This is a genomic window from Flavobacterium cellulosilyticum (genome assembly GCF_004349355.1).
In the GTDB taxonomy this organism is placed as follows: domain Bacteria; phylum Bacteroidota; class Bacteroidia; order Flavobacteriales; family Flavobacteriaceae; genus Flavobacterium; species Flavobacterium cellulosilyticum.
On the sequence record NZ_SMFK01000001.1, the window covers coordinates 865,072 to 980,414 of the forward strand.

General features: G+C 33.3%; 103 protein-coding genes (2 of these 103 only partly in view). 62 read left to right on the forward strand and 41 right to left on the reverse strand.

Annotated features, from left to right (window positions below; all coding sequences use genetic code 11):
• From E0F76_RS03330 to E0F76_RS03345, 4 genes are all read right to left on the reverse strand, one after another.
• On the reverse strand, window positions 1-116 hold the 5' portion of the coding sequence (locus E0F76_RS03330) for a hypothetical protein (RefSeq protein ID WP_220398890.1). It extends 112 nt beyond the left edge of the window; only the first 116 of its 228 coding nucleotides appear in the window; it begins with the start codon at window positions 114-116; the stop codon falls past the left edge of the window.
• Window positions 117-120: 4 nt separating this feature from the next.
• Window positions 121-384 carry a hypothetical protein gene (locus E0F76_RS03335; protein WP_132001306.1) on the reverse strand — a complete coding sequence of 88 codons (264 nt, stop codon included), beginning with the start codon at window positions 382-384 and terminating at the stop codon, window positions 121-123.
• A 12-nt stretch (window positions 385-396) separates the two neighbouring features.
• Window positions 397-849, reverse strand: a complete 453-nt coding sequence (locus E0F76_RS03340; RefSeq protein ID WP_132001309.1) for a DUF5675 family protein — start codon at window positions 847-849, stop codon at window positions 397-399.
• Between the two features lie 68 nt (window positions 850-917).
• Complete coding sequence (locus E0F76_RS03345; RefSeq protein ID WP_220398891.1) at window positions 918-1,499, reverse strand: hypothetical protein; 582 nt, start codon at window positions 1,497-1,499, stop codon at window positions 918-920.
• 319 nt (window positions 1,500-1,818) lie between these two features.
• Between E0F76_RS03345 and E0F76_RS03350 the strand changes: the two genes are divergently transcribed.
• Both E0F76_RS03350 and E0F76_RS03355 read left to right on the forward strand, forming a co-directional pair.
• The gene (locus E0F76_RS03350) at window positions 1,819-2,310 is read left to right on the forward strand and encodes a thermonuclease family protein (protein WP_132001315.1); all 492 of its coding nucleotides are present in this window, start codon (window positions 1,819-1,821) and stop codon (window positions 2,308-2,310) included.
• A 155-nt stretch (window positions 2,311-2,465) separates the two neighbouring features.
• Entirely contained in the window at window positions 2,466-3,440 is a 975-nt protein-coding gene (locus tag E0F76_RS03355) for a hypothetical protein (protein ID WP_132001318.1), read from the forward strand.
• Here the strand turns inward: E0F76_RS03355 and E0F76_RS03360 are convergent.
• Window positions 3,382-3,927 carry an IS110 family transposase gene (locus tag E0F76_RS03360; RefSeq protein ID WP_246021972.1) on the reverse strand — a complete coding sequence of 182 codons (546 nt, stop codon included), beginning with the start codon at window positions 3,925-3,927 and terminating at the stop codon, window positions 3,382-3,384. The genes E0F76_RS03355 and E0F76_RS03360 overlap by 59 nt on opposite strands.
• A 173-nt stretch (window positions 3,928-4,100) precedes the next feature.
• On the opposite strand from E0F76_RS03360, the gene E0F76_RS03365 reads away from it, so the two are divergent.
• The 4 genes from E0F76_RS03365 to amaB all read left to right on the forward strand — a co-directional run bounded on the left by E0F76_RS03365 (window position 4,101) and on the right by amaB (window position 7,503).
• Window positions 4,101-4,814 carry a hypothetical protein gene (locus E0F76_RS03365; RefSeq protein WP_132001321.1) on the forward strand — a complete coding sequence of 238 codons (714 nt, stop codon included), beginning with the start codon at window positions 4,101-4,103 and terminating at the stop codon, window positions 4,812-4,814.
• 354 nt (window positions 4,815-5,168) lie between these two features.
• A complete protein-coding gene (locus tag E0F76_RS03370) occupies window positions 5,169-5,417 on the forward strand; it encodes a type II toxin-antitoxin system ParD family antitoxin (RefSeq protein WP_132001324.1) in 249 nt (82 codons plus the stop codon).
• Window positions 5,410-5,709, forward strand: a complete 300-nt coding sequence (locus tag E0F76_RS03375; RefSeq protein WP_132001327.1) for a type II toxin-antitoxin system RelE/ParE family toxin — start codon at window positions 5,410-5,412, stop codon at window positions 5,707-5,709. The genes E0F76_RS03370 and E0F76_RS03375 overlap by 8 nt, the downstream gene beginning before the upstream one ends.
• Before the next feature lie 240 nt (window positions 5,710-5,949).
• The gene (gene amaB / locus E0F76_RS03380) at window positions 5,950-7,503 is read left to right on the forward strand and encodes an L-piperidine-6-carboxylate dehydrogenase (RefSeq protein WP_132001330.1); all 1,554 of its coding nucleotides are present in this window, start codon (window positions 5,950-5,952) and stop codon (window positions 7,501-7,503) included.
• A 73-nt stretch (window positions 7,504-7,576) separates the two neighbouring features.
• Here amaB and E0F76_RS03385 read toward each other — a convergent pair whose 3' ends face one another.
• The 5 genes from E0F76_RS03385 to E0F76_RS03405 all read right to left on the reverse strand — a co-directional run bounded on the left by E0F76_RS03385 (window position 7,577) and on the right by E0F76_RS03405 (window position 11,768).
• Window positions 7,577-8,059 (reverse strand): DUF6646 family protein, encoded by a 483-nt coding sequence (locus E0F76_RS03385; RefSeq protein WP_132001333.1) that lies wholly within the window; start codon window positions 8,057-8,059, stop codon window positions 7,577-7,579.
• A gap of 32 nt (window positions 8,060-8,091) precedes the next feature.
• Window positions 8,092-8,817 (reverse strand): metallophosphoesterase family protein, encoded by a 726-nt coding sequence (locus E0F76_RS03390; protein WP_132001336.1) that lies wholly within the window; start codon window positions 8,815-8,817, stop codon window positions 8,092-8,094.
• A 103-nt stretch (window positions 8,818-8,920) separates the two neighbouring features.
• Entirely contained in the window at window positions 8,921-10,060 is a 1,140-nt protein-coding gene (locus tag E0F76_RS03395; protein WP_132001339.1) for an ATP-binding protein, read from the reverse strand.
• Between the two features lie 50 nt (window positions 10,061-10,110).
• Window positions 10,111-10,872, reverse strand: coding sequence for an SDR family NAD(P)-dependent oxidoreductase (locus tag E0F76_RS03400; RefSeq protein WP_132001342.1), 762 nt, complete (start codon window positions 10,870-10,872; stop codon window positions 10,111-10,113).
• Between the two features lie 23 nt (window positions 10,873-10,895).
• On the reverse strand, window positions 10,896-11,768 hold the full coding sequence (locus E0F76_RS03405; protein WP_132001345.1) for an aldo/keto reductase: 873 nt from the start codon (window positions 11,766-11,768) through the stop codon (window positions 10,896-10,898).
• Between the two features lie 214 nt (window positions 11,769-11,982).
• On the opposite strand from E0F76_RS03405, the gene E0F76_RS03410 reads away from it, so the two are divergent.
• From E0F76_RS03410 to E0F76_RS03445, 8 genes are all read left to right on the forward strand, one after another.
• Window positions 11,983-12,987, forward strand: coding sequence for an AAA family ATPase (locus E0F76_RS03410; RefSeq protein WP_132001348.1), 1,005 nt, complete (start codon window positions 11,983-11,985; stop codon window positions 12,985-12,987).
• A gap of 80 nt (window positions 12,988-13,067) precedes the next feature.
• The gene (locus E0F76_RS03415) at window positions 13,068-13,931 is read left to right on the forward strand and encodes a DUF58 domain-containing protein (RefSeq protein WP_132001351.1); all 864 of its coding nucleotides are present in this window, start codon (window positions 13,068-13,070) and stop codon (window positions 13,929-13,931) included.
• 57 nt (window positions 13,932-13,988) lie between these two features.
• Window positions 13,989-15,641, forward strand: a complete 1,653-nt coding sequence (locus E0F76_RS03420) for a hypothetical protein (RefSeq protein WP_132001354.1) — start codon at window positions 13,989-13,991, stop codon at window positions 15,639-15,641.
• Window positions 15,641-16,642 (forward strand): vWA domain-containing protein, encoded by a 1,002-nt coding sequence (locus E0F76_RS03425; protein ID WP_132001357.1) that lies wholly within the window; start codon window positions 15,641-15,643, stop codon window positions 16,640-16,642. Before E0F76_RS03420 ends, E0F76_RS03425 begins: the two co-directional genes overlap by 1 nt.
• A 46-nt stretch (window positions 16,643-16,688) precedes the next feature.
• Complete coding sequence (locus E0F76_RS03430) at window positions 16,689-17,723, forward strand: VWA domain-containing protein (protein ID WP_132001360.1); 1,035 nt, start codon at window positions 16,689-16,691, stop codon at window positions 17,721-17,723.
• On the forward strand, window positions 17,723-18,496 hold the full coding sequence (locus tag E0F76_RS03435) for a tetratricopeptide repeat protein (protein WP_132001363.1): 774 nt from the start codon (window positions 17,723-17,725) through the stop codon (window positions 18,494-18,496). Before E0F76_RS03430 ends, E0F76_RS03435 begins: the two co-directional genes overlap by 1 nt.
• 20 nt (window positions 18,497-18,516) lie before the next feature.
• On the forward strand, window positions 18,517-20,274 hold the full coding sequence (locus tag E0F76_RS03440; RefSeq protein WP_132001366.1) for a BatD family protein: 1,758 nt from the start codon (window positions 18,517-18,519) through the stop codon (window positions 20,272-20,274).
• A gap of 57 nt (window positions 20,275-20,331) precedes the next feature.
• The gene (locus E0F76_RS03445) at window positions 20,332-21,078 is read left to right on the forward strand and encodes a tetratricopeptide repeat protein (protein ID WP_132001369.1); all 747 of its coding nucleotides are present in this window, start codon (window positions 20,332-20,334) and stop codon (window positions 21,076-21,078) included.
• Window positions 21,079-21,113: 35 nt separating this feature from the next.
• On the opposite strand, the gene E0F76_RS03450 is transcribed toward E0F76_RS03445, so the two are convergent.
• Window positions 21,114-21,617, reverse strand: coding sequence for a CvpA family protein (locus E0F76_RS03450; protein ID WP_132001372.1), 504 nt, complete (start codon window positions 21,615-21,617; stop codon window positions 21,114-21,116).
• Between the two features lie 120 nt (window positions 21,618-21,737).
• On the opposite strand from E0F76_RS03450, the gene E0F76_RS03455 reads away from it, so the two are divergent.
• From E0F76_RS03455 to E0F76_RS03465, 3 genes are all read left to right on the forward strand, one after another.
• A complete protein-coding gene (locus tag E0F76_RS03455) occupies window positions 21,738-22,094 on the forward strand; it encodes a hypothetical protein (RefSeq protein ID WP_132001375.1) in 357 nt (118 codons plus the stop codon).
• A gap of 111 nt (window positions 22,095-22,205) precedes the next feature.
• Window positions 22,206-23,225, forward strand: coding sequence for a phenylalanine--tRNA ligase subunit alpha (gene pheS, locus E0F76_RS03460; protein ID WP_132001378.1), 1,020 nt, complete (start codon window positions 22,206-22,208; stop codon window positions 23,223-23,225).
• Between the two features lie 90 nt (window positions 23,226-23,315).
• On the forward strand, window positions 23,316-23,723 hold the full coding sequence (locus E0F76_RS03465; RefSeq protein ID WP_132001381.1) for a hypothetical protein: 408 nt from the start codon (window positions 23,316-23,318) through the stop codon (window positions 23,721-23,723).
• A 106-nt stretch (window positions 23,724-23,829) separates the two neighbouring features.
• Here the strand turns inward: E0F76_RS03465 and E0F76_RS03470 are convergent, their stop codons facing one another.
• The 3 genes from E0F76_RS03470 to E0F76_RS03480 all read right to left on the reverse strand — a co-directional run bounded on the left by E0F76_RS03470 (window position 23,830) and on the right by E0F76_RS03480 (window position 27,075).
• Entirely contained in the window at window positions 23,830-24,825 is a 996-nt protein-coding gene (locus E0F76_RS03470) for an NAD(P)H-dependent glycerol-3-phosphate dehydrogenase (protein ID WP_132001384.1), read from the reverse strand.
• A 311-nt stretch (window positions 24,826-25,136) separates the two neighbouring features.
• The gene (locus tag E0F76_RS03475) at window positions 25,137-26,300 is read right to left on the reverse strand and encodes an iron-containing alcohol dehydrogenase (RefSeq protein WP_132001387.1); all 1,164 of its coding nucleotides are present in this window, start codon (window positions 26,298-26,300) and stop codon (window positions 25,137-25,139) included.
• 4 nt (window positions 26,301-26,304) lie between these two features.
• Window positions 26,305-27,075: a type 1 glutamine amidotransferase domain-containing protein gene (locus E0F76_RS03480; protein ID WP_165932624.1), complete on the reverse strand. Its 771-nt coding sequence runs from the start codon at window positions 27,073-27,075 to the stop codon at window positions 26,305-26,307.
• 87 nt (window positions 27,076-27,162) lie between these two features.
• Here E0F76_RS03480 and E0F76_RS03485 point away from each other — a divergent pair, with 87 nt between their 5' ends.
• Entirely contained in the window at window positions 27,163-28,059 is an 897-nt protein-coding gene (locus tag E0F76_RS03485; RefSeq protein ID WP_132001393.1) for a LysR family transcriptional regulator, read from the forward strand.
• Here E0F76_RS03485 and nadD read toward each other — a convergent pair whose 3' ends face one another.
• The 5 genes from nadD to E0F76_RS03510 all read right to left on the reverse strand — a co-directional run bounded on the left by nadD (window position 28,060) and on the right by E0F76_RS03510 (window position 31,707).
• The gene (gene nadD, locus E0F76_RS03490; RefSeq protein ID WP_132001396.1) at window positions 28,060-28,641 is read right to left on the reverse strand and encodes a nicotinate (nicotinamide) nucleotide adenylyltransferase; all 582 of its coding nucleotides are present in this window, start codon (window positions 28,639-28,641) and stop codon (window positions 28,060-28,062) included.
• A 112-nt stretch (window positions 28,642-28,753) separates the two neighbouring features.
• Entirely contained in the window at window positions 28,754-29,326 is a 573-nt protein-coding gene (gmk, locus tag E0F76_RS03495) for a guanylate kinase (RefSeq protein ID WP_132001399.1), read from the reverse strand.
• Between the two features lie 82 nt (window positions 29,327-29,408).
• Window positions 29,409-30,269 carry a YicC/YloC family endoribonuclease gene (locus E0F76_RS03500; protein ID WP_132001402.1) on the reverse strand — a complete coding sequence of 287 codons (861 nt, stop codon included), beginning with the start codon at window positions 30,267-30,269 and terminating at the stop codon, window positions 29,409-29,411.
• Window positions 30,270-30,460: 191 nt separating this feature from the next.
• On the reverse strand, window positions 30,461-31,357 hold the full coding sequence (locus E0F76_RS03505; RefSeq protein WP_132001405.1) for a DMT family transporter: 897 nt from the start codon (window positions 31,355-31,357) through the stop codon (window positions 30,461-30,463).
• Window positions 31,357-31,707: an arsenate reductase family protein gene (locus E0F76_RS03510; RefSeq protein WP_132001407.1), complete on the reverse strand. Its 351-nt coding sequence runs from the start codon at window positions 31,705-31,707 to the stop codon at window positions 31,357-31,359. Before E0F76_RS03510 ends, E0F76_RS03505 begins: the two co-directional genes overlap by 1 nt.
• Before the next feature lie 73 nt (window positions 31,708-31,780).
• Here E0F76_RS03510 and E0F76_RS03515 point away from each other — a divergent pair, with 73 nt between their 5' ends.
• A complete protein-coding gene (locus E0F76_RS03515) occupies window positions 31,781-32,236 on the forward strand; it encodes a DinB family protein (protein ID WP_132001410.1) in 456 nt (151 codons plus the stop codon).
• A gap of 82 nt (window positions 32,237-32,318) precedes the next feature.
• Here E0F76_RS03515 and E0F76_RS03520 read toward each other — a convergent pair whose 3' ends face one another.
• The gene (locus E0F76_RS03520; RefSeq protein WP_165932625.1) at window positions 32,319-33,122 is read right to left on the reverse strand and encodes a THC0290_0291 family protein; all 804 of its coding nucleotides are present in this window, start codon (window positions 33,120-33,122) and stop codon (window positions 32,319-32,321) included.
• 249 nt (window positions 33,123-33,371) lie between these two features.
• On the opposite strand from E0F76_RS03520, the gene gdhA reads away from it, so the two are divergent.
• From gdhA to E0F76_RS03550, 6 genes are all read left to right on the forward strand, one after another.
• The gene (gdhA, locus tag E0F76_RS03525; RefSeq protein WP_132001413.1) at window positions 33,372-34,715 is read left to right on the forward strand and encodes an NADP-specific glutamate dehydrogenase; all 1,344 of its coding nucleotides are present in this window, start codon (window positions 33,372-33,374) and stop codon (window positions 34,713-34,715) included.
• 139 nt (window positions 34,716-34,854) lie between these two features.
• The gene (porZ, locus tag E0F76_RS03530; RefSeq protein WP_132001416.1) at window positions 34,855-37,143 is read left to right on the forward strand and encodes a type IX secretion system anionic LPS delivery protein PorZ; all 2,289 of its coding nucleotides are present in this window, start codon (window positions 34,855-34,857) and stop codon (window positions 37,141-37,143) included.
• A gap of 28 nt (window positions 37,144-37,171) precedes the next feature.
• A complete protein-coding gene (gene recO / locus E0F76_RS03535) occupies window positions 37,172-37,885 on the forward strand; it encodes a DNA repair protein RecO (protein ID WP_132001419.1) in 714 nt (237 codons plus the stop codon).
• 167 nt (window positions 37,886-38,052) lie between these two features.
• A complete protein-coding gene (ileS, locus tag E0F76_RS03540) occupies window positions 38,053-41,454 on the forward strand; it encodes an isoleucine--tRNA ligase (RefSeq protein WP_132001422.1) in 3,402 nt (1,133 codons plus the stop codon).
• Between the two features lie 7 nt (window positions 41,455-41,461).
• Complete coding sequence (locus tag E0F76_RS03545; RefSeq protein WP_132001425.1) at window positions 41,462-41,845, forward strand: TraR/DksA family transcriptional regulator; 384 nt, start codon at window positions 41,462-41,464, stop codon at window positions 41,843-41,845.
• Window positions 41,846-41,932: 87 nt separating this feature from the next.
• Window positions 41,933-42,541 carry a lipoprotein signal peptidase gene (locus tag E0F76_RS03550; protein WP_132001428.1) on the forward strand — a complete coding sequence of 203 codons (609 nt, stop codon included), beginning with the start codon at window positions 41,933-41,935 and terminating at the stop codon, window positions 42,539-42,541.
• Between the two features lie 50 nt (window positions 42,542-42,591).
• On the opposite strand, the gene E0F76_RS03555 is transcribed toward E0F76_RS03550, so the two are convergent.
• The 3 genes from E0F76_RS03555 to E0F76_RS03565 all read right to left on the reverse strand — a co-directional run bounded on the left by E0F76_RS03555 (window position 42,592) and on the right by E0F76_RS03565 (window position 45,516).
• Window positions 42,592-43,716 carry a glycerate kinase gene (locus tag E0F76_RS03555; RefSeq protein WP_132001431.1) on the reverse strand — a complete coding sequence of 375 codons (1,125 nt, stop codon included), beginning with the start codon at window positions 43,714-43,716 and terminating at the stop codon, window positions 42,592-42,594.
• Window positions 43,717-43,976: 260 nt separating this feature from the next.
• Complete coding sequence (locus E0F76_RS03560) at window positions 43,977-44,546, reverse strand: 5-formyltetrahydrofolate cyclo-ligase (RefSeq protein WP_132001434.1); 570 nt, start codon at window positions 44,544-44,546, stop codon at window positions 43,977-43,979.
• Window positions 44,536-45,516 (reverse strand): succinylglutamate desuccinylase/aspartoacylase family protein, encoded by a 981-nt coding sequence (locus tag E0F76_RS03565; protein ID WP_132001436.1) that lies wholly within the window; start codon window positions 45,514-45,516, stop codon window positions 44,536-44,538. Before E0F76_RS03565 ends, E0F76_RS03560 begins: the two co-directional genes overlap by 11 nt.
• Before the next feature lie 159 nt (window positions 45,517-45,675).
• On the opposite strand from E0F76_RS03565, the gene uvrC reads away from it, so the two are divergent.
• The 8 genes from uvrC (at window position 45,676) to E0F76_RS03605 (ending at window position 58,403) form a co-directional block, all read left to right on the forward strand.
• Window positions 45,676-47,472 carry an excinuclease ABC subunit UvrC gene (uvrC, locus tag E0F76_RS03570; RefSeq protein ID WP_132001439.1) on the forward strand — a complete coding sequence of 599 codons (1,797 nt, stop codon included), beginning with the start codon at window positions 45,676-45,678 and terminating at the stop codon, window positions 47,470-47,472.
• 1 nt (window position 47,473) lies between these two features.
• The gene (locus tag E0F76_RS03575) at window positions 47,474-49,774 is read left to right on the forward strand and encodes a patatin-like phospholipase family protein (protein ID WP_132001442.1); all 2,301 of its coding nucleotides are present in this window, start codon (window positions 47,474-47,476) and stop codon (window positions 49,772-49,774) included.
• Between the two features lie 520 nt (window positions 49,775-50,294).
• Window positions 50,295-51,065 carry a DUF3108 domain-containing protein gene (locus E0F76_RS03580; RefSeq protein WP_132001657.1) on the forward strand — a complete coding sequence of 257 codons (771 nt, stop codon included), beginning with the start codon at window positions 50,295-50,297 and terminating at the stop codon, window positions 51,063-51,065.
• 80 nt (window positions 51,066-51,145) lie between these two features.
• Window positions 51,146-52,363, forward strand: coding sequence for a M23 family metallopeptidase (locus E0F76_RS03585; protein ID WP_132001445.1), 1,218 nt, complete (start codon window positions 51,146-51,148; stop codon window positions 52,361-52,363).
• A gap of 146 nt (window positions 52,364-52,509) precedes the next feature.
• Window positions 52,510-54,153, forward strand: a complete 1,644-nt coding sequence (pgi, locus tag E0F76_RS03590) for a glucose-6-phosphate isomerase (protein WP_132001448.1) — start codon at window positions 52,510-52,512, stop codon at window positions 54,151-54,153.
• A gap of 326 nt (window positions 54,154-54,479) precedes the next feature.
• Complete coding sequence (locus E0F76_RS03595; RefSeq protein ID WP_132001451.1) at window positions 54,480-57,254, forward strand: TonB-dependent receptor; 2,775 nt, start codon at window positions 54,480-54,482, stop codon at window positions 57,252-57,254.
• A 99-nt stretch (window positions 57,255-57,353) separates the two neighbouring features.
• Window positions 57,354-57,776 carry a hypothetical protein gene (locus E0F76_RS03600; protein WP_132001454.1) on the forward strand — a complete coding sequence of 141 codons (423 nt, stop codon included), beginning with the start codon at window positions 57,354-57,356 and terminating at the stop codon, window positions 57,774-57,776.
• Window positions 57,777-57,857: 81 nt separating this feature from the next.
• A complete protein-coding gene (locus E0F76_RS03605; RefSeq protein WP_132001457.1) occupies window positions 57,858-58,403 on the forward strand; it encodes a septal ring lytic transglycosylase RlpA family protein in 546 nt (181 codons plus the stop codon).
• A 3-nt stretch (window positions 58,404-58,406) separates the two neighbouring features.
• Here the strand turns inward: E0F76_RS03605 and E0F76_RS03610 are convergent, their stop codons facing one another.
• Window positions 58,407-58,877 (reverse strand): CYTH domain-containing protein, encoded by a 471-nt coding sequence (locus E0F76_RS03610; protein WP_132001460.1) that lies wholly within the window; start codon window positions 58,875-58,877, stop codon window positions 58,407-58,409.
• A gap of 221 nt (window positions 58,878-59,098) precedes the next feature.
• On the opposite strand from E0F76_RS03610, the gene dinB reads away from it, so the two are divergent.
• The gene (gene dinB, locus E0F76_RS03615; RefSeq protein WP_132001463.1) at window positions 59,099-60,181 is read left to right on the forward strand and encodes a DNA polymerase IV; all 1,083 of its coding nucleotides are present in this window, start codon (window positions 59,099-59,101) and stop codon (window positions 60,179-60,181) included.
• A 55-nt stretch (window positions 60,182-60,236) separates the two neighbouring features.
• Here dinB and E0F76_RS03620 read toward each other — a convergent pair whose 3' ends face one another.
• From E0F76_RS03620 to E0F76_RS03645, 6 genes are all read right to left on the reverse strand, one after another.
• Entirely contained in the window at window positions 60,237-61,010 is a 774-nt protein-coding gene (locus E0F76_RS03620; protein ID WP_132001466.1) for a Bax inhibitor-1/YccA family protein, read from the reverse strand.
• Between the two features lie 146 nt (window positions 61,011-61,156).
• Complete coding sequence (gene pyk, locus E0F76_RS03625) at window positions 61,157-62,587, reverse strand: pyruvate kinase (RefSeq protein WP_132001469.1); 1,431 nt, start codon at window positions 62,585-62,587, stop codon at window positions 61,157-61,159.
• A 5-nt stretch (window positions 62,588-62,592) separates the two neighbouring features.
• On the reverse strand, window positions 62,593-63,081 hold the full coding sequence (locus tag E0F76_RS03630) for an IPExxxVDY family protein (protein ID WP_132001472.1): 489 nt from the start codon (window positions 63,079-63,081) through the stop codon (window positions 62,593-62,595).
• A 105-nt stretch (window positions 63,082-63,186) separates the two neighbouring features.
• Window positions 63,187-63,927 carry a ribonuclease III gene (gene rnc, locus E0F76_RS03635; protein ID WP_132001475.1) on the reverse strand — a complete coding sequence of 247 codons (741 nt, stop codon included), beginning with the start codon at window positions 63,925-63,927 and terminating at the stop codon, window positions 63,187-63,189.
• Window positions 63,928-65,187 (reverse strand): beta-ketoacyl-ACP synthase II, encoded by a 1,260-nt coding sequence (gene fabF, locus E0F76_RS03640; RefSeq protein WP_132001478.1) that lies wholly within the window; start codon window positions 65,185-65,187, stop codon window positions 63,928-63,930.
• Window positions 65,188-65,363: 176 nt separating this feature from the next.
• The gene (locus E0F76_RS03645; protein ID WP_007137004.1) at window positions 65,364-65,600 is read right to left on the reverse strand and encodes an acyl carrier protein; all 237 of its coding nucleotides are present in this window, start codon (window positions 65,598-65,600) and stop codon (window positions 65,364-65,366) included.
• Window positions 65,601-65,776: 176 nt separating this feature from the next.
• Here E0F76_RS03645 and purN point away from each other — a divergent pair, with 176 nt between their 5' ends.
• Both purN and rnhA read left to right on the forward strand, forming a co-directional pair.
• A complete protein-coding gene (gene purN, locus E0F76_RS03650) occupies window positions 65,777-66,346 on the forward strand; it encodes a phosphoribosylglycinamide formyltransferase (RefSeq protein ID WP_132001481.1) in 570 nt (189 codons plus the stop codon).
• Between the two features lie 2 nt (window positions 66,347-66,348).
• The gene (gene rnhA, locus E0F76_RS03655) at window positions 66,349-66,825 is read left to right on the forward strand and encodes a ribonuclease HI (protein ID WP_132001484.1); all 477 of its coding nucleotides are present in this window, start codon (window positions 66,349-66,351) and stop codon (window positions 66,823-66,825) included.
• Window positions 66,826-66,828: 3 nt separating this feature from the next.
• Here the strand turns inward: rnhA and E0F76_RS03660 are convergent, their stop codons facing one another.
• Complete coding sequence (locus E0F76_RS03660) at window positions 66,829-67,767, reverse strand: hydrogen peroxide-inducible genes activator (RefSeq protein ID WP_132001487.1); 939 nt, start codon at window positions 67,765-67,767, stop codon at window positions 66,829-66,831.
• A 100-nt stretch (window positions 67,768-67,867) separates the two neighbouring features.
• Between E0F76_RS03660 and E0F76_RS03665 the strand changes: the two genes are divergently transcribed.
• The 4 genes from E0F76_RS03665 (at window position 67,868) to E0F76_RS03680 (ending at window position 73,023) form a co-directional block, all read left to right on the forward strand.
• Complete coding sequence (locus E0F76_RS03665; RefSeq protein ID WP_132001490.1) at window positions 67,868-69,391, forward strand: catalase; 1,524 nt, start codon at window positions 67,868-67,870, stop codon at window positions 69,389-69,391.
• Between the two features lie 61 nt (window positions 69,392-69,452).
• Window positions 69,453-69,968 carry an ankyrin repeat domain-containing protein gene (locus E0F76_RS03670; protein WP_132001493.1) on the forward strand — a complete coding sequence of 172 codons (516 nt, stop codon included), beginning with the start codon at window positions 69,453-69,455 and terminating at the stop codon, window positions 69,966-69,968.
• Window positions 69,969-70,132: 164 nt separating this feature from the next.
• Window positions 70,133-71,056 (forward strand): PfkB family carbohydrate kinase, encoded by a 924-nt coding sequence (locus E0F76_RS03675; protein ID WP_132001496.1) that lies wholly within the window; start codon window positions 70,133-70,135, stop codon window positions 71,054-71,056.
• A 68-nt stretch (window positions 71,057-71,124) separates the two neighbouring features.
• Window positions 71,125-73,023, forward strand: coding sequence for an amidophosphoribosyltransferase (locus tag E0F76_RS03680; RefSeq protein ID WP_132001499.1), 1,899 nt, complete (start codon window positions 71,125-71,127; stop codon window positions 73,021-73,023).
• Window positions 73,024-73,355: 332 nt separating this feature from the next.
• On the opposite strand, the gene E0F76_RS03685 is transcribed toward E0F76_RS03680, so the two are convergent.
• A complete protein-coding gene (locus E0F76_RS03685; RefSeq protein WP_132001502.1) occupies window positions 73,356-73,961 on the reverse strand; it encodes a superoxide dismutase in 606 nt (201 codons plus the stop codon).
• Window positions 73,962-74,211: 250 nt separating this feature from the next.
• Between E0F76_RS03685 and E0F76_RS03690 the strand changes: the two genes are divergently transcribed.
• The 6 genes from E0F76_RS03690 to E0F76_RS03715 all read left to right on the forward strand — a co-directional run bounded on the left by E0F76_RS03690 (window position 74,212) and on the right by E0F76_RS03715 (window position 86,489).
• Window positions 74,212-77,370, forward strand: coding sequence for a UvrD-helicase domain-containing protein (locus E0F76_RS03690; RefSeq protein WP_132001505.1), 3,159 nt, complete (start codon window positions 74,212-74,214; stop codon window positions 77,368-77,370).
• Window positions 77,371-77,419: 49 nt separating this feature from the next.
• The gene (kbl, locus tag E0F76_RS03695; protein ID WP_132001507.1) at window positions 77,420-78,610 is read left to right on the forward strand and encodes a glycine C-acetyltransferase; all 1,191 of its coding nucleotides are present in this window, start codon (window positions 77,420-77,422) and stop codon (window positions 78,608-78,610) included.
• A 103-nt stretch (window positions 78,611-78,713) separates the two neighbouring features.
• Window positions 78,714-80,153, forward strand: a complete 1,440-nt coding sequence (locus E0F76_RS03700) for an OmpA family protein (RefSeq protein WP_132001510.1) — start codon at window positions 78,714-78,716, stop codon at window positions 80,151-80,153.
• A 476-nt stretch (window positions 80,154-80,629) separates the two neighbouring features.
• Window positions 80,630-82,021 (forward strand): OmpA family protein, encoded by a 1,392-nt coding sequence (locus tag E0F76_RS03705; RefSeq protein ID WP_132001512.1) that lies wholly within the window; start codon window positions 80,630-80,632, stop codon window positions 82,019-82,021.
• Between the two features lie 221 nt (window positions 82,022-82,242).
• On the forward strand, window positions 82,243-83,667 hold the full coding sequence (locus E0F76_RS03710) for an OmpA family protein (protein WP_342773049.1): 1,425 nt from the start codon (window positions 82,243-82,245) through the stop codon (window positions 83,665-83,667).
• A gap of 59 nt (window positions 83,668-83,726) precedes the next feature.
• Complete coding sequence (locus E0F76_RS03715; protein ID WP_132001515.1) at window positions 83,727-86,489, forward strand: PD-(D/E)XK nuclease family protein; 2,763 nt, start codon at window positions 83,727-83,729, stop codon at window positions 86,487-86,489.
• 194 nt (window positions 86,490-86,683) lie between these two features.
• Here the strand turns inward: E0F76_RS03715 and E0F76_RS19965 are convergent, their stop codons facing one another.
• Window positions 86,684-86,977, reverse strand: a complete 294-nt coding sequence (locus E0F76_RS19965; protein ID WP_342773050.1) for a hypothetical protein — start codon at window positions 86,975-86,977, stop codon at window positions 86,684-86,686.
• 400 nt (window positions 86,978-87,377) lie between these two features.
• Between E0F76_RS19965 and E0F76_RS03725 the strand changes: the two genes are divergently transcribed.
• From E0F76_RS03725 to E0F76_RS03755, 7 genes are read left to right on the forward strand one after another with little or no spacing between them, the layout of a single operon-like run.
• Window positions 87,378-88,421 carry a glycosyltransferase family 2 protein gene (locus E0F76_RS03725; protein WP_132001517.1) on the forward strand — a complete coding sequence of 348 codons (1,044 nt, stop codon included), beginning with the start codon at window positions 87,378-87,380 and terminating at the stop codon, window positions 88,419-88,421.
• Window positions 88,422-88,423: 2 nt separating this feature from the next.
• Window positions 88,424-89,290 (forward strand): ABC transporter permease, encoded by an 867-nt coding sequence (locus E0F76_RS03730; RefSeq protein ID WP_132001519.1) that lies wholly within the window; start codon window positions 88,424-88,426, stop codon window positions 89,288-89,290.
• A 7-nt stretch (window positions 89,291-89,297) separates the two neighbouring features.
• On the forward strand, window positions 89,298-90,581 hold the full coding sequence (locus E0F76_RS03735; protein WP_132001521.1) for an ABC transporter ATP-binding protein: 1,284 nt from the start codon (window positions 89,298-89,300) through the stop codon (window positions 90,579-90,581).
• A 2-nt stretch (window positions 90,582-90,583) separates the two neighbouring features.
• Complete coding sequence (locus E0F76_RS03740) at window positions 90,584-91,588, forward strand: glycosyltransferase family 2 protein (RefSeq protein WP_132001523.1); 1,005 nt, start codon at window positions 90,584-90,586, stop codon at window positions 91,586-91,588.
• Between the two features lie 12 nt (window positions 91,589-91,600).
• A complete protein-coding gene (locus tag E0F76_RS03745; protein WP_132001526.1) occupies window positions 91,601-92,854 on the forward strand; it encodes a glycosyltransferase family 2 protein in 1,254 nt (417 codons plus the stop codon).
• A gap of 5 nt (window positions 92,855-92,859) precedes the next feature.
• Window positions 92,860-94,515, forward strand: coding sequence for a glycosyltransferase (locus E0F76_RS03750; RefSeq protein ID WP_132001529.1), 1,656 nt, complete (start codon window positions 92,860-92,862; stop codon window positions 94,513-94,515).
• Between the two features lie 7 nt (window positions 94,516-94,522).
• Entirely contained in the window at window positions 94,523-95,527 is a 1,005-nt protein-coding gene (locus E0F76_RS03755; RefSeq protein WP_132001532.1) for a polysaccharide deacetylase family protein, read from the forward strand.
• Window positions 95,528-95,649: 122 nt separating this feature from the next.
• On the opposite strand, the gene E0F76_RS03760 is transcribed toward E0F76_RS03755, so the two are convergent.
• Entirely contained in the window at window positions 95,650-96,432 is a 783-nt protein-coding gene (locus tag E0F76_RS03760; RefSeq protein WP_132001535.1) for an alpha/beta fold hydrolase, read from the reverse strand.
• A gap of 106 nt (window positions 96,433-96,538) precedes the next feature.
• On the opposite strand from E0F76_RS03760, the gene E0F76_RS03765 reads away from it, so the two are divergent.
• Entirely contained in the window at window positions 96,539-97,735 is a 1,197-nt protein-coding gene (locus tag E0F76_RS03765; RefSeq protein WP_132001538.1) for an AbiH family protein, read from the forward strand.
• 27 nt (window positions 97,736-97,762) lie between these two features.
• Here E0F76_RS03765 and E0F76_RS03770 read toward each other — a convergent pair whose 3' ends face one another.
• Both E0F76_RS03770 and E0F76_RS03775 read right to left on the reverse strand, forming a co-directional pair.
• Entirely contained in the window at window positions 97,763-98,563 is an 801-nt protein-coding gene (locus E0F76_RS03770; protein ID WP_132001541.1) for a TIGR00266 family protein, read from the reverse strand.
• Window positions 98,564-98,806: 243 nt separating this feature from the next.
• Entirely contained in the window at window positions 98,807-100,099 is a 1,293-nt protein-coding gene (locus E0F76_RS03775; protein WP_132001544.1) for an aminopeptidase P family protein, read from the reverse strand.
• 357 nt (window positions 100,100-100,456) lie between these two features.
• On the opposite strand from E0F76_RS03775, the gene E0F76_RS03780 reads away from it, so the two are divergent.
• From E0F76_RS03780 to E0F76_RS03800, 5 genes are all read left to right on the forward strand, one after another.
• The gene (locus tag E0F76_RS03780) at window positions 100,457-101,125 is read left to right on the forward strand and encodes a succinate dehydrogenase cytochrome b subunit (RefSeq protein WP_132001547.1); all 669 of its coding nucleotides are present in this window, start codon (window positions 100,457-100,459) and stop codon (window positions 101,123-101,125) included.
• A 12-nt stretch (window positions 101,126-101,137) separates the two neighbouring features.
• A complete protein-coding gene (locus tag E0F76_RS03785; RefSeq protein WP_132001550.1) occupies window positions 101,138-103,147 on the forward strand; it encodes a fumarate reductase/succinate dehydrogenase flavoprotein subunit in 2,010 nt (669 codons plus the stop codon).
• A gap of 79 nt (window positions 103,148-103,226) precedes the next feature.
• On the forward strand, window positions 103,227-103,598 hold the full coding sequence (locus E0F76_RS03790) for a four helix bundle protein (protein ID WP_132001553.1): 372 nt from the start codon (window positions 103,227-103,229) through the stop codon (window positions 103,596-103,598).
• A 124-nt stretch (window positions 103,599-103,722) separates the two neighbouring features.
• On the forward strand, window positions 103,723-104,484 hold the full coding sequence (locus E0F76_RS03795) for a succinate dehydrogenase/fumarate reductase iron-sulfur subunit (protein WP_132001556.1): 762 nt from the start codon (window positions 103,723-103,725) through the stop codon (window positions 104,482-104,484).
• 144 nt (window positions 104,485-104,628) lie between these two features.
• Window positions 104,629-105,399 carry an amidohydrolase gene (locus E0F76_RS03800; protein WP_132001558.1) on the forward strand — a complete coding sequence of 257 codons (771 nt, stop codon included), beginning with the start codon at window positions 104,629-104,631 and terminating at the stop codon, window positions 105,397-105,399.
• Here the strand turns inward: E0F76_RS03800 and E0F76_RS03805 are convergent.
• Complete coding sequence (locus E0F76_RS03805; RefSeq protein WP_132001560.1) at window positions 105,385-107,046, reverse strand: Ig-like domain-containing protein; 1,662 nt, start codon at window positions 107,044-107,046, stop codon at window positions 105,385-105,387. The genes E0F76_RS03800 and E0F76_RS03805 overlap by 15 nt on opposite strands.
• Before the next feature lie 240 nt (window positions 107,047-107,286).
• Between E0F76_RS03805 and E0F76_RS03810 the strand changes: the two genes are divergently transcribed.
• Window positions 107,287-108,291 (forward strand): hypothetical protein, encoded by a 1,005-nt coding sequence (locus E0F76_RS03810; RefSeq protein ID WP_132001562.1) that lies wholly within the window; start codon window positions 107,287-107,289, stop codon window positions 108,289-108,291.
• Window positions 108,251-110,521 carry a hypothetical protein gene (locus tag E0F76_RS03815; protein ID WP_132001564.1) on the forward strand — a complete coding sequence of 757 codons (2,271 nt, stop codon included), beginning with the start codon at window positions 108,251-108,253 and terminating at the stop codon, window positions 110,519-110,521. The genes E0F76_RS03810 and E0F76_RS03815 overlap by 41 nt, the downstream gene beginning before the upstream one ends.
• Window positions 110,522-110,525: 4 nt before the next feature.
• Here E0F76_RS03815 and E0F76_RS03820 read toward each other — a convergent pair whose 3' ends face one another.
• Window positions 110,526-111,209 (reverse strand): ComF family protein, encoded by a 684-nt coding sequence (locus E0F76_RS03820; protein WP_132001566.1) that lies wholly within the window; start codon window positions 111,207-111,209, stop codon window positions 110,526-110,528.
• A 230-nt stretch (window positions 111,210-111,439) separates the two neighbouring features.
• On the opposite strand from E0F76_RS03820, the gene E0F76_RS03825 reads away from it, so the two are divergent.
• A complete protein-coding gene (locus E0F76_RS03825) occupies window positions 111,440-112,981 on the forward strand; it encodes a glycine--tRNA ligase (RefSeq protein WP_132001568.1) in 1,542 nt (513 codons plus the stop codon).
• Between the two features lie 63 nt (window positions 112,982-113,044).
• Here the strand turns inward: E0F76_RS03825 and E0F76_RS03830 are convergent, their stop codons facing one another.
• The 3 genes in view from E0F76_RS03830 to E0F76_RS03840 are tightly spaced (at most 56 nt apart) and all read right to left on the reverse strand, a layout consistent with a single transcriptional unit that may run on beyond the window.
• On the reverse strand, window positions 113,045-113,587 hold the full coding sequence (locus E0F76_RS03830; protein WP_132001570.1) for a hypothetical protein: 543 nt from the start codon (window positions 113,585-113,587) through the stop codon (window positions 113,045-113,047).
• 56 nt (window positions 113,588-113,643) lie between these two features.
• On the reverse strand, window positions 113,644-114,714 hold the full coding sequence (gene arsB, locus E0F76_RS03835; RefSeq protein ID WP_132001572.1) for an ACR3 family arsenite efflux transporter: 1,071 nt from the start codon (window positions 114,712-114,714) through the stop codon (window positions 113,644-113,646).
• Between the two features lies 1 nt (window position 114,715).
• On the reverse strand, window positions 114,716-115,343 hold the 3' portion of the coding sequence (locus tag E0F76_RS03840; protein WP_181954028.1) for an arsenate-mycothiol transferase ArsC. Its footprint extends 5 nt past the window's final position; the window shows 628 of its 633 coding nt (coding positions 6-633); the start codon falls outside the window, past its right edge — the gene reads right to left on this strand; it ends in the stop codon at window positions 114,716-114,718.

The window sequence follows — 115,343 nt, forward strand, 5'->3', positions numbered from 1 at the left end:
AAGGCAACCGGGGAAGCTATGATTATGCCGCCAACGGATGCCAATGCTATCCCAACAGTTCGAAGAATTTTAAACCATTTTGGAGTTGGCGCGAAAACTCTTTCCGCGAAATTCATTTCCTTATTTTTCATAATTATATTTTTTATGGATGAATAATTCTAAATCGTGTACTCTTTTTTCGATGTATTCCACTTTCTGGTTGAGTAAATCATTGCCACTTTTGAACTCGGTTTTGATGATTAAAACCATTGTTTTTACTTCGATCAAATCTTTCTCCACACTCTTGAAATCAGTGTGTAATTGCTTGATAAAATAAGCCACAACCGAGAGTAACAAGGTGATCAATGTTCCAAAAAGTGCTGCGATGGTGTTGATATTTTCCATTGGATCGGCTTTTTAAAATTGAAAATTATTCTCAATGGCAAATTGGTTGGAAGAATCCTTTGCCAATGCTGCCAACTTGGGATAAATCATTTTGTAAGCTGCGATACTCTGGGAAACTTGAAAATCGCCATCCACAAACTGGAAACCAAAACCGCAAAGCGGACAGCCGGCAGTTTCTTTGATCGTGTTTCCGGTATGGATATAAACAAAACTGAAATTCGGCAAACCCGAAATTTCAATCATTCCCTGGTGCAGCTTTCCAAAAGCTTTTTTGTAATCCACGTTTTTGGCTCCCCAAGTGTTGAGTTTTAATTCAAAAATACCCGTCGGAATGGCCGTTTGAGAAGCAATCTTCACTTCCCTGATTTTATCCTCCAACAAATAACATTGGAAAATTCCGTTGATGTACAACTGGCTTAATGTGCTTTGTTTGCCTTGGGCAACCCTGATTATCTTGTTTTCCATTGTTTTTGTTTTAAGGAGTTGATAAAAAAAATCCCTCGTTTTTGGCGAGGGATTCTTCAGGTTTTTTTCTAAAAAGCGTCCTCGACTTTCAAGCAGTTACCACTGGAGAACAAGTAGTAATTTGGTCCCACTTGTTGGTAGAACTCAATTCCGATACACTGCAAAACTGTGGTATTTACCGTTGGAACAGCTCCATTTGGTAAAGTTGCAGAAATTGTAGTGACAGGAACCGGAGCGTACAAGTCCAAAAAGCCACTGTATTGAATGTCGCTTACCTCGTTCAAGGCGGCATCCATTGGGTCGTAACTGTTGGTAGTGGCATTGTACTCAAAATCACTAACCACAGAAAGAGAACTAATCAAACGAAAGTGCGTGGCTCCAGATGGAGCATTCACCAAATTCGCTGGATTAAAGGCATCAACTACCAACTCGCCACTGGCTCTGTCAACCGCGTGGGTCAAAGAGTATGGAGCGTTGAAAATTCCATTGAAAGAAGAGTTTTTGTCAAACTCGAAACCTTTCAAGTAATTGCGCTGTGTGCTAATTTCAATTTTTCGGTAACCCCTGGCTTCGGTTTGATCTTCCAAGTTGATTTTCTTCATAATAGAAGTCAATCTTCCAGTAACTTGGCTGTCCGCCATTTGCTTCATCACCTGGGATAAACCAGTTCGAACCGATTTCCCGGCTTTGGCGCTCGCGCCAAATTCATTCATATTCTCACGAGTTCTCTCGAACTCCGGTGCAGTGTTTACCTGATCACCTGTTGGACCGCCAACCATTCCGGCGAAATAGCCTTCTTGTCCTTTAATTTTGAAGTGTCGGATATCTCCAAGAGTTCCAACATACTTAATAACACCCTTTTGTCTTGCCATTTTTTCTAATTTTTAAAAGTTAATTTTTGCTTGCAATTGCTTATTCAAATGTCGATTATTATCTTTGATTAAACAACTGTTAAAATACTGAAAATCAATGCAATACAACGCAAAAACACCGTACACAGTGGAAACCCACTGGCAAATTGAAGAAGTCCTTGACGGCGATAGCATCATTATTTGCCATCGCTTCACCCGATTACGAAAAGAAATCCGTCTTTATGGTTTAGATGCACCAGAAGTGAAGATTAATAGAAAGATGATTGAGGACGAAGAGAAAAGCAGTTTGCCTGCCCAATTATTGCTCCAATTTGGTTTGCAATCCTTGTACTTCGTTTTGTCGGTTGCACCGCCTAAAACGGCTGTAACTATCATCACGGAACAGGAGAACTATTACGACTACTGGAACAGGCAATTGGGGTATGTAATTTTACCCAGTGGATTATGTTTAAATGAGTTACTTTTACAGAATGGGTATGCTAAAGCAACCCAACAGTACTACTGTGGCCAGCTTGCAGCGTATCAAACGATGAACCGCCAAGCGCAGCTCAATGGTATTGGGATCTATAGCCAAGTAAAAGTATTCTGATTTGTTGTACTTATGTTGTACTAAGGGAGTTTTTAAAATTATGACTACCAATAAATACAACTCCTTACAGGCGTTTAGAGTATATATACAAGTTGGCAGAAAGCATACCAAAAATTGTGAAATTAGAAATTCAAATCAAATAATAAACCATAATAATGAATGAAAAAAAAGTAGAAATACAAAATATTGAAACTGCTGGACAAGTAGCTTTGCCTTTTAATGACGAACAGTTCAAAGATTTTATAGTTAGTTTATTAGGTAAACCTCAAACAATCTCCAAATATTTAAGAGGTACTTTTGAAATTAATAAAGACAATATTATAACATTATTTGAAGTTATAAATCAAAGAATTTACCAACAAAATGATTCTAAATTAATACAATTTAGAGCTTCAATTTATTATAATGACAACACTACTGTAACTTTGAATGGATTTGAACATTTAGTTCATTTTAATGAAAAATTACCATTAGTATCTAGAGCAGTGCATTTAACTTGGCAGTATCTTGTTAAGTTTAGAGATAAAGACACGTTTGAAAAACAAGAAATTTCAGTGTCTTTTATAACAGACAATAATGGACCAATGCCAAGTTTTGATGATGATGTTAATCATCGATTTTATGATAGTGGAATAAGTTTTCGTATATCGCATACTGCAAGAACCTGGGGTTCAGACATCGAAGCAATGTTGACAAAAAATTTACAAACATTAATTCAAAAAGAAAATAAATTTCTTGATTTCTTCAAATTCAATAATGAAAGAGTTGGCCATTTGATTTCTGCCTTTTTAATTTCTACAACTTTAATAATATCATTATTAAATACAAATCAAATCATTAAAAACGGTAACTATTCAGACAATCCAATATTTTGGATTCATCATTACGGAAACTACATTTTTCTATTTTTGGGTATATATTTTTTACAGAAAATAACATTAATTATTTTAGAAGAATTTGAATTCTATGGAGCGCCAAGTTTTATAATCTTGACACCCGAATCAGAAAAAAATAAAATAAAAAAGCAAAATAGTTATAAAAGAAAATTAGGTAAATATTTACTTGCAGTAATCAGCAGTTTAATTTTGGGTGTAGCAGGGAATTTTCTATATACATATTTAACAGCTTAAAATGCCATCTGCCAACCGCCATTCTTTTGATATGTGATTTGGTTTGTCGCAGTTTCTTGGTCACTTGCGTTCTATGACGAGCCAAGGTCGTAAATTGTTCGTGCTCTTCTGTGGGAATAAAAACGCCTTTAAGAAGACCTGATTTTAATTGATTGGACAAGTTTTTAGAATCTAAGGCATCTGTTTTTTGATAGCGCTCTTTATCTCCTCTCTTTACATCTGAGGGATTAACAACTAGAACATTCCAACCAAGGTTTAAAAAATATCGAGCTACGCTGAATCCACAGCAACCCGCTTCATAAACTAAATCTACAGCATGATCTGGAAATGTTCGCTCCACATATTGATACAAATCCTCAGCATTAGAAGGCATCGAATAGGTCTTGTGAAAAAATAAATCTGTTTGGATAGAAACTGTCCAGCTTTTTTTGTGAATATCTAAACCAATGAATATCTTTGGAATAGAAAAGGCGTCTTGTAATTGCATAATCTTCGTTTTTAGTACTCTCAAAGTTATGCTTTTACATTGATGCTTTGAGCTAGCTGGAATTTAGTGGAATTATCGTTACGCATCAAGTTTTCGTTAAGCCGAAAACTGAAAGGTTACGAACTTCCAGCCATCTCAAAGTGGCATAACGTTAGATGACATTTCCAGAAACTATGACAAAAAAGAAACTTTATTTGGATTTGAACAATCTTCCTGATTGGTCAGAATTTAATTGGATTGACTTTGAAGTTGATAATTCAATTGAAGCCGTAAAAAAATTACATCAGATAAATAAAGAAGCTTTTAATACAATTTGTAATGATTTGGAAAGTAAAATTTCCATTCTAAGAAATGAAAATAAAGCCTTAAATGCAGATGAATTGGGTCAATACATCCAACATTTATATGGAATAGAAGAGCAAATTATTTTGGAATTGAATAATGTTCAAAGTTCATCAATTATAATTTACTCGTTTGCAATATTTGAGAACAAATTGAAAATGATTTCAGAGAAAGTTAAAAGAGATTTTAAATTTGTTTTGCCAACAAAAAAATCAGATTCTTATACCTCAGAATATTGGAAAGTGCTAAAGAGTTTCGCAGATTTAAAAATTAATAGTGTAGAAAAATATTTCACTCCAATAAAATCTCAAATGGTACTTAGAAATATTATTATTCATCAAAATAATGTCGCAACAAAAGAACAATATAAAACAATTCATAAAGTACCTGGATTGACTTTCAATGAATTTGAAGAACAGTATTATTTAGTCAATATTGAAAATATATTTATAGACCAATTAGTTGGAAGAATCGAAATATTTTTTAGAGAATTATTGAATATAATAAAATTAGAAACTAACGAAAGGTTAAGAAACGTCATCTAACAGCTAAGAGTTTCGTTGGGTGAGTAGCACCAACAATGAAACTCCGGTTGAACGGAACCGATTACATGCCGTTAACACTATGGACTTATCGTAAAGATTTTAGAGAGGATATCAAGAGGATTTAGGATCCACTTTTTTTTGGACTAGTTTCTGCTTCGTTTTTCAGTGTTTTCGGTCACTTTTGGGCATAAAATCCCTTACCCTTAATTTAGTCCCCTCTGGTTCTCGTTTGCAATCGCGGATTGTTAAGAAAGTTTTACTTTAAAAATAGCCTCATTCCAGCTATTTACAAATTCTTTATAGTTTTTATCAAAAGTTACCAAAATTTGGTAACTTTGTTAAAACTTAAAAATTATGGGACGAAACACATCAGTTTCTTTAGGAGACTATTTTGAAAAATTTGTCGATAACAAGGTTTCTGAAGGTAGATTTAAAAATGCGAGTGAAGTTATTCGCGCCGGATTAAGATTATTAGAAGAAGAGGAAAGCAAAATAATTGCGCTAAAAAAAGCGATCAATGAAGGAATTGAAAGCGGAATAGCGAATGACTTTGATGCAAAAAATCATCTAGAATTTTTAAAAGCCAAAAAAAGGAATGGGTAAATTCACATTAACAAACAAAGCCGTTGAAGATTTATCTACCATTTGGGATTATACGTATGAAGTTTGGTCAGAAAATCAAGCTGACAAGTATTATTATGGGCTTATTGAAGATTGTAAACAATTGGCCGAAAATCAAAGTTTAGGTAAAGTTTATGATCAGATAAACGAAGGAATTTTTGGCTATAAATCGGGTCAACACATACTGTTTTACAGAAAATTGAGTGAAACCGAAATTGAAATTATAAGGTTTTTACATTGTAGAATGGATTTAAAAAACAGAATTCAAGAATAACAGCTCCCTTGTTTTCCTACTTACTTTTGAAAACGAATTAAAGCGCTTGCAAAGCGGGTTATTTAAAAAGTATTTTTTTTAAAATCGTTTTGCTCTAACCATTTGCAATTTCAGTTAAAATAACCTTCTCAATTCACACTTCCCTCCAAAAAAGTTAAATTCTCATCAATTCCTTTTGAAGCTATTTTTAAAGCAATATATTTGTGTGGCAATCTAACAATTTCAACTAAATAAGTTACAATGATAACAATAGCAGAACAATTCGGAAAGAATGAAGCATTATATCAGTTGGGAATAAAACCCATAAACGCAGGAACTTCAACGGGAAATACTCATTTTTCATCAGGAGAAACTTTGGATAGTTATTCACCCGTTGACGGAAAATTAATTGCATCCGTTACAACAACTACGCCAGAAGAATACGAAAAAGTGATGCAATCCGCCACTGAGGCATTCAAAATAGTCAGACTTATACCAGCACCTCAAAGAGGCGAAATCGTACGTCAATTTGGTGATAAATTACGCAAAAATAAAGAAGCCTTAGGGAAATTAGTTTCCTACGAAATGGGAAAATCATTGCAAGAAGGCTACGGTGAAGTACAGGAAATGATAGATATCTGTGATTTTGCGGTAGGGCTTTCGCGTCAATTACATGGGCTTACCATGCATTCCGAGCGTCCAGGACACCGGATGTACGAGCAATACCACCCATTGGGAATTGTCGGAATCATATCGGCATTCAATTTTCCGGTGGCAGTTTGGGCTTGGAATACCGCTTTGGCTTGGATTTGTGGCGATGTATGCGTCTGGAAACCTTCCGAAAAAACACCACTTTGCGGGATTGCCTGTCAAAATATCATTGGTCAAGTAATCAAAGAAAATAACCTACCAGAAGGAATTTCGTGTTTGATTAATGGCGACTATAAAATAGGAGAATTAATGACCGCCGACAAACGCATTCCTCTTATTTCAGCAACAGGTTCTACCCGAATGGGGAAAATCGTAGCGCAAACAGTGGCAGCTCGTTTGGGAAAATCATTATTAGAATTGGGCGGAAACAATGCCATAATTGTAACACCGGATGCCGATATAAAAATGACGGTAATCGGAGCCGTTTTTGGCGCCGTGGGAACCGCGGGACAGCGTTGTACATCGACCCGTCGTTTGATTATTCACGAAAGCATCTATGATAAAGTGAAAGAAGCTTTGGTTTCGGCTTATGGTCAATTGAAAATTGGGAATCCATTGGACGAAAGCAATCATGTTGGTCCACTAATCGATGCTCATGCCGTGAAAATGTATGCTTTGGCTTTAGATAGAGTAGAAGAACAAGGAGGGAAAATTATTGTAGAAGGTGGTGTAATTACTGGTGCTGGTTACGAAAGCGGTTGTTATGTAAAACCAGCCATTGCCGAAGCACAAAATTCTTTCGATATTGTGCAGCACGAAACTTTTGCACCCGTTTTATATTTGCTGAAATATTCAGGTTCGGTAGAACATGCTATCGCTATTCAAAACGGAGTAGGGCAAGGATTATCTTCTGCAATTATGACCAATAATTTGCGTGAAGCCGAACTTTTCTTGTCGGTTGTTGGTTCTGATTGTGGTATTTCGAATGTGAATATTGGAACTTCAGGTGCTGAAATTGGAGGTGCTTTTGGAGGAGAAAAAGATACTGGTGGTGGACGCGAATCGGGTTCCGATGCTTGGAAAGTCTACATGCGTCGTCAAACCAATACAATCAATTATACTACAAGTTTACCCTTGGCACAAGGAATAAAGTTTGATTTGTAACAGAGATAAAACCTCAAAAAAAAACGGCTCTGAAATATTTCGGAGCCGTTTTTTGTATATTAAATTCAAATTGTTACAAATTGAAAGACACTCCAATATCAAAAGTAGCACCATTGTTATATCTTGATATTGCTTCTGTATCATATTTTGCAATTGGAACCGAAAATTCAGAAAAAATTCCAAAACCTTCTGAGAAAAAATACCTTGCACCAAGATGTCCACCAAAGTTTTTTATACCTAAATTTAATCCAGGATACAAATCAAAATGGGGATCTACATTTAAGACATTTCCTAAATTAGCATTAAATCTAAGTTTAGCATCAAAACGATAATCACTATTAACAACACTTATATGACTTCCGCCTAATAGATAAGAAGCAAGCACGCCAACAGAAATGTTTTCTCCCAAACCAAAATCAGTTGAAGCTACAATTCCAGTTCCACCATCTTGAATGTTCATTCCAAGGTTGAATTTTGTGTCTCCTTTTCCTTTAAAGGCTTGAGCGTTTAGCATACAAAATGCTCCTAATAATACGAGAGTAAAAATTTTTTTCATAGTTTGAGTTTTTTGTAAATATAATAATATTTTTAATTTCTTCCTTTTTCAGTTGGATATAAATTAGGTAAATTCTCGCTTTGCCAATATTGCTTTGTGTCAATATCCATAATAGTCAAAGGTCCTTTGAAAGCTGCTCCTGTGTCTATATTCAATACATTGGCCATTTGAACAGGAACTGTTTCGTTTATTCTGGTAACGGGGGTATGACCAATGTAGATTTCTTTATATAAAGTCAATCGTTTTGGATAGAGCAAATCATCTGTTGTCATTTTTTTATCTAAGGCCAACGCCATTTCCCAAAGGGATCTGTCCCAAGAAAATAGTTTTGGAAAATATTCAAAAGTAACTCCATTCATATTGGTAAAACCGGCATGAATAAACAGTCGATTTTCATCGTCGAGATAATAATTTTCTAAAGTTTTTATAAACTCAATATGTTGGTCAATAGTTTCCTGTTCAACTTTTGCATAAGCCAAAACGGTAGATTCTCCACCATGTTGATACCACATTGGATTGTCTTTGCTATTTGTGAGCCAATCTAACAATAATTCATCGTGATTCCCCAGAATGCAGATACAATTATGTGTGGTTTTAAGTGCTATTAAATAATCAATAACTTGTGGCGATTGACTCCATCCATCTACATAGTCACCCAGAAAAATTAGGGTGTCTTTAGGGGTAACCTTGGCTCTTTCCATGATTTGGTGTAAAGCACGCAATCCACCATGAATGTCACCTATAACTAATGTTCTCATTTAATATTTTTTGGTTTTTATTAATCTAAATAATTTACGAAATTCCTAAATTATACGTTGATTTAAAAAAGTTCAATTTGAGAATTTGCGGTTAAATTTTGTTTCACTGCACGTCGTATTTCATCTTCCTCAAAATTCGCAACGATTCTTTGAATGACAAATATACAGAAGTGAAAGGTTTTAAAAGAGATTTAGCATCTATCAATTTTTGTTTGGCTTCTTCAAATCCGTTGAGGTAACACACCATAAAAGTCGAAGGTAAATTATCTAAGTCTTTAAGTTCTCGTTGTGTTAAGCTAAGCCCTTTTTGGAGTTTATTTAAAAGAGCAATGTTCGAATTGTAAATGTGATACAACATTTTTTTATTGAATTCTGGTGGTTGAAAGAGTATTTTACGTTCTATATTATAATACCCATTATCATAAAAACGGATGGTTTGTTGCTCTAATGGATAATAACTTGTTTTGTCGTTCAGTCCTAAAGAAACGTATTCTATAATTGTAAAAGAATCCTCGTCAAAAGTAATTGTTACGACATCCTGAGCTGAATAAAAAAGTTTGATTTGCTCATTGATAAGTTCAATATCCACACGAGAAAGGTAGGTTTTGTCACGAGATCTTTTCGGAATTCCAGCCCAACAAATAACAAATAATTCTTTGAAAACCTTGTATTTTGGCGCCATATCTTTGTGACGGTAATTCAAAAAATCAATCACCCCATCAAGAGTGTATTCTATACTGTTTCGGGAATTGTTTTCAATACCAATGACAGTTTCTGTATTTTGATAATTTTTCTCGATTTCCCCTTCTACGGGGCTGGTATTGCTGCCACGACGAATAAAAACGCTATTCGCTGGAATCGTATGAATTCCTTTTTTGAAAAAGGAGGTTTTGCTATTCGCTTTTATAGTAACTAAACCTATGACTCTGTCTTTGGGTAAATTAGGAAAAGGGATATTTTCATATTGAATTTTTGGTGGATTTTCGAGATAAGCATTTACTAAGTTTTGAATGCGGCTATCGTCGAAAAAATCATCACCCACAATTTCATTATCTTGATCTTCAACTCCCACAACAATATAGGAATTATTGGCGGGATTTGAGTTGGATAAGGCACAGATATGTTTCAAAAACTTTGCTTTTCCCTCCCGTGCATGCAAATTTAACTGTCGTTTTTTGTCATAAAAACTGCTCTCATCATTGTGAGCTAAGAGGTTTTTTATGAGCAAACGTTTGTTAATCACTTTAAATAGAGGTTTTCGAATTCAGGTTTTAAAACTGAAGTTGTAGGTTTTTAGGCATTCAAGGATCGATTTACAATTGTAGCAGATCCTTGTGCGGTTGCCATTACAATCAAATCAAAGATGTTTACATGAGGAGGTCTCGAAACGACAAAATGAATAATATCTGCAATATCTTCAGCTTGCAAGGGTGTTAAACCTTTATAAACAGTAGCGGCTTTATCTTTATTTCCTTTAAAACGAACTTCGCTAAACTCCGTTTCAACCATTCCGGGATGAATGGCACTTACTCTAATTCCGTAGGGATTTAAGTCCATTTTCATGCTTTTGTTCAACGCATCAACAGCATGTTTTGTGGCGCAATATACATTCCCATTGGGATACACTTCTTTTCCTGCAGTAGAACCAATATTGATGATATGTCCTGATTTTCGTTCGATCATTTGCGGAATAATTGCTTTGGAAACATACAAAAGACCTTTTACGTTGATGTCAATCATCGCATCCCAGTCGTCTAAATTCCCATTTTGAATAGGGTCTAAACCATGTGCATTTCCAGCATTATTTATTAAAACATCAATTTTTGAAAACGGCTCAGGCAAAGAATGTATGCTTTCGAAAACTGCTTTTTTATCACGAACATCAAAACATAAAGTATGGATTTCAGTAAATTCAGAAAGTTCTTTTTTGAGCGAAGTCAATCGTTCTTCTCTTCGCCCACAGATGATAATTTTGTAATTATTTTTTGCTAATATTCGAGCCGTTGCTCTGCCAATTCCACTTGTTGCTCCAGTTACTAGGGCTATTTTAGTCATAATTTATAGTTGTTTTTTTTATTTTAAGGAACTTTTTTTCCGGCACTTTCCGTCCAGAAAGCAAACCAATCTTCTAGTTCCATTTCGATGGATGTAGTCTTCATCAAATTAGTAATTCTGGTTTTGTCGGCGGTGCCAATGACAGGTAAAATTCCTGACGGATGTTTCATAATCCAAGCCAACAGCAATATGTCAATTGAAACGTTATATTTCAACGAAAGTTGTGTCGCTAGTTTTATAATTCGAATTGATTTTTCATCCTCTTTTTTAAAGACAGAACCAAGTGGGGACCAACACATTGGCTGAATGCCATTTACTTGCATATGGTCTAAACTCCCGTTGAGCATCGCATCAAAATGAGTAACCGAAAACTCGATTTGGTTGTAATTTACTTTTATTTTTGTCTGAATTAAATCCGTTTGACTTGGAGTAAAATTGGAAACTCCAACATCCAGAATTTTTCCTTCCGTTTTAAGTTTTTCAATCGCTTCGGCAATTTCATCAACTTGCATTAACGGACTTGGTCGGTGTATTAAAAGCAGGTCCAAATAATCAGTTTTCAAATTCTTTAAAGATTGTTCTACGGACCAAATTATATGAGATTTAGCATAGTCGTAATGGTGGACAATTGTTCCTCTTTTTTCTGATGGTAATTGGATGCCACATTTTGAAATCATTTGAATTTTATCTCTTTCGATTCGGCTTTCGCCAAAAGCATCGCCAAAAGCGGCTTCAGTTGTGTAACCACCATAAATATCGGCATGGTCAAATGTGGTAATTCCGGATTCGATGCATGTATTCATCAAATCAATCATTTGGAGACGATCTAAATTTCGGCCCCAAATTCCCCATGTCATCGTCCCGGCAATGATTTTGGAAAAAGGTGTTTTATTCATAAGTTTATATTGATTATTATTTACTAGTGAATCCTCTATTTTATGGAGGATTTATTTAAAACTATAAAATTATGAAAAGACTATCACAAATCATCCTTAAAATTGAGATTTTATAAGAAGTTTTAACCATTTTTTAACATTGAACTTATAAAAAAAAATTCAATTTGCACCATCAAAATGGATGAACACAATTTACAGAAATTAAAATAGAAAAATGGAAGAAAATACAGCTACTATGGACATTAGAGCAATCAATGAGAAAATAGAAAGAGAAAGTGCTTTTATCGATTTGCTTACTATGGAAATGAATAAAGTTATCGTAGGTCAAAAACATATGATCGAACGATTGTTAATTGGACTCTTAGGTCAAGGACACATCTTATTAGAAGGAGTTCCAGGTTTAGCAAAAACTTTAGCTATTAACACCTTGTCGCAAGCCGTTCACGGATCTTTTAGCCGTATCCAGTTTACACCAGATTTATTACCAGCTGATGTTGTGGGAACCATGATTTACAACATAAAATCCAATGAATTTTCTATAAAAAAAGGACCTATTTTTGCCAATTTCGTTCTTGCGGATGAGATAAATCGTGCGCCAGCAAAAGTGCAATCGGCTTTGTTAGAAGCGATGCAAGAAAAGCAAGTGACTATTGGCGACACCACTTTCAAACTAGACAGACCCTTTTTAGTTTTGGCAACGCAAAACCCAATCGAACAAGAAGGAACCTATCCTTTGCCAGAAGCGCAAGTCGATCGTTTTATGTTGAAAACGGTGATTGATTACCCTAAAATGGAAGACGAAAGAATGGTAGTTCGTCAAAACCTAAAAGGAAATTACGAAAAAGTAAATCAAGTGGTTTCTATAGAGCAAATATTGCGTGCGCAAGAAGCGGTTCGTGAGGTTTATATGGACGAAAAAATAGAGAAATACATTCTTGATATTGTTTTTGCCACTCGTTACCCAGAAAAATATAAATTGGCTGATTTGAAACCTTTAATTAGTTTTGGAGCTTCTCCACGTGGAAGTATCAATCTCGCCAATGCAGCGAAATGTTACGCTTTCATCAAACGCCGTGGGTATGTAATTCCAGAAGACGTTCGCGCCGTAGTTCACGATGTCTTGCGTCATAGAATTGGAATCACCTATGAGGCCGAGGCCGAAAATATTACTTCAGTTGATATTATCAACAAAATTGTAAACGAAATCGAAGTACCGTAAAAAAGATTTTAGATTTTAGATTGCAGATTTTAGATTTTAGATCTGAAATCATCATTCGTTAATCAACAATCAACAATCAGATGGATACAAAAGACCTCTTAAAAAAAGTACGAAAAATAGAAATTAAAACCCGAAGATTGAGTGATCATATCTTTTCGGGAGAATATCATACGTCTTTCAAAGGACGTGGAATGACTTTTAGCGAAGTACGTCCTTATCAATATGGAGATGATATTCGTGCTATTGATTGGAATGTAACCGCTCGATATAACGAAGCACATGTTAAAGTTTTTGAAGAAGAACGAGAACTGACCATGATGCTAATGGTTGATATTTCGGGCTCAGAAAGTTTTGGGTCTAAAAACCAATTCAAAAAAGATATTGTTACTGAAATTGCAGCAACAATGGCCTTTTCAGCAACACAGAATAATGATAAAATTGGGTTGATTTTGTTTTCGGACCAAATTGAATTATACATTCCGCCAAAGAAAGGACGTTCACATGTATTGAGAATTATTCGAGAATTGATAGAGTTTCATCCTCAAAGCCAGAAAACGGATATTGCACAGGCATTGAAATTCTTGTCAAGTACACAAAAAAAGAAAGCTATCGTGTTTATGATTTCTGACTTTATTTCAGAAGATTACGAGCACACATTAAAAATAGCTTCCAAGAAACACGATATTACAGGTATTCGAGTGTATGATATTCGTGAAGAGAAAATGCCAAACCTAGGAATGGTTTCGATGCTTGATGCCGAAACAGGCGAAACACAATTGATTAACACGGGTTCGAAAACGGTTCGTATTAATTATGAAAAGTACTATCATGAGAAAGTGAAATATTTCAAGGAAACTTTCAGCAAATCGGGAGCTGGTGTAGTAAATACAAGAGTTGACGAAAGTTATGTGACCAAATTATTAGGCTATTTTAAATCGAGGTAAGACAAATTATAACCCTTTCAGGGTTTTGAACCCTGAAAGGGTTAAAGTTGAAAATAAATGAAAAAAATATTATTTTTATTACTACTTACAACCACCGTTTTTGCGCAGCAAAAACAAGTGTTAACAAGTATTGATACCACAAAAAATAAAATAGGTGCCGAGTTTAAACTGACGTTTACAACTTCAGTAGATAAGGCAACAAAAGTGGTTTTTCCTAAAGCAAAAAACTTTGGGGCGCTGGAAGTGATTCAGTCGTATCCTATTGATACGGTCAAGAAAAACGACCGATATGAATTAATTAAAAAATACGGTCTAACGCAATTTGATTCTGGAAGATACACGATTCCGAGTGTGAAAATCTTGATTAACAACAAAGCCTTTTTAACAGATTCGCTATTAGTTGAAGTTGCCAATGTTCAGGTCGATACATTGAGACAGAAGATGTATGATATTAAAGATATCGTAAAAGTAGAAGACTCGATTGGTGATTGGTGGAAATACCTATTAGGGTTGCTATTGTTACTAGGTGTTGGAGCTTTGATATATTGGTTTGTCAAAAAAAGACAAAAAGCTAAAATAGAGGAGGAAATTTATAAATCACCCATCGAAAAAGCAACCAGCTTGCTTAACAATTTAGAAAAGAAAGAGCTTTGGCAACACGGGGAAGTAAAAGCATATTACAGTGAATTGACCGATATTGTTCGAAATTATATTGAAGAAGCCATAGAAATTCCAGCAATGGAAAGCACCACTTCAGAATTGATAGCGGGACTTAAAGTAGCTTCTAAGAAAAAGAAAATGAAGCTTTCGCAAGAAACCATCGAGAATTTGTTTGTAGTTTTAAAACAAGCCGATTTAGTGAAGTTTGCCAAATCAAAACCATTGGATTTTGAAATTACCGAAGACAGAAAAAAAATTGAAAGAGCCATTGTTACCTTGGATAAATCTATTCCTGTTGTCGTTCAAACCGAAGACGATTTGTTGCTGAATGAAATGCAACGTCAGGCACAATTAAAAAGAGAACTAGAAAAACAAAGAAAAAAGAGAATTGCAATTACGGTAATCTCGGTATTTATGTTGCTTTTTATAACGACCTCTTATTTTGTTGTTACCAAAGGTTTTGATTATGTTATAGATAATGTTTTTGGGAATTCATCAAAGGAATTATTAGAAGGGGAATGGATACAAAGTGATTATGGAAATCCAAGTGTAAGAATCAGTACACCACAAGTCCTCGTTAGAACGGATTTGACAAAAACACTTCCAAAAGACGGATTGGCATTGATTAAAGACATGCAATCGTTCACTGATGGTAGTATGAAAGCTAATTTTTATATAGTACTTTCAACCTTACATTTCAAACCAGATGCAAATGCTGGCGAGCAGGGTGAGCAAAAGCAAATTGACTTATCAAAAGCGCTTGAAGGAGCTTTGCAAACATTAGAGTCACAAGGAGCACAAAATATGATTGTGAAACAAGAAGATTTTCAAACTAATGAAGGAATTAAAGGAATAAAAGGTTACGGTACGTTCTCTAAAATTGATGCTGAAAATAAAAGTAGTGCTAAGTTATATTATGAAGCATTAATTTTTAGTCAAGACGGCGGATTGCAGCAAATTATCATTATTCATGAAGAAGGGGATAAATATGCTAATGAAATTACCGATAAAATATTAAGCTCTGTTGAACTTCAAAATACAAAACAATAATGGGAAAAATCACATTTTTAAACCCAGAATTCTTTTGGTTGTTTCTGTTGATTCCAGTAGCAATAGCATGGTTGATTGTGAAAAGAAACCATCAATCGGCAACATTAAAAATGAGTTCGACCAAAGGATTTAAAGGATCAAATTCGTTATTCGTTCGGTTAAAACCAATGTTGAATGTGCTTCGTTTATTGGCGTTAAGCTCGTTAATAATTGCAATGGCAAGACCTAGAACGGTAGATATAAGCAGTCAAACTAAGACAACAAGGGGAGTAGATATTGTTATGGCAATTGACGTTTCAGGAAGTATGTTGGCCAAAGATTTGAAACCAAACAGAATGGAAGCCTTAAAAAGAGTTGCTGCTGATTTTGTGGAAGAAAGGCCAAACGACAGAATAGGTTTGGTAGTTTATGCTTCTGAAGCCTACACCAAAACTCCGGTAACTAGTGATAAAGCAGTTATTCTTGAAAATATAAAAGGTATAAAATACGATAATGTTTTGCAAGATGGAACAGGAATTGGAATGGGTTTAGCAACGGCTGTGAACCGATTAAAAGACAGTAAAGCAAAAAGCAAAGTGATTATTCTTTTGACTGACGGTGTTAATAATGCGGGTTTTATTGAGCCTGAAACCGCTGCAGACATCGCCAAACAATACGGAATAAAAGTGTACACAATAGGAATTGGAACCAACGGAATGGCCGATTTTCCTTATGCTGTAGCTCCAAATGGTCAATTTTTATTCCAAATGATGAAAGTAGAAATCGACGAACAATTATTGAAAAACATCGCCAGAAAAACGGATGGACAATATTTTAGAGCAACAAGCAATAGCAAGTTGGCCGAAATTTATGATTCGATTAATAAGTTAGAAACTTCGGAAATTCAAGAATTGAAATTCTATGATTATGATGAAAAATTTCGCCCTTTTGTATGGATTGCCGGTTTGTTAATGTTGGTAGAAATAGCATTACGGAACACTGTTTACAGGAGTTTTATATAAAAACATTGCTTTTGGCTTCTGGCTAATGGCTAATTACTTTTTAAGAATGGAATTAGACGAATCAAAATATTTATACCTTCTTTTTATACTACCCATATTGGTGGTGGTTTTTCTATACAATCAATATTGGAAAAAAAAGAAGAAAAGAGAATTTGGTGATTTAGATTTGGTTAAAAAACTGAGTCCAGAAAGCTCTATTTTTAAGCCAATTTTAAAATTGGTAGTATTGCTTTTGGCATTAACAGGAATTATTTTAGGATTGGTAAATCCAAAAATTGGAACAAAAATGGAAACCGTAAAACGCGAAGGAATCGATATCGTATTTGCAATGGATGTTTCCAAAAGTATGTTGTCTGAAGATGTGGCGCCAAGCAGATTAGAAAAAAGCAAGCAGATCGTTTCTCAAATTATCAATCAATTGGGGAATGACAGAATAGGAATTGTAGCTTATGCTGCCAGTGCTTTTCCAGTATTGCCAATAACCTCTGATTATAGTGTTGCAAAAATGTTTCTTCAAAGTATGAACACTGATATTGTTTCATCGCAAGGAACCTCATTGGACTCAGCCATTAAATTATCGGCAACCTATTTTGACGAAAAAAGCAAAACCAGTAAATTATTGATTCTAATTTCAGATGGAGAAGATCATTCTGAAGGAGCAGAAGCTGCAGCAGAAGAAGCCAATAAAATGGGAATGAAAATTATTACCATTGGTGTTGGAACTGAAAAAGGAGGTACAATTCCAATAAGAGTAAATAATGTTATTCAACATTATCAAAGAGATAACAACAATGAGGTGGTTATAACAAAATTAAACCAAGAAGGGTTAAAGGCGATTGCCAAAGCCACAAAAGGAGGTTATGTTTATGGTGATAACACAAAAAACGTATTGGAATACGTAAAAAATGCACTTAATAATATCCAAAAAACCGAATTTGAATCGACTCAAATGGCCGATTTCCAATCCCAATTTCAATGGTTTTTAGGTTTTGCTTTTGTCTTATTGTTTTTAGATGTTTTCTTATTGGAAAGAAAGACAAAATGGGTACAAAAGTTGAATTTATTTAACGAAAAAGAATAATGAAAAAAGGCATATTATATATTTTACTATTGGTTTCTTTTGCAGTTTTTGCACAAGAAAAAGACAAAACTTTACCTAAAGCCAATGACGAATTTTTTCAAAAAAAGTTTGTTGAGGCAGAAGCAAATTATAGAATTTCAAACTCTAAATTTCCTAATAGAACTGTTGCTCCATTTAATTTGGGAAATGCTATTTATAAACAAAATCAAGCTGGAGAAGCTAAATTTGCTTACGCAAAAGCATTAAAAAACATAAAATCGAGAACTCAAAAACACAAAGCCTATCATAATTTAGGGAATGTTTTTATGAAAGAAAAAGATTATTCAAACGCAGTTGAAGCTTATAAAAATGCGTTGCGCAATAATCCTGCCGATGACGAAACAAGGTATAATTTGGCTTTGGCCAAAAAAATGCTTAAAGAAAATCCGCCTAAAAAAGATAAAAACAAGGACAAAAAGGACAAAGACAAAGATAAGAAAGACGATAAAAACAAGGACAAGGACAAAAAAGACGATAAGGGAGACAAAGACAAGGATAACAAAGATAATAAGGGAGACAAAGACAAAAAAGACGATAAAGGAGATCAAAACAAAGATAAAAATGGGGATAAGCCAAAAGACGATGGACAACCAAAACCAATTCCTGGAGGGATTTCGAAACAACGTCTCGAAAATCTTTTAGATGCCGTAAACAACGAAGAGAAAAAAATCCAAGACAAAGTAAATGCCCAAAAAGTTAAAGGAAAACCAGTACAATCAGAAAAGAATTGGTAATTCAAATTGAATAATTGATAATGAAAAAATTTATAATTGCGATACTTTTAATAATAAGCAACACACTTTTAGCTCAAATTCAATTTGAAGCTAAAGTGAGCAAAAACACGCTTGGATTGAACGAAAGACTTCGTATTGATTTTATTATGAATATGGACGGAGATAACTTTGTCCAACCTTCATTTGAAGGTTTTAGAGTTATTGCAGGACCAAGTCAACAAGTAAGTCAATCTTGGATCAATGGGAAAAGTTCTTTTGAAAAAACCTATTCCTATTTCCTTTTGCCCAATCAAAAAGGAACATTAATTATCAAGCAAGCCTCGATTGAGTATAACGGACAAATTTATAAAACATCTCCAGTGAAAATTAATGTTACCAATGCTGTAGAGGAACCTAAAGATCCAAATGATACCCAAATTTCAGCCAATGAAAATGTGTATCTTGTTGCTGATATTTCTAAGACAAACCCTTATATCAACGAACCAATTACAGTAGTATATAAATTATATTTAAGCGGTAATATAATGGGAATAAGCAATTGGAGAGAATTGGATAAACCCAAATACAATGATTTTTGGAGTCAAAATATTGATATCAAACAACTAGTGGCCCAAGAAGGAATGTTTAAAGGAGAAAGGTATAATTATATCGTACTTAGAAAAACAGTCTTATATCCTCAAAAATCTGGTAAATTGGTCATAGAACCCTTATCATTAGATATTGATGTGCAATTGCCTTCCAATCGCAGAGATATGTTTGGTCGCGTAATGGTTGTCAATGGGAATAAACGAGTTTCTTCGGGAGCCAAAACAATAGCGGTCAAAACACTTCCAGAAAACGGCAAACCTGTTGACTTTTCTGGTGCTGTAGGTAGATTTGATTTTAAAGTTACTCCTTCGAAAACCACTTTAAAAAATGGTGAAAGTTTAGATTTGGTAGTTAGCGTAACAGGAAACGGGAATATGAAATTATTCAATTTGCCAAAACCTGTAGTTCCAAATTCGTTAGAAATGTATGATCCAGTTCATACTGAAAGTGTTAATACAACCCTTTCTGGAATGTCAGGAAAAATATCCGATAGCTACACTATTATCCCTCAATTCAAGGGAGATTATCCAATTAAACCAATGCAGTTTTCTTATTTCGACCTCAACTCGGGAACCTATAAAACCATAAGTTCTCCTGAGATTATGATAAAAGTACTCGATGGTCCAACAGCTAATGACCAAGTGGCAACAGCTCCAGGAGTTGCAAAAAATACGATTTTCAGTAACGAGCAATTCAAGTATATCAAACTAAAAAGTGATCTTGTTGTTAGGGATGAAGAAGATTTCTTAGGATCCAATCTATTTTATGGTTTATTATTTGCGCCTTTTTTAATACTTCCTTTGATTGTTCTTTTCAAAAAGAAAAAAGAAGCGATTGATGGAGATGTTAGGGGAAATAGAATTAAAATGAACAACCGATTAGCCAAGAAATATTTATCTGAAGCTAAAAAACAAATCAATAATAAAGAGCCTTTTTATGTGGCCTTAGAAAAAGCTATGCACAATTTCTTGAAAGCGAAACTGCACATAGAAACGTCGGAAATGAGCAAAAGTAATATTCAAGACCTATTATTATCAAGAAATGCAAGTCCTGAAACTGTAATTGATTTTATCAACCTAACGGAGAACTGTGAATTGGCACGTTACGCACTAACATCGAGTTCAACGATTCAAAATGATTTTGACAAGGCCGTTTTAATAATTTCAGATTTAGAAAAGCAAATTGCTTAACCACAAAGGATACTGCAAATTAAAAGCTTTGCATTTATGTGGTAAAAAAGTTTAATTATGAAAAATAGTATATATTTATTTCTACTTATAACCCAAGTTTTCTTTGCCCAAACGGGTTTTGAAACAGGGAATTCATTGTACCAAAAAGGGCAATACGAGAAAGCAATTACGGCTTATGAAAGTGTTTTGGCATCGAATAAACAATCTGCCGAACTCTATTTTAATATTGGAAATTGCTATTATAAATTAAAAAAAGTGGCTCCATCGATTTATAATTATGAAAAAGCATTATTACTTAGCCCAGACGATAATGACATAAAAAATAACCTGAAATTTGCTCAAAAATTAACCATAGACGAAGTTAAAGAAATTCCGACTGTGGGGTTTTCAAAAATGGTTCAAGACCTCACGTCTACTTTTCATTATAATACTTGGGCGTGGATTTCCATTGGTTTTTCTACCCTATTTTTATTGTTTTTTATAGGTTATTATTTTTCACAAATGTCTTTGTCCAAAAGAATATTTTTCTTTGGAATGTTTGTCTTACTCTTCTTGTTATTATTAAGTGTTTCGGCTGCGATATCAGAAAAAAGCAATTGGGAAAACCAAAAACCAGCCATCGTTTTTGCCGAGATGGTTTTAGTTAAAAGCGAGCCCCAGAACGGGAGCAATACTGTATTTACACTCCACGAAGGAACAAAAGTCTACATTCTGGAGTCTATGGAAATTTGGAGAAAAATTGAATTAACTGACGGGACTACTGGATGGATAGGAAAAAATGCAATCAAGGAAGTGAAGGATTAGAGTGCAGTAAACTGTGACTGAATAGTGACTATTGCTTACTTTTTCTTCATTTCAACGAACCACTTTTCTAAAGTTGGAAATAAAAATCCTGATGTTTTTTGTATTGGACGATAAAAAGTAGAATTGTCTAAAGTTTCTTTTTTGGCAAAAAAATTATCGTAATTTATTCTTTCAAAAAGACTTAAAAATACACTTATAATTAAAACGGTTTTTAAGACTCTTACAAAAGCTCCACCTAATTTGTTTATCCATCCTAAAAAGGCAAAACTTGCCATTTTAGTAAGTGCTTTTGCGATTAAAGTAATTCCAATTACAACTAAAATAAAAGTGAGAAAGAAGGCCGTAATTTGAATAGTTTTAGGATTCCAATGCACAAATCTGCCAAGTGTTTCAGTTGCTAAGTCTGAAAATTTTACTGCAACATAAACACCCAATAATAATGATATTAATGATGCTAACTCAGCAAAAAAACCATTTATTAGACCTTTATAAGCAGCATAAAGCAATAAACTTCCAAATACAATATCCAAAAAGCTCATAGATAAAAATTTAATAGAAAAGAATAAAGAACAAAGATAAAAGAAATATGTTGGTATCTTTGCAAGAATAATTTCAGATTTTATTAATCTAAAATCTGAATTCTAAAATCCGCAATCATAATGTCAAGAGATATACAACTAAAAGAACGCTGGGAACAGCTTGTCACACTACTTTCCGATCAATTTTCTCAGGGAGAGGACTTAGATCTAGATGCAATAATATACCTTATTGGCGTACAAGAACTAGGAAAAGTACATAGAACCTACGAAAAAGATGAAAAGCTTAACTTAATGCATATCGCTATTTGTCGTTTATTAGAGCCATATGGTTTTTATGAATTCGAATTTTTCGACGAAGATGGTTGGCCCCATTATAAAGTAAAAGAGGAGTTGCCAGTCCTAAAAGCAGGAGAACAATCGATTTTAATGAAGGAAGCAATTGTTAATTATTTTATAGAAAAGGAATTTATAAATTAGTGTTTAGTGTTCGGTTGCAGTAATCAGTTAAGAATTTTAGAAAAACTTCTAACTTCTAACTTTTAACTTCTAACTTTTGCTTAAATTTGCACTTTCAATTATTGAATGAAAATGATAGATAAAATAAAAGAATATATTGGTGAAGCACAGGCTTTTTCAACACAAAACAAAGAAGAATTAGAAGTTTTTAGGATTAAATTCTTAGGCAATAAAGGACTTTTGAAAGACTTTTTTGCTGAATTCAAAAATGTTCCAAACGAGCAGAAAAAGGAATTTGGTCAAGTAATCAATTTGCTGAAATCATCTGCTGAGGAAAAAGTAAGATCGATTCAAGAATCTTTAGAAAGTAAAGAGGAAAGCAAAGGAATATATGGTGACTTAACTCGCTCCGCTGAACCTGTAATCATTGGATCTCGTCATCCAATATCTTTGGTTAAAAATAAAATTATCGACATTTTTTCAAATGTTGGTTTCAATGTTTCTGAAGGCCCAGAAATCGAAGACGATTGGCATAATTTCACTGCATTAAACTTGCCAGAATACCATCCGGCACGTGACATGCAGGATACTTTTTTTATTCAAACCAATCCTGATATTTTGTTACGTACGCACACTTCATCCGTGCAAGTGCGTTATATGGAAAATAATAAACCACCTATCCGTACGATATCACCCGGAAGAGTTTTTCGTAACGAGGCCGTTTCGGCTCGTTCGCATTGTATTTTCCACCAAGTCGAAGGATTGTACATTGACAAAAATGTATCTTTTGCTGATTTGAAACAATCCTTGTTGTATTTCACTAAAGAGATGTTCGGAAAATCAAAAATCCGTCTTCGACCATCTTATTTCCCTTTCACTGAGCCAAGTGCCGAAATAGATATTTACTGGGGTTTAAAAACCGAAACTGATTATAGAATCACCAAAGGAACCGGTTGGTTAGAAATTGGTGGTTGCGGAATGGTTGACCCTAATGTACTTAAAAATTGCAACATTAATTCAGATGAATACTCCGGTTTTGCGTTCGGGATGGGAATCGAAAGAATCGCCATGTTGTTGTATCAAATAGGAGATATCCGAATGTTTTATGAAAATGACGTTCGTTTCTTAGAGCAATTTAAAGCCTCAATATAGTCGAAAGTCATAATGTCGAAAGTCGAAAGGAATCCTATTCTAGATTCTTCGACTTTAAGACTTTAAGACTTTCGACTTTAAGACTAATTTATGAAAAAAGACATCATCATCCCCACCGTAGAAAACGTTTTTCTCGCCGCAGTTCAGGAATGGAGCGACGACTTTATGGAAAAAGTTTGGTATATTTATTTAATAAACGACAGTGATTTTCAACTCGATAGTGTAATGGTAGTTTCTAAAGCATTTGGAACTATTGATGGAGAAATGAAGAAAACCTCCCTTTTGCGTCATGCTTTTATCGAAGTGCCAGCCGTGACTTTTAAGAAAGTTGAAATGCTAGAGAAAAGTGTATTGGTACTTAATAATGAGTTTATGGTCACTTATTTTATTGGTAATAAATTATACGATCGAAAATTTATTTTCAAGGCCAATTCCATCACTCCAGATTATGTAGAGGAAGTCCCTCTTTTGTTTGTAGATGGAGTTATAGTGAGGTAGATTCAAATAATACGATATAAAAAAGGCAGTATTTTCATTATGAAGTACTGCCTTTTATTTTAATTCATATGTCTTAATACTTAATGATCAAAACTTAATAATTTTTTTAATCCAATTTATCTGTCAGTTTTTCAAATACTTTCTTGGCGCTTTTCCCTTCGTATAAAATACTATAAACAGCATCAATAATAGGCGTTTTAGCACCGTACCCTAAGTTTAGGTTGTAAGCGCTTTTTGCTGCATAATAACCCTCAGCAACCATGCTCATTTCCATTTGGGCTGATTTCACCGTGTAGCCTTTCCCAATCATATTCCCAAACATTCTATTTCTTGAAAAAACAGAATAACCAGTCACCAATAAATCGCCCAAATAAGCCGAGTCATTGATGTTTCGTTTCATTTTGTGTACTTTTCTAATGAATTTCTTCATCTCGCGAATCCCGTTACTCATTAATACTGATTGAAAGTTATCACCATAACCCAAACCGTGGGCTATTCCTGCCGCAATGGCATAAATATTCTTTAGCATTGCGGCATATTCAGTACCAATGATATCGTCAGAAATTTTGGTTTTAATATAATTTCCCGATAAACATCGGGCTACTATTTTAGCTTTTTCGTCATCTCCACAAGCAATAGTCAAATAGGACAAACGTTCTAAAGCAACTTCTTCTGCATGACAAGGACCAGTGATTACACCAATATTTTCGAATGGAATATCATAAATTTTATTGAAATGTTCCCCAACTATTAAACTCGTTTCAGGAACAATACCTTTGATGGCCGAAAAAATAATTTTATCTTTTAAAGACTCAGTTAATTTTTCTAATTCACTACTCAAAAAAGCCGATGGGATTGCAAAAATGATATAATCAGCATAAGCAACAGCCTCATTTATATCACTAGTAAGGTGTAGTTTTTTAATATCAAATTCGACGGAACTTAAATAATTTGGGTTGTGACGATGATTTTTTATATGTTCAATTGCATTTTCATTTCGCATATACCAGAAAAACTCAGGTAGATTTTCACCTAGCATTTTAGCAATCGCGGTTGCCCAACTACCACCACCTATAACTGCAAATTTTGGATTTTCGGTCATGTTTTTTATTGATTTAAAACAAAAGTACTTAAAAAATTAATAATAAAGTACTTAAAAATCCTTAGAAATGGCCTGCTTTACCATCAAAAAAGTGTGTTGAGAAAACAATAAAAATATATAAAAATCTATTTATCAATACAATATATAAATTACTTTAACGTTGTAGTTACTAATTGATTATTTTTTTATGAATTAATATAGGGTTTGAATTAGTTAGTTTTGTTTTAGTAATGTGAAAAAGGCGTCCTTAAATATGTTTAAGAACGCCTTTTTTTAGTTTATGTAGTACATAAATTATCAAATATTTGAGACTAATAACTCATTTCAACAATCGATTTTACTTTATCTAATGTAATATTTTGTTTTTCACCCATTGCTTTCCAGCCCCTTTCCTCAAAGCGATTTACAATAAAATCAGCTGTTTTAGAGTAGTCTTCTGTACATTCGGATAAATTAGTTTGCATTCCCATAGTATGAAAGAATTCAACTGTTTTATTAATCGCTTCATTGGCGATTTCATCTTCATTTCCAGTTAAATTAAAAATTCGTTTTCCGTATTGAGCTAATTTTCCCTTTTTGGTTTCGAACATTACGCGATACAAATTGGGTCCAATTATGGCCAAGGTTCTGGCATGATCAATTCCGTACAAAGCGGTTAATTCATGTCCAATCATGTGCGTTGCCCAATCTGATGGTACTCCTTTTTGAATTAAACCATTTAAAGCCATTGTACAACTCCACATAAAATTGGAAGCCAAAGCATAATCCGTTGGATTTTTAACAACACTTGGTCCTACTTGAATTAAAGTGTTTAGGATGCTTTCTGCAATTCGATCTTGTAGATAACCTTCGTGAGGATAGGTTAAATATTGTTCTAAAACATGGGTGTAGGCATCAACAACCCCGTTCTGTAATTGTCTAACAGGTAAAGAGGCTATTACTGTCGGGTCGCAAATAGAGAATTGTGGAAATAATGCAGATCCTCCAAAAGCTAATTTTTCTTGAGTAGATTCAATAGTTACCACTGCACCGGAATTCATTTCTGAACCTGTAGCGGGCAACGTCAAAACAGTTCCAAAAGGAATTACTTTAGTTAAATCTTTAATCAATAATCTTTTTTGAAGAATGTCTATTGGGTCTCCATCAAATTGTACGGCACCCGAAATAAATTTCACGCCATCAATAACACTTCCTCCACCAACAGCTAGGATGAAATCAATTTTTTGTTCCCGAATAATTTCAACTGCCTTCATCAAAGTTTCGAAGTGTGGATTGGGTTCAATACCCCCAAATTCAACAATTTCAAAACCGGTTAATGCATTTTTTACTTGTTCGTAAATTCCATTTTTAAAGATACTTCCACCACCATAAGCGAGTAAAATTTTAGAACCGTAGGGAACCAAAACGGATAATTTTTCTATTTGTCCTTTTCCAAATACTAGATTTGTAGGATTGTATAATTCGAAATTTAACATTGTTTTATTTTTTAGCGTTTAATTGTTGTAATAATTTTTCAGCAACCAATTTAGAGGAAGCTGGATTTTGACCTGTTATAAGTAATCCATCTTCAACAGCATAAGGATGCCAATCTTCCGTTTTTGAATAAGTTGCTCCGTTTGCTTGTAAGGCGTCTTCCAATAAGAAAGGAACAACATCAGTTAAACCCACCGCAGCTTCTTCTGTATTTGAAAAACCAGTTACATTTTTACCTTTAACTAAAAATTCTCCATTTATTTTTACATTTTTTAATACCGCTGGCGAATGACAAACGAAAGCTACAGGTTTGTTATGGGTATAAAACGCTTCAATCAATGCGCTTGATGTTTGGTCTGTCGCCAAATCCCAAAGTGGTCCGTGACCTCCAGGATAAAAAACAGCATCATAATCGGCTTGATTCACTGCTGATAATTTTTTGGTGTTTTTTAGTTTTGCCAATACTTCAGTGTCTTTGTCAAGTCGTTTTGTGTCTTCTGTGGCAGCAGAAGGATCATCACTTTTTGGATCTACAGGTGGTTTTCCTCCAAGTGGTGTGGCAATATCAATTTGAACGCCTTTGTCGGCTAATTCGTAATAAGGAGCTGCAAATTCTTCAGTCCAATATCCTGTTTTTTCACCAGTATCTCCTAGTTTATCATGACTAGTAAGAACAAATAATACTTTTTTCATACTTTTTTTATTTTGTTTTTGTGCTGTTGCACTATTACAACTAGCAGTTAATGTTATAATGACAAATAATGCAATTTTCCTCATAATTGATTTTGATTTATGCAAATTTAAGGCGAATATGCTATTAGTAAAAATAATTTAAATTATGTTTGTGATAAATATATTTATAACATGGTCAATCTAGAATGGTATAGAACCTTCAAATCGGTTTACAAAAATGCTAACTTTTCTCTTGCCGCTAAAGAGTTGTTTATTAGTCAACCGGCAGTCAGTCAGCAAATAGCAATGTTGGAGGCGCATGTGGGCTATAAACTATTTAATAGAAAGTCAAAAGGTGTAGAGCCAACGGAATACGCTAAGTTACTAAATAATTTAATCATTGAAGCCTTAGACCGACTCGAAAATGTAGAAAACGGTTTTCGGGCAAAAGCCTACAATGCCAATAGATTAATTTCGATTGGAATTTCGAAACATTTAATGAGTAGTTTAGGTAGTGCATTGCTTTCAAAGTTTGAATACATTGATTTTTCATTCTATGAAAATGACCAACTTTTCGAATTGGTAGATTCTAAAAAACTCGATTTTGCCATTGTCACCAAACAATACGACACCTTTGACACTATTCAAAAAAAACTTGGTGAAATCAAGCAAATAATCGTGGGTTCGAATGATATTGAAGCTACAGAACTAAAGTTAAGGATTAAAGACAAAGATTTTACGGGAATTGAAAACTGGTTAAATGACCAAAAATGGTTCAGTCACGATTCTCGAATTCCACATATCAAATTGTTTTGGCTACACGTTTTTAACAAAAAAAGACCATCGATGATTCCTAATTATATTATTCCTTCTGAATATGAAATGTTGGATATTCTTTCTAAAAATACTGGTGTTGCCGTTGTTTGGAATAGCAATGCGAAATATTTTTTTGAAGAAAATAGAGTGCAATTACTTTGGGATTCCAAACAAATGCCAAGTACCGAAGTTTTTTTACTTTCTGGAAAAAAAGAAAATATAACCGAGATTTTTAAAAATATTGAACATGAGTTGAGAAAGGTTCTAGAGTAATTACTTCTTGTATAAATTATTATGGTCGATATATTCCCATACTTTTTCAGGTAAAAGTGGACGAACATTCTTCATTTTTTTGATGTTTTCTCTAATAAAAGTCGACGATATTTCTACAATTGGCGCATCAATAATATGAATGTTGGGATTGTTTTTATAAATCGAATTTTCTAAATCAGATGAAATTCGCGGATATACATAAATGGGGTGGTTTTTCAAAATCACCTCGTGGTTTTTCCATTTATGCAAAGACTTCAGGTTGTCTTCACCCATAATCAAAGAAAAAACATGTTCCGAATATTTATCTTGCAAATGTGCTAAAGTATTTACCGTATAGTTGGGCTGCGACAACTTGAATTCAATATCCGAAGGTTTAATTTTCGGATAATCTTCAGTCGCTAAATAGACTAATTGCAGTCTTTGGTGATCGTCTAATAAAGTCTTTTTGTTTTTTAATGGATTATGTGGGGTAACTACCATCCATATTTGGTCTAATCCTGAATACTCAGCAAAGTGATTGGCAATAATCAAATGCCCAACATGAATGGGATTGAATGTTCCGAAATAAAGTCCGATTTTCATATTACTTTTATACTATTTTGTTTCGCAAAGTATACACCAAGGTTCACAAAGTAATTTTAAAAATTTTCGCGAGTCTCAGCGTTTTTTCTTTGTGAATCTTGGTGTGAAGTTTTTATTTTTTTACAAAATCCAATACCAATTGATAAGCTTCATCCAAAGCTAAACTCAAATCATAGTTTTTTATTACAACATCAAATTGTGGTGCTGTGGCCAATTCTACGTGAGCTTTTGCAATACGCATATTGATTTTATCATCACTTTCGGTAGAACGTTCTTTGAGTCTTCTTTTAAGTTCATCAACACTTGGTGGTTTTACAAAAACAGCCAAGGTTTCTTCTGGAAATTTATGTTTAATTCTTAATCCTCCCGCAACATCAATGTCAAAAATTACGTTTTTTCCCAAAGCCCAAATGCGTTCAACTTCACTTTTTAATGTTCCATAAAAATTATCTCTGTAGACTTCTTCCCATTCCACAAAATCTTCGGCTTTGATGTGGGTTTTAAAATCTTCAAGAGACATAAAATAGTAATCTTTTCCGCTTACTTCTTCGCCACGCGCTTCACGTGTTGCTGCCGAAATAGAAAACTCTAAATTCAAGTCTTCTTGCTTTAATAAATGTCTAACGATGGTGGTTTTCCCTGAGCCTGATGGTGCCGAAAACACTATTAATTTTCCTTTTTTCATTTTTTTTTAATCTGAAATCATAAATCGTTAATCAACTCCCGAGCCTAAAAGGCGAACTGGCGAAGCAATCAACAATCTTTTTTTATAAAACATTCAAAACCTGTTCTTTAATTTTCTCCAATTCATCTTTCATCATCACGACTAATTTTTGCATTTGAGCATGATTTGATTTTGAACCCATAGTGTTGATTTCTCGTCCCATTTCTTGGGTAATAAAACCTAGTTTTCTACCATTAGCTTCGGTTCCGTTGATAGTTTCTAGGAAATAATCCAGGTGATTCGTCAAACGTACTTTTTCTTCGGTGATGTCTAATTTCTCTAAATAATAGATTAATTCTTGTTCAAAACGGTTTTCATCTACGTTCACTTTCAGCTCCGAAATAGCAGTTTGTAAACGGTCTTTTATAGCTTTAACACGTTCTGGATCTAGCGCCAAAGCATCGTTCATATATTGGCGAATGTTGCCAATACGCAACTGGAATTCTTTTTCTAAAGAAGCGCCTTCGTCTTTGCGGAAATTCAAGATGTTTTGCAAAGATTCTTCGATAACAGTTTTGATTTGAATCCAATCATTTTCGTCGATTTCTTCACGTTCGGTTTTCATGGTGTCTGGCATTCTCACGGCCATTTTCATCAATTCGGTTTCATCGGCATCAGCATACACTTCGCGCAATTGAGCGATATAGGCTTTTACAATTGGCACATTCACTTTCGTAGAAGTTTGTTCAGCGGTACTTTCAATAAAAATAGAAAAATCTACTTTTCCTCTTTCTAATTTCAAAGCGATTTGATTGCGTAAACCCAGTTCCATTTCGCGGTAAGTTGACGGCATTCGCACGCTTAAATCCAAACCTTTGCTATTCAGTGATTTTACTTCTACTGTTATTTTTTTGGTTGGTAATTGCAAACTTGCTTTACCAAATCCAGTCATTGATTGTATCATATTGTTTTCTAAAAGAGTTCAAAGATAATAAAAAAGTGGTCAGGGGTCAGTTTTTAGTGTTCAGTGATACGGTTTATGGAAAATATTTGGTTTTCATATGAAATTTTGAAACGAATTATACTGAATTTTTAATTGAATCGATACTGTTTTACTACTATTTTGAGACTGAATACTGTAAAACTGACCACTGCTTACTTTTTTTGTGTTACCAAATACACACCTGTAAATATCAAAATAGCAGAAGCGATTTTCACTAATGACAATTCGTCTTTTCCAAGACTAATGGCAAATAGTGTGGCAAAAAAGGGTTGGAGATAAACGAAAACGGCTACTGTTGTAGGTTTTAATTCTTTCATCGAAAGTAAATTGAGTAAATACGTTAAAAAGGTCGAAAAAAAGAGTACAAACCCAATTTTCCAATAAATATCCATTGGGAGCATAGACCATTCAATAACTTCAAACTGGCTCCATCCAAAAGGGAGGACCATAAAAAACCCTATTAGATAAATCCATTTTACAAAGTTGAAAGCATTGTACTTATCCATTAATTTTTTGACAATCACCAAAAACAAACCATAAGAAGTGGCGTTTACAAAAACTAAAAAATTACCCAAGCTAGCATTGGAGGCACTTCCTACAGACTTGCCATAGAGTACAAGAATTGTTGTGCCAATTAATCCTAAAACTAATCCAAAAACCATTCGTTTTTGCATCCGTTCTTTGAGAATTATGGCCGAAAGAACCAGTACAATCATTGGAGTAGACACCATAAGTACCGATGCTGAAATGGGAGAAGTTAAGCTCAATCCTTTGAAAAAAGCTAACATGTTTAATGCTACGCCAAAAAAGGCTGCGGCAATAATTCTGGGATAATCTTTGGGGTCAATTTTTTCGTCACGCACTTTTTTGGATGTTCTGCTAAAAAGCCAAAACAACCAAAATAAAATTGTAGCTCCTCCCACTCGTAAGACAATAAAACCATAGGCGTCGATGTATTTTGGCATCACGTCTTTGGCAATAGTAAAAGTCATTCCATATATTATGGAGACAATAGTAGCAGTAATAAATGCAAGAGTTCTTTTTGACATTAAGTTAAAGCTTTATACACTTGAAGCATGTTTTGTTGGCTGTTGCCAATGTATATTTTGCCGTCAATGATAAATACAGGTCGACTCAAAAAGGTATAATGTTCCAAAATATATTTTTTATAATCAGCTTCGGTCAAGGATTTGTTCTTTAAATCCATTGATTTGTAGAGTTGTGCTTTTTTGCTAAAAAGGGCTTCGTAACTTCCTGAAAGTTGGCGCATTTCTTCTAATTCTTCCGCCGTTATTGGATCTTGTTTAATATCATGAAAAACTAAATTGTGATCTTTTGGTAATGATTTTATAATTTTTCTACAGGTATCACAAGAAGCGAGATAGTATATTTTGTTCATAAACTTGAATTTCTTTTTGCAAAGAAAATTCATTTGTTTTGTAAAATGATTATTTTTATCAAAAAATTAAAAAATGGAACACACATTTAGAATTACAAAAGCTAGCAGAAACATCATAAAAGATTTTTTAGACAAATATACTTTAGAGCAACTTAATACTATTCCAGAAGGTTTTAAGAATAATTTGATTTGGAATATTGCACACATTGTAGTGGTTCAGCAAATGTTAGTATATAAATTATCCGGTTTGCCAATGATGATTTCAGACGATATGGTTGAAAAATTCAAAAAAGGAGAAAAGCCAGAACACATTGTGACTCAAGCCGAAGTTGATGAAATCAAGACTTTGTTAGGAACTACAATAGAAAAAACCGAAATTGATTATAACAATAAAGTTTTCAAAAACTATCTCGAATATCCTACATCAACAGGGTTTGTTATCAAAAACGCCGACGATGCCATGGCATTCAATTATTTTCACGAAGGCTTACATATAGGAATTATGATGGGAATTCGAAAGTTGATATAAATAATTCAGACTGTTTTATATAATCAAAAACCCGATTTCAAATCTTGAAATCGGGTTTTTGATTTTGGTTCTAGTACAGGTTCTATTGTAAATAATAAATATAGCCCACATTAAACCAAACCAACCAATCGTTAGCTTTGTTCTCTTTATAATAAGTAGGGTTTGGTTTTAGTCCATCAACCCAATCCGAGAAATAATACTGTAACCTGAAATCGACCATCAAATCTGATAAAGGAGCCAATTTATAACGAGTCCCAACACTTGAAACAATTGACCAAACATTGCCTCCCTCGGTAGAAAATCCATAGGGACGATCATCTGTTGGAGTTAAATATTTAGGAAAAGTAGTCAATGGCGTTCCCAGCGGACCCATAGTAGAGTACGCTTTAGCATTATAGAAACTAAATTGACCACCAAGACTTATAAACGGTCCCCAACTTTGAATCGTAGCCGTAAAGTCGCGGATACTCCAAGGGAAGAATTCTAGTTGCATTCCAATATTTGTTACAGATGTGCTACCATGCATAGCGCGTAATTGCTCTTTGGCAAGTGAGTTTTTGCCTTCTACCCATTGACCAAAATGATCCAACTCTGATTTATTATAAGATAACTCACTTCTTAATTTAAAATGGTCGTTAAAATAGGTTTCGGGTGTGTAACAGTTACACTCGGCAGTATAAGAAAAATTAATATAGTGTATTAAACCAATTCCATAGCCAGTATTACCAGCATTTGTTGACAAATCATGTCTTTGTCCATAATCGGATTGAAATGCTACAGGTCCAGCTATAACACCAATTTCATGAGAAAAACCAAATTGTGCATGAGTCACATTAGTAAATCCAATGATAAGGATAAAATAAAAGACAATAGATTTTGGAATCATTGGTAGTAAATTACTTTTCTACAAATATATAAAAACATCAATCATTAAGGATATTATATAAATTAAATATAGGGGTTTCAATCCTTTTTCAAACAAATATATTGATTTTAAATAAATTCTTTTCAACATTTACAAAAAGGTAAAAACGGGGTGAAGTATCTCTGAAATTAATTAGAATTATTCTTATATAATGTATATTTGTACTAATTAACGAAAACGTTTTCTTAAACGTCCAATAATCTAATAATCATGACGAAAAACATTTCTAATTTTATTGAAGCGGTTGCAAATAAAAACCCGAATGAACCGGAGTTTATGCAAGCAGTGCTTGAAGTTGCTGAAACCGTAATACCATTTATAGAAGAAAATAAAAAATACCAAAACAAAATGCTTTTAGAGCGAATGGTCGAGTCAGACCGAATCATAATTTTTAGGGTGGTTTGGGTTGATGACAAAGGAGAAACTCAAGTAAATAGAGGATTTCGTATCCAAATGAATTCAGCTATCGGACCTTATAAAGGAGGTATTCGTTTTCATCCTTCAGTGAATTTAAGCATTCTGAAGTTTTTGGCTTTTGAACAAACCTTTAAAAACAGTTTGACCACATTGCCAATGGGTGGTGGAAAAGGAGGAGCAGATTTTGATCCCAAAGGAAAATCTGATAATGAAGTGATGCATTTTTGTCAAGCATTTATGACTGAATTATCGAAACATATTGGAGCCAATACGGATGTCCCTGCAGGAGATATAGGTGTTGGAGGAAGGGAAATTGGATATCTTTTTGGTCAATATAAAAGACTTAGAAATGAATTTACTGGAGTTCTAACTGGAAAAGGAATTTCTTTTGGAGGTTCTTTGATTAGACCAGAAGCAACAGGATATGGCAATGTGTATTTTGCCCAAAGTATGTTAGCCACTAAGGGAGATAGCTTTTCAGGGAAAACAGTTGTTGTGTCAGGTTCTGGAAACGTGGCGCAATATGCCGTTGAAAAAGCAACTCAAATAGGAGGGAAAGTGGTTACGATGTCCGATTCTGCGGGTTATATTTATGATGCTGCCGGAATTGATTCTGAAAAATTAGCTTACATTATGCAAATAAAAAACGAACTTCGAGGAAGGATAAGCGATTATTTGATCAAATATCCAAAAGCAAAATATATAGCAGGAAAGCGTCCATGGGAAATTCGATGTGATATTGCTTTACCATGTGCAACTCAAAACGAATTAAATGAAGAGGAAGCGAAAACTCTTATTGCAAATGGATGTGTTTGTGTTGGCGAAGGCGCAAATATGCCAACAACACCAGAAGCAGTACTAGTTTTCCAAAAAGCAAAAATTTTATTCTCACCCGGTAAAGCATCAAATGCAGGTGGTGTGGCAACTTCAGGATTAGAAATGTCCCAAAATTCACTGAGATTAAGCTGGACTAATGTAGAAGTTGATGTAAAATTAAAAGAAATTATGTTGGCTATTCACGCATCATGTGTTAAATATGGTAGTAACGGATCAGGTTATGTTGATTATGTAAAAGGAGCAAATATCGCAGGATTTGTAAAAGTGGCTGATGCAATGCTAGCACAAGGAGTGGTTTAGAATCATTTTTTTAATAAATACAAAACGCCTTTTAATAATTCGAGTTTTCGAAATTGATTAGAAGGCGTTTTTTTGATTGAAACAAAATCCCATTACTTACGTTTGTATTATATTTGTGAACCACTATGTATTTTAAAAAATGAAAAAAAGGTTTCTCTATTTATTGTCTCTATTTTTTTTGCAATTTGGTTTTGCCCAAAATAATTTGTTATGGCAAGGCTATTTCTCCTATAATTCAATAAAAGATATTTCAGCTTCGCCAACAACTATTTTTGCAGCCTCAGAAAACGCTTTGTTTTCAAAGAATTTAAATTCAGGACAATTAAAAACCACAAATACAATTGATGGACTTTCAGGGCAAACGATTACTTCTTTGTATTATAGTGTAGTTTCAAACAAAACAATTGTAGGCTACGAAAATGGCTTGATGATAGTAATAAATGAAAAGGATGGAAGCATGCTTAATGTAGTAGATGTTATCAGTAAACAACTTCCCTCAAATTTAAAGAAAATCAATCATTTTATGGAATACAATGGAATTGTATATGTTTCCTGTGATTTTGGGATCGTACAATTCAATTTGTCAACTATGTTATTTGGTGACACCTATTTTATTGGCAACAATGGTGCTGAAGAAAGTGTTCGTCAAACAGCCGTCTTTAATGGATTTATTTATGCAGCTACAGCTAATGGTATTAGAAAAGCAGATATTACCAGTAAAAATTTAGTCGATTTTAATCAATGGTCACAAATTGCTACAGGAAGTTGGTCGAGTGTCGAAACTTTCAATACAGAACTATTGGCAATTAATAGTTCAGGATATATTTATAAATTTAATTCAAGTTTAAATTCTTTTACGGGATTTATACAATTATCGCAGACTTCCAGTGATATGCGGGCAATAGCGAATTATTTGATTGTAACCACCTTAAATAGTGTGTATATTTATAATAACCAATTGGCATTAATCCGTCAAATTAATAGTGCCCAAATTCCTGAAAGTAATATTAATTTTGTTTGTGCGACAAGTATTGGAGATGTCATTTATATTGGAACAAAAGAAAACGGAATCTATTCCACTACAATTTTAACCACTACAACTTTCGAAAATACTTTGCCATCAGGACCTAGTAGGAACAATATTTTCTCGTTTCAAACTACTTCAAATGAACTTTGGGCAGTATATGGTGACTATGCAGGTGATTACAACCCCTATCCATTAGATAGTTACGGAATAAGTAAATATAACGAAAAGGGATGGTTGAATATTCCGTACGAAAAAGTGTTAGGCGCAAAATCTATAGTTCGAGTGATGATAAATCCTAATAATGAGAATGAAGTTTATATGGGTTCAGGTTATTCGGGTTTGTTAAAAGTAGAAAATGATATCCCGACAGTTTTATATAACCAGAATAATAGCGCTTTAGAAGACATTACATTTATTAATGGCTATCGGAACGATGTTAGAATAAACGGAGGTGCATTTGACAAATCGGGAAATTTATGGGTAAATAATACTCTTGTTGTAAATGGATTAAAACAATTGAAAGCCAATGGTCAATGGCAAAGTTATTCTTTGGCGAGTATTGTTGATAAATATACTAATACCAGTTTTGGGCGACTTATAATTGACAAAAACAGCACTAAATGGTGGTGTTCTAATTTTGAAGGTGTCCTAAGTTATAACGAATCTACTAATAAATTTAAAAAAATAACTTTTGGTACAGATTTAGGAAATTTACCTTCGCCAGACGTAAGAGCCATTGCAATCGACAACAACAATCAACTTTGGATAGGAACTGCAAAAGGATTGAGAGTTTTGTCCAATGTAAGTAGTTTTCAATCGGATGATCAAATGACTACAAAATCAATTATAATTCTCGAAGAAGGTGTTGCTCAAGAATTAATGTACGAACAATTTATCACGGATATTGCGGTCGATGGAGCCAATTATAAATGGATTGGAACGGCCGATTCCGGTGTGTTTTTAGTTTCGACAAACGGTCAGGAAACCAAATATCATTTTACCACAACTAATTCGCCTTTGCCAAGTAATGTCATTAATGATATTGACATCAATAGCGCTACGGGCGAAGTATTTATAGCCACTTCAAAAGGAATGGTTTCTTTCAAAGGAACTGCTACAAAAGCAAATGAAGATTTAAATAGTGCTTATGTGTATCCTAATCCTGTGAGACCAGATTATACTGGAACAGTAAAAATCGCTGGTTTATTAGATAAGGCAACAGTGAAAATTACAGATATTGAGGGAAATCTTGTATACGAAACCACTTCCGAAGGAGGAACAATTGAGTGGGACACCACCGTATTTGGAAAAAATAAAGTAGCTTCAGGTGTTTATATGATTTTTATTTCGGCTCAAGATGGAATTGAAACGAAGGTGAAAAAAGTGATGATAATTAGGTAAATTCCAAATTCAAAAAATCCAAAACCAAATGTTGGTAAAAACAAAAGCCATCGTCATTTCCTCTCTCAAATACCAAGAGAAATCCTTGATTGTACGCTGTTTTACAGAATCTCATGGTTTGAAATCGTACTTTGTTCGCGATGCTTTTTCTTCTCGAAAATCAAACCAGAAAATCGCCTATTTCCAGCCATTAACTATTCTTGAAATTGAAGCGGTTCATAAAAATAAAGGTAACTTAGAGAATTTCAAGGAAATCAAAATTGCGACTCCTTTTCAATCCATTCATTCCGATATTTTCAAAAGCACCATAGTGATGTTTGTTTCTGAAATTTTGCACCATTCCATTCACGAAGAAGAAAAAAACGAGCCGCTTTTTACTTTCTTAGAAACGGCTTTATTTTGGCTCGACAATCACAACGAAACCGCCAATTTTCATCTGATTTTAATGCTTGAAATAACCAAATATCTCGGTTTTTATCCTGATATTTCCGAGATAGATTTCCCGTTTTTCGATGCCAACGAAGGTATTTTTACTCCATTTCACGGCATCGGTTCGCTCACCGAACACGAAACCAATCTCTTCAAAAAACTCATCCATTTAAAATTTGACAACGATCAGAAAATCTTCCATGTCATCGAAAGACAAATCGTTTTGAAAGTTTTAATAGATTATTATTCTTTTCATCTAGACGGTTTTAGAAAGCCAAAGTCCTTAGAAGTTTTAGCTGCAGTTTTTTCATGAAGAATACAGCTATGAATTAAGCAAATTTTTACAAATAGAAAAAATTAGTGCAAGTTCGGGTGATTTGTGGTTAATAAAACCACCAAATCAACAACTTTCGACCTTATGACTTTCGACTTTCGACATTAATTTATTACTTTCGCACCACGATTTAAGAAAAGGATAAAATGAGCATAAAATTTACTGAATACAAAGGACTTAACTTGCCTACAGTTGCATCAGAAGTACTTGATTTTTGGAAAAAAGAAAACATATTCGAGAAGAGTGTAAGTACTCGTGAAGGCAACCCACCATTCGTTTTTTTTGAAGGACCTCCTTCAGCAAATGGATTGCCGGGAATTCACCACGTAATGGCGCGAGCGATTAAAGATATATTTTGCCGTTACAAAACTCAAAAAGGTTTCCAAGTGAAGCGTAAAGCAGGCTGGGATACTCATGGTTTGCCTGTAGAATTGGGTACTGAAGCAGCATTGGGAATTACAAAAGAAGATATTGGCAAAACCATTTCAGTAGCAGAATACAACGAAGCTTGCAAAAAAACGGTAATGCGTTACACCGATGTGTGGAACGATTTGACCGAAAAAATGGGCTATTGGGTAGATATGGAAGATCCATATATTACCTATAAATCCAAGTATATGGAAACTGTTTGGTGGATTTTGAAACAAATCTACAACAAGGATTTGATGTACAAAGGTTACACCATTCAACCTTATTCACCAAAAGCAGGAACAGGATTATCTTCTCACGAAGTAAACCAACCCGGAAGTTATAGAGATGTAACGGATACTACTGTTGTGGCTCAATTCAAAGCTTTAAACGAAACTTTACCCAGCTTTTTGGTAGGTTTTGGGGATGTACATATTTTGGCTTGGACAACAACACCTTGGACTTTGCCATCAAACACCGCTTTGACTGTTGGTCCAAAAATTGATTATGTGTTGGTAAAAACCTTTAATCAATATACTTTTTTGCCAACGAGTGTGATTTTGGCTAAAAATTTGGTTGGCAAACAATTCTCTAAAGGATTTTTTGCTAGTACTGAAGTTGCCGATTTTGAAAATTTCAAAGCAGGAGATAAAAAGATACCATTCCAAATAATTGCTGAATGCAAAGGAAATGACTTAGTTGGTATTCGTTACGAGCAATTATTGCCGTTTACTTTGCCTTATCAAAATCCAGAAAATGCGTTCCGAGTAATTTCGGGTGATTTTGTAACTACCGAAGATGGAACAGGAATAGTACATACCGCTCCAACTTTTGGTGCCGATGATGCCAAAGTGGCCAAAGAGGCAATTCCGGAAGTGCCGCCAATGCTTGTTTTAGACGAAAATGGAAATCCAGTGCCGTTGGTAAATCTTCAAGGAAAATTCATTGATGGCGTAGGAAGTTATTCTGGAAAATACGTTAAAAACGAATATTATACAGAGGGCGAAGCGCCAGAACGCTCCATGGATGTTGAAATTGCCATTCAACTTAAAGAAGAAAACAAAGCCTTCAAAGTAGAGAAATACGTGCACAGTTATCCACATTGTTGGAGAACCGACACACCCATTTTATATTATCCACTCGATTCCTGGTTCATCGAAATCACCAAAGTGCGTGATCGTATGTTCGAATTGAACGAAACCATCAACTGGAAGCCAAAAGCAACTGGAGAAGGACGTTTTGGGAATTGGTTGAAAAATGCGAACGACTGGAATTTATCGCGTTCTCGTTTTTGGGGAATTCCGTTGCCAATTTGGAGAAACGAAGAAGGAACCGAAGAAATTTTGATCGGTTCAGTAGAAGAATTGTACAATGAAATCGAAAAGGCTATTGCTGCCGGCGTCCAAAAAGAAAATCCTTTCAAAGATTTTGAAATTGGAAATATGGACGAAGCCAACTATGATTTGGTTGATTTACACAAAAATGTGGTCGATGAAATTACCTTAGTTTCTGTTTCAGGAAAACCTATGAAACGAGAGGCAGATTTAATAGATGTTTGGTTTGATTCGGGTGCTATGCCGTATGCACAATGGCATTATCCATTTGAAAACAAAGATAAAATTGATGGGAACAAAGATTATCCTGCTGATTTTATTGCCGAAGGTGTCGATCAAACTCGTGGTTGGTTTTATACCTTACACGCCATTTCGACCTTGGTCTTTGATAAAGTAGCCTATAAAAATGTAGTTTCAAACGGATTGGTTTTAGACAAAAACGGACAAAAAATGTCTAAGCGTCTTGGAAATGCCGCAGATCCATTCGATACATTAAATGAATATGGTCCTGATGCTACGCGTTGGTACATGATTTCGAATGCCAATCCTTGGGATAACTTGAAGTTTGATTTAGAGGGAATTGCTGAGGTACGTCGTAAATTCTTCGGAACTTTATACAACACCTATTCTTTCTTTGCGTTGTATGCTAATATAGACAACTTCACTTTTGCAGAAGCAGAAGTGCCAATGAACGAAAGACCAGAAATTGACAAATGGATTATTTCTGAGTTGAATACTTTGGTAAAAGTAGTTGATGACGCTTATGCGGATTATGAACCAACTAAAGCGGCTCGCGCGATATCAGAATTTGTACAAGAAAATTTAAGTAATTGGTACGTTCGTTTGTGTCGTCGTCGTTTTTGGAAAGGCGAGTATGCACAGGATAAAATCGCAGCATATCAGACACTTTATACCTGTTTGTTGACCATAAGTAAACTAGGAGCACCAATCGCTCCGTTCTTTATGGATAAACTTTACAGAGATTTAACTTTGGCAACACATACAGAAAAATATGAGTCGGTACATTTGGCGAAATTCCCAGTTTCAGTTGACAACTTTGTTGATAAATCGTTAGAGAGCAAAATGCAGAAAGCACAGACTGTTTCATCATTGGTTTTATCGCTTCGAAAAAAGGAAATGATCAAGGTGCGCCAACCCTTACAAAAGGTAATGATTCCGGTACTTGACGCTGTTTTTAGAGCAGAGATTGAGGCGGTGGCGGACCTTATAAAAGCGGAAGTAAATGTAAAAGAAATCACACTTTTAGACGATGCTTCAGGAGTTTTAGTGAAACAAATTAAACCTAATTTCAAAGCACTTGGACCCCGTTTCGGAAAAGACATGGGGCTGATAGCTAAGGAAATACAAGGGTTTTCTGCTGATCAAATCAATAAATTGGATAAGGAAGGAAGCATTGGTATTGTTATTGCGGGAAATAGTATAATTTTATCCATAGAAGATGTTGAGATTTCTTCGCAGGATATCGAAGGTTGGTTGGTAGCCAATTCAAACGGAATTACAGTTGCATTGGATATTACCATTTCACCAGAATTGAAACAAGAAGGAATTGCCAGAGAATTAGTAAACAGAATTCAAAACATAAGAAAAGATTCTGGATTTGAGGTTACTGACAAAATTAAAGTACATTTGCAAAAAAATTTCGAGTTGGAAAATGCTGTAAAAGCAAATGAAAATTATATAAAATCAGAAACGTTAACTGAAACACTAGTTTTTGAAGAAGAAATAAGTGAAGGAATCGAAATAGAATTTGACGAAATAAAAACTAAAATAGCAATTACTAAATAACCAGAAGATGATAGACGAAGTAACAACAAGGTACTCAGATGCTGACTTAGCAGAGTTCAAAGAGTTAATTATTAAAAAAATAAATAAAGCACAGGCCGACTTGGATTTGATAAAAAGTGCTTATATGAACGATTTAAATAACGGAACAGACGATACTTCGCCTACATTCAAAGCCTTTGAAGAAGGAAGCGAAACCATGTCTAAGGAAGCTAATTCCCAATTGGCAATCCGTCAGGAGAAATTCATACGCGATTTGAAAAATGCACTTTTCCGTGTAGAAAACAAGACTTATGGGGTGTGTAAAGTAACGGGTAAATTGATCAGTAAAGAGAGATTGTTGATCGTTCCTCATGCAACAATGAGTATCGAAGCAAAAAACTTGCAAAGATAATTCACTTTTCATTTAGAAAATAACGCTCCGTTTGGGGCGTTTTTTTTATAAAATAAATTACTTTTGCGCCATTAAATTTTCAAAACAATGTCATTACGAAATGCTTATCTGATAGTTTTTATCATCTTACTAGTTGACCAATTTTCTAAAATATACATAAAAACCAATTTCATTTATGGTGAAAGCGGTCAAATCGATGTAACCAATTGGTTCAAAATTCTATTGATAGAAAATGAAGGAATGGCATGGGGAACAGTAATTCCGGGTATTTACGGAAAATTAGTTCTCACCGTTTTTAGACTCGTTGCCGTAACAGGAATAGGATATTGGCTTTGGGATTCTGTCGAAAGAAAACACAGTTCCAACTATTTGATTGTGGCAATTTCTTTGATTCTTGCAGGTGCATTTGGGAATATCATCGATTCTGTTTTTTATGGTGTGATATTCGACGATAGCTTTGGGCATTTAGCAACTTTGTTTGCAGATCAACCTTATGGAACTTGGTTTCATGGTAAAGTGGTTGATATGCTCTACTTCCCATTATTTGAAGGCTTCTGGCCAGATTGGATGCCTATCTTTGGCGGAAATCATTTTAAATTCTTCAATGCAATTTTCAACATTGCTGATATGGCGATTTCTACAGGCGTTGGAATTTTATTAGTTTTCAACAAAAAAGCGTTTCATCAACAGTATTAGATTCTTTAATTGCTGCAAATGAAAGCCTAGTTCGTAGGGGAAATATTTTATTATTTGTAACTATCAGAAAGTAATTTAGTAGCTATTTTCTGGATATGTGAAGATGCATTTTGTATAGCATCTTCAACAGTTACTCCCAATTCCATTATCGAATGCAGGCTTTTAGGATTTAAGTTTTCGACAATAAGTTCCTTGTCTTTTATAACTCCAGCAATGATTGAAAATGGAATGTTGAATTGATTCGCTCTTTCGCTAATTCCTTTGATTACTTTTCCTTCAACGGTTTGTTTATCCACACTACCTTCGCCAGTAATGATGAGGTCAATGTTTGATTGTAAAAGGGTATCAAAACCTGTTTGTTCCATCACAAAATCAATTCCTGATTGCATTTTGGCATTCAAAAAAGCGACAGCGCCAGCGCCTAAACCTCCTGCGGCACCAGCACCAGGAATAGTTGCTACATCTTTATTCAAGTATTTCGAGACTTTAACGCTAAAATTTTGCAGTCCTAAGTCTAAATTTTTAACTTCTGCGGGTGAACCTCCTTTTTGAGGGCCATAAACATAAGCAGCTCCGTTTGGACCAAACAAGGGGTTTTTTACATCGCAAACTACCGTTACATTTAATGAATTTAAGTCGAATGCTAGGTTTTGACTGTCTATTTTTTCAATCGAAAGAAGTTCTTTTCCAATAGGATATATTTCTTCATTTTTTGTGTTGTAAAAAGTATAACCCAATGCAGCTGCCATACCTATTCCGGCATCATTTGTGGCGCTTCCGCCAATGAATAAAACGATGTTAGTATACCCTTTTTTTAAAGCATCAAAAATCAATTGTCCTGTTCCAAAGCTTGTAGTTTCAGAACAATTTCTTTCTTTTTCATCTAATAATTGCAATCCAGAAGCATTGGCCATTTCAATATAAGCAGTATCGGTCGAAATCCTATAAGTAGCTGTAATGTCCCTGAATAAAGGATCTTTTACAACAACTGAAACAATGTTTAACTTAAAATAATTTTGCAAAATGTCAAGAGTTCCTTCTCCGCCATCAGCAAGTGGGTGTTTTATTGTTTCAATCGCAGAGTCGAATTTTTTGATTCCACTTTCGACCGCATTACAAACTTCCATTGCAGACAAGGAGCCTTTGAATTTATCAGGGGCAATTAAAATTTTCATTATAAGTCCATTTAATTAAATTTTATTATAGCATTTTTAACTGCAAAAAATGATATGAAGTTAAAATCTAGCTACTTTTATTTATTATTTCATTTGAAAATAAATTAAAAATCTCAGCTTTCATAGCATCTTTATAAGATGAATAATTCTATAATTGTAGACACAAATCAAAATTTAAATTATAAAAAATAAATGATTTGAAATCGTAAAATATTAAGTTTCTCCAATTAGATTGACCTCATTTTTATTGATTTTAGAAATTAAAACGGATAAACTCCATTCGGTGTCACACAATAATCCAGCTGCACGTCATTCTCAAAAACATCCTCAATTAGTTCTTCAGGTTCAAAGAAGGAAAGCCCGATTTTGATGGTTTCTGGCTTGCATTCCGCCAAGAACTTATCATAAAATCCTTTGCCGTAACCTGCACGATGTCCTGCTTTATCAAAGGCCAAAAGCGGTACAAAAACGACCTCTATTTTTTTAGCAGGCACTTCAATTCCATCAACAGGTTCCGGAATGTTGTATTCGTTTTTCTTGATTTTGGTATTGTCGGTCAATAAAAAATGGGTCATATTTCTGGTGTTGAAATCACTTTTCGAAATGATTATTTCCTTGTCTTTTCCAGAAAGTAGGTGCAAAATAAATTCGGTGTTTATCTCTTTATGTTCGGTTATTGGAAGGAAAATATGAAAATAGGTTTTGTCCCAAATAGGTAATTTCAGTACTTCATTGGCAACAGCCAAACTCAAGTCGTCGATTTCAGCATCGCTCAACTCTTGCCTTTTGGCTTTGTACTTTTGTCTTAACTCTTTTTTATTAGTTTCCATTTAAAAGAGACTTTGAAATATGGCAAATTGCATCTCCTTGGTAAACGATAGGAGCGTGATTTGCATTGATAATATAGCCATCGTTTGGCGCTTTTACTTTTTGTTCAAAATTTCCAAAAGGATCTGTAATAGTTGCGACTATTTCTCCTTTTTTCACAAAAGTTCCAATTTTGTTGTGGTCATGAAGTAGGCCAGATGATTGTGCTCGAATCCAAGATGATTTATTGATGTAAATGCTATCTGTAGTAGTGTTTACAACTTCATGTTTGTGGTCTAACATACCCAAGAAGGATAAAACGCGTTTGACTCCTTCTGTTCCTAAATCGGCAACTTCAGTGTTTATATCTAATGATTTTCCTCCTTCAAATAACAACATTTTTACATTCGATTTTTGACTCGAGTTTCTAAAAGAACCTGAAATGTTTTTAGAAAACAAGGTAAAAGGAGCATTAAAAACATCGGCTAGTTGTTTTAATTCGGGTTGGTTTGGCGCTAATCGAATTTGAGGTGCATTGAAACGACCTGCGCCACCAGCATGAAAATCAATGGCATAATCAACAACTGGCATTACTTCGGTAAGAATATGATAGGCAAACCGACTTGCTAATGATCCATTTTTTCGACCCGGAAAAACGCGGTTTAGGTCTCTGCCATCGGGAAATTGTCGGGACATATTGATATAACCAAACATATTGATTATAGGAATGCAAATTATGGTACCAATTTTAGGATTGTTGATTTTTTTTGTAATTAACTGGCGTACAATTTCAATTCCATTAATTTCATCACCATGAATTCCTGCTGAAAAAAGTACCGTAGGGCCGTCTATTTTAGAGCGTTTAATGATTATGGGAATTTTGAGTTTGGCTGCATTGTGTAGTTTGGCAATTTCCATGTCGATGGTTTTGCTTTCGCCAGGTAAAATGGTTTCGCCTAAAATTGTAATTGATTTGCGTTGCGTTTTTGTCATACCAAATTATAAAAGTATAAATGTAGCAATTATATTTTGGTAACCGATAGGTGATGTTGATTTACAAAAATGTTATTTGTAAATTTGTTGAATGGAAGTCAAAAAAATCTAAAAAATCCAAAGAATCTAAAATCTCCAATCTAAAATCTCCAATCTAAAATGCCAAACCCAACTCTCGAACTTCAGATTCAAACTTTGCCCGACGGTCCTGGAGTCTATCAATATTACGATAAGGAAGGGAAAATTTTGTACGTAGGCAAAGCCAAAAATCTAAAAAAAAGAGTTTCTTCCTATTTTAATAAAGTGCATGATACGGCCAAAACCAATGTGCTTGTAAAAAAGATTGTAACGATAAAACACATTGTTGTTCCTACTGAGACTGATGCCCTTTTATTGGAAAACAACCTTATAAAAACCTTGCAACCCCGTTACAATGTATTATTGCGAGATGATAAAAGTTATCCGTGGATTTGCATCAAAAAAGAACCTTTTTCCAGAATATTCTCTACCCGCCGATTGGTCAAAGATGGTTCAGAATATTTTGGTCCCTACACGAGTTTCAAGACCGTGCATACTATTTTAGAGTTAATAAAAGAACTGTATCCGCTGCGAACTTGCAATTATGATTTAAGTCAATCGAATATCGAAAATGGTAAATTCAAAGTGTGTTTAGAATACCATATTGGAAATTGCAAAGGACCTTGTGAGGGTTATGAATCTTTAGAAAATTACCAAAAACAAGTAGATGGCATTCGAGAAATATTAAAAGGAAATTTCAAAGAAAGTTTGAAAGATTTCAAGAAAGTGATGACTGATTTGGCCAAGGAAATGCATTTTGAAGAAGCACAAAAAATAAAAGAGAAGATAGAAGTTCTTGAAAATTATCAATCGCGTTCTACAATTGTCAGTCCAAAAATCACTAATATCGATGTGTTTTCGATTGTGTCTGACGAAAGTGCGGCCTTTGTGAACTTCTTGCAAATTTCTCATGGTTCGATTATTCGTTCGCATACAATGGAAATTAAAAAGAAATTGGAAGAAACCGACGAAGAATTATTGGAATTGGCGATTATCGAATTAAGAGAACGCTTTCATTTATTGTCAAAAGAAATAGTAGTTCCGTTTGAGGTTAATCTGGGAGCTAGTATAAAAGTTACTGTTCCGCAATTAGGAGATAAAAAACAAATTTTAGATTTGTCTATTCGAAACGCTAAATTTTACCGAATTGAGCAATTAAAACAACTGCAAATTGTGGACCCAGATCGTCATGCCAACCGAATTATGGCGCAAATGCAAAAGGATTTGCGACTAACAGTTGAACCACGACATATCGAATGTTTTGACAATTCTAATATTCAAGGAACCAATCCTGTTGCAGCATGCGTAGTGTTCAAAGACGGGAAGCCCAGCAAAAAAGACTACCGCCATTTTAATATAAAAACAGTCGAAGGTCCAGACGATTTTGCATCGATGACTGAGGTGGTTTATAGAAGGTACAAACGATTGTTGGACGAAAACGAACCATTGCCACAGCTCATCATTATTGATGGGGGAAAGGGGCAGCTGTCTTCGGCTTTGAAAAGCATTGATGATTTGGGATTACGTGGAAAAATAGCAATCATTGGAATTGCAAAAAGGTTAGAAGAATTATTTTATCCTGGGGATTCTGTTCCGTTGTATTTGGATAAAAAATCCGAAACCTTGAAAGTAATTCAGCAATTAAGAAATGAAGCGCATCGTTTTGGGATTACACATCACCGTGACAAAAGAAGTAAAGCAGCATTAAATTCTTCGATTGAAAGTATTCCTGGAATTGGAGAGAAAACAATGACAACTCTAATTCAGCATTTTAAAAGTGTTAAAAGATTGAAATTAGCATCAGAAAAAGAAATTTCGGACGTTATAGGCATATCAAAAGCCAAAAAAATTACCGACTTTTACAATAAAAATACTTAAAATGAGAAATAAGGCAAAAGCCAAAAGTCAAGAGCTAGAAGCGAAAATCAACTTTGTCAATATTCAGTTGACAATTGTTAATAGCCGCTTATTGTTAATTTTGACTTTCTTGTTGTTTTTTGCCTTTTGCCTTTTGCCTCTTGCCTCACAAGCTCAAGACACCATAAAAAAAAGGCCCAAAATTGGATTGGTTCTTAGTGGTGGAGGTGCTAAAGGATTCGCTCATATTGGGGTATTGAAGGTGATAGAACAAGCGGGAATAAAAATAGATTATATTGGCGGCACCAGCATGGGGTCAGTAGTTGGGGGTTTGTATGCATCAGGTTACAATGCCACTCAAATAGATTCCATTTTTAGAACCGTAAATTTCGATAAATTACTTCAAGATTTCACACCACGTTCTTCAAAGAGTTTTTATGAAAAAAGAAACGATGAGCTGTATGCAATTGTCTTGCCGTTTGATAAATTTAAAATAGGCGTTCCAGAAGCACTTTCAAAATCAATTTACAACTACAATTTATTGACTTCTTTAACTAGAAATGATAGGCATATTAGTGATTTTAATAAGTTGAAGATTCCATTTTTCTGTGTTGCCACAAATATTGAAAATGGAGAAGAAGTCATATTAGATAAAGGCAATTTAGTGAACGCCATGGTAGCCAGTTCTGCATTTCCATCATTATTTTCTCCAGTTGAAATTGACGGCAATCTACTCTTAGATGGCGGGATTGTTAATAACTACCCAGTTGAAAAAGTGAGGCAAATGGGTGCGGATATCATTATTGGAGTCGATGTTCAAGACGGACTGTCTGAAAGGAGTGAGCTTAAAAAAGCCACAAGAATTATAGGGCAAATTACAGCTATCCAGTCCATTGAAAAAATGAAAAAGAAAATAGCCGAAACGGATATTTATATTAAACCAGATATTAAAAGCTATGGAATTATTTCTTTTGATAAAGGTTTGGAAATTATTAAAAAAGGAGAAGAAGCCGCTTTTGCAGTATACGAACAGCTGAATAAAATTGGAGATAAAAATAGTTATATTCAAAACAAATTGAAACCTAGTGTTGATAGTATTTATTTGAATAAAATAATTATTAATGATTTAAATAATTATACTCCATTATATATAAAAGGGAAATTACCTTTTAAAGAAGGAAAGAATATTAGTTATCAGGATTTAAGAAAGGGAATAGATAATTTAAATGCTACAAATAATTTTAGTGGTATAAATTATTCATTTGAAGAAAATAATTCAAGAGATGACTTAATATTAAACTTAACTGAGAATTATGATAATACATTTTTAAAATTTGGATTGCATTTTGATAACTTGTTTAAAAGTGGGGTTTTAGTGAATTTAACCCAGAAAAAAACACTTTTTAAAAATGACGTTGCATCTGTAGACGTAGTTCTAGGGGATAATTTCAGGTATAATATCGATTATTATATCGATAATGGATTTTATTGGAGTTATGGATTTAAATCCTATTTCAACCAATTTAATAAAAATGTATCAAAAGAACTAAATGACGAAAATTATTGGAATTCTAATTTAAATAACATAAATCTAGATTTTTCGGATTTAACAAACCAAGTTTATTTACAGACTTTATTTGCCCGAAAATTTCTCATTGGAGCTGGTGTTGAAGTAAAATTTTTAAAAATACAGTCAGAAACATTATCAAACACATCACCCATAATAGATAAAAGTAGTTATACAAGTGTTTATGGATATCTTAAATACGATTCTTTAGACAACAAATATTTTCCTAAAAAAGGATTGTTTTTTTCTGGAGACATACAATCTTATTTATTTTCATCTGATTATTCTACTCTATTTAAACCGTTTTCAATTGCAAAAGCAAATTGTGGAGCTGCAATATCTATTACTAAAAATTTTACTTTAAACATTCAAACTGAAGGTGGTTTTTCATTAGGAGGTGAAAGTGTTCCCTTTTTTGATTTTGTTTTGGGAGGATACGGATTTAATCCTGTAAATAATTTTAGGCCATTTTATGGCTATGATTTTATTAGTCTTGCGGCCAATAGCTATTTAAAAGGGTCATTATGTATCGATTATGAAATATTTAAAAAACATCATTTGAATTTTTCCGCAAATTATGCCAATATTGAAAAAGATCTTTTTCAGACATTGCATTGGATTTCATTACCTAAATATTCAGGTTATGCAATAGGATATGGCTTGGATTCAATTATTGGTCCTATCGAAATTAAACACTCATGGTCACCTGAAACATCTAAAAATTATACTTGGTTCAGTGTTGGATTTTGGTTCTAATAATTTCAATAAATTAAACGGTTACAGTTTTTTGTATCAGTAATACAATGAATTTGGGTTTATTTTAATGTCAGCTTTTGTATTTATAGCCTTAAAACAAATACATAATTCTCAAAACAATTTCATTTTTCGACAACAGCGAGCGAAATTTTCAATATTTAGTGCAAATTTTATTCAAATTCTGCAATTATTTTAAGTTTTGTAATTGCTGATATAAAAGGAATGTAAATAAAAGTTGCTTATTTTTGTATTATATAAAAAAAACTACAAAATTAAGTTGTGCATTTGTATGCTAAATGTTAAAATGAAAATTTTTAAAAAATCTTTTTAAATCCTAGTTTATCTTTGTCAAACATAAAAGAAGGGGTGGTTTCCTTCTTTGAATTATATAAATTGCATAATTTATATTTTTTGGTTAGTTAATAGCATAAAACTCAGTCATTATTTGACTGAGTTTTTTTGTTTTAATATATTTGGAACAAAATTTGCGTTTGCTAATAATAAAAAACAAACTATGGCAATTAAAAAAACAATTCTACTATTAGCGGTTCTACTCATTTTAAGTTTTAATTCAAAAAAAGAAGATGCTTTTTCCGCTGGAGAATGGGTTAAAATGCGAATACATTATGGAATTATTAATGCGGGTTATGCCACTCTTGAAGTAAAAGAAGCAAATTTAAACAATAAAAAAGTTTTTCATATTATCGGTAAAGGATTCACTACAGGAATGTCGAGAGTTTTTTTTAAAGTAGATGATCAATATGAAAGCTATGTTGATAAAGAAACCGGAAATCCATATCAATATGTTCGAAAAATTGATGAAGGAGGTTATACAAAAAACCAAGAAGGATTCTTTAATCAGTCCGAAAACACAGTTCTTGTAAAAGATTATAAGAATAGATCAGAAAAAACGTTTAATATTCCAAAGAATACTCAGGACATCATATCCACATTTTATTATTTAAGGAATAGTCCAAGTATTGATAAAATAAAAATAGGGGAATTCATAGCAATTGATATGTTTCTCGATGAGGATACTACTAAATTTAGGTTAAAGTTTTTAGGTCGAGAAAATATTAAAACTAAATTTGGAGTTGTACCTACAATGATTTTTCGTCCCTATGTACAATCAGGTAGAGTTTTTAAAGAAGAAGAAAGTTTAACCGTTTGGATATCTGATGATGATAATAAAATTCCAGTAAGAGTAAAAGCAAGTCTTTCTGTAGGATCTATCAAAGCAGATTTAGAAAATTTCAAAGGATTGAAATATCCGTTTAAGATACTATTATAAATATAAAAATATAAGTTTGTGATTTAACGAAAGAACAAGCTATTCATAAAACAACTCATTAATTGCGTAATATTTCCAAATTGAAAAATATATTTTCACTAATAATCGTTTTAATTTTATTAGTTTCTTGTAATCAATCAGAAACACTTAGTATAATTCCTGATAAAAAATTTGTCCCTGAAGTAGAAAAATTTGGTTTTAAATTTAACGATTTTAATGTGCTTCACGACACTGTTAAAAGAGGCGATTCTTTTGGTAGTATTATCGAAAATCAAAACTTTGGTGACAAAAAAGTTTATGATATTGTTAATAAAGTAAAAGACAGTTTTAATGTGAGAACTATTAGAATTGGAAAAGTCTTTACATTTTTGCGTTCAAAAGATCGAAATAAAAAATTAAAATATTTTGTTTATCAACCCGACCGAGGAAGTTATTATGTTATTGATTTAAGAGATTCAATAACAGTGTATAAAAAAACAAGGCCAGTTACTTATAAACTAAGGACAATTACTGGAAAATTAGACGGATCATTATCTGAAGCATTGAGTAAAAAGGGAGTTAATGCTACTTTGGCAAACAAATTAACAAAAATATACGCTTGGTCAATTGACTTTTTCAAATTAAGAAAAGGAGACAGATTTGGTGTAACTTTTACCGAAAGGTATATAGACGATACTATTTATGATGGTGTTGACAGTCTAAAAGCTTCTTTTTTTGAATATAAAGGAAAATTAATTTACGCTTTTCCTTTTGCTCAAAATGAATCTTCAGGGAAAACCGATTATTATGATGATCAAGGAAAAGCACTTAAAAACTTTTTCTTGAAAGCCCCATTAAAATTCGTAAATATTACCTCCCATTTTACAAAAAATAGATTTCATCCTGTGCAACTACGATGGAAAGCACATAAAGGAACAGATTATGCTGCTCCAACAGGTACGCCAATTATGACTACTGCTGTTGGGATTGTTGAACAATCTGGATATACGGCAGGAAATGGTAATTTTGTAAAAGTTAGACATGACAAAACTTATGAGACTCAATATTTACACATGTCCAAAATATTGGTTCGAAAAGGTCAAAGAGTAACTCAAGGTCAAACAATAGGAAGAGTGGGAAGTACTGGATTAGCCACAGGACCACATGTATGCTATCGATTCTGGAAAAACGGTGTGCAAGTCGATGCTTTGAAATTGCAATTGCCCAATTCTCAGCCAATGGACAGTAAAAACTTACCTCGATTTATAGCTCAAATGAAACCTTTAAAAAGAGAATTAGATAGTATCGCTCATTTGTAGTTTGTAAAATATACTCAGGAAACTTTCAAACTGAATTTAATAATTCAACTATAAGGATTGCGTTCAAAATTATTTTTTTATTGACATTAAAATTATTTTTTTTGAAAACTAAGTGTAAATTTACACCTATTAAAAATAAAAATAGTATGGCTTTACAAAATACAAATCCAATCACAACTACTGCTTGGCAAAAACTTCAGAAACATTTTCAGGAAATGAATACTGTTTCTATGAAAGATATGTTCAAAGATGACAAAACTAGAGCGGCTCAATTTCATTTTCAATGGAATGATTTTGTAGTTGATTACTCTAAGAACATTATCAATAAGGAGACAATTACTTTATTACAAGAATTAGCTAATGAAATTCAGTTAAAAGATGCTATTTCAAAATATTTTGAAGGAGATATTATTAATCAAACTGAAAATAGAGCAGTATTGCATACTGCTTTAAGAGCAAAAGAAAATGCTACTATTAAAGTAGAAGGTGAAAATGTAATTCCAGAAGTTTTTGAAGTAAAAGAAAAAATCCGAAGTTTTACAAACGAAATCGTAAACGGTGTAAGAAAAGGATATTCTGAGAAACCTTTTACAGATATTGTTAATATAGGAATTGGAGGTTCTGACCTTGGTCCTGCAATGGTTGTGGAAGCCTTACAGTTTTATAAAAATCATTTGAATGTTCATTTTGTATCTAACGTAGATGGGGATCATGTAAATGAAATTATAAAAAAATTAGATCCAGAAACAACACTTTTTGTAATTGTATCAAAAACGTTTACGACTCAAGAAACATTAACTAACTCAGAAACCATAAAGGAATGGTTTTTGAAATCAGCTTCACAAGAAGATGTTGCCAAACATTTTGTAGCTGTTTCTACTAATCTTCAAAAAGTAACTGAATTTGGAATAAATCCTGAGAATGTGTTCCCAATGTGGGACTGGGTTGGAGGGAGATTTTCTTTATGGAGTGCAGTGGGTCTTTCAATAAGTTTGGCCGTAGGATTTGATAATTATAATGAATTATTGAATGGGGCCAATGAAATGGACGAGCATTTTAAAACTGCTGATTTTGATAAAAATATTCCAGTAACACTAGCTTTGTTAAGTATATGGTATAACAATTTTTTTGGTGCTGAAAGCGAGGCATTGATTCCCTACACCCAATATTTGCAAAAATTAGCCCCTTATTTACAACAAGGTACGATGGAAAGTAATGGGAAAAGTGTAGGACGTGACGGAAAACCTGTTAATTATCAAACCGGTACTATTATTTGGGGAGAACCGGGAACTAATTCACAACATGCGTTTTTTCAATTAATTCATCAAGGCACAAAACTAATTCCTACTGATTTTATTGGATATGTAAAGCCATTGTATGGTAATGAAGATCATCACAATAAATTGATGTCCAACTTTTTTGCTCAAACAGAAGCTTTGATGAACGGTAAAACAGAAGCTCAAGTTCAGGCTGAATTTGATAAACAAGGGCTTGCTACTGATAAAGCAGAATTCCTTTTGCCTTTTAAAGTCTTTGCTGGCAACAAACCCACTAATACAATTTTGATTCAAAAATTAACGCCAAAAACATTAGGATCATTAGTTGCAATGTATGAGCACAAGATTTTTGTACAAGGTATTATTTGGAATATTTTTAGTTATGATCAATGGGGGGTTGAACTTGGTAAGCAATTAGCCAATTCGATTCTCGACGAAATACAATCAAATAAAGTAAATGCTCATGACAGTTCAACAGAGTTTTTATTAAATCATTTTTTAAAGAACAAGTAGACGATCACTTTTTTTAATGATAATATAACATAAAAACAGCTTTGACCTTAAATAAGTCAAGGTTTTTTTTATGTAATAAGCTATCTAACAACTGTTTTGCATTTGTTTAAAGGATTACAAGTAATTTTTTAGCAACAGGGGCTTTATGAGTGTCGTTGACTACTTAGTTGATAATCAATTTTTTATAAAAATATAGTTAACATATTTTCAATGAAATGTGGTATTTATTAACAAATCAATATTGAAATTCATTTTATTAACATTTCATTAACGCTATTGTGGATAAAATGTTAGAATTTTGCCAAAAATTTCTAAACTTAACTAAAATGAAAACAATGAAAAATTGCTTACTCTTAGGATTACTGTTATTGGTAGTTTCGACGGTATTTTCACAAGGAAAAATCACTGGAACTGTCACAGATGGTCAAAACTCATTGCCTGGGACAAACGTTGCTATTAAAGGAGCAAAAGCGGGTACATCGACGGATTTTGACGGAAAATTTTCTATTAACACAACTACTAATTCAGGGGAATTAGTTATTTCTTTTATTGGTTTTGAACCTAAGACAGTTAAGTTTAGCGTTTCTAATGGAGGAACTCAGAACTTAGGAACTCTTGTTTTGATTTCTAACTCAAATGAATTAAATGAAGTTGTAGTTACCTCTGGAGTTATAGATTATGCGAAAGACAGAAAAACTCCTGTTGCCGTTTCTACTATTAAAGCAGCTGAAATTCAAGAAAAATTAGGGACTCAGGAATTTCCTGAAATTCTAAAAAACACACCTTCAGTATATGTAACTAAACAAGGAGGTGGTTTTGGAGATTCAAGAATTAATATTCGTGGATTTGATCAAAAAAATATTGCTGTAATGATCAATGGAGTTCCAGTAAACGATATGGAAAATAGTTCAGTATACTGGAGTAACTGGGCAGGTTTGTCAGATGTAACTTCAGCAATGCAAGTTCAAAGAGGACTAGGTTCTTCTAAATTGGCAATTTCATCTGTTGGAGGAACAATCAATGTTATTACAAAATCATCTGATATGAAAGAGGGTGGTGCTTTTTCTTCAGGTTTTGGTAATGCAAATTATTTAAAAGTTCAAGGTTCTTATAATACTGGATTGTTGAAAAATGGTCTTTCTGCTTCTGTTTTGTTGAGTTCAACAAGTGGCGATGGATATATTGATGGAACTAACTTTGAAGGACAAAATTACTATATAGCCTTAGGCTACAAGCCAAGTGCTAAACATGATATTCAGGTTACTTTTACAGGTGCTCCGCAATGGCATAATCAAAGAAGTACTTGGATAAACATTGCTACTTACCAAAAATATGGTAGTGTTGACAAACCAAACACAAAGTATAACTCTGATTGGGGTACTTTAAATGGTGAACAATATGATATGAAAAGAAATTTTTATCACAAACCGGTAGCTTCGATCAATTGGGATTATAAAATTAATGAAACTACAAAATTATCTACTATATTCTACGGATCTTGGGGTCGTGGTGGAGGAACTTCTGGAGCGGGTGGAGCCTTAGGTAATAATTATTTAAGTGCTGCCTTTAGAACTGCAGGTGGTTTAGTTGATTATGATAAAATTGTTGCTTGGAATACAGGTATGCCAGTAAGTATCAATGGTGTTATGAAAACAAGAACGAAATCAACATCACCTACAGTAGCAGGTCAGACACCTTTTACCGGTTTTATAAATGAATTTAGTTCTGGTAGTGCTGCTGTTACTACAACAGGATTTTCTAGAACATCTTCTATAAATTCTCATGACTGGTATGGTGGAATAGTAAGTTTAAATAAAAAATTATCTAATACATTAGTTTTAGATTTTGGTATAGATGCAAGAACATACAAAGGATATCACTTTACAAACATAAACTCATTATTGGGAGCAGGAGCTTTTCTTGATAAAACTAGTGATGTTAATAACAAAAATAAAATTGTTACTGAGCAATATTCTGCAAATCCTTCTATAAATCCTTTTTCACAAGCAGATACAAATGAAAAAATCTCATTCTACAGTTTAGGAAATGTTCGTTGGTATGGTGCTTTTACACAATTAGAATATTCTAAAGATAATCTAACTGCATTTGTTCAAGGAGCCGTTTCTCAACAAGCTTTCCAAAGAGTTGATGAATTTGTTTATTTGAAACCAAATGCACTTACAAAAACTGATTTTAAAAATATTTTAGGTGGAAATGTAAAAGCTGGAGCAAATTATAATATCGATGAGCAACAAAATGTATTTGTAAATGCGGGATATTATTCTAAACAGCCATTCTTTAATGCGGTTTATCCTAACAACAGATCGGTATTAAACGGGAATTTAACAAATGAAAAAATAATAGGATTCGAAGCTGGATATGGTTTCCGTTCAAGAATGTTTACTGCAAATATAAATTTATACAGTACGCAATGGAAAGACAGATACCAAAGATCATCAGATAATGGTGCTGATAATGTTGGAGGGTATTATGATTTTTCTGGAATTACTGAAGTTCATAATGGTATAGAGTTTGAGGCACAAGCTAAAGTTACGGATAGATTTAAGTTGAATGGTATGTTCTCAATAGCAGATTGGAAATACAAAGGAAATAGTACGAGTAATAGATTTGATCAACAAAATAATCCATTTGCTGGAGGAACAACAACAACATTGTATTTAGACAAAGTAAAAGTAGGTGATGCTGCTCAAATGACTGCTTCTATTGGAGCTTCTTATGAGGTTCTTACAAGAGTTACTCTTGATGCTAATTACAATTACAATGATAAATTGTATGCAGCGATCTCTCCTGCTGGATTTTCTTCTGAAACTAATAAAGGGTCTTTAGAATTGCCGTCTTATGGTTTGATGGATGCTGGTTTCTCTTATAAAATATTTGTTGATGCAAAAAGAGGTGATTCTTTCAATTTTAGATTGAATGTAAACAATGTTTTAGACGAGGTTTATATCGCCGAATCTAAATCTAATATATTCGCTTCAGATGTTCCTACGGTTTCTACTTATAAAGGGATAGCTACAACAAACAATGTTTATTTTGGATTTGGAAGAACTTGGAACTTTAGTGTTCGCTACAATTTCTAAAAAACAATTTAATCAAATTCAAAAACGGCATCGCTTCAAAAGTAGATGCCGTTTTTTTATGTTTTTTTATTTATATTTGTTCAAAAAAAAACTTATTTTATGTACGAAATTATTAAAGGAATACATTCTGGTTGGGCTTATATAGCTTTTTTATTATTAGTAATCGCTAGTGTTAATTCGTTCATTGGATTATTTTCCAAAAAAGAATTTACAGAAAAAGACCGAAAAATTTCGCTATTTGCCTTAGCAGCAATTCATACACAACTATTAATAGGTTTTATTATTTATTTTGTTTCTCCCTTAGGTTTTTCTTCTTTGGGACAAATGAAAGATGCCGCTTTACGATTAACTTCATTAGAACATCCATTAATGAATATTATAGGGATTACCTTGATAACTATTGGTTGGATGAAACATAAAAAATTAACAACAAGTGAATCAAAATTCAAAACATTTTCTATTTATTATGGATTAGGTTTAGTTATTATATTGAGTAAAATTCCTTGGGGATTATGGTTTTAAAAAATTAAAGAAAAGTCCTGAAAAGGACTTTTCTTATCTAGGTATGGTTTTTGTTAAACTGAGTTCAACTAAAAGTTTAAAATGAAAAAAATAATAACACTTTTTATTTCAATCGCAATTGCAAGTTTTGCAATTAGTCAAACATTGAACAAAGAAAAACAAAAAACTATAAATCAAAAAACAAATGTAATTGCTCAAGTTACAACTACTCAAAATGCAACTATTCAAAAAATAATAAATCCAAAAGATACTCTCAAAAAGAGTAAATTCAACATTGAACCTATTGAGTTAGTATCGGATTCGTTAACTTTAGAATTATTCAAGTATAAACCCTTCAAAAATAATGTTCCTGCTTCATATTACCATGATAAGTTTAATGGTAGAAAAACATCAAGTGGTGTCCGTTTTGATAATAATAAATATACTGCAGCTAACAAAAAACTTCCTTTTGGTACAAAAGTAAAAGTGACTAATATTGCCAGTGGTAAATCAGTAATTGTAGAAATAATTGATAGAGGGCCATTTGTGAAATCAAGAGAAATTGATCTTACAAAACGTGCCTTTATGGAAATTGCAAAAAATAAAGGAATTGGTGTTATGATGGTAAATATTGAAGTTGTTGAATAATGATTACAACCATTTTTTAAATGGATTCTTACTCAAATAAGAGTTGTAATACCGTTTGTCATTGGTAACTTCTTGGCCAAGCCAAGAAGGTTTTTCAAAAGATTCTGTTTCTGAAGTAAGTTCCACTTCGGCAATTAGTAAACCTTCATTTTCGCCATAGAATTCATCCACTTCAAAAATATGTGACCCCAGTCTTACCTCAAAACGGGTTTTGTCGATAATGCCTTTTTCACAGAGTAGTATTAAGTTTTGAGCTTCCTCAACAGGAATTTCTTTTTCCCATTCATAGCGGGATAGGCCTGTCTCGTTTGAAGCGCCTTTTATGGTCAAGAATCCATGTTCTCCTTTTAGTCGAACTCGAACAGTGCGTTCTGGAATGGAGCTTAAATAGCCTTGTGTAATTCTGTTTTTGGCGAAAGCTTCATTTTTAAAAGCATCTGAAGTAACAAGAAATTTTCGTTCTATTTCTAACATTGTGTAATTTTTATATAAAGATTTTGCTTCTTTCGAATTCTTGATTTTACTTTTTTTCTATCTATTAGAAAAAGCACGTGAAAATAATTGCTTAAGTCAAGTATGCAAACTAAAAACAGCATTAAAAAGAAGTGTTTTCTTTGGGTTTCTGGCTCGAGTTAAATTCAAATTTATAAAAACTTTGGATATCTTGCACTAATTGTTTTTTATAAATTTGTAGAATGTCCGAAACTAATTTAAATAGGAAAATTATTCACATCGATATGGATGCTTTCTTTGCATCTGTAGAGCAAATGGATCATCCTGAATTACGAGGAAAACCCATTGCAGTAGGTGGATCTGAAAATCGAGGAGTGGTGGCTGCAGCAAGTTATGAAGCTAGAAAATTTGGAGTTAGAAGTGCCATAAGTGGTGTTTTGGCTAAAAAGTATTGTCCCGATTTGATTTTTGTTCACCCAAGATTCGATCGTTACAAAGAAATTTCTAGTAAAATAAGAACAATCTTCAATGAATATACTGATTTAGTGGAACCCCTTTCGCTTGATGAAGCCTATCTTGATGTAACAATTAATAAAAAAGGAAATCCAAGCGCTTCTTTATTAGCACAAGAAATTAGATTGCGTATTCTCAACGAAGTGGGATTAACTGCCTCGGCAGGAATTTCAGTAAATAAATTTGTGGCCAAAATAGCAAGTGATTACAATAAACCCAACGGTCAAAAGACGGTAAATCCAGATGAAGTAATTTCTTTTCTGGAAGTATTACCAATTCGAAAATTTTATGGAGTAGGTAAAGTTACCACTGAGAAAATGTACCAATTGGGAATATTTACCGGTTTAGATCTGAAAAGTAAATCCTTGGAATTTTTGGAGAAACATTTTGGGAAATCAGGAAATTTCTATTTTAATGTGGTTCGTGGCATTCATAACAGTGAAGTTAAATCAGATCGAATCACAAAATCAGTTGCTGCAGAACATACTTTTGATGTTAATCTTTCTTCTGAGATTTTTATGATGGAGAAATTAGAACACATTGCTAATTCTTTAGAAAAAAGACTCAGAAAACATCGTATTGCAGGAAAGACAATTACTTTGAAAATTAAATACAGTGATTTTACGCAACAAACTCGAAGTAAAACATTGCCATATTTTATAGCCGATAAAGTCTTGATTATTGAAAACGTAAAAGAATTGCTGTTCCAAGAACGGATGAAAGATTCTGTTCGCCTTTTAGGGATTTCATTGAGTAATTTAAACACGGAAGTTAAAAAAACAGTCGTGGTACAATTGAAATTTGCTTTTTAACCAAAAAAACCACGGTTTTAGGCGTGGTTTTATGTTTTTTAAAAATTGCTGTGAATTATTTTCTACTAGAAAGTTTGGACAATAATCGTAAAAATTCAATGTACAACCAAACTAGGGTGATCATTAAGCCCATAGCTCCAAACCATTCCATATATTTTGGCATTTTTTGTTCTACTCCTTTTTCGATTCGATCAAAATCTAAAAATAAGTTTAAAGCCGCAATTACAATTACAAAAACACTTATGCCAATACTCATTAATGAATTGCCATAATGCACAGGAACAAAGCTAGTAAACATGGAGAATAACCAAGAAACAAGGTAATAGGTAGCAATGGCAAGTGTTGCTGCTACCACTACTGATTTGAATTGTTCTGTTACTTTTACAATTTTATATTTATACAAACCTAAGCATACAGCAAATGTTACAAAAGTGGCGCCAACAGCCTGAATTACAATTCCAGGATATTGAGTTTCGAAAATTGCTGAAATACCTCCTATAAATAAACCTTCGAATAAGGCGTAACCAGGAGCTAAATAGGGCGATAAGTGAGGTTTGAAAGCAGCAATCACAACTAAAAATAAGCCCACTATTGCACCACCAATTGTTGGCACAAGAGGATTCATCCCAGTAAATGCCATCCACCAAACCACAATTGCAGAAGCCATTAATAGTAAAAACAATACTAATGTTTTATTGATTGTTCCAGCCAAAGACATATCTTGATTGTAATCAATAAGTGTAGCATTATGCACTTCACTATTTTTTGAAGCTGATGTTGCTGAAAAGGATTTATTGTTTAAAAAAGGATTTTTAGATTTGAAATTCATAATTTTTATGATTTAATTTCACCAAAAGTAAAATATATTTCTGAGAATTTTGTTTAAATTTTTCTTAACTTTTATTCCAATTTTTATATAATAAAAAATCCGTGCTGTAGAAAGTCACGGATTTAAATATTGTAAAATAAAATGTATTATTCTATTTCAGAAACTCTCAAAGTATTCACCATTCCTTTGTCTGTAAGTGGCATTGCAGAAAGGTTTACTAAGAAATCACCTTTCTTAACAAACCCCTTTTGTTTTGCAATTTCATTAACATCCGAAACGGTATCGTCAGTACTTACAGAACTATCATAATAGAACGATTTCACACCCCATAATAAGCTAAGGCGAGTTAAAATTGTTTTGTTGGATGTAAATACTAATATATGAGATTGAGGTCTCCAAGCCGAAATTTGAAAGGCTGTATAACCGCTATTAGTCAAAGTACAAATAGCTTTTGCTTTGATGTCATTTGCCATTTGAGTAGCGTGGTGACAAACTATTTTTGTAATAAAACGACTTGTTTTTATTTGCGGCGTGTTTTGTGGAACTTGAATTAATGGTGAATCTTCAACAGCTTCAATAATTTGTGTCATTTGTTGAATTACTTGTACTGGATAATTTCCAGCGGCAGTTTCTCCAGAAAGCATTACAGCATCAGCTCCATCCATAACAGAATTGGCTACGTCATTTACCTCTGCTCTTGTTGGAGTTAAGCTGTGGATCATCGTTTCCATCATTTGAGTGGCTACAATAACAGGTATACGAGCTGTTTTTGCTCTGCGAATTAAATCTTTTTGAACAAGAGGTACTTCATGAGCAGGAAGTTCTACTCCTAAATCTCCACGTGCTACCATTAATGCATCACTATAAGCAATAATCTTATCGATATTTTCTAATGCTTCTGGCATTTCTATTTTGGCGATAATTGGAATTTTATAATCAGAATGTTTCTCGATTAATTCTTGTAAATCTTGTAAGTCTCTTGGAGTTTTTACAAATGAAAGGGCAATCCAATCTACTTTTTGGCCAATTGCAAATATTGCATCTGCAATATCTTTTTCAGTCAAAGCAGGTAAAGATATTTTTGTGTTAGGTAGATTTACTCCTTTTTTAGATTTTAATTCACCACCTTGAAGAACTCTGGCTACAACTTCCGTCTTTTTGTCTGTTGAGACAATTTCGAATATTAGTTTACCATCATCAAGTAAAATTTTTTCTCCAGGATTCACATCGTTTGGAAAATTTTTGTACTTCATGAAAACTTTTTCAGCGGTTCCAAGAATGTCTTCTGCTGTAGTGAAAGTGATAATATCACCATCGTTTACAACAACACCTTCTTCCATCATACCTACGCGAAGTTTGGGTCCTTGTAAATCGCCTAATATTGCAGTTGTGTATCCAAATTCTTCGTTTAAGCTTCGGATTATATTTATTTTGTCTTTGACGCCTTCATAATCAGCATGTGAAAAGTTTATTCTAAACACATTTACACCTGCTTCAATCATGTCTTTTATGATTTCTCTTGTACTACATGCAGGTCCTAGAGTGGCTACAATTTTCGTTTTTTTGTTTGTAAGCATTTGTTTTAAAAAATTAAATTATATTTTGATTTTATTATGTTTGTTTCAACCATATATGCAGTCGAGATGTTGTTTATTGCATTTAATTTGGATTGAATTTCATCTAAACTCATTTCTTCATCCAAATTTTCTATTTTTAAAAAATAATCCACCTTTTTATATTCGGGTAACAAGAAGACTTTTGTAGACACTTCTAGACTAATATTTGAAAATAGGTTTTGATTAATTTCTTTTTTTAATTCGAGTACTTCATTTTTGTTTTGAAGTAGATTCCATGACACTCCTTTTTCGATATTTTTATAATAAAATCTCGAAAATTTGGTTTCGCCTTCCTTTATATTGATTTGAATTTCATTTTCATTTTTACTTAAATTTAATGAAAGATTTAGGTTGATGAAATAGGCTAATCTATAGTCTTCTAATGAAGTATGGATCGCAATTAGATGATAGTCTATTTCGTCAAATTCTCCAAAATTTAATTTATGAATTGCCATTTTATAAAAAAATATAGCTACAAATATACCATTTCTATTGGTGGATACTTACATCTAATGCGATGTTTTTTATTGTTTTATAAACTAAAACGATGTAGTATTAGTTTATTTATTGTCAATTTTTTTTTGAAATGCAAAATAAGCACGTTGAGATGCTTTTTCTTCTGCTTTCTTTTTAGAAGTTGCTCTAGCTTTTGCTATAACTTTGTCATCAATACTCAGTTTGACACCAAATAATCGTTGTCCATCGATTCCATTGTCTTCAAATATGTCATAATGAAATTGTTTCTTTTCTTTCTGACACCATTCAATCAAAAGACTTTTGTAGCTAATCACTTTTCCTTCCAGTCTTGCAATGTCAACATAGGGAATGATGACTCTTTTTTGAGTGAATTTTTCGCAATATTCATAGCCTCTGTCAAGATAAATGGCTCCAATAAGGGATTCAAAAATATTGCCATGTATATTATCACCAAAATGTTGAACAGGGACTTTGCTTTCTATAAAACGAATTAGATTTAAATCTTTTCCAAGTTCATTTAAATGCTCTCTACTAACAATTTTAGACCGCATTTTTGTTAAATAACCTTCGTCTCCTGCTGGAGCCTCACTAAATAAGTAAGCAGCAATTACAGAGCTTAACATAGCGTCTCCCAAAAATTCTAATCGTTCATAATTAATAGCATTTCCCTTCTGATCTTGTTTGTTAGAAGAGCGATGAGTAAAGGCTTTTTTATAATAATTAAGATTAATTGGGTCGAATCCTAATATCTCTCCTATAGCATCAAAAAAAATCCCGTCTTCTAGAGAACGGGATTTTGAAAATATTTTTCTAATTATACGCATTTATAATTTGTAGTCTAATCTTTTTACTAATACACAAGCATTATGGCCACCAAAACCAAAGGTATTGCTCATCAAAACATTCATTTCTCTTTTTTGTGCAACATTAAAAGTAAAATTTAATTTAGAATTAATGTTTTCATCATCAGTAAAATGATTGATTGTTGGAGGAATAATTCCGTATTTAATTGATAAAATCGAAGATATTGTTTCAATAGCTCCTGCAGCACCAAGTAAATGTCCTGTCATTGATTTTGTCGAATTCAAATTCATGGTATAGGCATGTTCTCCAAATACATGTTCAATTGCTTTTGATTCCGCTAAATCACCAAGTGGAGTTGAAGTTCCGTGCATGTTTACACCATCAACATCTGTTGGTTTTAATCCTGCATCTCTCAAGCAGTTTAACATAACATTTTTTGCGCCCAAACCTTCTGGATGTGGAGCGGTAATATGATAAGCATCTGCTGACATTCCGCCGCCGCCAATTTCACAATAAATAGTTGCGCCACGGGCAATAGCATGTTCGTATTCTTCAAGTATTAATGCGCCAGCACCTTCGCCTAAAACAAATCCATCTCTTCCTTTGTCCATAGGTCTAGAGGCAGTTTTTGGATCATCATTTCTTGTAGATAAAGCATGCATAGCGTTAAATCCTCCCATTCCGGCGATTGTTACTGCTGCTTCTGAGCCTCCTGTTACCATAACATCAGCATGACCCAATCTTATATAATTGAAAGCGTCTATGATTGCATTTGTTGACGATGCACAAGCAGATACGGTTGCGAAATTAGGACCTCTAAATCCATATTTTATAGAAATATGTCCGCAAGCGATATCGGCAATCATTTTTGGTATGAAAAAAGGGTTGAACTTTGGAGTGCCATCTCCGGCTGCAAAATTAAGAACTTCTATTTGAAAAGTTTCTAATCCACCAATTCCTGAACCCCAAATTACACCAACTCTATCTTTGTCCAATTTTTCTAAATCGAAAGCTGCATCTTGAACTGCTTCGTCAGATGCAACTACTGCATACTGAGCATATCGGTCCATTTTTCGAGCTTCTTTTCTGTCTATAAAGTTTTCAACATTAAAGTTTTTCAACTCACAGGCAAAATGTGTTCTAAATTTAGATGGATCATAATATGTAATTGGTGCTGCTCCACTTACCCCATTAATAAGTCCATTCCAATACTCTTCAATAGTATTTCCAATCGGAGTGAGAGCGCCTAAACCTGTTACAACAACTCGCCTTAATACCATAATTTATTTGTATTTAGTATTTTTAAACAAACAAAACCCATGCTGACTTTCTGTAATTAGATCACAAAGAGCTATGGGTATTAAATTTTAAATATCTTTTTGATTGAAATTCAATCTGGAATTTAATTTTTAAAATAATAACACCCGTTCACAATTAAATAAACGGGTGTTTTTTATTATTTCTTAGCTTCTTCGATGTAAGAAATCGCTTGACCAACAGTAGCAATATTTTCTGCTTGATCGTCTGGAATTTGAATATCGAATTCTTTTTCGAATTCCATAATAAGCTCTACTGTGTCTAATGAGTCAGCTCCTAAATCATTAGTGAAGCTAGCTTCTGTTACAACTTCGTTTTCGTCAACACCTAATTTGTCTACGATAATCGCTTTTACTCTTGATGCAATGTCTGACATAATCTTTAATTTTAAATTTTAATTTGTTGGCAAAAATAAAAAACTTTATTTTAAAACAACTATTTAGTTAATAAATGTGACGACTAATTTATAAAATAATTTTCATAAACACTCATTAATGTTATTTAATATCACTTTTTATTCTTTTTTTTGCATAATTGAAACCAATAAATAGTATGATGAATATAGTGATTTTTGCTTCTGGGTCAGGGTCTAATGCTGAAAATATTATAAAACATTTTATAACTAAAGACACAGGAACGGTTGTTGCCGTTTTTACTAATAATCCAAATGCCAAAGTAATTGAAAGGGCCCAAAAATTAAAAGTTCCGGCTATAGTATTTTCAAAAGAAGATTTTATTGAAGGTGAAGTATTACAAAAAATTAATTCTTTTCAACCTGATTGGATAGTTCTTGCAGGATTTCTTTTAAAATTACCGGAGTCTTTCGTTGCTGCTTTTCCTAATAAAATAATAAACATTCACCCTGCCCTGTTGCCTAAATATGGTGGAAAAGGGATGTATGGTATGCATGTACATAAAGCAATTGTTGAAAATAAAGAGAATGAAACCGGTATAACTATTCATTATGTAAATGAAAATTACGACGAAGGAAATATTATTTTTCAGAAAAAAGTCGCCGTTTTGGTTACCGATACCCCAGAAGTAGTTGCTGAAAAAATCCACGAACTAGAACAACGTTATTTTCCTGAAGTGGTCGAAAAATTGATAACTAACACCTTATAATTTTGAACAATCAACACGATGTTCATATATATACAGATGGCGCTGCCAAAGGAAATCCTGGCCGTGGTGGCTATGGGGTTGTTATGGAATTGGTAGGAACCCCACATAAAAAGGAATTCTACGAAGGTTTTCGTCACACTACTAATAATAGAATGGAATTGCTGGCTGTAATTGTAGGTCTCGAAAAGCTAAAAAATCCCAATATGAAAGTCTTGGTCGTTTCGGATTCAAAATATGTTGTCGATTCTGTAATGAAGCAATGGGTTTTTGGCTGGGAGAAAAAAGGGTTTGCAGGCAAAAAAAATCCGGATTTGTGGAAACGATTTTTGATAATCTACAGAAAACACCAAGTCGATTTCAAATGGATAAAAGGGCACAACAATCATCCGCAAAATGAACGATGCGATGAATTAGCTGTTATGGCTTCTATGCAAAAGGAACTTTCAGAGGACTCTTTTTACGAAAGTACGAGTGGGTAATAATTATATTTGCGTAATTGCTAATTCACTTTTTTTGTATTTATTCGAAATTAAATCTTTGTTAATCGTGCTGTGGATAATTTGGGACAAGGCTTCAATTGTCCTAATTTTTGCATATGGACGATAGTAAATAATGCTCATTTCACGAACCGGAATGGGAGCTTTAAAAAAACTGACCTGTTTTTTTCTTTCGGGGGAAAGGGTGTTGTAATATAACTCTGGAATCAAGGTTAATCCTCCAAATTCGTCAATCATATTTAATAAAGTGTCAAATGAACTTGCTTCAAGTTTTAAATTTTCAACCATTTGTTCTTTTTTCTTTAAAGAGCACAATTTAATAAATTGTTCTCTAAGACAATGACCTTCTTCCAAAAGCCAGATTTTATGATTTCTAATTTCATCGGGTAAAATATAATTTTGAACTGGATCGATGTCGCCATAGACCATTAAAGTTTCATAAAACAAGACGATATCTTCAATTCCGGCGTCATTTAAAGGTGTTGCAACAATTCCCATATCGAGTTGCCCTTCTTTCAGCTGCTTTGTAATGGAGAATGTTGTTAGTTCTGAAATTTCCAGTTTTAAATCAGGATAGTTTTCAAAAATAGGTTTTATGATTTTTGGAAGGAGAGAGTTTGCGATTGTGGGGATGATTCCAATTTTAATTTTTCCTTCAATTTTTCCATTAATTTTTTTGGCATTTTCTTTCAAAAGCTGGCTGTGAAGAACGACTTTTTTTGCATTGTCCACAGTTTCCTTTCCAATTTCTGTTGTTTCGGTTGGATTTTTCTTTCGGTCAAAAATAATTATTTCAAGCTCTTCCTCTAGTTTTTTGACCATTGTGCTCAATGTTGCTTGAGTGACATTGCAATAATCTGCAGCCTTGGTAAAGTTTTTCAATCGATCTACCGCAATTATGTATTCTAATTGTTGGATGTTCATGGTTATAGATGTTGTCTATGACAAATATAGAAAATTTCAGTTATGTCAATATGATTTTTGTGAATATTTTTGCAGCAACAAATAAATAAAAAATAGTTTTATGAAACGAAAAGTACTAGTTTTATCAATGGTAATGGCGGTAACCCAGCTAACTTTTGGTCAAACATTAACAACAAATTCCGGAGCTCCGGTAGGTGATAATCAAAATTCAAAAACGATAGGGCAAGATGGACAAGTCCTTCTTGAAGATATTCATTTGATTGAAAAATTAGCTGCCTTTGACCGCGAACGTATCCCGGAAAGAGTGGTTCATGCTCGTGGAACCGGCGCTTTTGGAGAATTCGTTGCAGTCGCAGATTTTTCGGATGTTACTAAGGCCGATTTTTTAAATAAAGCGGGTAAAAAAACACCATTATTGGTTCGCTTTTCCACAGTAACGCATCAAGCCGGTTCTCCTGAAACCTACCGTGATCCTCGGGGTTTTGCAGTTAAATTTTACACAGAACAAGGAAATTATGATTTAGTAGGAAACAATTTGCCTGTTTTCTTCATCCGCGATGCGATGAAGTTTCCAGATATGGTTCATGCCTTTAAACCTTCTCCAATAACAAATGGCGCTTCTGATCCGAATCGGGTATTTGATTTCTTTTCTAACATACCTGAATCCACTCACATGTTAACCTGGTTATTCTCTGATTATGGAATTCCAGCGAATTTTCGCCAAATGGAAGGCAACGGAGTACATGCTTACAAATGGGTAAATGCGAAAGGCGAAGTTACATATGTAAAATACAAATGGGTTCCACAACAGGAAATGCGTAATTTATCACAAGCAGAAGCCAATGCAATTCAATCTACACAAATTGAACATGCTACTTTGGATTTGCGAAATGAAATTGAAAAAGGGAATTTTCCAAAATGGGATTTGTATGTTCAAATGTTGAAAAAAGAAGATTTTATAGCTTTGGATTTTAATGCCGTTGATCCTACTAAAATTTGGCCTGAAAAAATTGCTAAATTGATCAAAGTGGGAACAATGACTTTGAATCAAAATCCTACTAATTATTTTCAACAAATAGAGCAAGCCGCTTTTTCACCAGCAATTTTGGTTCCGGGAATTGAGCCTTCGGAAGATAAATTATTACAAGGGAGATTGTTTTCGTATTCTGATACACAACGCCATCGTTTAGGAGGGAATTTTCAACAAATTCCAGTAAATATGCCTAAAAATGGAGTAAACACCTATAATGAAAATGGATATATGTCGTTGCGTCCTCAAACTGGTGATGTAAATTATCAGCCATCAACAAATAAACCTGAAGTAAAGGAGGATGCAAAATTCAAATATTCAAAATCAGGATTTGTAACCGTTACAACAGCACAGTCAAAAATTTCGAAACCAAATGATTTTGCTCAAGCGGGTGATTTGTACCGTTCTTTTTCTAAGAAAGATCAAGATGCATTAATATATAATTTATCAGGAGCATTGAAACAGGTAAAAAATAAAGTCGTTGTTGCTAAAATGATTGCTCATTTTTATCAAGCGGATAGAGAATACGGAATGCGTTTAGCAAAAGAGCTTAATATGGATCGGAAAGAATTAGAGTCTTTAATGATGCAATAACGGTTAGTAAACTTAATATAAGGAGCGTTTTTTTGCGCTCCTTTATTTATATTTTTAAAAAATGAAAAAAATAATTTTCACACTATTGATTTTAATTTCTGGTTTTTTGAAGGCACAAAACACAGCTGTTTTTGAAGCGGCAAGAACGAATGATTTAAAAACGATTGAAAATTTTATAAAGGAAGGGAATGATATCAACTTATTAAATTCCTCCGGTTATAGTTTGCTTATTCTGTCCGTTTACAATAATAATTATGAGGTTGCATCGTATTTGATTTCGCAAAAAGCAAATTTAGATATTCAGGATTCTTCCGGTAATTCCGCTTTGATGGGCGCTTGTTTTAAAGGGTATTCTTCCTTAGTAGAATTATTATTAATACATAAAGCAAGTCCAGATTTGGTAAATTATAATAAGGCGAATGCTTTATTTTTTGCAGCAACTTTTGGTCAGGTAAAATGTGTTGAAATTTTGTTAAAATATAAAATTAATACGCACCAAAAGGACATTTTTGGAAAAACGGCCTTGGACTATGCATTGAACCAAGAAAATGACTCCATTGTTTCGTTGTTGAAATAAAGATATTTTGATTTATCTTTAACTTGCGAAAGATAAAAGCTTTTATTACCAGCGGGTAAATTATTAAAAAGCTACCACTTAAATTGGCAAAATTTTACAATTAAGACCCGTTGCAACTCTAAAACTTATAAACTATCTTTGCCGCTTAATTCGAATTTCAAAAAATGAACAAATTATTGATTGTTGGAACTGTTGCTTTCGACGCTATTGAAACTCCTTTTGGGAAAACTGATAAGATTTTAGGTGGAGCGGGCACATATATAGGACTTTCGGCATCTAATTTTAATCTTCAATCTGCAATTGTTTCAGTTGTTGGTGACGATTTTCCACAAGAATATATAGATTTATTGACCGACAGAAATATTGATATTTCAGGTCTTGAAGTAGTTAAAGGAGGAAAAACCTTCTTTTGGAGTGGTTTGTATCACAATGATTTGAATTCTAGAGATACTTTGGCTACAGAATTAAATGTGTTGGCAGATTTTCAGCCAAAAGTGCCACAAAATTTTAAAACTGCCGATGTCGTGATGCTTGGAAATTTGCATCCATTGGTACAAAGCAGTGTTTTAGATCAGATGGATGTTAAACCTAAATTAGTGGTTCTTGACACCATGAATTTTTGGATGGATTGTGCATTGCCTGAATTAATGGAAGTTATCAAGAGAGTAGATGTGATTACTATTAATGACGAAGAAGCGAGACAACTTTCTGGAGAATATTCTCTAGTAAAAGCAGCCGCTAAAATTCAAAAGATGGGTCCTAAATATGTAGTGATCAAAAAAGGAGAACATGGTGCGTTATTGTTTCATGAGAATCAAATATTTTTTGCGCCTGCATTGCCATTAGAAGAAGTTTTTGATCCTACAGGAGCTGGAGACACTTTTGCAGGTGGGTTTGCTGGATTTATTACACAAAGCGAAAACATATCATTCGAAAATATGAAAAACGCCATCATTTATGGTTCTAACTTGGCATCATTTTGTGTTGAGAAATTTGGAACAGAAAGAATGCTTGGACTTGAAAAAGAAGAAATTAACGCGAGATTGAAACAGTTCAAATCGTTAACTCAATTTGATATAGAAATATAATATAAAATACTTGAGCCTCGGAAACGGGGCTTTTTCAATAAAAAAATAATAACTACAACTACAATACGATGAGTGACGCAATTAAACATGAATGTGGCATTGCCCTTTTAAGATTAAAAAAACCATTAGAATTCTACAAAGAAAAATATGGTTCGGCTTTTTATGGAGTGCAAAAAATGTATCTTCTTATGGAAAAGCAGCATAATCGAGGTCAAGATGGAGCAGGTTTTGCAAGTATCAAACTAGATGTAGAACCAGGGGAAAGGTATATAAGCCGAGTTCGTTCGAATGATTCACAACCTATCCAGGATGTATTTGCCCAAATAAACGATAGGATAAACGATGAATTAGCGTCAAATCCGGAATATGTTGATAATGTAGCTTTGCAAAAACACAAAATACCCTACATAGGTGAATTGTTTTTGGGGCATGTTCGTTATGGAACTTTTGGAAAAAACAGCATCGAAAGTGTTCACCCATTTCTACGTCAAAACAATTGGATGCATCGAAATCTGATTTTGGCAGGAAATTTCAATATGACTAATGTAAAAGACCTTTTTCAAAGTCTTGTTGATTTAGGTCAGCATCCAAAAGAAATGGCTGATACAGTTACTGTTATGGAAAAAATAGGGCATTTCTTAGACGATGCCGTCACCGATTTATACCAAGAATGTAAAAATAATGGTTTAACAAAAAGGGAAGCATCGCCAGTAATAGCTGAAAAATTAGATGTTGCAAGGATTTTGGCTAGAGCTTCCAAAAATTTCGATGGAGGATATGCTATGGCAGGACTTCTGGGTCATGGTGATGCTTTTGTTTTTAGAGATCCAGCCGGAATTCGTCCAGCTTATTTTTATGAAGATGATGAAATTGTTGTTGTAGCTTCTGAACGACCTGTGATTCAAACAGTATTTAACATAGATTTTGATAAAGTCCAAGAGTTGAAACCAGGAAACGCATTAATTATCAAAAAAAATGGAACTGTAACGGAACAAGAAATTTTACCTCCAACAGTTAAAAAAGCGTGTTCTTTCGAAAGAATTTATTTCTCTCGAGGAAGTGACGCTGAAATATACCAAGAAAGAAAAAATCTTGGGAAATTAATCTTGCCAGCGGTTTTAGAAGCTATTGAAGACGATACAGATAACACAGTTTTTTCTTATATTCCAAATACTGCAGAAACATCGTTCTACGGATTGGTTGAAGCAGCTCAAGATTTCTTAAATCAAAGAAAGAATAATTATATTCTTGAAAACAGAAAAAAATTAACAAAAGAAAAACTCGAGGAAATCCTGTCGGTTAAAATTAGAACGGAGAAAGTAGCAATCAAAGATGCCAAATTGAGGACTTTTATTACCGAAGACAGCAGTCGTAATGATTTAGTGGCTCACGTTTATGATGTAACTTATGGAGTTATTAAACCAACTGATAATTTGGTGATTATAGACGATAGTATAGTACGCGGAACGACACTTAAAATGAGTATCATCAAAATGATGGATCGTTTGAAACCAAAAAGTATTGTTGTCGTTTCATCTGCGCCGCAAATTCGTTATCCCGACTGTTATGGAATAGACATGGCAAAACTTGAAGGTTTAGTGGCGTTCCAAGCAGCTTTAGAACTACTAAAAGAAAGAAATTTATATCATATAGTCGACGAAGTATACCTCAAATGTAAAAAACAGGAAGACTTACAAGATAACGAAATAATCAATTTTGTAACTGAAATATACGCACCATTCAAACCGCAAGAAGTTTCAGATAAAATAGCCCAGCTTTTGAGTACACCTGAAATCAATGCAGAAGTCAAAATTATTTTCCAAACAGTTGAGAATTTACATATTGCTTGTCCTAAGAATTTAGGGGATTGGTATTTCACCGGAGATTATCCAACTCCTGGAGGAAATCGTGTTGTAAATAAGGCATTTATGAATTTTTATGAAGGAAAAAACGCTAGAGCATATTAAAAATCAGAGATTTAGGTATTTCAACGACTATTTAAGCATTTCAACTATTTTATTTGTCGAAAGGAAATTGTACCTTTATCTTTGACTCACCATAATATTAGTAGGTTAAGTTTATGGTAGATTTGGGGCAAAAAGGGTGAAAGAAATTTCACCTTTTTTATTGGAATAAAGTCAAGAAAAAGAAAATAGATAATAGACTAGTAGATAATAGATGAAAAGGTGATTTATCTATTATCTAAAAGTCGTTTTTTTATTAGAAAAGAAATCAAAAAAAATAGACGAACAAACTTTTCAGTCTATTCGTCTATCATCTAGAAGGTTTTTGCGTTAGACTATTTCTCTAAAGCATATCTTCTAGCTACTTCAGCCCAGTTAATTACATTAAAGAAAGCTTCAATATAATCAGGTCTTCTGTTTTGATAGTTCAAGTAGTAAGCGTGCTCCCAAACATCCATTCCTAAGATTGGAGTTCCACCACATCCTACACCTGGCATTAAAGTATTATCTTGGTTTGGTGTTCCACAAACTTCTAATTTACCGTCTTTTACACAAAGCCAAGCCCATCCAGAGCCAAATTGTGTAGCTCCAGCTTTAGCAAATGCTGCTTTAAATGCATCAAAAGATCCAAAAGCGCTATCAATTGCAGCCGCTAATTCTCCACTAGGTAATCCACCTCCATTTGGAGACATTACTGTCCAGAACAAATTGTGATTATAAAATCCACCGCCGTTGTTACGAACAGCCATGTTTTTCATATCAAGATTTTTCAATATTTCTTCTATACTTTTTCCGTCTAATTCTGTTCCTGCAATAGCAGCATTAACATTAGTTGTATAAGCATTATGATGTTTTGAATGATGGATTTCCATCGTGCGTGCATCAATATGTGGTTCTAGTGCGTCATACGCATAAGGTAATTTTGGTAATTCAAATGCCATAATATAGTTATTTAATGATTTATAAATATTTTATTCAAATTTAAACAATTAACTTTGGAATTGGAAATTCTATTTCGTTATAGTTTTATTAAATTAATTGATAGCTGTTTATTTCGGAGCTATTTCCAGCTTTCCATTGCAATCTTTTCCTGGCTAAAGGAGCCAGAAAAAGGATTTCCACTTCAATCTGGGCTAGAGTATTTGAGCATAAAACAAATCTGAAATAGTTAATCTTCAATCTAAAAGTATTATGCAAAGACCATCATTCTCCATATATGACGCTTCAGCGGGTTCAGGAAAAACCTATGCACTCGTCAAAGAATACCTGAAAATTATCCTTGTTGCCAAAAAAAATGATGTCTATCGTAATATTCTAGCTATTACGTTCACTAATAAAGCGGTTCACGAAATGAAATCCAGGATCGTTGGTAGTTTATCTGAGTTTGCAAAAGACGAGCCTAGCGAAAAAGCCTTAGATTTAATGGAGCATTTGGCAATAGAAACGGAGCTTTCTATCATGCAAATAAAAACCAAATCCCAGCAAATCATCAAGCATATTATTCATAATTATGCCGCTTTTGATATTTCTACTATCGATAAATTTACGCATAAAGTCATTCGGGCCTTTGCTCACGATTTAGGTTTGCCAATGACTTTCGAAGTGACTTTGGATACAGAGAATTTGTTAGTCGAAGCCGTCGACGCCATCATTGCGCAAGCCGGTGAAGATGAAACTTTAACCAAATTGCTTATCGATTTCACGATGGAAAAAACAGACGACGACAAATCTTGGGATATCTCTCGCGAGATTCTAGATACGGGTCGTTTGGTGCTTAATGAAAACAACCGAAATGAAATTACACATTTCCAAAACAAATCCATCACCGAATTTATAGAAATTAAAAGCAAACTCACCAAAGCTTGCAAAGATTTAGAAAAGGAAAATGCTGAATTGGCAGAAAGTGCATTGTCGTTGATTGAGAAAAACGGAATCGATACCAAATCATTTTCTGGCTCTTATTTTCCAAAACATTTAATAAGCATTCAAGAAGGGAAATTCAATCCAAAAAACAAAACGTATCACAAATCTGAAGATATTAAAATCAATAAAACGGCTAAGGACGTAGGTTTGATTGAGAATATAATCCCAGAATTAGTACTAATTCTCGCAAAAATCTATAAGAATTTCGAAAAAAGAGATTTCTACAATGCATTCCTAAAAAACATCACACCATTATCATTGTTGAATACGGTAAGTAACGAATTGGCAAAAATTCAGGAAGAACAAAATGTACTTTCTATAACTGAATTCAACTCCATCATTCACCGTGAAATTCAAAATCAACCAGCGCCTTTTATATATGAACGATTGGGCGAACGCTACCGTCATTTTTTTATTGATGAATTTCAGGATACTTCAGAAATGCAATGGCAAAATTTGATTCCACTTATTGATAATTCCACCTCCAGTGAAATTGATGGAGAGAAAGGCACTTTGATGATTGTGGGCGATCCAAAACAATCTATTTACCGTTGGCGTGGCGGAAAAGCGGAACAATTTATTGAGTTGAGTAAAGACCACAATCCATTTAATAATCCCGATAAAGTTTTAGAGCATTTAGATAAAAATTACCGCAGTTATTCTCAAATTATTGACTTTAATAACGAATTTTTCAAGTTACTGTCCTCTCAATTTGCTAATCTAGATTATAAAGATTTATACGAAAATCACAGTCATCAAAAATCAAATGATAAAACAGGTGGCTATGTAAATATTTCTTTTCTTCCTGTTTTAGATAAAGAGGATTCTATTGATGACGAAGAAGCGTTGGATAAAACAGAATTATATGTTTTGGCAACTTTAAAAACCATTCAAAAAGTTTTAGAACAAGGTTTTGAGTACAAAGACATTGTAATTTTAACTAGAAAACGAGGTCAAGGAATCGCTATTGCTAATTATCTAACAGAGCAGCGTATTCCGCTATTGTCATCAGAAACCTTGATGATTCAAAATGCTACCGAAGTTCGATTTATCATTCATCTATTAAAATACTTAAAAAACAATTCAGATAAAGAATCAAAAGCCAATTTCTTATATTTTTTAGCTCAAAATAAACAAGATAAATTGCCTATACACAATTTTATAGCGCAAGGAATGTTGTATACAGATGAAAAGGATTTCGAGAAATGGTTAGAAAGTTTTGATGTGAATTTATCTTTTCAAAATAGTAGAAAAAAATCATTGTATGAAGCGGTGGAAATCATTGTTTCTAAATTCCTGAACCCCGCTAATAGCAACTCTTATATTCAGTACTTTTTGGATATTGTACTCGAGCGTGACATTCGGAATCAAGCTGGAATATCGGACTTCCTGAATTATTGGGATAAAAATTCAGAAAAATTCAGTATTCCATCACCCGAAGGGAACAATGCTGTTCGGATAATGACTATTCATAAATCGAAAGGATTGGAATTTCCTGTTGTTATTATGCCATTTGCAGATGAAGATTATAGCCGCAGCCCCAAAAATAAATTGTGGATTACCACTGAAAAGGATGATTTTGGGTTGTCAAAAGTTTTAATTGACAATAATAAAGCGGTTGAAGGATTTGGTGCGAATGCAAAACTGGTTTATGATCAAAAAGTACAGGAAGAATTATTAGACAATATTAATGTTTTGTATGTGGCACTAACTCGTGCAGAAGAGCAATTATATGTCATTTCTCAATCATTGATTCCTAATAAAAAAACGGGAGAATATCCAAATAATATGGCATCGTTTTTTGTTAATTACTTGATAAATAAAAATCTGCACGATGAAAACACATTGGAATATGAATTTGGAAATCCAGTAAAACAGTCGATAGGTAAAAAACATGTAGATACATCGAAAACTATTCCTTTGGTTTCAGAAATTTTAAATCCCAAAAATATTAAAATTGCTCAAAAAGAATCTTTAATGTGGGGAACGCATCAGCAAGAAGCTATAGAATATGGGAATGTTATTCACGAAATATTGTCTTTTGTAAAAACACAAAAAGATATTGATTTAGCTATTATAAAAGCAATTGAAAATGGTTTAATTACGATTAGTCAAAAAGAATTGGTTTTTAAAACGATTAGTGAAATTGTTAACCATGTGTCGCTTTCGGATTATTTTGCAGAAGGGAATGAGGTTTTGAACGAGCAAACAATTATTCAAAAAGAAAATAAAACAATAAAACCAGATCGTATGGTTTTGACTAAGAGCAAGGAAGTTTTATTGTTAGATTATAAAACAGGATTTCATAATGCTAAATATCAATTGCAATTAGAAAATTATCAAAATGCAATCGAAAATATGGGATACAAAGTGACAAGCAAAGCACTAATCTATATAGGAAAGGAAATTGAAATAGTAAATTTGTAAAGACTTTGTGTTTTGCTATTTATGGTATTAACTATTAATAAATTGAATTATGTATTCAAAAATTAAAGAATATTTGAAAGAAGAACTTCAAGCTATTGAAGATAATGGAATTTTTAAAAAAGAAAGAATAATCACTTCGTCACAAGGAGCGGAAATTACTGTTAATGGAGAGACGGTTTTGAATTTTTGTGCCAATAATTATTTGGGATTGTCATCTCACCCAGAAGTAATCCAAGCGGCCAAAGATACGATGGATACACATGGTTTTGGAATGTCTTCAGTCCGTTTTATTTGTGGAACGCAAGACATTCACAAGATATTAGAGGATAAAATATCGGATTTCTACGGAACTGAAGATACGATTTTATATGCGGCCGCTTTTGATGCCAATGGTGGCGTTTTCGAGCCGTTATTAAATGAAAATGATGCTATTATATCGGATAGTTTGAATCATGCTTCAATTATTGATGGGGTTCGACTATGTAAAGCTTCACGATATCGCTATGAAAATAGCAATATGGAAGATTTGGAGCAACAATTAATCAAAGCCAATGAGGCTGGAGCGCGTTTTAAACTAATTGTTACTGACGGAGTCTTCTCAATGGATGGTATTGTAGCTCCTTTGGACAAAATATGTGATTTAGCGGACAAATATGATGCGATGGTAATGGTTGATGAATGTCACGCAGCAGGATTTATTGGAGCAACTGGAAAAGGAACACTTGAGGCAAAAGGAGTAATGGGAAGAGTTGATATAATCACTGGAACACTTGGGAAAGCACTTGGCGGAGCGATGGGAGGTTATACTACTGCCAAAAAAGAAATTATTGAATTGTTACGACAACGTTCTAGACCTTATTTGTTTTCTAATTCCTTGGCGCCTGCAATTGTTGGTGCTTCAATCAAAGTCTTTGAATTATTGGAAAAAGACACCTCATTAAGGGATAAACTGGAATGGAATACTAATTATTTTAAAGTTGGAATGAAAAAAGCGGGTTTTGATGTTGTAGATGGCGATTCAGCTATAGTTCCCGTTATGCTATACGATGCTAAATTGGCTCAAATAATGGCAGATGAATTACTAAAAAAGGGAATTTATGTGATTGGTTTCTTTTTTCCTGTGGTTCCAAAAAATAAAGCGAGAATAAGAGTTCAGTTGTCAGCTTCTCATACTCAAGAACATCTTGATAATGCGATTAATGCTTTTATTCAAGTTGGAAAGAATCTAAATGTTATATAATTCACATTTATAAGTGTTTTTTTTAACTTTTTATTATGTAGTTAAAAAATTACGGATTACTTTTGTTTAAAATTAACTAAATATTAACTAAACTTATTTAAGTATGAAACATCTTAACAAACTTTTACTTGCCGTAGTGATGGTGATGGCTATAAGCTCTCATGCACAGAACAGCAACAATCCTTGGGCACTTTCTTTTGGTGTTAATGCAGTTGACACTAGAGCAACAGCTGGAGGTGGGCAATCTGACTTTATTAATGCTGTTTCACAGCCATTTAATGTAAAAGAAAACTGGAATATTCTACCATCTGTATCTTACTTAAGTGTTGCAAGATCAGTTGGGGAAAATTTTTCTGTTGGACTTCAAGGGTCTATTAATAAAATTAATAAATTTGTAACTTATAATCCAATTGCTCCTGGACATAATAGTTCGGGCTATGTAGTAACTAATCCTGGAGATTTAATGTATTATGGTATTGACGGAAGCGTTAAATACAGCTTAATGAGTTTAATTAAATCTAAAGTAATTGATCCTTCCTTGCATTTAGGCGGAGGTTATACTTTTTTTGGAGATAATAGTTTTGGTACCGTTAATGGTGGTGTTGGATTAACATTTTGGTTTAGTGAAAATGTTGGTTTATCATTAGAAACGACTGTTAAAAAATCTTTTGGAGATAGAAATATAATGGGTAATATTAGTACTCCAGTTGCTCCTTCTCATTTACAGCATACTGCTGGTATTACTTTCCAATTTGGAGGTAAAGATACTGATGGAGATGGAATATATGACAAAGATGATGCTTGTCCAGAAGTTAAAGGTTTAAAACAATTCAATGGTTGTCCTGATACTGATGGAGATGGAATTATTGACGGTAGCGATGCTTGTCCAGATGTATTTGGTTTAGCTGCTCTAAACGGCTGTCCTGATACTGATGGAGATGGAATAGCTGATAAAGATGATGCTTGTCCAGATGTTAAAGGTTTAGCTGCTTTCAAAGGTTGTCCTGATACTGATGGAGACGGAATTGCAGATAAAGATGACAAATGTCCTACTGTAGCTGGTCCTAAATCTAATGATGGATGTCCAGTTTTAGATGCTGACAAAGATGGAGTGGCTGATAAAGATGACGATTGTCCTACTGTAGCTGGTCCTGCTAGTAATAGAGGGTGTCCTGAAGTAACTGTTGAAGTATTGAAACAATTAAACGAGTATGGTAAAACAATTTTGTTTGATTCTGGAAAATCTTCTTTCAAAAGCCAATCTTTCACAGTTTTACAATCTATTACGTCAATCTTGAAAGAATATCCTAATACAACCTTTATGATTGAAGGACATACAGATAGCGATGGTTCTAATGAATTAAACCAAACATTATCACAAGACAGAGCACATGCCGTTAAAAATTACTTAATTGAAAATGGTATTGCTGCGAATAGATTAGAGCATACAGGATATGGTGAAACTAAACCAATTGATACTAATAAAACTGCTAAAGGAAAAGCGAACAACAGAAGAGTTGAAGTGTCTTTAATTAAAAAATAATTTCTTCTATATTGTATTTTAAAAATTAGAAAACGTCTCGATTTATCGAGGCGTTTTTGTTTGTTTTACATTTTATAAAAGTAAGCTTATGGGTTTAGTACTCGATCACGGAGTCTGATAAAGTTGATTTTTTTACTTTTCTTATTGAACTGTTATAGTTTAATTGCGTTCTTTTTACTTTTTCTTAAAATTATGATTTGCTAATTAAACCAGGTTTTTTTGTTATATATATTCATTAATTAAGAATTAGGTTTAATTCTTCTTATCATATAAAACAAATAAATGCAAATTTAAGATTACATTTTTTTTATTAGTAAAAATAGTGCTATTTTTGTCGAAAAATATAAACTGGTTTTCATTTTAGTTATATAATTTAATTGGATTCAGTTGGGGAAACAAAATAATTATTTTGTTTCATATATTTTTTTGCTTCAAAATTTTAATAATAATAACTTTAAAAAAAAACTAAATTAAGTATGAAACATCTTGACAAATTTTTATTTGCAGTGATAATGGTGATAGCGATGAGCTCTCATGCACAGAACAGCAACAACCCATGGGCACTTTCATTTGGTGTTAATGCAATTGACACTAGAGCTACTGCTGGTGGCGGAACGAGCAAAGTAAATACATTTTTTTCTCAACCATTAAATGTGAATGAAAATTGGAATATACTTCCATCTGTATCTTATCTTAGCATTGCAAGATCAGTAGGAGATAATTTTTCTGTTGGATTGCAAGGGTCTATTAATAAAATTGACAAATTAGTATCTTATAAAGGTGCGGCTGGATATGTAGTAACTAATCCAGGAGATTTAATGTATTATGGTATTGATGCCAATATTAAATACAGTTTTATGAGTTTAATCAAATCTAAAGTTATCGATCCATCGCTACGTATTGGTGGAGGTTATACTTTTTGGGGGGATGATAGTTTTGGAACTATTAATCCAGGAGCTGGTTTAACGTTTTGGTTTAGCGAAAATGTTGGTTTAGCGTTTGAAACTACATACAAAAGGACTTTTGATGATGGTGCTCGTTCACATTTACAACATACTGCTGGTATTACTTTCCAATTTGGAGGTAAAGATACTGATGGAGATGGAATTTATGACAAAGATGATGCTTGTCCAGAAGTTAAAGGTTTGAAACAATTCAATGGTTGTCCTGATACTGACGGAGATGGAATTATTGACGGTAGTGATGCTTGTCCAGATGTATTTGGTTTAGCTGCTTTAAACGGTTGTCCTGATACTGATGGAGATGGAATTGCTGATAAAGATGATGCTTGTCCAGATGTTAAAGGTTTAGCCGCATTCAAAGGATGTCCTGATAATGATGGAGATGGAATTACTGATAAAGAAGACAAATGTCCTACGGTAGCTGGTCCTAAATCTAATGGTGGATGTCCAATAATTGATACTGACAAAGACGGAGTAGCTGATAAAGATGACGATTGCCCTACAGTTGCTGGTCCTGCTAGTAATAGAGGGTGTCCTGAAGTAACTGCTGAAGTATTATCTAGTATTAAAATGGAAGCTAGGTCAATTTACTTTAATTCGGGTAAATCAACTTTTAAATCAACTGATGTTCCTGCTAGATTGGATGCAATTTCTTCAATTGTAGGCAAATATCCAACTGCAAGTTTTATTATCGAAGGTCATACAGATAGTGATGGTTCCGATTCTTATAACCAAAAACTTTCTGAAGATAGAGCTAATGCAGTAAAAGAGGCTTTAATTGCTAGAGGTATTAGTGCTTCTAAATTAACTACAATTGGTTATGGTGAATCAAAACCGATCGCTACTAATAAAACTGCTGCTGGTAAAGCACAAAACAGAAGAACAGAAGTGTCTTTAAAAAATTAATACACTTTTTTAAATAATACAGAAAGCGCCTCGATAAATCGAGGCGCTTTTTTTATTCATAAAATAGTATTAATTTTAAAAAAAAACATAAAAAATATTTTTTTTTAAGTTAAGGATCCTAGAAGTGATTAAATAGGAAGGTTTTGAGGAAGTAGAATATTTGTTTTTTACTTCATAAGAGTTTATTTTTTTTGCTTTAAAAATTAAAATTTTATTATAAGATGACTAAATTAAGTATGAAGCAACTAGGCAAATTATTACTTGCTTTACTATTGATGTTGACATTGAGTTCCCATGCACAGGTCAACAATAATTCATGGGCACTTTCTTTTGGTTTTAATGTTGTTGACTCAAGAGCAACTGCAGGAGGAAGTTCCTCTTTTATAAATAATACATTTTCTCAGCCTTTTAATTTAAAAGAATACTGGAATGTGCATCCTTCGGCAATTTATCTTAAAATTGCAAGGTCAGTAGGAAATAATTTGACTGTCGACTTTCAAGGGTCTTATAATAACATCGTCAAATTAGTAACTTATAATTCTAGTGCCTCTGTTCAAAACGGTAAAGAATATATTGTAACAAATCCTGGGAATTTAAAGTATTATGGTTTTGACGGAAGTTTTAAGTATAGTTTAATGAATTTCATTAAATCTAAAGTAATTGATCCCTCTTTGCATTTAGGCGGAGGTTATACTTCTTGGGGAGACAATAGTTTTGCTACTCTTAATGGTGGTGCTGGATTAACTTTTTGGCTTAATGGAAATATCGGTTTAGCATTTGATACTACATTCAAAAAAGCTTTTGACGATAGTAATCGTTCACATTTACTACATACTGCAGGTCTTACGTATAATTTTGGAGGTAATGATAAAGACAAAGATGGAGTTTATGATAATGAAGATGCATGTCCTAATATTAAAGGATTAAAACAGTTCAAGGGTTGTCCAGATTCTGATGGAGATGGGATTTCTGATAGTAGTGATGCATGTTCCGATGTATTTGGGTTGGCTTCATTGAGCGGCTGTCCTGATGCTGATGGCGATGGTGTTGCAGATAAAGATGATGAATGTCCAGATACTAAAGGATTGAGTGCTTATAGAGGTTGTCCAGATAGAGACGGTGATGGAATTATTGATAAAGAGGATAAATGTCCTACTGTAACGGGACTTAAAGCGAATAGAGGATGTCCGTTGATAGATTCAGACAATGATGGTGTAGATGATGAAGATGATGCTTGTCCTACAGTTGCTGGTCCTGAGAATAATAAAGGATGTCCAGAAGTATCTGATGAAGCAATAAATAGCATTAGAACTGAAGCTAATTCAATTTACTTTAATTCAGGTAAAACAACATTCAAATCAGCGAATGTTTCTGCAAGACTGGATGTAATTGCAGTAATCATAAGTAAATACCCAAATGCAAGTTTTACAATTGAGGGTCATACGGATAATGAAGGTTCAGCCGAAAGCAATCAAATACTTTCTGAAGAAAGAGCTAATGTTGTTAAGGAAGCTTTAATAGCAAGAGGCGTTAGTGCTTCTAAATTAACTGCCATTGGATATGGAGCTTCAAAACCTATTGCAACAAATACAACCGCTGCCGGTAAAGCAGAAAACAGAAGAACAGAAGTTATTTTAAACAAATAAATTCTTTTAATTAATTCGAAAAACCTCGATTTATCATGGTTTTTTTTTATTTTTATAAAATGACTGACATTTCTTTTTTAGACAAACTTGCATCAATATTAATTGATAAATATTCAGATCAACTTTCGAAAACTATTGTTGTTTTACCAAACAAGCGGGCTAAAATATTTCTTATTGAAGCACTAAAAAAGCAAGTTTCTAACACTGTTTTATCTCCTGAAATTATCAGTATCGAAGAGTTTATTCAGGAAATTGCCGGAATTCGTTCCGTAGATCCCATAGAATTATTGTTTGAGTTCTATGAAGTTTATTTGTTAATTACGGAAAAGTCAAGTCAGCAATCATTTGAGTTATTTGCTAATTGGGCTAAAACATTACTTCAGGATTTCAATGAAATCGATCGTTACTTATTAAATCCATCACATGTACTTTCCTATTTAAAAGACATCGAGGATATAAAAAAATGGGGAATAGAAGTAGAAAACAAAACCCAATTACTAGAAAATTACATTGATTTCTGGAAACTTTTGCCTAATTATTATCAATCACTTTATTCTCACTTACTAAATAAAGGAATTGGTTACCAAGGATTGATTTATCGTGAAGCGGTACACAATCTCAATTATTTTACAGATACTATAAAAGAGAAGAAATTTGTATTTGGTGGTTTTAACGCATTGAATGCATCTGAAGAAAAAATAATCCAACATCTTATTGCTAGTGACCAAGCCAAAGTATATTGGGATGTTGATCAAACGTTTCTAAACGACCCTTTTCACGATGCAGGTTTATTTGTTCGTAGATTCAAACAAAATTGGAAACACTACAAATCAAATCCTTTTGAATGGATCGTGGATGATTTTTCAGAAACTAAAAATATTCAGATTATTGGCACACCAAAGTCAATTGGTCAAACTAAAATTGCGGGAAGTATTATCGAAAATATCATAAAAGATAATCCAAGTGCAACATTAGACAAAGTCGCAGTAGTTCTTGGAGAGGAAAACTTGTTGGTTCCTTTATTGTATTCTTTACCATCAACAGTTGGTGCTTTGAATGTTACAATGGGTTATTCAAGCAAGAACAACCCAGCGCAGATTTTAATTGCCAAATTGTTCAAAATGCACACCAATGCCTTGTCCAGAAACGCCAAAAGCTATGTGTTGTATTACAAAGATGTTTTGGATATTTTAACACATCCTTTAGTTGAACCCTATGCAAATACAGCTGTATTAGTTACGGTTATCAATACCAATAATTATACGTTCATTACGCATCACAAATTGATGGATTTGAATCCAAATCCGAGTGATTTGTTTCTTTTACTTTTCCAAAAATGGGAAGATGGATCGATACCGGTTTTAGAAACCATTTCAAAATTGCTATTAAAGATTAAAAGTAATTTAAGTAATGACAACGACGAGGAAAAGATTACAAAAGCCTTTGTTTATTCTATTTTCAAGACAATTAACAAACTGATTAATTATTACTCAAAGCACACTCATATTGATAAAATTGAGACGCTTTATGCGATTTATAAACAAGTCATTGATTTGGCCGAAGTATCATTTGAAGGGGAACCCTTGAATGGTTTGCAAATTATGGGTGTTTTAGAAAGCCGTGTTTTAGATTTTGATACTGTTATCATTACTTCGATGAATGAAGGGAAATTACCTGCAGGAAAATCACAAAATTCATTTATTCCGTACGATGTAAAAAGGGAGTTGGGTTTGCCCACTTTCAAAGAAAAAGACGCCATTTACACCTATCACTTTTACCATTTATTACAACGGGCCAAAAACATTTACTTGATTTACAATACCGAAAGTGAAGGTTTAGATGCGGGCGAAAAAAGTCGTTTCATCACGCAATTAGAAGTTGAAAGACAGCCAAAACACAATCTTACACACGAAATCTACAATGCTGTTCTCCCAGAAACAGCTTACCAACCTATGGTAGTTCCAAAATCGGAATTGGTGATGGCTCGATTGAAGGAGATTTCAGAAAAAGGATTTTCCCCTTCGGCCTTGACGAGTTATATTAGAAATCCGATACAGTTCTATTTCCAAAAGATTTTGCGCATCAGCGAAGTGGAAGAAGTCGAGGAAAATATTGCATTGAATACTTTAGGAACTATTATTCACGAAACTTTAGAAGCTTTATACACGCCTTTTATTGGAAAATTTTTGACTGAAAATGATATTTTAAGTTGCTTTAAACTTTTGGATGAAGAAGTATTGAAACAATTCAAGTTGGTTTACAAAGAGGGTGAAATCAAAAAAGGGCGGAATCTTTTGGCTTTTGAAGTAGCGAAGCGCAATGTTTCTAATTTTTTGAAAGTAGAATTAGAAACTATTAAAGAAGGAGATGCAATTAAGATTATCGCATTAGAACAAACATTTGAACGAAAATTAGAACATCCAAGTTTACCGTTTCCTGTATTGATTAAGGGAAATGTTGACAGAATTGAAGAGCGTAACGGAGTGATTCGAATTATCGATTATAAAACGGGTAAGGTTGAAAAATCGAGTGTCACTTTAAAATCATGGAAAGGATTAACCGAAGATATTAAAAACGATAAAATTATTCAAGTGCTAGCGTATGCATTCATGTATGAAGAACACGCAAATTCGAAGCCGATTGAAGCTGGAATTATTTCTTTCAAAAATTTAAAATCAGGTTTTTTGGCTTTTAATTTTAAAGAGGGCAAAGAAGAAGGCACGACAATTGACACCAAAATTCTAACCAATTATTTAGATGAAATGGTGTTGATGTTGATTGAAATTCTGGATGAAACCATTCCTTTTGAAGAGAAAGTTTAAGTTCCCTTAATAAATCCTAACAATGCTTTTTTTAATTCTTCTCGATTTTCAATGTGGCTCATATGTCCATCAGGAAAAGTAACAAGCTTTACACTGGTGTTTTCTATTTGTTTTAGTGAATCTTTGTATAATAAAGCGGGATCTTTTTCTCCTAAAATCAGTAAAAGTGGAAAAGAGGAAGTTTGTAATTGAGTCTATCTGTCTTTTCTTATTTTCATTCCCTTGAGTGAGGCAACAACTCCTTGTAATGGTGTTTTCAACGCTTCTTTCTTTACTTTTTCGATTTCATCCGCTAGTCTTCCTCGATTGCAGGGATTGATTAAATTAGCAATAGAAAGTCTGACAAAACCGGCATAATCTTTCTTTACGGCTTTTATGGCGCGATCACGATTTGTTTTTCGCTGCTCGCTGTCGGCTTTTGAAGTTGAATTCATCAAAACCAAGCCTTTTATCATTATAGGAAACATTTCGGCGAAAGCCAAAGCCACATAACCTCCCTTGGAATGCCCGACGAAAACCGCTTTTCGGATGCGTAATTTAAAGCAGGAATACAACCTGCAATACCACTTTTCATGCCTTCCTTTACCATGGCGGTATTCCATACTAAAAACATGGGTGCTTAAATAATTGGGTGCTTTATATTTAAAAGTTGTGTAAGTTTGGTTTCCCTTGATATTATTATATATGCCGCTTACTTACATCTAATCTAAATTATTTTAAATTTAAAAATACATTTTTATGGTATGATCAATTTCTGAAAGATTTAATGAGATATATATATAAATTACACTTTAGTAGTAAAATATTTAATTCGAAACATAATATTAAATATATTTGTTTTTAAAATTAAACAATTTAAAATTGTTTAACTAAAATCTCTCCTGTTTAATGTTTAACAAAACACCTGAAAACCCTCCGAAAATAAAACCTTACAATGGTAACGATTCTATTTTGTGGTCAGTAATGATACCCGTTTACAATTGTTTTAATTACATTGAAATCACATTAAACAGCGTTCTTCAACAAGCCCCTAGTAGCGAATTAATGCAAATTGAAGTTATTGATGATTGCAGTACCGATGGTGACGTTGAAAAACTAGTTAATGAGGTTGGAAAAGGTCGAATTACATATTACAGGCAACAAGAAAATGTTGGGAGTTTAAGGAATTTTGAAACGTGTATAAATCGTTCCAAAGGAAAATATATACACCTTTTACATGGGGACGATAAAATAGATTTTGGGTTCTATAATGAAATAGAAACTTTATTTCACAATTTCCCACAAGCTGGGGCTGCTTTTACTAATTTTAAATATATTGATAGCAAGAATAAATTAGTTGACATTAAAAACAAAAAAATTCTTGATTCTCCAGGTGAGATACATAATTTTATTGATATGATTGCTGTACAACAATTAATACAACCACCAGCAATTGTTGTGAAGCGCACTACATACGAGACTTTAGGCAGTTTTTTTGCCGTTCATTATGGTGAAGATTGGGAAATGTGGACCAGAATAGCATCAAAATTTCCAATGGCTTACTCACCTAAATATCTAGCTTTTTATAGAGTTAATCACGGTATAGGAATAAGCCATAACAGTTTTATTAGTGGCCAAAATGTTATGGATATGAAAAAGGTTATCAACATCATAAAAAATTATATACCAGTTAATAAACAATCCAAAATAGAAAAAGCATCCTTAAAATATTATGCAAAATATTGTGCTAAAGTTGCTAATAGTTTACTACTTGATAACAAAGATGCTGCATTTAGGCAAATTAGGGGTGCTTGGAGTATAAGTAAGGATTATAAAACGCTTTTGTGGATAGTTCGATTTTATTCTATGTACATTTTAAGATATAAGCAAATTGAAAATTTATGGTACAGCACTAAAAAGAATGTGTCTAAGATAAAATTAAATAATTTTTGATAATGAGTAAAAAAGAAATTGATCATGAATTATTAAATTGGGAATGGGAAATTAAACCAGAAACATCGTGGTGGAACCTTAATTTTAAGGAACTTGTATCTTATAAAGATTTAATACTTCAATTAGCAAGAAAAGAATTTCTTGGTTTATATCAACAAACTTTATTAGGTCCTTTTTGGGCGTTACTCCAACCTTTGCTTACGGTAATTACCTATGTGATTGTATTTAATCGTGTTATTGGAATTTCTACGGGTAGTGTACCGCCTTTTTTATTTAATCTTATTGGTATTACACTTTGGAATCTTTTTTCAGAAATGTTTTTACAAACCTCAAAAACCTTTTCCCTAAATGTTGAAATTTTTTCTAAAGTATATTTTCCCAGAATTATAGTTGCCATTTCTACTCTTTGGCTTCAATTGATATTATTTAGTATTCAGCTTCTTTTATTGTTTGCTACATATTTATACTTTTCTATAATAGGTGATTTACATTTCGATATTTCTAGAATCTTTTTAATTTTCCCTATAATAGTAATAACAACAGGTATTGGGTTTGGTGGCGGTTTAATTTTCTCGGTACTTACAGCAAAATACAGAGATCTTACAGCTTTAATCCAACTTATTATACGATTGCTAATGTTTGTGTGCCCAATATTTTACACATTAAGTATGGTGCCTGAAAACATGCAGTGGTTGGTAATTATTAATCCGTTGTCATCACTCTTTGAATATTTTAGATTTGCATTTTTAGGAACTGGTACTTTAAACACATTCTTACTAATGTATAGTGCCGTTTTTATGGTAATTATTGGATGTTTTGGAATTATGCTATTTAATAAAATGAGTGATAAATTAATAGATATTTTATAAAAAAAATATGTCGGATATTGTAATACAGGCTGAAAATATTTCAAAAATGTACCAACTTGGAAGTATAGGTTCGGGGTCTTTACGTCGTGATATGCAATATTGGTGGGAACGCGAAATTCTTAAAAGGGAGAACCCAAATCAATATATCAATGGAAGTAACAAGATTGATAACGCCGATATGATCTGGGCACTCAAAAATGTTAATTTTGAATTAAAACAAGGTGAAGCATTAGGAATCATTGGAAGCAATGGGGCTGGAAAATCGACCTTATTAAAAGTGATATCTAGAATTATTAAACCTACTGAAGGTATTGTTCGTGGTCGTGGTCGTATAAGTAGTCTATTGGAGGTTGGAACCGGCTTTCACCCTGAACTTACTGGTAGAGAGAATATTTTTATTAGCGGTCTTATATTGGGAATGAAAAAAACTGAAATATTTGCAAAGTTTGATGAAATAGTTGATTTTTCAGGTGTTGAAGCATTTATTGATACACCCGTAAAAAGATATTCCTCTGGTATGTATGTTCGTTTAGCCTTTGCTGTTGCAGCACATTTAGAGCCAGATATTCTCATTGTTGATGAAGTTTTGGCTGTCGGCGATGCTGATTTTCAAAAAAAATGCCTCGGAAAAATGAACGATGCGACCAGCAAAAGTGGTCGTACAGTCATATTTGTGAGTCATAATTTGCAAGCAGTAAATAATCTTTGCACAAAAGCCTTATGGTTAGATAAAGGAAGTATTCGTTCAAAAGGAAATACCAAAACAGTTATCAATGATTATTTAAACACATTGCACAAAAAAGGTTGGGTAAAGAAATATCCCACCCTTAATGAAGCACCGGGTAATGATTTTATAAGAGTCATGTATGTAGAACTTATCGCTGGTCTTAAAGATCCCAATGATGTTGTGGATATTAGAACTCCACTAACAGTGAAGTTTAGATTTTATAATGCCAGTGATAATATAGTGCTATCTACCGATTTGTTACTGTTTACATTAGCTGGTGAATGCATATTCGACATTCCTTCAAAACCAGCTAGCTATAAAAAGGGTATCATTGAAGGAGAATGTAAAATTCCGGGAAACTTTCTGAATGATGGATCTTATTATTTTACATTATATTTTGCAAAAGATACTTCGTCTGAACTATTTTCATATGAAGAATGTTTGATGTTTGATATTGCAGATTATCGTGATAGTATTAACTGGTATGACAAGTGGTGGGGGTATGTACGACCAGATTTTCCATTGTTATTAAACCCTGTAGAAAATGATTTAAAAAACTTATAATAGTGCAAAGAATACCTACATCACCTCCAAATATTTCTCCAATAGAGGATGATTTACACCGTCCTCTGTGGTCGGTGATGATTCCAGCATATAACTGTTCCCAATATCTGTCCGAAACTATACAAAGCGTGTTGCAACAAGATATGGGAATAGATTTAATGCAAATAGAAGTAATAGATGATTGTAGTACAGATAGTCATGTTGAAGAATTGGTGAGAAAAGTGGGGAAAGGCCGTGTAAGCTATTTTAGCCAGAAACAAAACGTTGGTAGTCTTAGAAATTTTGAAACCTGCATTAATAGATCTAGAGGAAAATATATTCATTTATTGCATGGAGATGATCGTGTAAAAACGGGTTATTACACTACAATTACAAATCTTTTTGAAAAGTATCCTACGGCTGGTGCTGCTTATTGCGCATGGAATTACATAACAAGTGAAGGTGATTTTTCCCATGTATCTCGTATTGAGGCAGAGGAAGAAGGAATATTAGAAAATTGGTTATATAAATTAGCTGAACATCCCCGGCTTCAATATGTAACAATTTGCGTAAAACGCGAAGTATACGAAAAATTAGGTAGTTTTTATTTGGTTACTTATGGTGAAGACTGGGAAATGTGGGCAAGAATCGCAAAACAATATCCCACAGCTTACACTCCAAAAGTTTTGGCAGAATATCGCGAGCATAAAAATTCAATTACTTGGCAAAGTTATAGAAATGGTCAAAATATTAAAGATCTAGCTAAAGTAACCTCTGTTATAGTTAGTTATTTGCCAAAAAAAGATCAGCGTAAAATGATTAGGAGATCCAGACAAATTTATATTTATTGGGTTTTAAATGTTGTTTCTGAAAATTGGCAAGCCGAAAAAAATAAAGAAATCGTCTATATCCAAATTAAAACTATTTTTTCTATTTATGTAGACTATTATGTGATAAACAAATCTGCTCGTATTTTGCTTAAAATCTGGAGTTGGCCTATTTTAAAGTACTTCACAAAAACACCTTAATAAAATTAGTACATGTCTAGAGTTTTACCATATCATATTCATCATATACAATTAAATAATGATCAACTCCTTAATATTTCCCCAAAAGTTGGTCTGAGATATTATTATGTTTTCTGGTGGAAAAACATACCACTTGGACAGTTGTTAATTGAAGAAGAAGGTGTTACTAATATTCATACATCAATTTTGGACGCCATATTACCAGCCTTAAAAAAATATAGCATACGGGCAAAATATATAAAAGAGCTTCAAAGCTCATATTTATCTTATAATTATATTGAATTTAATTTACTAATTGAAAAAATTCTTGAAAACTTTTTAAATAAAGAAATTCCTGAAAAAGTCGACATTTCAATCGTTATATGCACCAGAAATAGAAGTGAAAGTTTGAAAAAGTGCTTGGAAAAAATAAATATGCAACTATGTATGCCTACAGAGATATTAGTTATAGACAATGCACCTTCAGATAAAGCGACAAAAGCTGTTGCAAAACAATTTATTAATGTAACTTATCATAAAGAACCTAAACCAGGTTTATCAATTGCACGAAACTTAGGTGCGAAATTAGCCAAGTGCCCAATAATTGCTTATACAGATGATGATGTTGAAGTTGATAAATTATGGACTTACAATATTTGGAATGCATTTAATAATGAAGAGATTGATGCATTAACAGGTCTTGTAATAGCATCTTCACTTGAAACTGAAAGTCAACAAATATTTGAAAAACATTGGGGATTTAACAAAGGTTATGAAGATATTTATTTTAACTTAAATTATATTCAAAATTCTAAAGGTATTCCAAGAGTATGGGAAATTGGAGCTGGAGCAAACATGGCATTTAAAAAAGAAGTAATATCTAAAATGAATTATTTTGATGAACGCCAAGGCGCAGGGGCCTCCGGTTGTAGTGAAGATTCAGAACTATGGCTCAAAATGCTTATTAATGGGTATAAAATTCAATATAATCCCCGAGCAGTTGTATTTCATGAACATCGTAAAGAAAAAAAGCAGTTAAAAAAACAACTGTATAGTTACATGCGGGGTCATGTGGTATCAATATTATTACAGCATAAGGAAAACAAATTTTTAGGATATAAAAGATATGCCTATCAATTGCCAAACTATTATTTATTATTATTGCGTATGGGTTTTCCAAATTTTAAATTTAGGTATAGCACTTTATTAAGTGAAATAAAAGGCCTTATTTCTGGACTAAAATTTTATGCCTATAATAAGAATAAACCAAGACTTGTTAAAAAATAAACGTAATGAAACCAACATCAAATTCAAAAAAACCTATAGTTTCAGTAATTATTACATGCTATAACCATGGATATTATTTGCCAAAAGCAATTGAAAGTGTTTTAAACCAAACGTATCATAATTTTGAAATAATAGTAATTGATGATGGATCTATAGATAATACAAAAAATGTTTGTTTAAAATATCCATCTGTTAATTATTTTTATCAAGTAAATGCTGGACTTTCGGCTGCAAGGAACAGTGGTATTAAATATTCTTCTGGAGACTATTTAGTGTTTTTGGATGCAGATGATTGGCTTTTAGAAACAGCTTTAGAAAGTAATTTAGATTTACTAATAAAAAAAAATGAAATAGCGTTTGTTTCTGGTGGCCACGAGTTATATTATGAACCTGAAGACAAAACGTGGTTTGTTCAAAAAGAAGTTGATAAAGACACCTATTTAAATCTCTTAGAAGGTAACTTTATTGGTATGCATGCCACTGTACTATATCAACGATGGGTCTTTGACACTTTTAAATTCGACACTTCTTTACCTTATTGTGAAGATTATGATTTATATCTACAAATTACAAGGCAGCACCCAGTAATACACCATACAGGTTTAATTGCAGTGTATCGTTTACATGATAATAATATGTCTTCAAATTATTCCAGAATGATGAAATATGCATTACTTGTAATATCAAATCAAAAAAAACACCTGGTAACTTCCGCCGAAAAGGAATCATTTTTACTTGGAATCGCTTTTTGGAAAAGCTACTATTCTAAAAAAATATATGATCATTTGTGTGCTCAGTTATATTCAACATTATATAATTTTAATAAAGAAGAAATTGAATGTTTGAAGACTAATAGCCCAATGCTCTATGAAAAATTTAATACTAAAAAAAATCAATTCTCAAAAGATAGGATAGTTCTCATGGCTAAAAATGCTGTCAAAAATAAACTCATACCTACAAAAATCTTTGAGTCAATCAAGAAATTATATAAAAAGCAAATTATAGACTCTCCAACCATTGGGAAAATAAATTTAGGTGATTTAGATAGAACAACGCCATTTAGTACTCAATTTGGTTATGATCGTGGAGGACCATTAGACCGGTATTATATAGAAAATTTTCTAGATGAAAATTCCTTTAAAGTTAAAGGAAGAGCGCTCGAAATAGGTGATAACGAATATACCTTAAAATATGGCGGTGACAAACTTACCCAGAGTGATATTTTACATATTGATGAATCTAATAAACAAGCCACATATATTGGAGATTTAAGCAATGCGCCTCACCTACCCTCCAATACCTTCGATTGTATAATATTAACACAAACATTGCATCTAATTTATGATTATAAAGCCGCTATCGAAACATGTTATAGGGTTTTAAAACCTGGTGGAACTTTATTATTAACAGTTCCTGGAATCAGTCATATTGCACAAGATCAATGGAGTAAATATTGGTTGTGGTCTTTTACCGACGCATCAATTCAACGCATATTGCAAGAACATTTCTCCGAAGATAATATTACTATCAAAACTTACGGAAATGTACTTGTTGCTAGTGCCTTTTTATATGGAATGGGTTTGCCAGAACTAAAAAAAGAACAACTAGATTATCATGATCCGCATTATCAAGTAATCATTACGGTTAAGGCCATAAAATAAATATGAAATGATGTTAAATCGGATAAAAAAATATTTAGGTCTATCAGAACCTAAAGCTATTGTTTTAATGTATCATAGGGTATGTAATATTAAAACAGATCCCTGGCAAATGGCTGTTAGTCCTAATAATTTTGAAGAACATATCAAAATGATTACCAAAAGCTTCAAAGTTTTATCACTTACCGACTTAGAGAAACAATTAGGTCAAGGCAAAATAGAACGCAATAGTATTTATGTAACATTTGATGATGCCTACTATGATAATTTCTTATATGCTAAACCTATATTAGAAAAATATCATTGTCCCGCAACTTTCTTTGTGCCTTCGCATTTTATAGACAAACAAGAATTATTTTGGTGGGATGAATTAGAAAGCATCATCCTTTACTTTAGAATTTTACCTGGAAAACTTACAATGAACATCAATGATACTATTCATCATTTTGAGTTTGAAATAGAAAAATTAACCGATGAAATTCAAAAAAAGCATGAATCATGGAATTACCAATTAGAACCGCCAACAAATCGTTGCAAATTATACATTAATATAGCTGAACTTTTAAAACCACTACCCTATGAAAAAATAGTTGCTGCTTTGAATTATATAAAAAAATGGAGCGATTTTACTTCAAATAAATCGGTTGAAAATTTACTAATGAGTTCCAAACATTTAAAACATTTGTCAAATAATAAATTATTCAGTTTAGGAATACACACCAAAACACATCCTGCCTTGGCAAACCATTCATTTGAATTTCAATTAGATGAAATTTATGGATCTAAACAGTATCTCTCAAATATTAACCATTCTGATATTAATACTATAGCATATCCTCATGGCGACTATAATAATGAAACTCTTATAGCTGCTAGGCAAAATGGGGTTGCTTTAGGTTTTACTACCGAAGAGCATATAATTACAAGAAGTTCTTCGCCACTTACCTTAGGCCGTCTTTGGGTGGTTAATTCTGATGAATTAGTGCTCAAAAATAAAATTATTAAAATGCTATAAATACCTAAATTAAATGTTTTGTATCGTAACTTTTTGGCACTTCCCAACCAAATATCATAAACTATTACAAGATGAGCAGCACTTGAAATTGCTCCCCATAACGCTGCTTTTGAGGAGAAGATTTAAACTCCTTTGAAAAACTCTAGCAAAACGGTTTTCAATTCGTCTTGATTTTCAATGTGGCTCATATGTCCGTCGGGGAAAGTAACGAGTTTTGCGGCAGTATTTTCTATTTGTTCCAAAGAATCCTTGTAAACTAAAACAGGGTCTTTTTCTCCCAGAATCAGCATTTTGGGATATGGCGTATGATGCAATAATACTTCTCTATTTTTGCGAATTTTCATTCCTTCGAGTGACGCTACAACTCCTTGCAAAGGCGTTTTCAAGGCTTCTTTCTTTACTTTTTCAATTTCATCCGCTAGCTTTTCTCGATTGTCGGGATTGAATAAATTAGCAATAGAAAGTCTCACAAAACCGGCATAATCTTTCTTTACGGCTTTTATGGCGCGATCACGATTTGTTTTTCGCGCCTCGCTGTCGGCTTTTGAAGTCGAATTCATCAAAACCAATCCTTTTATCATTATAGGAAACATTTCGGCGAAAGCCAAAGCCACATAACCGCCCATTGAATGCCCAACAAGAATCACTTTCCGAATTCGTAATTCTGATAAAACTGCTCGAACAACTTCGGCATTTTCTTCCATCGAATGGACGTATCCCAAGCATTCCGACTCGCCATGACCTAACAAATCAATGGTTATAACTCGGTGTTTTAAACTTAACTCTGGAGCCAAATTCTGCCACATGGATTTGTTTTCCAAAAAACCGTGGAGTAATACAACAGCGCTGCCTTTTCCAGTATCGGAATAGGAGATTTTCGTGTTTTTGTAGAGGATTTGATTCATCGCTGTAAACTTGACACAAAAATAAGGCTAAATTTTTTAAACCATATAAGAAATGTAAGGACATTTAAGTAATATAAATAGTATATTTGAGTAAAGGATTTTAGATATGAATAGACTTGTTATTATTGGAAACGGATTTGATTTAGCTCATGGATTGCCAACCTCTTATAAAGATTTTATTGATGATTATTGGAAGAAAGTAAATAGTTCAAGTTACGATGATGATTTTGTTTCATTTGAAAATATTGGGCAAAATCTTAAATTTTATCACGTTGAGAATTTAAAAGGATTAGCAAATTTTATCATGCAGTATGATGAAAAAATAAAATTTTCAGATGCTGAAATTTATCGTGAACATGGAAACAATAATAGTGGTAAATATCCAAGAGCTCATATACTTAATTATAAAAATGTTTTTTTTAGATTAATAAATCAAAAATCGATTCAGAATTGGGTTGATATTGAAAATGAATATTATAGGGAATTAAAAAAGATTATGAAATCAAAGTGTTTGGACATTTCAAAATCTGAAGATTATTGGTCACAGGAACAAAAAGCACAAGTTGAAAAGTTAAATATTGAATTTGAAGACATTAAAAATCTTTTAGAAAACTACTTGTCAAAAACATTTGATGCGGTTTATAATTTTGAGAATATTATGAATTTGGATATTATTAATCATTTGAATTCAAATCCGAGATATGAAGATTTTTTATTTGAAAAAGAGGATGGGATTTTTTATAATAAAAAAGAAAATTTAAAATTAGGTAATACTCTACTTTTGAGTTTTAATTATACTAAAACAGCTTTAGATTATTCGAATTATCTGTCAAATAAAGGTTTGGATATTAATTACAATTATATTCACGGTAAGACGGGAGTAAAAGAGTTACCAATAATATTTGGCTTTGGTGATGAAATGGATGATGATTATAAAGAATTAGAAAACATTGATGAAAATGAATATCTTAAATATTTTAAATCAATTCAATATTTAGAACATTCTAATTATAAATATTTGTATAATTTTGTTGAAAAGGAACCTTTTCAAGTCTTTGTTTTTGGTCATTCTTGTGGTTTGTCCGATAGAACTTTATTGAGTACTATATTTGAAAATCGTAATTGTTTTTCTTTGAGAGTCTTTTATCATCAGAAAAAAAGTTCAGATAATTACACTGAATTAATTCAAAACATTTCTAGACATTTTGCTGATAAAAAGATGTTAAGGAAAAAAGTTGTTGAGAAAAGACATTGTGAAGCATTGATTAAGTTTATTGCTGAAGAAAACGGCTCACTTTCGTAAACCGTTTATAATTATCTTCTAAAAGTTTTAAAACCGATTATCCCCATCCAATAAATTTCCCAATCCGCCAAGCAAACTACCTTCATCGCGACTGTTTCCGCCAGATTTTGGTGCAGAAGCAATGATTCTATCAGCTAAACGGCTAAAAGGTAGTGATTGTATGTAAACAGTTCCGGGACCTCGAAGTGTGGCGTAAAATAAACCCTCGCCACCAAAAACAGAATTTTTGATTCCGCCAATGAATTCGATGTCGTAATCAACATCTTTGGTAAATCCAATAATACAGCCAGTATCCACTTTCAGAACTTCGCCTGCTTTTAGTTCTTTTTTGGCCATCGTACCTCCAGAATGTACAAATGCCATTCCGTCTCCTTCGATTTTTTGCATGATAAAGCCTTCTCCGCCAAAAAAACCACGGCCTAATTTTTTGGAGAATTCAATTCCTACTGAAACTCCTTTGGCGGCACATAAGAACGAACTTTTTTGGCAAATGAATTTTCCTTGAAATTGGGTTAGATCGATAGGTAGAATTTTTCCGGGATAGGGTGAGGCAAAGGACACTTTACCTTTGGTGTTGTTTTGATTGATAAAAGCAGTCATGAACAAACTTTCACCCGTAAGAACGCGTTTTCCAGCACTGAGAAGTTTGTCGAAAATTCCAGATTGTTGTTGGGAACCATCGCCAAAAACAGTTTGCATTTGGATATTATTGTCCATCATCATGAAGCTTCCTGCTTCGGCAATGACGATTTCTTGTGGATCGAGTTCTATTTCTACGTATTGCATTTCTTCGCCAAATATCTCGTAATCTATTTCGTGTGCTTGCATCTTAATATGAGTTTTATTGTTATTGGTCTATCATTGAATAGTAAAGTTACAAAATTGAACTTAATTTCTAAATTGGATATTTCGCGCAAGGGATAAAAGCGGCATCCTTTTATGGAGCGATAGCGGAATAAAAGATATAGCGGATAGCCCGACCGTGCTGGAGTTTACGGAAGCGGGGATGTGCCATAAAAAAAAACGGCTCACTCTCGTAATCCGTTTCTGTATTCTGCGTTCTGTAATCTGCTATTTGTTCATCAAAGTTTCGATTTCCTCAATTTCAATCGGGATGTTGCGCATTAAATTAAAAGGTTCTCCAGTTTCCTGAACCACCACATTATCTTCTAGTCTAATGCCAAAACCTTCAGCTGGAATGTAGATTCCAGGCTCAACGGTAAAAACCATATTGGCTTGCATGGGTTCGGCTAACTTACCGTAATCGTGTGTGTCCAATCCCATGTGGTGCGAAGTTCCGTGCATGAAGTATTTTTTGTAAGCGGGCCATTCCGGATTTTCGTTTTGAATATCGGCCTTGTCTAGAAGGCCTAAACCCAGTAATTCTGAAGTCATTAATTTACCCACTTCTATATGGTATTGTTTCCAAAGTGTTCCTGGAGTAAGCATTTTGGTAGCGTCGTTTTTAACACGAAGAACTGCATTGTAAACTGCTTTTTGTCTGTCATTATAACGTCCTGAAACGGGAATAGTTCGGGATAAATCACTGGAATAATTGGCATATTCAGCGGCAACATCCATTAGAATCAAATCACCAGCTTTGCATTGTTGGTTATTTTCGATATAATGTAGCACATTTGCATTATTTCCTGAAGCGATAATGGGCGTATAAGCAAAACCTTTGGAACGATTGCGAACGAATTCGTGAATCAATTCGGCTTCGATTTCGTATTCCATCACGTTTGGTTTTACGAAAGAGAGTAATCTTCGAAATCCTTTTTCTGTGATGTTACAGGCATTTTGGATTAAATCCAATTCTTCGGTTTCTTTTACGGAACGTAATCTTTGTAAAATAGGATTGCTTTTGGCTACTGCGTGTGCTGGATATTTGTCTTTCCACCATTTTACAAATCGGGCTTCACGAGTTTCGGTTTCAACAGTGGCGCGATAATGTTCGTTGGTATTAATGTAAATGATCTCACAATAGGTCATTAGTTCAGCTAAAACTTTTTCAAAATCTTGTAGCCAATGCACGGTTTTAATTCCTGAAACTTCAAAGGCGCGGTCTTTGGTTAGTTTTTCGCCTTCCCAAATGGCGATGTGTTCGCTGGTTTCTTTAAGAAACAGCATTTCACGCTGGTTTTCGTATGGAGCGTCAGGGAAAAGTAGTAGAATACTTTCTTCTTGATCCACACCACTTAAATAAAAAATATCTCGGTGTTGGGCAAAAGGTAAAGTGCTATCAGCTGAAACGGGATAAATATCATTAGAGTTAAAAATGGCCAAACTTTTTGGATTTATTTGTGCAGTGAACTTGAAACGGTTTTTTATGAAAAGCTGACTGCCTATTTGATGGTATTTCATTTTAAAGAATGATTATATTTTATTTATATATCAAATTTAGACACTTTAAAATCAATAAAGAAAAAAATAACATTTTAATTTTTGTTTGTTCAAAAAATATATTCAAGTATTTAATAAAGAGTTTTGTTAAGATACAAAAATAGATATATCATAAAAAATACGTATTTATACGTAAATATTAGAATTATACGTATTAATTAATGTTAATATGCTAATATATTGGATTGAAAGATGGACTTGATACCTGATTAAATAGCCGACTTTAGAATAATTATAAATAGTAGCGAAAAGGTTGTAGTTCACTTCTATTTGGTTTATTTTTGCCTAAATTTTATAAATAATTTATTTTCAATACTTATGGCAAAATCTACGTTGTTGAAGTCGTCAATTGCTAAAAAAGTGGCTATGGCGCTTTCTGGGATTTTCTTGATTTCTTTTCTAGCATTGCACTTTTTTATTAATGTGCTTTCAGTTTTTAGTGCAGACGCTTTCAATGAAATGTCTCATTTTATGGGTTATAATCCTATAATTCAGTTTGTAATGCAGCCCATTTTAGTTGCAGGAGTTATTTTTCATTTCATTATGGGATTCGTTTTAGAATTAAAAAACAGAAGTGCTAGACCTGTTGCTTATGTTAAGTACGATGGCGCTGCAAATGCTTCTTGGGCATCAAGAAATATGATTATTTCTGGTTTAGTTGTATTGGCTTTTTTAGGCTTACACATGTACGATTTCTGGTTTCACGAAATAGTGTATAAATATGTAGAAGGAAATGCAATCGAAGAGACAAGATATTATGGTGATTTAGTGGCTAAATTTGAAAATCCAGTGCGTACCGGCTTGTATGTTGTAGCTTTTGTATTATTGGCATTACACCTTTGGCACGGTTTTACATCTTCATTACAATCTGTAGGATTTGATAACAAAATCGGAAAGTCTTTGCATAAAATATGTTATGCTTTTGCAATTGTAGTTCCTTTTGGATTTATTTTTATTGCATTATTTCATCATTTTATTAATAATTAATATCAATCTATAATGAAGTTAGATTCTAAAATACCAGAAGGTCACATTTCACAAAAATGGACTGATTATAAAGACCACTTAAGGTTAGTTGCACCAAACAACCGTCCAAAAATAGATATTATCGTAGTAGGTACAGGATTAGCGGGCGCTTCGGCAGCAGCTTCTTTTGCCGAAATGGGTTACAATGTAAAAGCATTTTGTTACCAAGATTCTCCACGTCGTGCGCACTCAATTGCTGCACAAGGAGGTATCAATGCTGCAAAAAATTATCAAAATGACGGAGATAGTACTTTCCGTTTGTTTTATGACACTATAAAAGGTGGCGATTACAGAGCACGTGAAGCAAACGTACACCGTTTAGCAGAAGTTTCAGGAAACATCATCGACCAATGTGTGGCTCAAGGTGTTCCTTTTGCACGTGATTATGGTGGAATGTTAGACAACCGTTCATTTGGGGGTACACAAGTACAACGTACTTTTTATGCTGCAGGACAAACAGGGCAACAATTATTACTAGGTGCTTATTCTTCTTTATCAAGACAAATCGGTTTAGGAAAAATCGAAATGTTCAACCGACATGAAATGTTGGAATTGGTAAAAGTAGATGGAAAAGCTCGTGGTATCATTGCGCGTAATTTGATAACTGGAGAATTAGAAAGACATTCGGCTCACGCAGTAATTATAGCATCTGGAGGATATGGAAATGTTTATTTCCTTTCAACAAATGCAATGGGTTCAAACGTAACAGCTGGTTGGAAAATTCACAAACAAGGCGCTTATTTTGCTAATCCTTGTTATGTGCAAATTCACCCAACTTGTATTCCAGTTCACGGAACCAACCAATCTAAATTAACCTTGATGTCGGAGTCATTAAGAAACTCTGGACGTATTTGGGTTCCAAAGAAAAAAGAAGATGCAGAAGCGATTCGTGCAGGTAAAATGAAACCAACACAAATTGCCGAAGCAGATAGAGATTACTACTTAGAAAGAAAATATCCTGCTTTTGGAAATCTAGTGCCTCGTGATGTGGCATCTAGAGCTGCAAAAGAAGTTTGTGACGCTGGTTTCGGAATTGAAGCTAACAATACAAACGAAGGAGTTTACCTTGATTTCTCAACAGAGATTCAATCAAAAGGAAAACAAACGGCTTATGCCAAAGGGAATCATAATCCTTCTCAAGAAGAAATTATTTCATTAGGGAAAAAATGGTTGGAAGAAAAATATGGTAACTTGTTTACGATGTACCAAAAGATTACGGATGAGAATCCCTATGAAACTCCAATGAAAATTTATCCAGCAGTTCACTATACTATGGGGGGTGTTTGGGTTGATTATAACTTACAGTCTACTATTCCAGGATGTTTCGTTGCAGGAGAGGCAAACTTCTCTGACCACGGAGCGAATCGTTTAGGAGCTTCGGCTTTGATGCAAGGATTGGCAGATGGATATTTTGTATTGCCTTATACCGTATCTGATTATTTATCTGATGATATTCGTACAGGTAAAATTTCAACTGAGTTACCTGAATTCGTTGCCGCTGAAAAAAATGTTAAAGATTCAATTGATAAGTTCTTATCGAATAATGGAACTAAAACAGTGGATCATTTCCACAAACTTTTAGGTCATATTATGTGGAACAAAGTAGGAATGGGTCGCAATGAAAAGGATTTAACAGCAGCTATCGAAGAAATTGCTGCTTTAAAAGAAGAATTCTACAAAGAAGTATATGTTCCGGGAAGTTCAGATGAATTGAATCCTGAATTAGAAAAAGCACTTCGTGTTGCCGATTTTATCGAATTAGGACAATTGATGGCTATGGATGCTTTGCAACGTAAAGAATCTTGTGGAGGACACTTCCGTGATGAATATCAAGATGCCGAAGGAGAAACACTTCGCGATGATGAAAATTTCAAATTTGTGGGTGCTTGGGAATACAATGGCTACGACATCAAAAATGAAGAACTTCATAAGGAAGAATTGAAATACGAGTTTATTAAAATAGCCGCAAGAAATTATAAATAGTAAAAAGGCAATAGGCAAAAGCCAAAAGGCAATAGTAAGAAACTAGTGGCTAATGGCTTTGCCTAACAACTCAAAAAAAATGAGTGAAATAAAATCGTATAAAGATTTATTGATTTGGCAGAAAGGAATTGATATTGTCTGTATGACTTATAAATTAGTTTCAAGTTTTCCTAAAGATGAATTATACGCTTTGTCAAGCCAAATAAAAAGAAGTTCAGTGTCAGTTCCTTCAAATATTGCTGAAGGATATGGAAGACAATCAACTCAAAGTTATATTCAATTTATCAAAATAGCTCGAGGTTCTTTGTGTGAATTAGAAACACAATTATTAGTAGCAAATAAATTGGATTTTATTAATGATGAAAAATTGTTTTTAGAGTTATCAAATCAGATTATTGAAGAAAGCAAAATGATTAATTCCTTTTTAAATAAATTAGAGACTAGTAAATAAAAGTTACTAATGCCTTTTGCCTAATGGCTTTTGGCTAAAAATAAAAATAAATTATTAACGCCTTACGGTAAATTGGCAAGACTACAAACTAATGCCTTTTGCCTATTGGCTAATGCCTAAACAAATGAGTGCAGCAAAAAACATCAATATAAGCCTTCAGATTTGGCGTCAGAAAAACTCCAAAGCAAAAGGAAAAATGGAAACATACAAATTGAACGATGTCTCTACGGCAAGTTCATTTTTAGAAATGTTAGACCAATTAAACGAACAATTAGTAAACGAAAGAAAAGAACCAATTGCATTTGACCACGATTGTCGTGAAGGAATTTGCGGGATGTGTTCTTTATACATCAACGGACGTGCACACGGACCAGATACTGGAATCACTACTTGTCAATTGCACATGCGAATGTTCAATGACGGAGATACAATTGTTATCGAACCATGGCGTTCAGTTGCTTTTCCAGTAATTAAGGATTTAATTGTAGACAGAACTTCATTTGATAGAATTCAACAAGCGGGAGGTTTTGTTTCGGTAAATACTTCCGGGAATACTATCGATGCTAATGCAACTCCAATTAACAAACAAGATGCGGACAAAGCTTTTGAAGCAGCGTCTTGTATTGGTTGTGGAGCTTGTGTAGCTACTTGTAAAAATGGTTCTGCTATGTTATTCGTTGGAGCAAAAGTTTCTCAATACGCTTTGCTACCACAAGGAAGAATTGAAGCTACAGACCGTGTACTGAATATGGTTCGTCAAATGGATGAAGAAGGTTTTGGTAACTGTACCAATACTGGCGCTTGCGAAATCGAGTGTCCAAAAGGAATTTCTTTAGAAACTATTGCTCGTATGAACAGAGAATATCTTTCTGCAAGTTTGAAATAATAGTTTATAGGCAGTAGCGAAAAGGCAAAAGTAAAAACGCATTCATTAATTTGGATGCGTTTTTTTGTTTAACCTTTTAAAAAAATCCGTGTTAATCCGTTCCATCTGTGTCATCCGTGTGCCATTTTTCACTAATTTTATAATATGAAAATCGCCTTAATCCAATCTTCCTTAATCTGGGAAAACCCAAAAGCCAACCGAAACCATTTCGAAGAAAAAATCAATGCTATCACTGAAAAAGTAGATTTGATTGTCCTTCCTGAAATGTTCTCGACGGGCTTTACAATGAATCCCGAGATTGTTTTCGAAACAATGGAAGGGGAAACTATTCAGTGGTTACAATCAATAGCCAAAGCCAAGAATAGCGCAATTACAGGAAGTTTAGTGATTAAAGAAAACAATAATTTCTATAATAGATTAGTGTTTGTTTTTCCTTCAGGAGAAATTGAGGTCTTCGACAAACGGCATTTGTTTTCGCTGGCTTATGAAAATGAATGCTATACTTCTGGAAATCATAAATTAATTGTAGACTATAAAGGTTGGAAAATTTGCCCGTTGATTTGTTATGACTTGCGCTTCCCCGTTTTTTCCCGAAACACCAAAAATTATGATGTGCTACTTTATGTTGCCAACTGGCCAAAAGCAAGAATCAATGCTTGGGATATTTTGCTAAAAGCACGTTCCGTCGAAAATATTTGTTATACCATTGGTGTAAATAGAGTTGGTTTTGATGATAACAATTTCGAATACAACGGCCATTCTCAGGCAGTCGATTTTCTTGGAAATTACCTTTTGGAACCCCAAGAAAACGAAGGTGCTTTTATAGTTGAATTAAACAAACAAGCATTAGAAAAAACCAGAAATAAACTTGGTTTTCTAAACGATAGAGATTCCTTTGAGTTAGTATCGAATTGATTTGGGTTTTTCTTTTTTGGGTTCTTTCTTTTTTACTTCGGGAATGTAGGGAAGGCTCACATCAAAAACCTGTTCCACATCCCAGTTAGCACGAACATCAATAATTTTTGAAAAATAGACCACTTCTTCCGCTTGTAGTTTTTCTAAATAATTACCTGAATCCCATTCCTTGTTTTTATTGTCGTCATAAATTAATCGTAATGAAAATAGACCTGGATCCAAATACATGAAATCTAAATTAGAATTTTCCTCGGAATATTGGGATGCAATCATGGCTCCTTTATCGTCAGTGAGTTCAACAATAACAGGAAAATGTTTTACATTTTGCAAGCTTACTTTTAGCGTTCCATAATCTTCAATAGATTTTGTACTTGTTTTGAAAACAAGCGTGTCATTCGATTTTTCGAACAAATCGGTAAAAGCACCAGGCATAACATTGAAGGTGTATTTTTCCGAAGGAGCTACCTTGAAGTCAAAAAACAATTCTTGGTTGAATTCATCGTATTTGGTTGTGAAAGCTACAGTGACTGAATCTTTATTGATGAGTTTAATTTTCGAATTATCAAATCGTACTAATGGAGTAGCACTTTGCAATGAAAAATGATCTTTTAAATTTAAGTCTCCATTTTGTGTTGCACTGATATTCAAACTGTCTTTTTTCTGTTTTTTTAATTTAAAACGAAAATCTTTTAAATAGTTTTTTTGAGTCACCGCCAAGGATAAGGTATCAGCCTTTAAGGGTTTAAACCACACTTGTAAGGAATCTTTTTTGGGAAATTTTGTAACTATTGTAGGAACAATTGAATCGCCTTTTTTTAATGCAATTTTATATTCTTTAGCTTTTCCTTCATAAGGCAATAGCAATCGGTTTTCTGATGCTTGAATTGGTCTGAATGCTTTAAATGGAGGTGTTTCTTTAAATAATTTTACTTCTTGAACACTGTCCGTCGGAATGGTGATAAATTGTTTCTTAAAACCAATTTTATCTTTATTTGAATTGAATTTATTATTGTTATTATAATCTTTCATTGCTACCAAAAGATATTTCCCAGCTTTTAAATTCTCTAATTTAAAAGTTTTCATACTATCTAAAGTATTGGTAATATATCTTGGATTCTCTTTATATACCACAGAATCATTAAAAGTGTCATTCACTTCATAAAGCATTATCGATACAAAGGATTCCACTTCTTTATTATAGGCATCTTTCACGCTTCCACTAAGGGTCAATGAATCTATAAAAGTCCCTGTTGAAAATACATATTTAAACTGATTCAATGCATTCCCTTCATTGTTGTCAGTAATACTTTGTCCAAAGTTGATGCTATAAGTAGTGTTGGGTTGTAAAGTATCTTTAATTTTAATACTGATATATTTACTTACTGATGTAGGCGAAATAAGTGGTTCGTACTTCATTGGAGGCGATATAATCAATTGTTTATTTAAATCTTTCAGCTTGATGTATTCGTCAAAAGTCAATTTTATTTCTTTTTCTTTAAAACCGGTGCTAAAATTTTTTGGTAAACTTATTTTCAAAACAGGAGCCAAGGTGTCTTTCAATCCTCCAGTAATACTGCCTCTTTTGGCACAACTAATCATTATAATAACGAGTAGAAGTACACTATATTTAAAGTTGTTTTTCAACATAATGAGTCATAATTTATGATGGTACAAAATAACAATTATATTAGCTGTAAATGAAATCTTTTAAATATAAATATATATTCCGTTTTGTCATCCTGAGCTTGTCGAAAGAAGGAGCTTTTTCCTGCTATTCGCTGTATCCACGCAAAAAAAGCGTGGGATGCCGCTACTATCAGGGCTAAAAAATGCTCGATTAACCATAAAAAAATCTACTTTTGATTAGAAATTCTCAATATTTTATCCTTGAAAAATAGTCTCTTTTTTTGTGTTTTGTTTATCCTGTTGACTTCTTGCCATCAACAGGAAAAACCAATGATTGCTTTTTATTATTGGAAAACCATCTTCAAATTAGCGCCATCGGAGAAAAAAATTCTCGATGACAATCAAGTCAAGAAACTCTATATTCGCTATTTTGACATTAATTGGAACGCCAAACAGAAGCAAGCTTTTCCTCAAAGTCCCATACGGTTTGCAGAAAATCCAACCAATTTCACGATAGTTCCAGTAGTTTACATCAAGAACAAGGTGTTTCTTAATAAAGACCTGAATATTTTGGATTTGGCCCAAAAAACCAATAATTTTATAGAACAAATTAATACCAAAAACCAAATTGATTGCCAAGAAATTCAAATTGATTGTGATTGGACACTCTCAAGTCGAGATAATTATCTAAAATTTATTGATTGCTTCAAGAAAATTTCGAAAAAAAAATTATCAGCGACAATCCGTTTACATCAAATAAAATATTTCCAAAAAACTAAAATTCCAAATGTTGACAAAGGCGTTTTAATGTATTACAATATGGGGAAAATCGCCTCCGATTCACTCCATTCTATTTACGATAGAACTATTGCCAAACGGTATTTGACAAGTTTAAAAAAATATCCTTTGCCACTCAGTATTGCTTTGCCAATCTATTCATGGGCAGTACATATTCGTGATGCAAAAGTCATTGGTTTAATTAATAAAACGAACAGTCTCAATTTTGAAAATAATCCTAATTTTAAACTTGCAAACAAAAATTGGATAAAAGTTACAAAATCCAATTACAAAAGTGGAACCTATTATAAAAAAGGGGATTTACTAAAATTAGAAAGAATTTCAAAAAATGATCTACTGGAAATGGCGAACGATTTAGAAGATAATTTAGCGAAAACCCCAATAGAAATTATTTTTTATGATTTAGATGAATTTAATATAAAAAACTATGAAAAAGACCTTTTTGAGAAAGTTACTGCTCGGTTTTAGTACGATTCTTCTTTTTGTTTATGGAGTAATTTTTGCATGCGGTGGAGGCGAAGATTGGGGATGGTTTTTTGATTCTAATTTTGCCCCAGAAACATTTGTCGATAAATCCTATTCGCCACTTTTCCTATCTCAAGAAGTATTTTACGGGATTGGATTTGACACCGAACACACCACAAGATTCAATGACGAAAATAGTGCCGACTGGACCACTTTTTTGGGTGATAATATACCTGCAAAGGACTTGACGTTTTTCTTAACCGATTCAAGTAGTGCTGATGTTAAGGGACTAACTGCCTTTTTCAAATATAAAAAGACAAATAAATTTTCGGTGAAATGGAAAAATAAAATAAAATTGAATGATTCAAAAACGAAAGATTTTATACTATTTTTAAAAGATGTACAGGAAGTTGAACACTTTTCAACCCAGAAATACGATTCTTGGAATTATGACGCAATTGTTAAACCAGCAGTTTTGACCAACTTGAATTGGATAAAATCCATGGAAAAAAAATATGCCGCAACCAATGATCCATTTTTGAAGAACAGGTATTGGTTTCTTGTAATTAAAACTAGTTTTTACAGTACTACTCCAGAATTTGGTACTGCCTTTTTTTACAATACTCAAAAAGACACTCCCAAAAACACCTTATATTATAGAGCTCTTGCTTATCAAGCAGGAATTGAATACCAACAAAAGCATTTTGCCAAATCCAATTATTTATACAGTCAGGTTTTTGACAAATGCCCAAGTTTACGAGTAGTTTCTGCGTATAGTTTTCATCCACAAGAGGAAAAAGACTGGAAGGAATCGTTGAATATGGCTAAATCTGACGAAGAAAAAGCCGCTCTTTGGGCCATTCAAGGCTATTATACAGATGAAGAACAAGCCATTGCCGAAATCTACAAAATACAGCCTAAAAGCGAGCATCTTGATTATTTATTGACCCGATTAATCAATAACCAAGAAAATAAAATAGACCATTCGTTCAAGCAAAATTCCGTTCTTGAATACAAAAAAAGAACCAAAGACAGTATTTCTAAATCGAGTATCAATTTAGTTTTGAAAATTGCACAATCAAACCAAACGGCGAAACCTTATTTGTGGAATGTGGCTGCGGGATATTTAGAAACCTTAAATGGTAATATTAAACAAGCCGAAGTTAATTTTGATAATGCCGAAAGCAAAATGCCACAAACATCATTAGCAATCAGTCAAGTTCGTTTGCTGCGATTCGTAAATAATTTGAGTAAAATAGACCAAATAGATTCCAATAACGAAAAAACAATTTTAAAAGATTTGACTTGGTTGTATGATGAGTTGCCAAAATTGAACATTGAAAATTTACGATACGAAAATGCCACAACTTGGAGTAAAAATTATTTGTCAGCATTATACAAATCTCAAAAAAATGAAGTTTTGGCCGAATTGTTTGTTAGAGACAACAGCTTTTATGATAATGAAAAGAAATTAGAAGCAATGAAAACATTTTTGGCTAAAAACAACAAAACTGCAATAGAAAAAATTGGAGTTAGTGTTTATAATGTCAATTTAGTGGATATCAATAATTATCAAGCTGTAGCTGCTACATTTGCCAATAAAATACCCGAAGCAATTGCGTTTATGCAAAAAACAGAGGACTTGCAAAACGTGAAATTTTATGGAAATCCATTCAACGGATATATCAAAGATTGCCACGATTGTGAACACGCTGTTATTCAAAAAAAGAAATATTCGAAAATAGATTTCTTGAATACATTAAAAATAATGCAAGACAATATTTCCAATGGAGAAGAGGTTTATAGCAATTCATTATTGCTCGGTAATGCATTTTACAACATTACCCATTTTGGTAATGCAAGAATATTTCACGAAACTAATATTAATGGATATGGATACAGCCCGTATGATTTTAGAGATCCAATTAGAGCTATGGTTACGGATTGTTCGCTGGCAAAAATGTATTATAAAATGGCTCTAGAAGCTACTACAAACCGAGAGCAAAAAGCCAAATGCTATTACATGATTGCCAAATGTGAAAGAAATGAGTATTATAATGTAAAATACAAGTTGATAACCAATGCCAATTGTTGGAAAATTACCGATGACAAAATCAATTTTTTAGCTTGGGATGGATTTAAAAAATTAAAAGCCAACTATTCAGATACAAAATACTATCAAGAGGTGGTCAATGAATGCGGGTATTTCAAAACATACATCAGTCAAAAATAATAAATCAAGAATGCGCCATTGCCATACAAACAATACTGATTTTTGCGCCAGGAATTTTAAGTAGAGCATGCGAACAAGCTTCTAAAGTAGAACCTGTCGTAATTACATCATCAATCAACAAGAAATGTTTGTTATGGTCTTTTTCTGTAAATGAAACATCAAAAATGGTGTCGATTCCTTCACTTCTGTTCAATAAGTTTTTCTTGGATTGCGTTTTCGAGTAAATATTCCGAACAACTATAGTTGGATTGTATGGAATATTCAAACCGTTAGAAAGTGCTAATCCAAAATCCGTAACCTGATTATAGCCTCTTTCCCTGAGTTTTCGTTTGTGCAAAGGCACAGGAATTATTTCATCTATTGAATTTATTATTGTCGAATTAATCAAATCGGCTGCATACCATTCTCCCAAAACAGTTCCAATTTCTTCATGACCTTTGTATTTCAAATTGTGAATCAATTCTTGAACAATCCCTTTTTTATGGAAATACAACATTGCAGAAGTAAATTCTACAGGAATTCGGCCATAAAATTTTTTGAAAGCTTCGTTTTCTGGATTCAAATGATGATTAGTCAGCGGAATATTGTGTCTGCAAACTGTACAAATCACATTTTCATTCGATAATAAAAGCGAATGACAACCGGCACAAACTGGTGGATAAAATAAATTGATAATGGATTTGAACATACGAAGTCGATTTTAGTCATAAAAATAAGTAAATCAATGATTCAATCGTTATTAAATTACTCTTAGATGTCGTTTATTTTAAATCCATTAAGATATGTAAGAATCCATTAATCTTAAACCCTTAATAAATCTTAAATATCTTAATGGTTGAAATTTTAAATACAGAATGTTTCACAAAATATACATCAGAACCTTTTTTTTAAGTTCACTTTTTATATTTTTGCACCACTATGGCAAAACAAGAAGATTTATTTAAAAATGTAATTTCGCACGCGAAGGAATACGGATTTATTTTTCCGTCTAGCGAAATTTACGATGGTTTAAGTGCGGTTTATGATTATGCACAAAACGGAGTCGAATTAAAAAAGAACATACGGGAATATTGGTGGAAATCAATGGTTCAAATGAACGATAACATCGTTGGTCTTGACGCGGCAATATTGATGCACCCAACTACTTGGAAAGCTTCAGGTCACGTAGACGCCTTCAATGATCCATTAATAGATAACAAAGATTCAAAAAAGCGATACAGAGCCGACGTTTTGATCGAAGATTATGCTGAAAAGTTAAATCTAAAAGCTAAAAAAGAAATCGAAAAAGCGAAAGTTCGTTTTGGTGATACTTTTAACGAACATGAATTTATTACAACCAATGCTCGAGTTGTAGAATATTTGGCTAAAGAAAGAGAAATTCTAGAAAGAATGGCGCGTTCTTTAGGTGCTGGAGATTTAGAAGATGTAAAAGCATTAATCGAAGAGTTGGAAATTGCTTGTCCTGATTCGGGATCACGTAATTGGACCGAAGTGCGTCAATTTAATTTGATGTTCGGAACAAAATTAGGTGCTTCTGCAGATACAGCAATGGATTTATACTTGCGTCCAGAAACTGCTCAAGGAATTTTTGTAAATTTCTTAAATGTTCAAAAATCAGGTAGAATGAAAGTTCCCTTTGGTATTGCACAAACTGGAAAAGCCTTTAGAAATGAAATTGTTGCCAGGCAATTCATTTTTCGTATGCGGGAATTCGAACAAATGGAAATGCAATTTTTTGTGCGTCCAGGAGATGAAATGCATTGGTACGAACACTGGAAAACAGCTCGTTTGAACTGGCATTTATCACTAGGTTTAGGAAAAGACAATTATCGTTTTCATGATCACGAAAAATTAGCCCATTATGCTAATGCAGCGGCTGATATTGAGTTTAATTTTCCTTTCGGTTTCAAAGAATTAGAAGGGATTCACTCACGTACTGATTTCGATTTAAAAGCACATGAAGAATTTTCAGGTAGAAAATTGCAATATTTTGATGCTGAATTGAATCAAAATTATGTTCCTTATGTGGTAGAAACATCAGTTGGTTTAGATAGAATGTTCTTAGCAGTTTTCGCTACGTCATTAAAAGAAGAAACGCTTGAAGATGGATCTACTAGAACGGTATTGAAATTGCCAGCCGTTTTAGCTCCTACTAAAGCAGCAATTTTTCCTTTAGTTAAAAAAGATGGCTTGCCAGAAATCGCACACAAAATCATCGATGATTTGCGTTGGGATTTCAGTGTGACTTATGATGAAAAAGATGCTGTAGGAAGACGTTACAGAAGACAAGATGCATTGGGAACTCCTTTTTGTATAACTGTTGATCATCAAACTATCGAAGACCAAACGGTAACGATTCGTCATAGAGATACAATGAAACAAGACCGCGTAGCTATTGTAGATTTGAAATCCATTATCGAAAATGAAGTTTCGATGAAAAATTGGTTGATGAAAATGTAGATAAAAGGTTAATCGCTTAACAAGTTATAAAAAAAGCTTCTCGATTGAGAAGCTTTTTTTGTTTTAGAATCTATATCCGAGAAATAAATCGCCCCTGAAAACAGCTTCTGGAGTGTTTATGTTTCCGCCTAGAGTTCTGCCAAAACCAATTAAAGTTTCGAATACAAAACCAGAGGAATTGATCCATTTTTTTCCTAAAGCTAAACCTAAAGCTCCTGCACTGTATTTTTCATTAGTAGAATAATAATTAATATTGTTATTTCCTGCAAAATATTTCGCAAATCCTTCTACAAAAAATCCTTTGGCACCATATTCTTTTGTTTCTTGGAAATAAAAACGAGCAAATGGAGTTACTGAAAAATCTTCGGGATAATCACTGTTTTTGCTAAGATTTACTAAAATCGAACTACCATAGGTAAAGTTTTTAGAGTAAATGTATTCATAAGTAACTTCAAGGATTGGTCCAGCAAGAAGTTTTACTGCACCTACTTTTAATTCATGTTTTCTGTCAAAAATTGTGGTTTCTGTGGGTTTGTCAGTTATTGTTTCTTGACAAAAGACTAAAGCCGAAACCATTATGCAGAATAATAGATATGTTTTTTTCATTTTTATCTGAATTTAGCATTAAATATATTTCTAATTATTCTCACTTTATTTAAAAATCAAATATTTTTAGTATAATATTTTTTTCTAAACCAAAAAGCTACGTTTACCAAAGCAATTAGTGCAGGTACTTCTACTAATGGACCAATAACACCCGCAAAAGCTTGCCCCGAATTAATACCAAATACACCAATAGAAACTGCAATAGCTAATTCGAAGTTGTTTCCAGTTGCTGTAAAGGCAATGGCTGTGGCTTTGGAGTAATCGGCGCCAAAATACTTCCCAATAAAGAAACTAATGACAAACATTATCGTAAAATAAATTACTAACGGAAGCGCAATTCGCAATACATCGAAAGGAATTTGGACGATTAATTCCCCTTTTAAACTAAACATTAAAACAATGGTAAACAATAATGCGATTAAGGTAATTGGTGAAATAAAAGGAACATATTTGGATTCAAACCATTCTGAACCTTTAAGTTCAATTAGTGCATATCGAGTGATGATTCCGAGTGCAAAAGGAATTCCTAAATAAATACCCACACTTTCGGCGATTTGTCCAATGCTGATGTTGACTTCAAAGCCAGTATAGCCGAAATAAGGAGGTAAAATGGTTATAAACAGGTAAGCATAGATGCTGTAAAGTACTACTTGGAAAATACTGTTTAAGGCAATCAAACCTGCTGCGTATTCTCGGTTTCCATCGGCGAGATCATTCCAAACTACCACCATCGCAATACAACGCGCTAATCCGATTAGAATAACTCCAATCATATATTCGGGATAGTTATTTAAAAAAAGTAAAGCCAATACAAACATTAAGATAGGTCCAACAATCCAGTTGAGGAATAAGGAAGCGCCAAGGACTTTGGTGTTTTTGAATACCTCGCCCATTTGTTCATATTTCACTTTGGCCAATGGCGGATACATCATTAATATTAATCCAATGGCCAAAGGAATATTTGTGGTACCACTCGAAAAAGAATTGATGAAATTACCACTCGACGGGATGAAATAGCCTATTGAAACTCCAACCGCCATTGTCAAGAAAATCCAAAGTGTTAGATAGCTGTCGAGAAAACTTAATTTTTTTCTTGCAACAACAGGACTGCAATTATTTGCTGACATATTATTTTTTTATTTGGGAGAATACATAAAACATTTCGGTGGCAATTTGTAAGCTGCGTTCCTCATATTTTTCAGCTTGTTGTGGGGTATTGTCAAATGCTTTAGGGTCTTCATAAGTAATAGGAATCCGTTTTTCGGCACCTGGAATAAACGGACAGCCTTGATCAGCGGACGAACAAGTCATAATTGCTGCAAATTCACTTTGTGGATTAAAATCATCGTCAAAGGTTTTTGAGAAACCTATAATTGGAGGTGAATTTTGAGTATATTTTATCGCATATACAGGATTACTTCCTTCCGCTATGGTTTTAATCTGAAAACCTTGTTTGGCCAAGGTTTTGGCTGCCATAGGAAATAGTGCTGTTGCCTCTGTTCCTCCAGAATAACAAAATACATTTTTTATAGCATAAAATGCTGCTGCAGTTTGTGCCCAAACTTGTGATAAATGACTTCTTCTTGAATTGTGGGTGCAGATTAAGTTGAGTCTTATTTCTTGATTGTGGTTGGTTTTGCTTTGTATAAAATCAATTAGAGGTTGCAATATGATTTTACGTTCTATTGCAATACTTTCAAAGTTGAAAGTAATGGCTAAGTTTTCAATTTCAGGAAAGAGGATTGTTTTTGTAAGG

Bases quoted from the DNA above. Each gene is read 5' to 3' on its own strand.
- E0F76_RS03335 (WP_132001306.1), bottom strand. From the start codon at position 384: ATGGAAAATATCAACACCATCGCAGCACTTTTTGGAACATTGATCACC.
- E0F76_RS03340 (WP_132001309.1), bottom strand. From the start codon at position 849: ATGGAAAACAAGATAATCAGGGTTGCCCAAGGCAAACAAAGCACATTA.
- E0F76_RS03345 (WP_220398891.1), bottom strand. From the start codon at position 1,499: ATGAAGCAAATGGCGGACAGCCAAGTTACTGGAAGATTGACTTCTATT.
- E0F76_RS03350 (WP_132001315.1), top strand. From the start codon at position 1,819: ATGCAATACAACGCAAAAACACCGTACACAGTGGAAACCCACTGGCAA.
- E0F76_RS03355 (WP_132001318.1), top strand. From the start codon at position 2,466: ATGAATGAAAAAAAAGTAGAAATACAAAATATTGAAACTGCTGGACAA.
- E0F76_RS03360 (WP_246021972.1), bottom strand. From the start codon at position 3,927: ATGCAATTACAAGACGCCTTTTCTATTCCAAAGATATTCATTGGTTTA.
- E0F76_RS03365 (WP_132001321.1), top strand. From the start codon at position 4,101: ATGACAAAAAAGAAACTTTATTTGGATTTGAACAATCTTCCTGATTGG.
- E0F76_RS03370 (WP_132001324.1), top strand. From the start codon at position 5,169: ATGGGACGAAACACATCAGTTTCTTTAGGAGACTATTTTGAAAAATTT.
- E0F76_RS03375 (WP_132001327.1), top strand. From the start codon at position 5,410: ATGGGTAAATTCACATTAACAAACAAAGCCGTTGAAGATTTATCTACC.
- amaB (WP_132001330.1), top strand. From the start codon at position 5,950: ATGATAACAATAGCAGAACAATTCGGAAAGAATGAAGCATTATATCAG.
- E0F76_RS03385 (WP_132001333.1), bottom strand. From the start codon at position 8,059: ATGAAAAAAATTTTTACTCTCGTATTATTAGGAGCATTTTGTATGCTA.
- E0F76_RS03390 (WP_132001336.1), bottom strand. From the start codon at position 8,817: ATGAGAACATTAGTTATAGGTGACATTCATGGTGGATTGCGTGCTTTA.
- E0F76_RS03400 (WP_132001342.1), bottom strand. From the start codon at position 10,872: ATGACTAAAATAGCCCTAGTAACTGGAGCAACAAGTGGAATTGGCAGA.
- E0F76_RS03405 (WP_132001345.1), bottom strand. From the start codon at position 11,768: ATGAATAAAACACCTTTTTCCAAAATCATTGCCGGGACGATGACATGG.
- E0F76_RS03410 (WP_132001348.1), top strand. From the start codon at position 11,983: ATGGAAGAAAATACAGCTACTATGGACATTAGAGCAATCAATGAGAAA.
- E0F76_RS03415 (WP_132001351.1), top strand. From the start codon at position 13,068: ATGGATACAAAAGACCTCTTAAAAAAAGTACGAAAAATAGAAATTAAA.
- E0F76_RS03420 (WP_132001354.1), top strand. From the start codon at position 13,989: ATGAAAAAAATATTATTTTTATTACTACTTACAACCACCGTTTTTGCG.
- E0F76_RS03425 (WP_132001357.1), top strand. From the start codon at position 15,641: ATGGGAAAAATCACATTTTTAAACCCAGAATTCTTTTGGTTGTTTCTG.
- E0F76_RS03430 (WP_132001360.1), top strand. From the start codon at position 16,689: ATGGAATTAGACGAATCAAAATATTTATACCTTCTTTTTATACTACCC.
- E0F76_RS03435 (WP_132001363.1), top strand. From the start codon at position 17,723: ATGAAAAAAGGCATATTATATATTTTACTATTGGTTTCTTTTGCAGTT.
- E0F76_RS03440 (WP_132001366.1), top strand. From the start codon at position 18,517: ATGAAAAAATTTATAATTGCGATACTTTTAATAATAAGCAACACACTT.
- E0F76_RS03445 (WP_132001369.1), top strand. From the start codon at position 20,332: ATGAAAAATAGTATATATTTATTTCTACTTATAACCCAAGTTTTCTTT.
- E0F76_RS03450 (WP_132001372.1), bottom strand. From the start codon at position 21,617: ATGAGCTTTTTGGATATTGTATTTGGAAGTTTATTGCTTTATGCTGCT.
- E0F76_RS03455 (WP_132001375.1), top strand. From the start codon at position 21,738: ATGTCAAGAGATATACAACTAAAAGAACGCTGGGAACAGCTTGTCACA.
- pheS (WP_132001378.1), top strand. From the start codon at position 22,206: ATGATAGATAAAATAAAAGAATATATTGGTGAAGCACAGGCTTTTTCA.
- E0F76_RS03465 (WP_132001381.1), top strand. From the start codon at position 23,316: ATGAAAAAAGACATCATCATCCCCACCGTAGAAAACGTTTTTCTCGCC.
- E0F76_RS03470 (WP_132001384.1), bottom strand. From the start codon at position 24,825: ATGACCGAAAATCCAAAATTTGCAGTTATAGGTGGTGGTAGTTGGGCA.
- E0F76_RS03475 (WP_132001387.1), bottom strand. From the start codon at position 26,300: ATGTTAAATTTCGAATTATACAATCCTACAAATCTAGTATTTGGAAAA.
- E0F76_RS03480 (WP_165932624.1), bottom strand. From the start codon at position 27,075: ATGAGGAAAATTGCATTATTTGTCATTATAACATTAACTGCTAGTTGT.
- E0F76_RS03485 (WP_132001393.1), top strand. From the start codon at position 27,163: ATGGTCAATCTAGAATGGTATAGAACCTTCAAATCGGTTTACAAAAAT.
- nadD (WP_132001396.1), bottom strand. From the start codon at position 28,641: ATGAAAATCGGACTTTATTTCGGAACATTCAATCCCATTCATGTTGGG.
- gmk (WP_132001399.1), bottom strand. From the start codon at position 29,326: ATGAAAAAAGGAAAATTAATAGTGTTTTCGGCACCATCAGGCTCAGGG.
- E0F76_RS03500 (WP_132001402.1), bottom strand. From the start codon at position 30,269: ATGATACAATCAATGACTGGATTTGGTAAAGCAAGTTTGCAATTACCA.
- E0F76_RS03505 (WP_132001405.1), bottom strand. From the start codon at position 31,357: ATGTCAAAAAGAACTCTTGCATTTATTACTGCTACTATTGTCTCCATA.
- E0F76_RS03510 (WP_132001407.1), bottom strand. From the start codon at position 31,707: ATGAACAAAATATACTATCTCGCTTCTTGTGATACCTGTAGAAAAATT.
- E0F76_RS03515 (WP_132001410.1), top strand. From the start codon at position 31,781: ATGGAACACACATTTAGAATTACAAAAGCTAGCAGAAACATCATAAAA.
- E0F76_RS03520 (WP_165932625.1), bottom strand. From the start codon at position 33,122: ATGATTCCAAAATCTATTGTCTTTTATTTTATCCTTATCATTGGATTT.
- gdhA (WP_132001413.1), top strand. From the start codon at position 33,372: ATGACGAAAAACATTTCTAATTTTATTGAAGCGGTTGCAAATAAAAAC.
- porZ (WP_132001416.1), top strand. From the start codon at position 34,855: ATGAAAAAAAGGTTTCTCTATTTATTGTCTCTATTTTTTTTGCAATTT.
- recO (WP_132001419.1), top strand. From the start codon at position 37,172: ATGTTGGTAAAAACAAAAGCCATCGTCATTTCCTCTCTCAAATACCAA.
- ileS (WP_132001422.1), top strand. From the start codon at position 38,053: ATGAGCATAAAATTTACTGAATACAAAGGACTTAACTTGCCTACAGTT.
- E0F76_RS03545 (WP_132001425.1), top strand. From the start codon at position 41,462: ATGATAGACGAAGTAACAACAAGGTACTCAGATGCTGACTTAGCAGAG.
- E0F76_RS03550 (WP_132001428.1), top strand. From the start codon at position 41,933: ATGTCATTACGAAATGCTTATCTGATAGTTTTTATCATCTTACTAGTT.
- E0F76_RS03555 (WP_132001431.1), bottom strand. From the start codon at position 43,716: ATGAAAATTTTAATTGCCCCTGATAAATTCAAAGGCTCCTTGTCTGCA.
- E0F76_RS03560 (WP_132001434.1), bottom strand. From the start codon at position 44,546: ATGGAAACTAATAAAAAAGAGTTAAGACAAAAGTACAAAGCCAAAAGG.
- E0F76_RS03565 (WP_132001436.1), bottom strand. From the start codon at position 45,516: ATGACAAAAACGCAACGCAAATCAATTACAATTTTAGGCGAAACCATT.
- uvrC (WP_132001439.1), top strand. From the start codon at position 45,676: ATGCCAAACCCAACTCTCGAACTTCAGATTCAAACTTTGCCCGACGGT.
- E0F76_RS03575 (WP_132001442.1), top strand. From the start codon at position 47,474: ATGAGAAATAAGGCAAAAGCCAAAAGTCAAGAGCTAGAAGCGAAAATC.
- pgi (WP_132001448.1), top strand. From the start codon at position 52,510: ATGGCTTTACAAAATACAAATCCAATCACAACTACTGCTTGGCAAAAA.
- E0F76_RS03595 (WP_132001451.1), top strand. From the start codon at position 54,480: ATGAAAACAATGAAAAATTGCTTACTCTTAGGATTACTGTTATTGGTA.
- E0F76_RS03600 (WP_132001454.1), top strand. From the start codon at position 57,354: ATGTACGAAATTATTAAAGGAATACATTCTGGTTGGGCTTATATAGCT.
- E0F76_RS03605 (WP_132001457.1), top strand. From the start codon at position 57,858: ATGAAAAAAATAATAACACTTTTTATTTCAATCGCAATTGCAAGTTTT.
- E0F76_RS03610 (WP_132001460.1), bottom strand. From the start codon at position 58,877: ATGTTAGAAATAGAACGAAAATTTCTTGTTACTTCAGATGCTTTTAAA.
- dinB (WP_132001463.1), top strand. From the start codon at position 59,099: ATGTCCGAAACTAATTTAAATAGGAAAATTATTCACATCGATATGGAT.
- E0F76_RS03620 (WP_132001466.1), bottom strand. From the start codon at position 61,010: ATGAATTTCAAATCTAAAAATCCTTTTTTAAACAATAAATCCTTTTCA.
- pyk (WP_132001469.1), bottom strand. From the start codon at position 62,587: ATGCTTACAAACAAAAAAACGAAAATTGTAGCCACTCTAGGACCTGCA.
- E0F76_RS03630 (WP_132001472.1), bottom strand. From the start codon at position 63,081: ATGGCAATTCATAAATTAAATTTTGGAGAATTTGACGAAATAGACTAT.
- rnc (WP_132001475.1), bottom strand. From the start codon at position 63,927: ATGCGTATAATTAGAAAAATATTTTCAAAATCCCGTTCTCTAGAAGAC.
- fabF (WP_132001478.1), bottom strand. From the start codon at position 65,187: ATGGTATTAAGGCGAGTTGTTGTAACAGGTTTAGGCGCTCTCACTCCG.
- E0F76_RS03645 (WP_007137004.1), bottom strand. From the start codon at position 65,600: ATGTCAGACATTGCATCAAGAGTAAAAGCGATTATCGTAGACAAATTA.
- purN (WP_132001481.1), top strand. From the start codon at position 65,777: ATGATGAATATAGTGATTTTTGCTTCTGGGTCAGGGTCTAATGCTGAA.
- E0F76_RS03660 (WP_132001487.1), bottom strand. From the start codon at position 67,767: ATGAACATCCAACAATTAGAATACATAATTGCGGTAGATCGATTGAAA.
- E0F76_RS03665 (WP_132001490.1), top strand. From the start codon at position 67,868: ATGAAACGAAAAGTACTAGTTTTATCAATGGTAATGGCGGTAACCCAG.
- E0F76_RS03670 (WP_132001493.1), top strand. From the start codon at position 69,453: ATGAAAAAAATAATTTTCACACTATTGATTTTAATTTCTGGTTTTTTG.
- E0F76_RS03675 (WP_132001496.1), top strand. From the start codon at position 70,133: ATGAACAAATTATTGATTGTTGGAACTGTTGCTTTCGACGCTATTGAA.
- E0F76_RS03680 (WP_132001499.1), top strand. From the start codon at position 71,125: ATGAGTGACGCAATTAAACATGAATGTGGCATTGCCCTTTTAAGATTA.
- E0F76_RS03685 (WP_132001502.1), bottom strand. From the start codon at position 73,961: ATGGCATTTGAATTACCAAAATTACCTTATGCGTATGACGCACTAGAA.
- E0F76_RS03690 (WP_132001505.1), top strand. From the start codon at position 74,212: ATGCAAAGACCATCATTCTCCATATATGACGCTTCAGCGGGTTCAGGA.
- kbl (WP_132001507.1), top strand. From the start codon at position 77,420: ATGTATTCAAAAATTAAAGAATATTTGAAAGAAGAACTTCAAGCTATT.
- E0F76_RS03700 (WP_132001510.1), top strand. From the start codon at position 78,714: ATGAAACATCTTAACAAACTTTTACTTGCCGTAGTGATGGTGATGGCT.
- E0F76_RS03705 (WP_132001512.1), top strand. From the start codon at position 80,630: ATGAAACATCTTGACAAATTTTTATTTGCAGTGATAATGGTGATAGCG.
- E0F76_RS03710 (WP_342773049.1), top strand. From the start codon at position 82,243: ATGACTAAATTAAGTATGAAGCAACTAGGCAAATTATTACTTGCTTTA.
- E0F76_RS03715 (WP_132001515.1), top strand. From the start codon at position 83,727: ATGACTGACATTTCTTTTTTAGACAAACTTGCATCAATATTAATTGAT.
- E0F76_RS03725 (WP_132001517.1), top strand. From the start codon at position 87,378: ATGTTTAACAAAACACCTGAAAACCCTCCGAAAATAAAACCTTACAAT.
- E0F76_RS03730 (WP_132001519.1), top strand. From the start codon at position 88,424: ATGAGTAAAAAAGAAATTGATCATGAATTATTAAATTGGGAATGGGAA.
- E0F76_RS03735 (WP_132001521.1), top strand. From the start codon at position 89,298: ATGTCGGATATTGTAATACAGGCTGAAAATATTTCAAAAATGTACCAA.
- E0F76_RS03745 (WP_132001526.1), top strand. From the start codon at position 91,601: ATGTCTAGAGTTTTACCATATCATATTCATCATATACAATTAAATAAT.
- E0F76_RS03750 (WP_132001529.1), top strand. From the start codon at position 92,860: ATGAAACCAACATCAAATTCAAAAAAACCTATAGTTTCAGTAATTATT.
- E0F76_RS03755 (WP_132001532.1), top strand. From the start codon at position 94,523: ATGATGTTAAATCGGATAAAAAAATATTTAGGTCTATCAGAACCTAAA.
- E0F76_RS03760 (WP_132001535.1), bottom strand. From the start codon at position 96,432: ATGAATCAAATCCTCTACAAAAACACGAAAATCTCCTATTCCGATACT.
- E0F76_RS03765 (WP_132001538.1), top strand. From the start codon at position 96,539: ATGAATAGACTTGTTATTATTGGAAACGGATTTGATTTAGCTCATGGA.
- E0F76_RS03770 (WP_132001541.1), bottom strand. From the start codon at position 98,563: ATGCAAGCACACGAAATAGATTACGAGATATTTGGCGAAGAAATGCAA.
- E0F76_RS03775 (WP_132001544.1), bottom strand. From the start codon at position 100,099: ATGAAATACCATCAAATAGGCAGTCAGCTTTTCATAAAAAACCGTTTC.
- E0F76_RS03780 (WP_132001547.1), top strand. From the start codon at position 100,457: ATGGCAAAATCTACGTTGTTGAAGTCGTCAATTGCTAAAAAAGTGGCT.
- E0F76_RS03785 (WP_132001550.1), top strand. From the start codon at position 101,138: ATGAAGTTAGATTCTAAAATACCAGAAGGTCACATTTCACAAAAATGG.
- E0F76_RS03790 (WP_132001553.1), top strand. From the start codon at position 103,227: ATGAGTGAAATAAAATCGTATAAAGATTTATTGATTTGGCAGAAAGGA.
- E0F76_RS03795 (WP_132001556.1), top strand. From the start codon at position 103,723: ATGAGTGCAGCAAAAAACATCAATATAAGCCTTCAGATTTGGCGTCAG.
- E0F76_RS03800 (WP_132001558.1), top strand. From the start codon at position 104,629: ATGAAAATCGCCTTAATCCAATCTTCCTTAATCTGGGAAAACCCAAAA.
- E0F76_RS03805 (WP_132001560.1), bottom strand. From the start codon at position 107,046: ATGTTGAAAAACAACTTTAAATATAGTGTACTTCTACTCGTTATTATA.
- E0F76_RS03815 (WP_132001564.1), top strand. From the start codon at position 108,251: ATGAAAAAGACCTTTTTGAGAAAGTTACTGCTCGGTTTTAGTACGATT.
- E0F76_RS03820 (WP_132001566.1), bottom strand. From the start codon at position 111,209: ATGTTCAAATCCATTATCAATTTATTTTATCCACCAGTTTGTGCCGGT.
- E0F76_RS03825 (WP_132001568.1), top strand. From the start codon at position 111,440: ATGGCAAAACAAGAAGATTTATTTAAAAATGTAATTTCGCACGCGAAG.
- E0F76_RS03830 (WP_132001570.1), bottom strand. From the start codon at position 113,587: ATGAAAAAAACATATCTATTATTCTGCATAATGGTTTCGGCTTTAGTC.
- arsB (WP_132001572.1), bottom strand. From the start codon at position 114,714: ATGTCAGCAAATAATTGCAGTCCTGTTGTTGCAAGAAAAAAATTAAGT.